Below are 111,840 nucleotides of genomic sequence, written 5' to 3' on the forward strand. Positions count from 1 at the left end.
CAGGTGGGATCGGCAGGTTGAGCATAGGTGTCACTGATCGTGAAGCAGTGTGTACTTGCCCACGGGCCTGAGTGGCACGCGCTTATTGACATGAATTATATCGGGAGTATAATACTAGGCATGCATAACCGTCCGTCCGTTACCGGTCTACTTGAGAGCTGGGAGAGCGTTTTTCGGCAGGGTCTCCTCACGTTCTGGACGTTCGTAGTTCTCGATCGTGAGGCCTCGGATGTGACCATGATCCGGCACGGCGTTGAACGGATGAGCGGCGGGACTTATCGTCCGTCGGAGCAGGTGCTCTACCGGCAGCTACGTCGGCATGCGGATGTCGGGCTCGTGGATCGCCGTCAGGAACCGACCCGCCATGGTCCCCCGAGAAACCTGTTCTCCTTGTCTGAGCTAGGGGTAACCGTTCTCGAGTCGTTCGCTGCTCGGAACATTCTTCCGTTCGCCGCAGCTGAAGTGCAGGCGATCATCGAAAGAGGCGCCAAATGAACCTCGCCGTGATTCGAAACACAAATCTCAAGTGGTTCATGCTCGTGAACACGCTGACGACGATCGCTTTCTTGCCGGCAATGGCATGTGCGGTCGCGCAGCAGAACGAAGTGGCGACGATCTGGGCTGCCGCGGTGTACGGGGGCGTCTGGTTCTTGTCTGGCCTCATCTGCGGGATCGCGGACGGGGCGAGTTCACGTGGGCTGCACCGAGAACTTGCCTACGCCTCATTCATGTTCGTGTGCGCCTTCTACATACTCCTCGCGGGCCGCATCTTCTGGTCGAGCATTCTCCCGCTCGGTTGGATCGAGACGACTCTCGCCGCAGCAGTGTGTGCCCTGGCGGTCGCGCTGATACAGATCTACAGCCGCCGCAATCACGCGGGATACACGCGCGACGAACTATTCAAATAGCCCGGCCGGCGAGTCATCGACGGGACGCTCTTGGTTGTGCGCGCTACAACACCATCGGTACATCCGACAGGGGTGACTCAAACGTCCGAAACGTGTACCGATGCCAAGACCCCTCATGGGGTTCGAAAAAAGAGAACAGAGGTCAGGCCGCGAATCGGGCGTACAGGCGGGATGAACCGTGATGTACCGACCGGGCGCCGAGATGCAAGAAATCACCCTGGTCAGAGGGTGATTCGGGAATAGTTCGGTTTTGTGGTGGGCCCGGAGGGGCTCGAACCCTCGACCCGCGGATTAAAAGTCCGATGCTCTACCGACTGAGCTACAGGCCCCAGGCCTCCCAGCCTACTTCGTGCGCGCTCGGCGTTCGACGGCGCCCCGGAAGCGAGATCTCCGGATCGCTCCCGCGCATCAAAGCATCATCGATTCGGATGAGATGATGCTCGCGTGCGCACGACGATCACCCTGACCCCCGCCGCGGAGGAGGCTGTGCGCAAGGTCATGCGAGAGCGCGGGCTGTCGTTCAAGGATGCGGTGAATTCGGCGATCCTTGCGGGGCTTGCACCCGACGCGGCTGCGCCCTTCGAGACTCCCGTTCGTCAGCTCGGGCAGGCGCGCGTTCCGCTAGATCGGGCTCTGGCTCTCGCGGCCGATCTCGAAGATGAGGCCATCGCGCAGAAGCACGAACTCGGCAAATGAAGCTGGTCGATGCCAATGTCCTCCTCTATGCCGTGGACGCTGACGCCCGCCACCACACGGAGGCCAAGGCGTGGCTCGACGGCGCCTTGAGCGCCAGCGAGACCGTGGCGATCCCGTGGGTGTGCGCCCTGGCGTTCGTGCGTTTCACGACCAGTCCGCGCATCTTCCCGCATCCGCTCGACCCCGACGACGCGTTCGACATCGTCAACCGGTGGATGAGGTGCCCGAGCGTTGTGAGCCCCGAGCCGGGGGCAGGACACCTCGACCGGATGCGCTCCCTGCTCGCTGTGACCGGAACCGGCGGGAACCTCGTGACGGATGCGCACCTTGCCGCCCTCGCGATCGAGAATCGCGCCACGGTCGTGACCTTCGACGGAGACTTCGCACGCTTCCCTGGCGTCACGTGGCGCCGACCCGGGGACTGAGTCAGCCCACTGGCATCCGTAGGCGCAGTGCCGGACGCAGCGGAGCCGCCGGCATCCGAAGACACCGACGGCTCCACTACCCCTCCACCCTGGGGGATCGCCAACCGGCGCTCACATGGGAGGCATGAGCACCGTGTCGACGAGGTAGACGGTCGCGTTGGCGGTCTGGACCCCGCCGCAGATGACCATGGCGTCGTTCACCATGAGCTCGTCGCCCGAGCCGGTCACCTCGACGTCGGCGCCCTGCACGGTCGCGTGGGTGCCGGGGAGGTCCTCCGGCAGGATCTGACCGGGAACCACGTGGTAGGTGAGGATCGAGGTCAGTAGCGCTGAGTCGGTCGACAGCGTGTCGATCGTGGCCTGGTCGATCTTCGCGAAGGCGTCATCGACGGGCGCGAAGACGGTGAACTCGCCGCCGTTGAGGGTGTCGACCAGATTCACGTCGGGGTTCAGCTGACCGCTGACGGCCGCCGTGAGGGTCGTCAGCAGCGGGTTGTTGGATGCTGCCGTGGCGACGGGATCCATCGCCATGCCGTCGACCGATCCGGCCCCGGAAGGCACAGCCTCGGCATACTCCATGCAGCCCGGTCCCACGAGGTAGGCGGCGGCGTCCATCTCCTCCATGTCGTCCATGGGTGCGGTCTCTTCGGCCATCGGCGTTTCGGCCATCTCGTCATCCGTGCCCTCCGTGCTCGCGGTGGAGCAGGCGGACAGGGCGAACGCGGCGACGAACGCCAGCGAGGCGCCGGCTGCGATGCGGGACTTCTTGGTGATCAGCATTGTTCCTCCGGTGTATTCGGAGCCTCGTCGGGGCTCTCGATCGTCCGCACGTGCGGCGTACACAGGGGTCTTCGGAAGCGCGGCGACATCGGATGGGAAATCATGCGGCATGCTGGATCCATGGTGATCGACGGCATGGACGTGCCAGACGACGGGACGGATGCCGTCGATCACGTCGCCGAGCTTCTCGAACGCACTGCGCGTGGAGATCAGCAGGCGTTCGCGAGCCTCTACGACATGCTTTCGGCGCGGGTCTTCGGACTTATCCTGCGGGTTCTGGTCGATCGTTCCCAGAGTGAGGAAGTCCTCCAGGAAGTGTTCCTGGAAGTGTGGCAATCCGCCGCCCGCTTCGCTCCGAACAAGGGACAGGGCAGGTCCTGGGTGCTGACGATCGCACACCGCCGAGCCGTCGACCGCGTGCGGTCGTCGCAGGCGAGCGTCGAACGCGACATCCGGATCGGGTTCCGTGACATCGACGTCGCCCACGACGGGGTCGCCGAGCAGGCGGAGCTGCGGATCGAGAGCCGACGGGTGACAGAGGCTCTCGCCGCCCTTCCCGACTCACAGCGCGAGGCCCTGACTCTCGCATATTTCGGGGGTTACAGTCAGAGCGAGATCGCGGCGCTTGTGGGAGCGCCGCTAGGAACAATCAAAACCCGGATGCGTGACGGACTGTCGCGCCTGAGAGCAGAGATGGGGGTGGCCTCATGAACGAGAAGGAGTTCGCCGAGCTGTCGGCGGCGTCGGCGTTGGGCGCCCTCGACGCCGAGCAGCAACAGACCTTCGATCTCGCCCTCGCGATGCATCCGGAGTGGCGAGGCATCGCCGAGCGCGACCTCGAGACGGCTGCCGCTCTCGCCGACTACACGCCCGAGGTCGAGCCGCCCGCAGAGCTTCGGCACCACATCCTTACGCGCATCGCGCTGGCACCACAGACGGATGCCGTTCCTGTCGGCGCTGAACCGCGACCGAACACCGGTGTGATCCAGACGCGATCGCGAACGCGGTGGATGCGGAGCATGTTCGCGCTCGCAGCATCCTTCGTCCTGCTGGTCGCGCTCGGGTTCACGGCCGTGAGCGTCAACGACTGGCTCAATCGTCCGTCCGACGCCGTCCTCGCGCTGGAGCAGGTGCGGGCGGCGCCGGATGCCCAATCCGCGGCGGCCGAGATCGAGGGCGGCGAAGGAGAGTCCACGGTCTACTGGTCGCAATCCCTCGGCAAGGCCGTGATCGTGTCGGACGGGCTGCCGCAGATCCCCGATGACCGCAGCTTCGAACTGTGGTTCATCCGGGACGATGTCCCGATCGCAGCGGGCGCCTTCGACCCCAGCGGCGGCGAGCAGGACACGTGGCTGCTGCAGGGCGAAATGGAGCCCGGGGACGTCATCGCGATCACTGTCGAACCCCAGGGCGGGTCGCCGGATGGTGTTCCTTCCGGCGACGCGATCGTTGCAATTCCGACCTGAGCCGAGGCCGTCGCGACTACCCTGGAGCGAGTGACTGACGACTCCCGGCCCTATCACAAGCCCGTGCGCAGACCCGCGGAGCTGTTCGACCGGCTGTTCGCGGCGGAAGACCCCGCAGAAGTATCCCGGGTGGCCCATTCGACGGCGCAGGCGCTGCTGTCTCGCGTTCGCGCCGACCCCGACGAGGCCGTGGTGGAAAGGCTCGTGGCGTTCACTGCTGAGCACGGCATCGACGACATCGCGGAGTTGTGGTCCCGCTCGCCAGCCAAGACCCTTCCCGGGGCGTTGTGGCGGCTGTATCTGGTGCAGCTCATGATCCACGACGACCCGCTCACCGCGGCGCTTACCTATGAGCGCGGACGCGCCGCGCTCGAGACCGCCGACGCGCTCATCGCCGGGGCGCCGGTGCCCGCGAGCCCGGACGAGCTCGTGACACTCGTCGACACGATCCTTCGGGGGCTTTTCCGGGGCGATTTTGCCGTCGCCCTCGATCGCGCTGCCGCGTTCTGCCGTGTGCAGGCCGCTGGCGCCACCTACCTCGCCGACGATTACGACGCGACCGAGTCCGACCGCAGCGCCGCCTTCACGACCCGAGCCCTGCGACTGAGCGACTACGCATCCGATCTGAGCGCGTGCGCGGCCCTGTGGCGTCGCGAATCCCTCACCTGACCCGGCGCGCCGCGCCGCCGGCATCCTCGCGCGCCCCCTGGCGCGAACCCACAGCATCCGTCGCGAACCCTCCGGTTTCGGGCGCCGGATGCTGTGGGTTCATGCGGAAATGTGTGGGTTGGGCATCCAGACGGTGCGTCCGGAAAGGGTGCGCGCCCGAAGGACAGCCCGCAGGTCGGGCAAGAAAGTGCCGGGCCGCAGAACGCCTCTCGGCGCGTGGCCGCTCGTAGCGGCAGAAGATGGAGCCCGGGGTTACTGCGGCCCGGCTACCCCAGTCTAACCGCCACGACGCGGTGGGTATTCCGCCGCGTAGGCTTCATCTCATGCCCACGACGTATGCCCTCATGATCCAGCCGGTCGACGTGGATGCTGACCGCACGGACTTCGCAGACACGTTCGCGCCTGTCGACCCCGAGGCGCCGGCGTTGAGCGTCGGGGAATTGAGCACACAGCGCGGGGACGGCATCTTCGAGTCGATCGGTGTCGTCGACGGGCACGCACAGGAAGTCGACGCGCACCTCGAGCGGCTGGCTCACTCCGCGCGTATCTGCGATCTTCCCGCACCGCATCTCGCACAGTGGCGAGCGGCCATCGACGAGGTCGCCGCGCACGCGAGCGCGGGGGAGTCGGTGATCAAACTCATCCTCAGTCGCGGGATCGAGCACGGACCGACTCCGACGGCGTGGGCGACTCTTGCGCCGGCAGCGGACTTCACGGCTGCGCGGGAGCGCGGCATCCGTGTCGTGACCCTCGATCGCGGGTACGACTCGACCGTTCCCGCCCGAGCACCCTGGCTGCTCCTGGGCGCCAAGACCCTCTCGTATGCCGTCAACATGGCCGCGCTTCGCGAAGCCCGGCGGCGCGGGGCGGATGATGCGATCTTCACCACGACCGATGGTTTCGTGCTCGAGGCGCCCACCGCCTCGCTCGTGCTGCGTCGCGCAGACCGCTTCACGACGCCGGCGCCGACGGGCGGCATCCTGCATGGCACGACGCAGCTGAGCCTCTTCGCCCACCTCGAACAACGGGGGTTCGAGACGGGCTACGAGCAGATCCCGACGGATGCCCTCGCGACCGTCGATGCGGCCTGGCTGGTCTCGAGCGTCCGCCTCGCCGCGCCGATCACCGCCGTCGACGGCGTCGCGATCCCGACGGATGCCGCATTCACGGCGGGTCTGAACGCCTATCTGCTCAGCCCCCGCGACTGACGCTCGTCCTCGCCGCGAGAGGGCAGCGCCGTTACGACGGCCTGCCGCCGAGTGTGCCGATCACCGATGCCTCGGCCCGGCGTATCGGCTAGGGAATGCGCCGTTGCGACCGAACGAGAGAGGGGGCGCGGCCTGATCGCCACGCCCCCTCATCCAAAACGGATGCTTACCCGAAGCGGCCCGAGACGTAGTCCTCGGTGTCCTTGACCTTCGGGCGCGTGAAGATCGTCGTGGTCTCGTCGTACTCGATGAGCTTGCCCGGCTTGCCGGTCCCGGCGATGTTGAAGAACGCCGTCTTGTCCGACACGCGCGAGGCCTGCTGCATGTTGTGGGTCACGATCACGATCGTGTACTCGCTCTTGAGTTCCTCGATCAGGTCCTCGATGGCAAGGGTCGAGATCGGGTCGAGCGCCGAGCACGGCTCATCCATCAGCAGCACGTCGGGCTCGACGGCGATGGCGCGGGCAATGCACAGGCGTTGCTGCTGACCGCCCGAGAGGCCCGAACCCGGGCGGTCGAGGCGATCCTTGACCTCGTTCCAGAGGTTCGCGCCCTGCAGCGACTTCTCGACGAGCGCGTCCTGGTCGCTCTTGGACATGCGCTGGTTGTTGAGCTTGACGCCGGCGAGCACGTTCTCACGGATCGACATCGTCGGGAACGGGTTGGGGCGCTGGAAGACCATGCCCACCTGACGCCGCACAAGCACGGGGTCGACGCCGGGGCCGTAAAGGTTGTCTCCGTCGATGAGCACTTCGCCCTCGACCCGGGCGCCGGGGATCACCTCGTGCATCCGGTTGAGCGTGCGAAGGAAGGTCGACTTGCCGCAGCCGGAGGGGCCGATGAAGGCCGTCACCGAGCGGGGTTCGATCGCGAGCGAGACGCCTTCGACGGCGAGGAAGTTGCCGTAGTAGACGTTGAGGTCGTTGACATCGATGCGCTTGGACACGGATATTTCCTTCGGGTTCAGCGACCGGTCTTGGGCGCGAAGAACTTCGCGACAAGGCGGGCGGCGAGGTTGAGCACCATGACGATGAGGATCAGGGTCAAGGCCCCGGCCCAGGCGCGGGCGATAGCCGAGTCGGGGCTGGTGCCTTGGTTGGCGTACTGGTTGTAGACGAACACCGGGAGGGTCATCATGTTCCCGTCCCAGATGTTCCAGTTCATGCTCTGGGTGAAGCCTGCCGTCAGCAGCAGCGGAGCGGTCTCACCGATGACGCGGGCGATGGCGAGCATGATTCCGGTCGTGATACCGGCGATGGATGTCGGGAGCACGACCTTCGCGATGGTGAGCCACTTGGGCACACCGAGCGCGTAGGACGCCTCGCGTAGTTCGTTCGGGACGAGGCGCAGCATCTCCTCGGAGGAGCGTACGACGACCGGGATCATGAGCACGCTCAGCGCGATGGCACCCTCGAAGCCCGACGAATATCCCGCGCCGAAGAAGATCACGAACACCGCGTAGGCGAACAGACCCGCGACGATCGACGGGATGCCGGTCATGACGTCGACGAAGAAGGTGATGGCCCGAGCGAGCTTGCCGCCGTTGCCGTACTCGACCAGGTAGATCGAGGTCATCAGGCCGATCGGCACCGAGATGATCGTCGCGGTCAGCGTGATCAGGAGCGTACCGACGATCGCGTGGGCAGCGCCGCCGCCGGCGCCGACGACATTTCGCATGGACTCGCTGAAGAAGGCGATGTCGAAGCGAGCGAGACCGTTGACCAGGACCGTGAACAGCAGCGATACCAGCGGCAGCAGGGCGACGATGAACGCTGCCGAGACGACCGCGGTGACGAACCTGTCGGTCGCATTACGGCGTCCCTCGACGATGGATGCGACCACGAAGATGAGCACCGCGTAGAGGACTGCGCCGAGGAAGACGGTTGCGACGATGTTGAAGTTCGCGATCGGCTGGCCGAGGTTGACGAGGAAGAAGACCAGGCCCATGACCAGCCAGGAGCCGAGGAGCAGGAGCCAGCTGGTTCCCTTGGGAAGCCGCCCGTTCGCGAAGTGGTTCGCGGTGGGACGGGACTCGGTAGCAGTAGCGGTGGTCATCAGTTGGCTCCCGAGAATTCAGCGCGGCGGTTGACTATCCAGCGAGCGATCGCGTTGACGGCGAAGGTGACCACGAACAGGACCAGACCGGTCGCGATCAGGACGCTGATTCCCGTGCCGTAGGCCTCAGGGAAGCTGAGCGCGATGTTGGCGGGGATCGTGGTCGGGTTGGTTGCTGTCAGCAGCTCGAAGGTGACCACGCCCGACACCGAGAGGACCATCGTCACGGCCATCGTTTCACCGAGCGCTCGACCCAGAGCGAGCATCGCCGCCGACACCATTCCGCCGCGGGCGAAGGGCAGCACGGCCATCTTGATCATCTCCCACCGCGTCGCGCCGAGCGCGAGGGCTGCCTCTTCGTGGAGGACCGGGGTCTGCAGGAACACCTCGCGAGAAATCGCGGTCATGATCGGAAGGACCATGATCGCCAGGACGAGCGCCGCCGTGAGGATGGTGCGTCCCGTGGCCGAGACCTGGCCGCTGAAGAGCGGGAACCATCCGAGGTAGGTGTTCAGCCAGACGTAGAACGGCTGGACGAAGCCGGCGAGGACGAGGCCGCCCCAGAGGCCGAAGACCACCGAGGGGACGGCGGCGAGAAGATCGATGATGTAGCCGAGGACCGCGGCCGCGCGCCGCGGCGCGTAGTGGGAGATGAACAGGGCGATTCCGATCGCCACCGGCGCTGCCATGACCAGCGCGAGAATCGACGACCAGATCGTGCCGAAGATGAGCGGCCAGACGTACTCGAGGAACGATGTGCCCTTGAGGATCGGGTTCTCGTCAGCGGGGGTCGTGAATGCGGGAACGCTCTCGGCGATGAGGAAGACGGTGACCGCCGCGAGCACGACCAGGATGGTGATCCCGGCGCCCAGTGCCGTCCCCGAGAAGATCACATCCCCGGGTCTCTTGCGGGCTGTGATCTTTGTCGCGGTTACCGGCCCCGCGTCCGTGCTCGTCGCCATGTACGTGTCCTTCGTGTCGAGTCCGGGTCAGGCTCAGCGAGGATTCCGGGAGGTCCGGCCCCCTTGCTCAGCCTGCCCGGTTCGGTCCATCCGTGAATGTACCGAACCGGGCAGTCGCGGGGAAGAGATCAGCCGATCAGTGCGATCGCAGCGTCGACCTGCTCACGCAGCGACTCGGAGATCGGAGCCGAACCGGCGTTCTCGGCAGCGGCGTCCTGACCCTCGGGGCTGGCGACGTAGGTGAAGTACGCCGACACGAGCTCGGCGGTGTTCGCGTCTTCGTACTCGATGCAGCCGATCAGGTAGCTGATGAGGGCGATGGGGTAGACCCCGGCCTCTTCGGTCGCGTAGTCGATCTCGATCGAGAGGTCACCCTCGCCGCGGCCCTCGACGAACGGCGACGCGTCGACGATCGCCGCAGCAGCCTCAGCCGAGTAGGGGACGAACTCGCCGCCGACACCGACGGAGACGGTGCCCAGGCCGGAGACCTGCGAGGAGTCGGCGTAGGTGATGGTTCCGTTGCCGCTCTTGGTCGCGTCGACGACACCCGAGGTGCCCTGCGCAGCCTCGCCGCCCTCGATCGGCCACACGCCGTCGGCCTCGTAGGTCCACACGGTCGGTGCGGCCTGCGAGAGGTAGTCGGTGAACGTCTCGGTGGTGCCCGAGTCGTCCGAGCGGTGAACCGGCGAGATCGCCAGGTCGGGGAGCTCGACCCCCTCGTTGAGGCTCGCGATGGCCTCGTCGTTCCAGTTGGTGATCGTGCCCGCGAAGATGCCCGCGATGACGTCGGGGGTCATGTTCAGCGAGTCGATGCCCTCGAGGTTGAACGCGACGGCGATCGGGGCGATGTAGATCGGCAGCTGGACGATGCCGGCCTCACCGTCGTTCGCGCACGCGGCGAAGGAGCCCGCGAGCTCCTCGTCGTTGAACGAGCGGTCCGAACCGATGAACTGGCTGGCGCCGGCGACGAAGTTCTCGCGGCCCGTGCCCGAACCGGTGGGCTCGTAGTTGACGGTGACGTCGGGGTTCGCCGTCTGGAAGCCGGCAACCCACGCCTCCTGAGCGGCGGTCTGCGCGGACGAACCCGTGCCGCCGATCGTCCCGGAAAGAGTGGACTCCATCGGCTCTTCGGTCGAGCCGCCGCTGGACTCGTTGGTGGCGCAGCCGGCGAGTGCGAGAGTGGCGACAGCTGCGACAGCGCCCAGCTGGGCGAAGCGGTTGATCTTCACTGTGAATCCTTCACTGTGTCAGGTTTTCGTGAGTGGCCCGGTGCAGGGCACGCAGGCGACGCTAGACAGCGACTCTTAAGGGTTCGGTTGGTAGAGGTGAACACGAGGTAAACGGGCTCAGGCGGTCTGCGGTGTGTGCGGCTCACGCGGCCATGGTCGCGGGTACCGTCGTACGGTGACCCACGACCAGTCGAGCGTCCTCGATCGAGCCGCCCTCGCCTCCTCGCCGCGGACTCTCATCGACGTCCTCCAGGAGACAGTGCGCCGCCACCCCGAGGCCTCCGCGATCGATGACGGTGCCGGCGCCGCCCTGAGCTATCGCGAGCTCGCAGCGCGGGTCGCCCTCACCGCCTCGCGCCTTGCCTCGGCGGGCGTGGGGCATGGGGACCGCGTCGGCATTCGCATGACCTCGGGAACCAAGGAGCTGTACATCGCGATCCTCGGGGTCATGGCCGCGGGCGCCGCGTACGTGCCCGTCGACGCCGATGACACCGAGGAACGCGCCGCGCTCGTGTTCGGAGAGGCGGGTGTCAGAGGTGTCATCACGGGTCGGGGGCTCTACTCCCCGGCTCACGGCGCGCCCGGTGACGATCCGGCCGAACCGTCGGATGTGACAGCCGAGATCCCGCGCGTGGACGAGACGGATGACGCCGACGACGCGGGAGATGAGGACCTCTTCGCCGGCGATGCCCCCGCCGGCCACACACGCGCGCTCGACATCCTGCGGCAGCCCGAGCCCGACGACGATGCGTGGATCATCTTCACCTCGGGCTCGACGGGAGTCCCGAAGGGCGTGGCGGTCACGCATCGCTGCGCGGCGGCGTTCGTGGATGCCGAAAGCCGTCTCTTTCTCCAGGACGAGCCGCTCGGCACCGCCGACCGGGTGCTCGCCGGGCTTTCGGTGGCCTTCGACGCATCCTGCGAAGAGATGTGGCTCGCGTGGGCGCACGGAGCCTGCCTCGTTCCCGCTCCGCGATCGCTCGTGCGGTCGGGAGTCGATCTCGCGAACTGGCTTGCGCGGCAGGGAATCACCGTGATCTCGACGGTGCCCACTCTCGCAGCGATGTGGCCGAGCGCGACGATCGACAACGTCCGCCTGTTGATCTTCGGCGGCGAAGCCGTGCCACCCGAGTTGGGCACGCGTCTTGCGGCGGAGGGCCGCGAGGTCTGGAACACGTACGGCCCTACCGAGGCGACGGTCGTCTCGTGCGCGGCGCCGTTGGTGCCCGATGCTCCCGTCCGGATCGGGCTTCCCCTGGAGGGATGGGCGCTCGCGGTCGTCGATGCGGGCGGCACCCCGGTCGCGGAGGGGGAGAGCGGCGAGCTCATCATCGGCGGGGTGGGGCTCGCTCGCTACCTCGACCCGGTGAAGGATGCCGAGAAGTACGCGCCGATGCCGACCCTCGGGTGGGAGCGCGCCTACCGCTCGGGAGACCTCGTCCGCTACGAACCCGAGGGTCTCGTCTTCCTCGGACGTGCCGACGACCAGGTCAAGATCGGCGGACGCCGCATCGAACTGGGCGAGGTCGAGGCTGCTCTCCAGGATCTTCCCGGGGTGACCGCGGCGACGGCAGCCGTGCGGACCTCGGACGCCGGGAACCCCGTCCTGGTCGGCTACATCGTGGTGGACGAGCCCGACGGTTTCGATCGTGCGGCGGCACGGGCCGCTCTGGTCGAGCGGTTGCCGGCCGGCATCATGCCGCTGTTCGCGCTGCTGCCCGATCTGCCCGCGCGCACCTCGGGCAAAGTCGATCGTGCCGCGCTGCCGTGGCCGGTTCCCGGCGCCGAGCAGCCGGTCGCGGGTCTGTCCACGAACGAGGCATGGCTTGCCGAGCAGTGGCAGGCGGTGCTGGGCTTTCCCGCCGATGACCGCAGCTCGGATTTCTTCGATCTCGGCGGCGGATCCCTTGCGGCGGCGCAGCTGGCATCGCGGGTGCGCGTGCGGCTTCCGGAGTTCACCGTCGCCGACATCTACGACATGCCGCGGCTCGGGGCGATGGCTTCCCTGCTTCCCGACACGGATGCCGACGACGGGGCCTCGGCGGGCGAGTACCGTCGGTCGCTCCCGACGCCTGCCACGACCGGGATCGTGCAGACCCTCCTGGGTGTGCCGCTGTTCATCCTGTCGGGCATCCGGTGGCTGCTCTACCTGCTCACCGCCGGCATGCTCCTGCAGCTCACGGGAGGTTTCGAGTTCCTCCCGGACGTCCCGTGGTGGGTGCTCGCGGCGGGACTGGTCGTGTTCGCGACGCCGTTCGGTCGCATGGCGATCGCGGTCGGCGCGGCCCGGGCACTGCTTGCCGGGCTCCAGCCCGGGGACTACCCGCGTGGCGGCAGCATCCACCTCCGCCTCTGGCTCGCAGAGCAGATCGCCGACCAGGTCGACGCCGTCGGACTCGTCGGCGCGCCGTGGGTGACCTATTACGCGCGAGCCCTCGGCGCGTCCATCGGCCGCGATGTCCACATGCACACGCTGCCTCCGATCACGGGGATGCTGCAGGTCGGCGACAATGCGGCGATCGACCCCGAGGTCGACCTCAGCGGCATGTGGGTCGACGGCGACACGGTGCGGGTGGGGGGCATCCGGATCGATGCGGATGCCGTGATCGGCGCCCGCAGCACGCTCGCCCCGGGCACCAAGATCGGGCAGCGCGCCCGCGTCGCTCCCGGCTCCGCCGTGTTCGGCCGGGTCAAGCCCGACCAGGCGTGGGCCGGTTCGCCCGCCGTGCGCGTGGGCGAGCCGGCGGCCGACTGGCCTCCCGGACGCGCGCCGGCTCCGCACCGCTGGCTCTGGGCCTACATCGTCTCGGCCCTCGCACTCGCGCTGCTGCCGATCGTCGCCTTCGCTGCCGGTGGTGGCCTGATGGCCCTCGCGATGCGGAACGCGGCGACGCTCGGTGAGGCGGCGCTCATCGGTCTCGCGTGGCTCGTGCCCGGCATCCTGACGGCGGGCGTGGTGTTCGCGGGCACCGTCGTGCTCGCGGTACGGCTGCTCTCGCTCGGTCTTCGTGAGGGGTCCTACCCGGTGCGCAGCCGGCTCGGCTGGCAGGTCTGGACGACCGAGCGCCTTCTCGACTCGGCACGGACGGTGCTGTTCCCGCTCTATTCGAGCCTGTTCACCCCCGTCTGGCTCCGAATGCTGGGGGCCTCGGTCGGGCGCAACGTGGAGGCCTCGACGGTGCTGCTGATTCCCGCGATGACGACGATCGAGGATGGCGCGTTCCTCGCCGATGACACGATGGTCGCCTCCTACGAGCTCGGTGGCGGGTGGATGCGGGTCGATCGCGTGAAGATCGGCAAGCGTGCGTTCGTGGGCAACTCCGGGATGGTGGCACCGGGCCACCGCGTTCCCAAGGACGGCCTCATCGCGGTGCTGTCGGCGGCGCCGGCGAAAGCGAAGGCGGGGTCGTCGTGGCTCGGGTCGCCGGCGGTGCGTCTGCGGCGTGTCGCCGCGACCGTCGACGAGTCGCGCACGTACGAGCCGCCCGCGGCGCTTCGCGTGGCTCGCAGTCTGTGGGAGCTGCTGCGGATCGTCCCGGTGCTGGTGACCGGACTGATCGGGTTCGCGGTGATGATGTGTCTGGCTGCCCTCTGGCAGGCGATCGGCCCTTGGTGGACGGTGGTGCTCTCGGGGATCGTCATGCTCGCTGCCGGCGCAGCGGCGGCAGCTGCCACGACCGCGGCCAAGTGGCTCCTGGTGGGCCCCATCCGCGCCGGCGAGCATCCGCTGTGGTCGAGCTTCGTGTGGCGCACCGAGGTGGTCGATACGTTCACGGAGATGGTGGCAGCGCCATGGTTCGCTCGGGCGGCATCCGGAACCCCGGCGCTGACGGTGTGGCTGCGTTCGCTCGGCGCACGGGTCGGACGCGGGGTATGGTGCGAGTCGTACTGGCTGCCCGAGCCCGATCTGGTGCATCTGGGGGATGGATCCACCGTCAATCGGGGCTGCGTCGTGCAGACGCACCTCTTCCATGATCGGATCATGAGTATGGATGCCGTGGTACTCGAACCCGGTGCGACTCTCGGGCCGCACTCTGTGATCCTCCCCGCGGCCACGATCGGTGCGCACGCGACCGTGGGACCCGCTTCCCTCGTCATGCGGGGCGAGACCGTCCCGGTCGGTTCGCGGTGGAGCGGGAACCCGATCGGTCCGTGGCGTGCAGTCAAGATCCGCGCTTACGCGGCGGCGCCGTGAGCTCGGGTATCGGGAGTCGCGATGGCTCCACCGCGGACGGCTCCGCCCCGGCGGATGCCCGCGCCCATGACTCCTACACGCCTCAGAGCGGCGATCCGTCCTTCGACGTCGACGCGTATGACCTGGATCTGACCTACCGGGTCCGCACGAATCGGCTCGAGGCCCGCGCGACCTTGCGCATCCGCCTGCTCGCCGCGACCTCCTCGATCGCGCTCGACCTGATCGGTCTTCGCGTCAGCCGGGTGCGGATCGAGGGGCAGCGACGCACCGCGCACACACAGGGTCCGCGCAAGCTGCGGGTCACGCTGCCGCGCACGATGCAGCCGGGGGAGACGGCGACCCTCACGATCGAATACGCGGGCGCACCCGCTCCCCGACGGTCGCGTTGGGGGGCGATCGGGTGGGAAGAGCTCACGGAGGGTGCGCTCGTCGCTTCTCAGCCGATCGGGGCGCCCACGTGGTTCCCGTGCAACGATCGTCCCGGCAATCGGGCGAGATACCGTATCCGGGTCACGACGGATGCCGAGTACACGGCCGTCGCAACCGGGGTGCTGCAGTCCCGGACTCGCTCGGGCGGGCAGGTCACGGCCGAGTATGTGATCGGCGTTCCTGCGGCGACATATCTGGTCGCCGTGTACGTCGGGCGGTTCGAGTCCCTCCGACTCGACGATCGCATCGTGGTAGCCGCGCCCGCCTCGTTGCGTGCGGACGTGAAGCGCGCCCTCGATCCCGTACCTCGCATGATGGCGGCCTTCGAAGAGCGGTTCGGGCCGTACCCGCAGGATGACTGCACGATCGTTGTGACCTCGGACCCCCTGGAGATCCCCCTCGAGGCGCAGGGAACAGCCGTGTTCGGCTCGAACCACCTCGATCCCGCTTCCGAGCGCCTCGTCGCTCACGAGCTGGCCCACCAGTGGTTCGGCAACAGCGTCGGCGTCGCGCAGTGGCGCGACATCTGGCTCAACGAGGGCTTCGCGTGCTACGCGGAGTGGTTGTGGTTCGAAGCGGCCGGGGTCGAATCCGCCGATGCCGCTGCGCGACGGGCGCACGCGAAGCTCGCGGGTCTCGCTCAAGACCTCGTGATCAGCGATCCCGGCGCTGACCTGATGTTCGATGACCGTCTGTACAAGCGGGGGGCGCTGGCCCTTCACGCCGCGCGACTGACGATCGGCGATGACCCGTTCTTCGACCTCCTTCGAGGCTGGGGGGCCGCGTACGCTCACGAGTGCGTGACCACCGAGGATTTTCGGCGCTTCGCCTCCCACAGCGGGCACGACCTCGAAGGACTGTGGGATGCCTGGCTCGACGCCCGCCCGCTGCCCGACCTGCCCGCTCGCGCCCGGACGGCGCGTGCCCGGACCGCGGCGAAGTCCGCACCGAAGGCGGCATCCAAGAGCTCCGCGAAAGCGTCCTCCAAGCGCGCGTCGAAGAAGAAGTCCAGCCGCTAGTCGCGCGCGATCGCGGCACTCACGAACACCCCGGGCGGTCCGGCAAGGTCCCAGCCCGCGATGGTGCCTCCGTGCCCGGGGACATGGGCGTGCCACGCGCCCATGTCGGCGGCTGACGCGTCGGTGCCACCGCCCCGTCCTCGCGTGACACGCACCGTTCCGGGTTCCACGCGAAGCCCCCGACGGTCGGCCTTGAGCGCGGCCTCCACCCGCACCCAGTCCCGCACTGTCGCAGATCCCGCGCCCAGGACGCCCGCAAGGCCCGCGCGTTCGCGCCGCTCATCGTCCTCGGGTTCGGCATCCACCCCCACGGCGCCGGCATGCGACGGGACGACAGCCACCAGCGCCCACCCGCCCGCATAGGTGACGCTCGCCGTCACCGCGGCGCCCTCGATCCGGACCGGGCCGTGGTCGCCGCCGCACCGGGGGCACGGATTCGATATCCGGATGCCGGGATTGCCGACGACCTCGCGAAGCAGTCGCCATGCGACCTTGCGCCGGTCATCACCGGCACTGACGGCGGCCCACCCGAGCCGGATGAGCCCGCTCACGCGGGAGGCTGATGCGTCTCGATCGCGACGATCCCCGAGCCCGGGTTGTCGGTGGACAGGTGAACGACGGAGAAGCCCGCCGTCGACAGTGCGGAGGCGTTGCCCAGGTGCGAACCCATGAGCGACCCCGTGGCCATCGCGAGCTCCTCGATGATCTCGGGAAGCACCGGACCGTGGCTGCACAGCACGGCGGGCTTGCGGGCCCGAACGCGTTGGCCCACGATGGTGCGCGCGTCGCTGGACCCCTCCTCCCACGCGTCCTGACTGATCAGAGGCGAGTAGTCGACGCGGCGCCCGAGCGCTGCCGACAGGGGGCCGACGGTCTTCACGCACCGCACCGCAGGGCTCGAGACGATGCGGCGCACACCGAAGGCCAGCAGCGGACCGACGAGAGCGTTGGCCTGCTTGCGTCCGCGCGGTGCCAGCGGGCGCGAGGCATCCGTCCCGTCCCACTCATCGGCGGGAACGGCCTTCGCGTGGCGCAGCGCGATGACGGGGAACGTGCGCAGCACATCCTTGTCGCGGATCTCGAGGAACTTGTCCAGGATCTCGATGTCGACGGGGTAGCTGAGCTTCGCGCGCGCCTTCTTCACCGAGACCCACTCCAGCGCGGCGATCTCTTTGTTGGGGACGAACGACGACGCTTTGATGGCGGCATCCGTCGCCTCGGCCGCCCAGTAGTGCACGACCTTCTCGCGCTTGGAGGGCATGTGGTAGGTCGAGATCCCCACGGGAACGCCCAGCGACACCCGGATGCCGGTCTCTTCGTGGATCTCCCGCACAGCGGTTTCGGCGAGCGTCTCGCCCGGGTCGACCTTGCCCTTGGGGAGGGTGACGTCGCGGTACTGCGTGCGGTGGATGAGCAGAATGCGCAGTTTTCCCTCGACAATGCGCCACAGCACGCCGCCGGCAGCGTAGACGGTGTTCTCGGCCATCGTGGGGTCGGGGACGGTGAGAGCGGCGGTCATCGCGTGGCACGCGCCCGTCGTCTGCTCTGCACATCCGTCATCGTCTGGTCCTGCAGGTCGACGAGCTGGTTGCCGTGCTCGTCGAGGTGGTGGCGCACCCATGTGCCGGTGCCGTCGAGCCACCAGGAACTGGTCGTGTCGCTCATCGCCAGGTCGAACAGCGTCATCAACTGGGCCAGGTGCCCGGGATCGGTCACCCGCACGAGTGCTTCGACTCGGCGGTCGAGGTTGCGGTGCATCATGTCGGCGCTGCCGATGTAGATCTGTTCGTCGCCTTCGTTGAGGAAGGCGAAGATGCGCGAGTGCTCGAGGTAGCGGCCGAGGATGCTGCGCACGGTGATGTTCTCGCTCAGGCCGGGCACGCCGGGCTTGATGGAGCAGATGCCGCGGACCCAGATCTCGACGGGGACTCCGGCCTGGCTGGCGCGGTAGAGGGCATCGATGATCTGCTCGTCGACCATCGAGTTGACCTTGATGCGGATGCGGGCGGGTTTGCCCTCGATCGCGTTGCGGCGTTCGGACTCGATGAGCCGCAGCAGTCCTTTGCGCAGGTGGAGCGGCGCGACCAGCAGGCGCTTGAACTTCTTCTCGATCGCATAGCCGGACAGTTCGTTGAACAGGCGGGTCAGATCGCGCCCGACCTGCTCGTCGGCGGTGAACAGGCCGAAGTCTTCGTAGATGCGGCTCGTCTTGGGGTTGTAGTTGCCGGTTCCGATGTGGCAGTAGCTGCGCAGTGTGCCTTCCTCTTCACGGATGACGAGCGCGAGCTTGCAGTGCGTCTTGAGTCCGACCAGACCGTAGACGACGTGAACACCGGCTTTCTCGAGCTTGCGCGCCCACACGATGTTCGCGGCCTCGTCGAAACGGGCCTTCACCTCGACGAGGGCGAGCACCTGCTTGCCCGCTTCGGCGGCGTCGATCAGCGACTGGATGATGGGACTGTCGCCCGAGGTTCGGTACAGCGTCTGCTTGATCGCGAGGACCTGAGGGTCCTTTGCCGCCTGATCGAGGAAGGCCTGCACGCTCGTCGCGAACGACTCGTACGGGTGGTGCACCAGGACGTCTGCGGTGCGAATCGCGCTGAAGATGTCGGAACGCTCGGTGTTGTCGCCGGGCTGGAACGCGAGTGCGGTCGTCGGCAGGTGGGGCTTGTACTTCAGCTCCGGGCGGTTGAGGCGGTTCAGACCGAACAGCCCCCGCAGATCGAGCGGCCCGGGGATGCGGTAGACCTCCTGCTCGGTGATGTCGAGTTCGCTGATGAGGAGCTTGAGTGTCAGCTCATCCATGTCCTCGGTGACCTCGAGGCGGATCGGCGGGCCGAAGCGGCGCCGCATGAGCTCGGCTTCGAGGGCCTGGATGAGGTTCTCGGTCTCGTCCTCTTCGATGACCATGTCCTCGTTGCGGGTGAGGCGGAAGGCGTGGTGGTCCAGGACTTCCATACCCGGGAAGAGGTCACCGAGGTGGTTGGCGATGAGGTCTTCCAGCGCGAGATAGCGGACGCGTTCGCCGTCCCGCGAGATCTCGACGAACCGCGGCAGCATCGGCGGAACCTTCAGACGCGCGAACTCCTGCCGCCCCGTCCTGGCGTTGCGGATCCGGATCGCGAGGTTGAGCGAGAGACCGGATATGTAGGGGAACGGGTGGGCCGGGTCGACAGCCAACGGCATCAGGACGGGGAAGACCTGCTCGTGGAAGTACTCGTAGAGTCTTGTGCGCTCGTCGTAGCCGAGCGACGCGAACGAGACGAACTCGACCCCGGCATCCGCCAGCGCGGGCGCCACGAGGCGGCTCCAGGCATCCGCGTGGCGCAGTTGCAGACGGTGCGCTTCGGCGGAGATGTCGGCGAGTGCGTCTTGGGGGGAGGTGCCGATGTTCGTCGGCACGGCCAGTCCCGTGACGATGCGGCGCTTGAGACCTGCCACACGGACCATGAAGAACTCGTCGAGATTGCTCGCGAAGATCGCCAGGAAGTTCGCGCGCTCCAGCGGCGGTAGCCGGGGATCCTCGGCCAGCTCGAGCACCCGCTGGTTGAAGGCGAGCCAGCTCAGCTCACGGTCGAGGAAACGGTCGCTGGGCAGGAGATCGTCGTCTGCCACCGCGGTGTCGAAGTCGTCGTCATCCTCGTCGCCGAGCCCGGTGTCGAGAACCTCGTGGTCGATCATGGGTCCATCCTGTCAGCGCTAGGTGACTCTCGCGTGAACAGATTCGCCAGGGGTGCAGCTGCCGCCCGGACCGCGCCGTCACGCCTCCGCGCGTTCGCGCGCCGGCGGGGCATCGTCCTCATACACGTTGAACCGATACCCGACGTTGCGGACAGTGCCGATCAGCTGCTCCAGGTCGCCGAGTTTGGCGCGCAAGCGCCGGACATGGACATCGACGGTGCGAGTGCCCCCGAAATAGTCGTACCCCCACACTTCGCTCAGCAGCTGTTCGCGGGTGAAGACCCGTGACGGGTGGGTCGCGAAGAAGTGCAGGAGCTGGAACTCCTTGTACGTGAGGTCCAGCGGGCGGCCATGGACTTTGGCCGAGTACGAAGACTCGTCGATCGTGATGCCCGAGGTCTGGATGCGCGTGGAGACCTGCTCCTTCGCCATCCGCCCGACGGCGAGTCGGACCCGCGCGTCGACCTCGGCCGGGCCTGCCGTCACGAGGATCACGTCGTCGACACCCCAGTCGGGGGAGACCGCAGTCAGTCCGCCCTCCGTGACGATGAGGATGAGCGGGACATCCAGGCCGGTCGTCCCCAGGATCTTGCAGAGCGATTTCGCTCCGACGAGGTCGGTGCGCGCATCCACGAACACGATGTCGGCGTGAGGGGCGTTCACCAACTGCGCCGGCTCCGCGGGGATCTGACGCGTGCGGTGGCTCAGGAGCTCGAGCGCGGGCAGGGCCGGGCCGCCGCCGGGGGCGGAACTCAGAACCAATAGCTGTGCCACGCTGACATCCTCCCGGTGCCGGAGGCGCACCGCGCCCCTCAGTTTAGGGCGTCACCCCGCCATGGGAGACAATAGGGCCATGGGAGACAATAGGGCGATGGACCTCCCACCGCTTGCTCCCCGCCGCGCGTTCGGCGGGATCGTCGCCGTGTGGGCGGCAGCTGCAGTTGCCGGCACGATCATCGGGTTCCTCGTCCCCGCCGAATGGCGTATCGCCTGGCTCGGTGTGGCGTTGGGGCTGTGCCTCGTGCTGGCGTTCGCCGTGCAGCTGGCCTACGGGCGCTCACAGGCCTTCGTCGAGCGGGTCGCGCTGAGCACTCTCGGTGCCGCGATCGTGCTCGGCGTCATCAGCCTCGGTTTCGGACTCGCCTCGATCGTCCCCCGATGACCGGATAGCGATTCCGGGATAGAGTGGCCCCATGGACCTCGTAGCGCTCGAACTCTTCTTCGTGGGCCTGCTTGCGCTCGCGTCGCTGGCGATCGTGTTCGTCTCGGGTGTCGTCGTGAAGAACCTGTACCGCGGCCAGCGCTGACGCGCCGTGATCGATCTTCCCACCGACCTCCCTGCCGAACTCGCCCCCCTCGCGTGGCTCGTCGGTGTCTGGGAGGGAACCGGTGTCATCGACTATGAGGCCGACGGCACCCACTTCACGGGTGAGTTCCGCCACCGGGTGAGCTTCAGCCATGACGGTGGCGACCACCTCAACTACTCGGCCCAGGCCTGGCTGTCAGACCCCGACGATCCCGCCGCCGCGACGCCGCTGGTCAGTGAGATCGGCTACTGGCGGCTCGCGATCGCCGCGACGGATGCTGTCGCCGGCCCCGGCCTGCTTCCGGCGATCAGTGCACCCTCGCCGCTGACGGTCGACGACGTCGAGGCGCTGCGCACACCCGAGGGTGGATTCGAGATCGAGGTCTCGCTCGTCCACTCGGACGGCGTCTGCGAGCTGTACCTCGGACAGATTCGAGGTCCCCGCATCGACATCGCCACCGACGCCGTCATCCGGACCGCGTCGGCCAAACCCTACTCCGCCGCGACTCGCATGTACGGACTGGTCGAGGGGCACCTCCTCTGGGCCTGGGACATCGCGGCGCTCGGCAGCGCTCTCGCCTCGCACGCGTCGGCGCGACTCGCGAAGGCCGACTGATGGCCTCCCCCTTCCACGCGGTGCCCGGAGCGGTCGTCGAGGACGGCATTCTGAGGCACCTCGGCAACCCGCTCGTCGAGCAGCGCCGACTGATGCGCGGCGAGGCCGTCGCCCCCCTCGAGGACCGCGCCGTCGTCGCCGTCACGGGCCCAGACCGGCTGGCGTGGCTCGACTCGATCACCTCCCAAGCTGTCGGCAGCCTCCTGCCGGGCCAGAGCAGCGAACTGCTCATCCTGGACCCGCACGGACACGTCGAGCACGCGGCGGGAATCGTCGACGACGGCGAGACGGCGTGGCTGCTGGCAGACGCCGCCGATGCCGACGCGCTCGCGACCTGGCTCACTCGGATGCGGTTCCGGATGCGTGTCGAGATCCGCCGCGCCGAGGATGTCGTCGTCGTCGGCGCCAGCGCACTCGAGTCGGCCGACCTCACTCCGATCTCACCCGCCGGTGTCCCGGTGGTGTGGCGCGACCCGTGGCCGGGCGTGTCCCTCGGTGGGCACGGGTACGCGGCCGGCGAGCATCCGGGCACCGAGCGACGCTGGGTCGAGGTCCTCGTCGACACGTCCGAACGCGATCGGATCGCGCGTGCGGCGACGGCGGGAGAGCGCGCCCTCGCCGGCGCGATCGCCGTCGACGCTCTGCGCATCGCGGCGTGGCGCCCGCGCTGGGCGAGCGACGTCGACGAGCGGTCTCTGCCGCATGAGCTCGATTGGCTGCGAACCGCCGTGCACCTGAGCAAGGGGTGCTACCGCGGCCAGGAGACGGTCGCGAAGGTGCACAATCTCGGTCACCCACCGCGCCGTATCGTGGCGGTGCACCTGGACGGGGCACACAGCATCCTGCCCCCGCCTGGCTCCGAGGTTCGCGTCGACGGGGACACCGTGGGGGTGCTCACGTCCGTCGCGCTCCACGTCGAGGAGGGGCCGATCGGCCTCGCCGTCGTACGGCGCACAGCCCGGGACGGCGACGCGACCGTCGACACCGCCGAAGGCCCCGTGGCGGCGCGCCTGGAGACGATCGTGCCGCCCGAGGCGGGCGCCGCCGCCTCCGTGCCGCGCCTGCCCCGGCTCAGCCGTCGCGCGGCATCGTCGGGATCCTCGGCACAGTGAGTTCGGCGCCGTGAGTCCGGGGCAGGATCCGCGCGCGCCGCGGACGAATCCGCCCGATGAGACGGCGCCCCTGACCCTGCCGGTGCGCATCCGCTGGTGGAGTCGGTTCAGTCCCCGCCCCGGATGGACACGGCTGCGAGGATCGGCGATCGCGATCGTGCAGATCGTCGTGGCGGCAACGGGCGCCTATGCGTTCGCCGCCTATGTCCTCGGACACGACGCGCCGCTGCTGGCCGCGACGGTCACGGTCTCGAGCCTGGGATTGGTCCGAGACGCCCGCCCCCGTCGCGTCCTGGAGACCGTGATCGGCATGATCGTGGGCATCCTCGTCGCCGAAGTGCTGCTCATCATCGCCGGCACCGGGTGGTGGCAGCTCGGCCTCGCGCTGGCGGCAACGCTCGCGGTGGCGCGCTTTCTCTCCGCACAACCCGGATTCGCGATCGCGGCGGCCATCCAGTCCCTCATCGTCATGATCATCCCGACGAGTTCACCGATGCTGCGGCTGATCGATGGTGTCGTGGGTGGCATCGCGGCGCTGCTGGTGACGGCGCTGATCCCGCGCAGCCCGCAACGCACCGAGGTCGCGTCCGGCGAACTGCTGTTCACCCGATTCCAGAGCGCCACCGAGACCATCATCCGCGCTCTTCGCCGGGGCGACCGAGTCCGCGCCCAGCGAGGACTCGAGAAGGCTCGGGCCCTCCAGGCCGACATCGACGACTGGCGGTTGACCCTCGAGTCCGGCATCGCGATCGCCCGGATCTCGCCGTTCCTGCGGTCGCAGCGCCACGAGATCGCCCGCCACCAGCGGATCTGCCAGTCGATGGATTTCGCGTGCCGCAACCTGCGCGTCATCGCGCGGCGCACCGTGTACCTCGTCGACGACCGCCAGCCCCGAGCCGTCGGCGCCGACCTGCTGGCCGATCTCAGCCGGGGCGCAGACCTCATCGCGCAGTCGTTGCGGGACATCTCGCTCGAACCCGTTGCGCGCGAGACACTCCGCTCCGTTGCCGTGCGACTGGATCCCGCGGCCGTCCTTCCCGACGCGACGCTGGGCGATCAGAACCTGATCGCCGCGCTGCGCCCGCTCGCTGTGGATCTGCTCACCGCCGCGGGAATGCCGGGAGAGGACGCCTCCCACGCCGTGCCGCGCATCTGACGGCGAGGCGGTCATCGCGCCTTCCGCGACCAGTCACCGCGGGGCGACAGCTGTCCACGGCACGGTGACTTCCCCCAATCGCCAGCGATGCCGCGCGGGAAGCATCCAGCCGGCATCCTGCATCGCCTGCAGACTTGCCTGCCAGCGCTGCACGGGGGAGAAGGTCGCGAGGGGCGCGGCGCGCTCCCATTCCCGCGAGAGCCCGGCGAGGAACGCGTGCACGGGTTCCCCGGGCACGTTGCGATGGATGAGGGCCTTCGGCAGGCGTTCGGCGGCGACCGCCGGAGACACGAGCCCCGTGAGGCGCAGCGAGATCGTGAAGGAGCGGGGAGCGGCATCCGGCCCCACCACGACCCACGTCATGACCCGTCCGATCTCATCGCAGGTCCCCTCGACGAGCAGGCCCTCGGGCTCGAGCCGGCTCGCCATGCGCTCCCACGCGTCACCGACCTCGCCCTCGTCGTACTGCCGCAGCACATTGAGTGCCCGGATCACGGTCGGTCGCCGCGGCGCGGGGATCTCGAACCCGCCGCGCGCGAACGATACCCGCAGGCCCGGATCGAACGCGGTGGCTCCCGCGCGGACAGCCGCCAGTTGCTCGCGCGCCCGCGCGACGCGCTCTGGATCGATCTCCACGCCCACGACCTCGACATCCGGCCGGGCCTGGGAAAGCCGCGTCGCCAGTTCGAACGTCGTGACACCGTTCGCGCCGTACCCGAGATCGACCACAAGAGGTTCGGGTGCGCGGCGCAGCACCGGATGCCGGGCGATCCACCGATCCACCCGCCGCAGCCGGTTCGTTCCGGTGGTTCCGCGCGTGGGCCGGCCGGTCGGTGCGGAACGTGGGGCGGACACGCCCCCATGATGCCAGCGGATCGGCGCCGGTGGTGGGCATTCACGGCCCGCCCCGCAACCTCCGCGACACCCTGCCTGGCTATCATGAGGGCCATGACCGAGCCATACACGCTGATCCTTCTCCGACACGGCCAGAGCGAGTGGAACGAGCTCAATCTCTTCACCGGATGGGTCGATGTGCGGCTCACCGAGAAGGGCCGGGCTGAGGCGCGCCGCGGCGGTGAGCTGATGGCCGAGCACGGCATCCTCCCGGACGTCCTGCACACCTCGCTGCTCAGCCGCGCCATTCAGACAGCCAATATCGCACTGGATGCCGCAGACCGCCTCTGGATCCCCGTCACGCGCACGTGGCGGCTCAACGAGCGCCACTACGGCGCGCTCCAGGGCAAGGACAAGGCGCAGACCCTTGAGGAGTTCGGGCCCGAGCAGTTCATGCTGTGGCGCCGTTCGTTCGATGTGCCGCCCCCGCCGCTGGACGATGACAGCGAGTTCAGCCAGGTCCACGACCCGCGTTACGCGGGGATCGACGGCGAAGTGCCGCGTACCGAGTCGCTCAAGCTCGTCATCGACCGGATGATGCCGTACTGGGAGAGCGATATCGCGGCGGATCTGCGGGCGGGCAAGACGGTGCTGGTGGCGGCACACGGCAACTCGCTTCGGGGCCTCGTCAAGCACCTCGACGGCATCAGCGATGCCGATATCGCAGAACTGAACATCCCCACCGGTATCCCGCTGGTGTACCGACTCGACGAGAACCTCACTCCACTCGGGCCGGGAGAGTACCTCGACCCGGAGGCTGCCGCCGCCGGCGCCGCCGCCGTCGCCGCGCAGGGCAAGAAGTAAGCCGGATCGGCCGGAAACGAGAAGAGCGGATGCCTCGCGCGAGACATCCGCTCTTCTGATGTTCCGGGGTTACTCTCCCGTGCTGGACCCGTCCCCGGCGTAGAACTCGCCGCCCTCGGCCAGGTACTGCACCTTCTTGGCGACGGAGACGGCGTGGTCGACGAAGCGCTCGTGGTAGCGGCTCGCGAGGGTCGCATCCACCGTCTGCGCGGGCTCGCCGGACCAGCTGTCGCTGAGGACCTTCTCGAAGACGCTGACGTGCAGGTCGTCGACCTGGTCGTCGATGTCGCGGATCTGGTCGGTGAGTGCGAGATCCTCGGTCCGCAGCAGTTCGGTGAGCTTGCGTGCCGCCTCGACATCGAGCTCCCCCATGCGCTGGAAGGTGGACTTCAGGCCCGACGGCACGGCGCGCTCGGGGAAGCGCAACCGGGTGAGCTGAGCGATGTGCTCGGCGATGTCGCCCATCCGCTCGAGCGACGCGCTGACACGAAGCGCCATGACGACGATCCGCAGGTCACGGGCCACCGGCTGCTGACGCGCCATGATCTCGATCGCGATCTCGTCCAGCTCGTGTGCCTTGTCGTCGATCTCGGCATCCGCGGCGATCACCTCTTCGGCAAGAGCGACGTCGCCGGTCTTGAACGCCGTCGTGGCCTTCTCGATAGCGGTCGTGACCATCCCGGAGATCTCGACGAGACGGTTCTGCACATCTTCGAGCGACTGGTGGAAGACTTCGCGCATTCCGATCCCTTTCGTGTGTTGTCGCCCGGCTGATGCCAGACGACCCGGCGATTCTCGCCACCGAAGGTTAACGGACAGTGCCGCCCCGGTGAATAGTGGCGCGCCCGGGGCGGGCCTCACGCGCCGCCCGCGAGGTCGTTGCTCGGGCCGCCCGTACGCTGTTCCCATGCAACCGGCGCAGATCGCTCTGCTCGGCCTCCTGGTCGGGCTGCTCATCGGCGCGGGGCTCGCGACCGTCATCCTGCTGGCCCTGCGTGCGCGCGAACGCGCTCAGTACGGGGCGGGAATGGATGTTCCCGAGGGCGCACGGGTCGTGCTGCAGGGCCTGGATGATCCGGCTGTCGTTCTCGACGCGTCCGGCGTCATCATCGCCGCGTCAGCATCGGCCGCGCCCTTCGAACTGCGCGAAGGAAGCATGCTGCCGACACCGGAGTTGCGCGGGGTGGCACGGCGGGTCAGCGATGCGGATGCCGCCTCCAACGCGACATTCCGCATCCGTCGCGGATCGGGTCCGGGGGAGTTGCGGTTGGTGACGGTGCGGGCCACGCCCCTCACGGCCCGGCTCACCCTCCTCGTGCTGCGAGACATCACCGAGAAGGAGCGCGTGGAGCAGATGCGTCGTGACTTCGTGTCCAACACGAGTCACGAGCTCAAGACCCCGGTCGGTGCGGTCAGCCTGCTGGCGGAGGCGATCGAATCCGCATCCGATGACCCCGCGCAGGTGCGGGTGTTCGCGGCCCGTCTGTCGGCCGAAGCGACCAGACTTGCCACGCTCACCTCTCGCATCATGAACCTCTCGCGGCTGCAGGCCGCGGACGAACTCAACGATGAGCGGGACGCGTCGATCGATGAGATCATCGCCTCGGCCATCGAAGCCCACACCGTCCAAGCCGATTCGGCGGGCGTTCAGTTGGTGCGCGGCGGCACACGAGGGATCTTCGTCCGAGGCGACGCACAGGTGCTCAGCGAAGCGGTCGGCAATCTCATCGCGAACGCGATCGCCTACTCACCGAAAGGCTCGAGCGTCGGAATCGGGGTCAAGGGGGCCGATGGAATCGTGGAGATCGCGGTCACCGATCGAGGTATCGGTATCGCCGAAGCCGATCAGGATCGCGTGTTCGAGCGGTTCTACCGAGCGGATCAGGCGCGCTCGCGTCGGACCGGGGGGACGGGCCTGGGCCTGGCGATCGTCAAGCATGCAGTGCAGCGCCACGGCGGCGACGTACGCTTGTGGTCGCGCGAGGGCCGTGGTTCGACGTTCACCATCAGGCTTCCCATGATCGCTTCGCCCCTCGACGAGCCGCCGCGCAAGCGCGCTCGAAAAGAGAAGAAGGTCAAGAAGAAGCAGAAGAAACTCATCGCGGCGGATGCCGCAGCGATGAGTGGTGTCACGGCTCACAGAACGAACGACGCCGCGGCCCAGAGGAAGAATGGAGACACCGCATGACTCGCGTCCTGCTCGTGGAGGACGAACCCGACCTCGCTGACCCGCTCGCGTACCTGCTCCGCCGTGAGGGTTACGAGGTCGAGATCGCCGAAGACGGACCGACCGCCCTCGCGTCATTCCGTGAGCTCGGCGCCGACATCGTGCTGCTGGATCTCATGCTCCCGGGGATGCCGGGTACGGAGGTGTGCCGTCAGCTCCGGGCATCGTCACCGGTCCCCATCATCATGCTGACGGCGAAGGACTCCGAGGTCGACATCGTCGTGGGTCTCGAGCTCGGAGCCGATGACTATGTGACCAAGCCCTACTCTGCTCGGGAGCTGCTGGCGCGCATGCGCGCCGTCCTGCGCAGACTGTCGACAGCCGAAGCCGACCTGGACGATCGGGTGCTCGAGGGCGGCCGGGTCACGCTCGACATCGATCGCCACACCGTCTCCGTCGATGGCAGCGAGATCAGCATGCCGCTGAAGGAATTCGAGCTCCTCGAGGTGCTCATGCGCAACGCCGGCCGGGTGCTGACCCGCGGCCAGCTCATCGACCGCGTGTGGGGCACCGACTATTTCGGCGACACGAAGACGTTGGATGTGCACATCAAGCGCATCCGATCGCGGATCGAGAAGAACCCGAGCGACCCCACGATGCTCGTCACCGTGCGCGGTCTCGGTTACCGCTTCGAATCCTGACACCGCGGCATCACGACACAGCGGCCCCGCTCTCACGGAGACGGGGCCGCTGTGTGTGCGCGGGGGAGTTCAGGGCGCGAAGGGCGCGAGGTATTCGAGGTCCCCGTTGAGGACCGGCACCGAGATCACCGAGGTGACCCCGTCGCCCGACTGGAACGAGGCTGTCAGTGTCGAGCCGGGGGCGGCGTTCAGGCCGCGGATGAAGAGCGGGTCGGCGTTCTCGCCCAGGCTCTTGACCGTGCCTGCCGGGACGATGATCTGCTCGGTGACGTCATCCGCGAAGTCGATGTGCAGTACGTAGGTCTCCGTCGTGTTGTTCACGATGGCGGCGATGAAGTTCCCCTCGGTCCCCTCGCTGTTGGCGACGATGAGGGCGTTGCGAACCAGCAGCGGCCCCGACTCGTCCGGGACGTTGGCGCCTTCGCCGGGCGTGTACTCGTACGTCGTGGCGTGCGCGGCGATGAGGCTGCACCCCGAGGTTCCGAGGACGAGAGCAGCGCCCACAACGAGCGACGCGATGAGGCGCGATTTCACGGATCCTCCTTGAGCGGATGACGGCTTCCCCATGCATTCTAGGGGTTGATGAGGGTGCGGCTTACGTCTCGCTGAAGCTGTACCGCCGCTGCGCGCACGAGTGGGTGGCGAACTCTAGCGTATGACGCCTGTGGTATTCTGGAGTTTGCCGAAAGGAACATAACTCCATGCTTTTTGAGGTTGGCGAGACGGTTGTCTACCCGCACCACGGGGCGGCAACGATCATCGAGGTCAAGGAACGCGTCATCAAGGGCGAGACCAAGAAGTACTTGAAACTCAACGTCACTCAAGGCGATCTGATCATCGAGGTCCCGGCAGAGAACGTCGATCTGGTCGGCGTCCGTGACGTGATCGGCAAGGACGGGCTCGAGCGCGTGTTCGATGTGCTGCGTGCGCCGTTCACGGAAGAGCCGACCAACTGGTCCCGTCGCTATAAGGCGAACCTCGAGAAGCTCGCTTCCGGCGATGTGATCAAGGTGAGCGAGGTCGTGCGCGACCTCTGGCGCCGCGACCAGGACCGCGGTCTGTCGGCAGGCGAGAAGCGGATGCTGGCCAAGGCCAAGCAGATTCTGATCTCGGAACTTGCGCTCGCCGAGAAGACCGACGAAGAGAAGGCCAGCGTCCTGCTCGACGAGGTTCTCGCTTCCTGAGCCGTCGCTCCTGCAGCGGTGCCCCCGCGCGGTAGCGTGGCATCCGTGAGTATCGTCCCGGTTCCCCGCGTCGCGGTCATCGTTGTCGCCGCAGGATCCGGAACACGGCTCGAGTCTGACGTTCCCAAGGCGTTCGTCGGTCTGGACGAGCACACGATTCTGAGGCATGCGCTGCGCGGAGTGTTCGACGCACCGTCCGCGCAGGTCATCGTGGTTGCGCCCGCCGGTCGTGAAGGCGACGCGCTGACCGATGCCCAGGAAGCCGCCGGCGATCGGCGCGACCTCGTGACGGTGGTCACCGGCGGATCCAGCAGACAGGCATCCGTCGCCGCCGGCATCGCGGCGCTGTGGGGCGATATCGAGTACGTCCTCGTGCACGACGCGGCGCGCGCCCTCACGCCGCCGGAGGTGTTCTCGCGGGTGACCGCAGCGCTCGAGGCGGGTGCGCCGGGTGTCGTTCCGGTCATGCCGGTCGTCGACACGATCCGGCAAATGGATGGTGACGCGATCGTGGGGGTGGTCGATCGGGCGAGCCTGCGTGCGGCGCAGACGCCGCAGGGCTTCGCCCGCGGCGTCCTGGAGCGCGCGTACGCTCTTGCCGACCAGGAGTACACCGATGACGCCGCTGTTCTTGCGGCGGCAGGTCACACCGTCACCACGGTCGCAGGCGACCCGGCGGCGTTCAAGATCACGACGCGCGCGGACCTCGAGCGCGCGCGGACCCTCGTCTCGCCCGTGCCGCACGTGACACTGCCCGCCGGGGATTCCCCGCTGTCGCCGCGCGTGGGCATCGGGACGGATGTGCACGCCTTCGGAGGGGAGGGGACGCTGTGGCTTGCCGGGCTCGAATGGCCTGGCGAGACCGCGCTGTCGGGGCACTCCGATGGCGACGCGGTGGCGCACGCGATCGTCGATGCCCTGCTGGCGGCGGCCGGCCTCGGTGACATCGGCACGCACTTCGGCACCGACCGGCCCGAGTACGACGGCGCGCACGCGGAGGCCTTCCTCGACCGCACGCTCGCGCTCCTCGCCGAGGCGGGGTTTCGCGTGGGGAACGTGTCCGTGCAGGTTCAGGCGCGCCGCCCACGCTTCGCGCCGCGGCGCGCCGAGGCCGAGGCTGCGCTGTCGCGGGCGCTCGGCGGTGCTCCCGTCTCGGTGTCGGCGACCACGACCGACGGGCTCGGATTCACCGGCTCGGGCGAGGGCGTCGCCGCGTACGCCGTCGCCATGGTCGTTCCCACGCGATAGGCGACGGCATCCACCGCGGCGCCGCGCGCTCGGCGAGCGTGCCTACGCGCGCACAACGCCGCGGTCCCCGGCCGCGAACGCCGCCGGGTTCGGGCGGTGACCCGCCGGTAGGCTGGAGGGATGACCGATGCGGCGACGGCGGCGGGCTCAGGACCCCTGCAGCTCTACGACACGCGCACGCAGCAGCTGCGCGTGTTCACGCCGCTCGAGCCCGACAACGTGACCGTCTACGTGTGCGGACCGACGGTCCAGTCGGGGCCTCACGTCGGACACCTGCGCGGCGCTCTCGCTTTCGACATCCTGCGCCGCTGGCTGACGCATCGCTATGGCCGCGTGACGTTCGTGCGCAACGTGACGGACATCGACGACAAGGTGCTCGCGAACGCGACGGCAACCGAGCCGTGGTGGGCGTTGGCATACCGAGTCGAGCGCGAGTTCACCGACGCGTACGCGGCGATCGGCATCCTTCCCCCTACGTACGAGCCGCGCGCGACGGCCTCGATTCCGCAGATGATCACGCTCATCGAGCAGCTGATCCGGGCGGGCCACGCGTACCCGGCCGAGCCGGGAACGGATGCCGAAGGCGACGTCTACTTCGACGTGCAGTCCTGGGCGTCGTACGGGGAACTCACCCATCAGGCGATCGACGACGTGGCCCCGGCCGCCGACGCGGAGACCCGCGGCAAGCGGGACGTCCGTGACTTCGCGCTCTGGAAGGGCGCGAAACCCGACGAACCTGCCGACGCCGGATGGGACTCCCCGTGGGGCCGCGGCCGCCCCGGATGGCACATCGAGTGCTCCGCGATGGCCCGTCGCTATCTCGGGGACGCCTTCGACATCCACGGGGGCGGACTCGACCTGCGCTTCCCGCACCACGAGAACGAGCTGGCGCAGTCCCGCGCGGCCGGGGATGCCTTCGCCCGGTACTGGGTCCACAACGGACTGGTCACGGTCGACGGACAGAAGATGTCGAAGTCTCTGGGTAACTACGTGCTTGCCCAGGACGTGCTTGCAGAACGCGATCCGCTGGTGGTGCGCTATGCCCTTGCGGCAGCGCACTACCGATCGAACCTGGATCTGTCTGCGAAGTCCTTCGATGAAGCAGAGGCGGCTCTCGATCGCATCCGGACCTTCCTCGAGCGCGTCGTCCGCCACGGGGACTACCTGGGGGTGGCCACCGAGAACGCGGCTTTCGCGGCGGCGATGGATGACGATCTGGGTGTCCCACAGGCGCTCGCCGTCATTCATGAGCGCGTCCGAGAGGGCAACACCGCCCTCGACGCGGGGGACACCGAGACAGCGCGCGTCCTGGCAGGGGAGGTCTCGGCGCTGACGGGGGTGCTGGGTCTCAACCCCCTCGACGCGCAGTGGGCCTCGGCGCCCGGTGGAGCAGTCCCCGCACTGGATGCTCTGCTGAACGAACTCATCGCGCAGCGCGCCCGCGCGCGCGCCGACAAAGACTGGGCCGCGGCTGACCGCATCCGCGACGCCATCGCCGCCGCGGGGGTCACCCTCGAGGACGGCCCCGACGGAACGCATTGGAGCATCTCATGAGCAAGCCAGGGCGCCCCGGCGCACGCAAGTCGTCCAAGAAGGGCGCCACGAAGGGCTCCGGCGGGCAGCGGCGCAAGTCGCTCGAAGGCAAGGGGCCGACACCGAAGGCCGAGGACCGCAGCTGGCACGTCGCCGGCAAGCGCAAGGCGGCCCAGGAGCGGTATGTCGCCGCGGGCGGAACGGGTCGTCCGGGGCAGCGAATCGCGGGAGCGAGCGCGGCGCGCGGCGGCCGTCCGAAGCAGAACGACGACACCGAGATCGTCACGGGCCGCAACTCGGTGCTCGAGGCGTTGCGTGCCCGCATCCCGGCGACGGCCTTCTACATCGCCCAGCGCGTCGAGATGGATGACCGGGTCAAGGAGATGCTCTCGATCGCGACTCATCGCGAGATCCCGGTCCTGGAGGTCACTCGTCCCGAGCTTGACCGGATGGCCGGCTTCGATGGGGTGCACCAGGGTGTGGCGCTCAAGGTGCCGCCGTATGAGTATGCGCATCCGCAGGACCTGCTGGAGCAGGTGGTCGACGCCGACCAGCTGCCTCTGCTCGTCGCGTTGGACGGTGTCACCGATCCCCGCAACCTCGGCGCCATCATCCGTTCGACCGCTGCCTTCGGCGGTCAGGGCGTGATCATTCCACAGAGACGCTCGGCCGGCGTGAACTCCGCGGCGTGGAAGACCTCGGCTGGAGCGGCAGCGCGCATCCCCGTCGCGATCGCGCCGAACCTCACCACGACCCTCAAGGAGTTCAAGAAGCAAGGCGTCTTCGTTCTCGGACTCGACGGCGACGGGGACGTCTCTCTGCCCGCCCTGGAACTGGCCGATCGTCCGGTCGTGATCGTCGTCGGCTCCGAGGGGAAGGGCCTCTCGCGCCTCGTGACCGAGACGTGCGATCAGATCGTCTCGATCCCCATCTCGACGGCCGCTGAGTCGTTGAACGCGGGAATCGCGGCATCCGTCGCGCTGTATCAGGTCTCGACGATGCGGCAGCAGCACTAGAGGCCGGATGCGGCGACGGTGCCGACCCGAGCGGATCGGCACCGTCGATACGCCGGTGATCGGCTGTCGGATCAGTCCTTCTTGTACTGGTACGGGTTGTAGAGCACTTCGGCTTCCGGGATCTCGGGGAACTGTCCCGCGACCCAGTCGTCGCCGACCTCGCGCTCCAGGTACGACACGGTGTCCTCGAGCTTGGCCTTTACTCCCGGCAGGTCGCCGGCGACGAGGCGACCCTCCGACTTGACGACCTCGCCGCCGACCAGGACGGTGTGCACGTCGCCACGCTGGGCCTGGTAGACGATCTGGCCCCAGGGATTGATCAGTGGCGCCCAGGTGGCTGACGCGTCGTTCTTGAGCAGCACCACATCGGCGAGCTTGCCCTTCTCGAGCGACCCGATGAGGTGCTCCTTGCCGATCGCCTGAGCTCCGCCGCGGGTCGCCATGCGCACGACCTCTTCGGCGCGGAGCTTGACGTGCGTGACGGTCTCTGCGGGTTCGAGCTGGTGAGCGAGGTAGTGCTCCAGGGCGCGATCGGCGTTGACGGTAGCACGCATCGCGGAGAACAGATCAGCGCTGAACCACACGCTCGTGTCCACCGAGAGCGACGCGGGAATGCCGTATCGACGCAGCTGGTGCACAGGGGGGTAGCCCTGACCGCACGTGTCCTCGGACTCGGTCGCCAGCGACACGTTGCCTCCGGTCGCCGCGATCTTCTGGTACGACTCGGCAGACAAGGATGCGGCATGCACGTAGGTGTAGCCCTCCTTCATGACTCCCGCGTCGTAGGCGTTTCGGATGCCCCAGTCGTTGGTGGCGCCCCATACACCCGCGTGAGTCGTGACCGGAAGCCCGAGTTCTTCGGCCACACGGTATGCGGCCAACTCCGGAAACTCGTCGTCCTGGTTGGGAACGTCGAAAGCGATCTGCGTACCGAACATCCGGGAGTCGTCGCGGGATCGCACCAGCAGGTCCTGTACCGCGGGATCGGCTGTCCATTCCCAGGGCGAGCCGGCCAGGTTGCCGTAGGCGAGGACGAACCTGCCCGGCGATGTCGCAAGCGCTTCATAGGCCGCCTCGCCGTGCTCGACCGTGCGAAGCCCGTGCGACCAGTCGACGCTCGTCGTCACGCCCGACTCGACAGCGTCCAACGCCGAGATCAGGTTCCCCGCCGCGATGTCCTGAGGGCGGAACTTCGCGCCGTGCTGCAGGTAGTACCACACGAAGTACTGGGTCAGTGTCCAGTCGGCGCCGTACGCGCGCATCGCGGTCTGCCACATGTGGCGGTGGGTGTCCACCATCCCCGGCATGACGATGCCACCCTCCGCGTCGATCTCGAAGGTGCCGTCGGGGACGGCGAGATCGTCTCCGACCTCAGCGATCTTGCCGTCGACGACGAGCACGTCGCCATGTGGCAGAACGGTGTGGGCATCGTCCATCGTGACGACGATACCGCGCCGGAACACGACAGGCTGTCCGGGTTGGGGCAGCGGGCTCTCGGGCATTGACGCTCATCCTCCTTGATTTGCGGTCGATGCTCCCAATAAAGCACTACTGGACACTCTTGTCCAGTGTTACTCCTCGAACTGCTCCCGTGGCCGGATGCGTAGACCGCGTCGACTGACCTCGGCGATCGCGCTCCAATCGAGATCCTTCAGGTCGTCGTCGGCGAGCGCCGCCTCGAAGACGGCGGTGAGCGCCGGGAGAGTCGCGGGCATCAGACCCACCGATCGCGCAACCTGCTCGGCGAGATCGAGATCCTTCCGGCCCAGGCCGATGTGAAATCCCGGCGGTGCGTAGCCGCGCTCGGCGATGAGGTGTCCGTAGCCGGTGTACACGACCCCTCCGAAGAGGGTGCTCGAGAGAAGCTCGGTGAACGTCTCGGGGGGAACGCCGAGCCGTTCGGTCATTGCCACCGACTCGCCGATCGCCTGCATTGCGTGAATGATGTTGTAGTTCACAGCCGCCTTGACGGCGTTGGCGACCGCCGGCCGTTCTCCGAGCAGCCAGACACGCTTTCCCATGGCCTCGAGATACGGGCGAACTGCTGCGGTGGCGTCCGGATCACCCGCCGCGAGGATGTTGAGCTCTCCCTCTGCCGCGACCGACGGGCGGCCCAGCACCGGCGCCGCGACGTAGTGGCCGCCCGCCTCGCCGACCTCATCAGCCAGTGCGGTGGCCAGGTCGGGACTGATGGATGCCATCGCGACGTGAGTGCGTCCGCGGAGCACGCCGATCCGAGCGGGCGTCATGACAGCCTGCATCGCGTCGTCGTTCGCCAGCATCGAGAACGACACGGCGCACTCGAGCGCGTCCTCGGGGCGGTCCGCGCTGAGTGCTCCCCGGGCGACCGCGGCCGATACGGGCGCGGTCGACCTGTTCCAGACTCGTACGTCGTGGCCCGCGGCGAGCAGGCGGGCTGCCATGGCCGACCCCATCGAACCGAGCCCGAGAAAGCCGACGGTACTCACGCTTCGCCGCGTCCCCAGATCGTGTTGCGGTGGGACTGGGAATCGCGATTGAGATTGAGGGGCCCGTCGATCGTGTAGTAGCGGCGACCGGCGACGATGAGTTCCTCGGCGGGGAACTTCGTGATGATTTCGCACCCGTCGGCGGTCACGACGACCTCCTCTTCGATGCGCGCTGCGCCCCAGCCATCCGCAGCGGGCCAGTAGGTTTCCAGTGCGAAGACCATACCCTCCTCGAGCACCTCGGGGTGATCGAACGAGGTGAGCCGTGAGAAGATCGGCTTCTCCCAGATGGACAGGCCTACGCCGTGGCCGTACTGGAGCGCGAAGGCCGCCATCTCGTCGGGGAACCCGAACTCCTCGGCGCGAGGCCACACCGCTGCGATGTCGGCTGTTGTCGCACCGGGTCGCACCAGCGCAATCGCCCGATCCATGTACTCGCGCGCGCGCGAGTACGCGTCCTTCTGCGCCTGGCTTGCCGATCCCACCGCGAACGTGCGGTAGTAACAGGTGCGATAGCCGTTGAAGCTGTGCAGGATGTCGAAGAACGCCGGATCCCCGGGCCGGATCAGTCGGTCGCTGAACACGTGCGGATGCGGCGAGCATCGTTCTCCGGAGATCGCGTTGACGCCCTCGACATACTCGGAGCCGAGGTCGTAAAGGGTCTTCGCAACGACGCCCACCGCCTCGTTCTCTCGGACGCCCGGTCGGAGGAACCGATACAACTCCTCGTAGGCGGCATCCACCATGCTGGCCGCCTGGGTCAGGAGGCGGATCTCGTCCGAGGTCTTGATCCGCCTGGCCTCCATGAATACCTGCTGGCCGTCGACCACCTCGATCCCCTCGCGCTGGAGTGCGATGAGGACAGGCATCTCGATGACGTCCACGCCCAGGGGCTCGTTTGCCAGGCCGAACTTCTCGAGTTCGCGCTTGACCTTGCGTGCCACATCTCCCGCCAGGTCGGCATCAGGAGGGAAGGCGCCCCGAAGCGTCGAGATGCCGGCACGGGCGCCGCTTTCGAGTCGAGGGCGCTTGGCGCCTTCGTGCGGGGAGTGCGGATCGGCGTCGGCTTCGGCGGACGTGACGTCTAGCCACGGGTTGTACAGGGCGTGGTGTTTGGCGGCGGAGCCGAAGTCCCACACGATCGGGTCGGTCTTGCGCGTCAGCAGCGCGAACCGGATGAGCTTGTCCATCGCCCATGTACCGATGTGCGTTCCGCTCATGTATCGGATATTCGAGAAGTCGAAAGCGAGGACCGCGCCCAGATCCGACCGCTCCAGTTCTGCGTGGAGGCGATCGAGCCGCGCATCACGCAGGCGCTCGAAGTCGACGCGCTGCTCCCAGTCGACCGCGGCCGTCCCCGTCGTTCCCGTGCTCTTCATCGAAGCCCCCTCGTCCATGGCCTGCTTGACATCGACTCTCCGGTCGAGTTCACTCTAGTAAAGCTCTACTGGACATCGATGTCCAGTTTCACTTCGTCGGTGTAGGGAGAGCGTGAGGAGTTACCGTGAGCGAACGGACCATCGTCGTTGTCGGCGGAACATCGGGTATCGGACTGGAGATTGCGAAGGACTGCCTCTCGCGGGGCGACCACGTCGTCATCACCGGACGCGACCTGGAGCGGACCCGAGACATCGCGAGCGGCCTCGGGGAAGGTGCGAGCGGCGTCGCGCTGGACATCTCCGAACCGCACACCATCGCTGATCAACTCGCCGGAGTCGGCCGCGTGGACGGTCTCGTCCTCGCGGCAATCGAACGTGACGCGAATTCGATCCGCGACTACGACATCGACCGTGCGATCCGTCTGGTCACCCTCAAGCTGGTGGGGTACGCGGCGACGATCCGTGCGCTCCTGGACCGGATGGAGCCGAGCGTCGACACCGGAATCGTCCTGTTCGGCGGGCGGGCCAAGGATCTGCCCTACCCGGGGTCGACGACGGTGTCCTCCATCAATGGCGGCGTCACGGGCCTCATCAACACTCTCGCGCTCGAGCTTGCACCGATTCGGGTCAACGCGATCCACCCCGGGATCATCGGCGACAGTCCCTTCTGGGCGTCCAAGCCCGACGGCGTCCTGGAGCAGTACGAGCGGCACACCCCGGGAGGCAATCTGGCGACGATGGCCGACGTCGTGGATGCCACCCAATTCCTCCTGCGCAATCGCGGCGTTTCGGCGGTCAACCTCCCCGTCGACCGGGGAACCGTGTTGATGTAGTCGCGGCGTTCCGAGGTGGCGCGCATGTCCTGCTTTAGACTGAGCGGACGTTCGTGGCCGAGGAGTGGCTGCGCTGGTGGGAGATCATGACCGAGGGCCTGGGAGCCAAGCTCCGCGAGGTGCGCACTGCGAAAGGCATGAGCCTTCGCTCGCTTGCGCAAGCACTGGGCGTTTCCGCCTCACTCATCTCGCAGGTGGAGATCGGAAAGACGCAGCCGTCGGTGTCCACGCTGTTCGCGATGGCGAACCACCTCGGCGTCTCCTTGGACGAACTGGTCGGAAACGTCCCCACTGGGGGTCCCTCACCGATCGCTCCTGCGCCCGCCGCGCCGGATGCGTCGGTCGTTCGCCGCGCATCGGACTACCCCGTCATCGAGATGGAGAACGGTGTCCGCTGGGAGAAGCTCGCCAGCGTGCCCGGTGGCCCCGCCGACGCGCTCCTCGTGACCTACCAGCCCGGCGCGAGCAGCTCGGTCGAGGACCGGCTGATGCGCCATGCCGGAGTCGAGTACGCCTACCTGTTGGAGGGCGAGCTCACTCTGCAGCTGGACTTCGACACGTATGTGCTGCATCCGGGCGATTCGCTGAGCTTCGACTCGATGCGCCCGCACCTTTTTGTCAACCACACTGACCAGGTCGCGCGCGGGGTGTGGTTCGTCTTCGGCCGGCGCCCCCAGAACGAGACGATGCCGGCCGCGCGCGGCGTGCTTTCGCAGCCCGCTGCTCCGTCGTCGGCCGTGGATGTGCTGCGCGCGATGGAGCGGCTTCCCTGAGAGCGTGTCGGTCTTCCGCAGCCCCGCTCCGACGGTGACCGAGGTCAGGCTGGCGTGTGCGCGTGATTGGCGGGCCTGCGGGTCTCGATCCAGGGGTCGATCAACGTCTTGACCTGACCGGGAGCTCCGCTCAGCAGCGGTTGCAGCGCCCCGTCGACGACCTCGTCCAGCGGGAGGACCTCCGCGGCGACGTCCGACCAGTCGGCGCGCGCCGCGAGCAGCCGCACCGCTTCGGGGATGTCGTCACGGTAGACGTGGGCGACAGTTCCGACGATCGTGTACTCGCGCAACGTCCAGGATCCCAACGGAAGCGGTGGCTCCCCGCGCTGGATGCCGACCGGAACGATCGTTGCTCCGGGACTTGCGGCCTCGAGGACGGCCGCGAGTCCCGGAGCCGACCCCGAGACCTCGAAGAAGACATCCGGCACGATGCTCCGTTCGGCGAGGGAATCGTGAAGGCTCTGGGTGCCGGCCTGCACGGTCTCTTCCGCCCCGAGGGCGCGCGCCAATTCCAGTCGCTGGGCGTTGAGGTCTGTAACGAGCACGCGCGCTCCGGTGGCCGCCGCCGCATACGTGATGAACGCGCCGATTCCGCCGACGCCCACGACGACGGCGTCTTGGCCGGGCTGAAGGCCCGAGCGGCGCACCGCGTGAACCGCGATCGCCATGGGTTGGGCGAGCCCGAGCGTGTCGAGTGTCAGCCCACTCGCGGTCGTGTCCCAGACGATCGCCGCGGGGCAGACGACGTAGCCCGCAAGCCCGCCGTCGTGGTGGAAGCCGATGGTGGTGTACGACGTGCAGAGGTTGGTCCTGCCCGCTCGGCACATCTTGCACTCGCCGCACGACACGCCCGCGCCGCACACGACCGTCGCGCCCACGGCCAGGTCTGTGACGCCCTCGCCGACCTGCTCGATGATGCCGGCGAACTCGTGCCCGAGCGTGACGGGCGGCTGTGCGAGCACGAGCCCGCGACCGAACTCGGTGGCATCAGACCCGCACACCCCGCACACCCCGACTCGAACGAGCACCTCGCCTGGCCCAGGCTCGGGGACAGGCACGTTCTCCACCTGAAGATCGTGGACCTCGTGCAGCACCGCTGCGCGCATGGTGCTCATGCGAGTTCACCCTGCGTCAGGGGGAGCTGCGCGGCAGCGCGCTCGGCGAGCATTGCTCCCATGAGCTCGGCGTACACGCGCGCGTGGGCGGGATGGTCGAGGTACGCGTGCAGGCCGGCCTCATCGTCCACGATCGCGGCGACGGCATAGTCCATTCCGCTGGGCCGCAGTCGCAGATTCGGCCCGGCGACGTACGACCGCAACTCTGGGATCTGGGAGGCCATTGTCGTCAGGGCTGCCGTCAGTCGTGCAACATCATCGTCGGTGACGCTGTCGACCCACCGGAAGGATGCGAGGTGGAGGATCATGCTGTCCGCTCTCTGCGCTGATAGTGTCCAGTAACAGTGAACACTATCAGCCTCGGGGCCCAGATTCGAGACCCGGGCGACAGGGATGTACGCCGCTGCTGTATCGTGCGAGTGTTCCGGCAGCGGCGACGGACGAGGGGAGGCCGACGATGACGCGGATCGCGGTTCTGGGTGCTGGCGCCAACGGGGCGTCGATCGGCGCGGATCTCATCCGTGCGGGGGAGGATGTCACGCTCATCGAGCAGTGGCCGGCCCACGTCGAGCGCATGAGGGCCGATGGATTGCGCATCATCACGCCGGACGAGGAGTACCGTGTGCAGCCGGATGTCCGACACTTCTGTCAGGTGGCGGAGTTGCGCGGCCGGTTCGACGTCGTGCTGATGCTCGTGAAGGCCTATGACGCGGCGTGGGCTGCTCGACTTATCGAGCCGTACCTCGCCGACGACGGCATCCTCGTCGGCGTGCAGAACGGGATGACCGCCGGGGTCATCGCTGAGGCGGTGGGTCGGACACGGACTCTCGGGTGTGTGATCGAGTGCTCCGCGACGATGACGGATCCGGGAGTCGTCCACCGGCATACCCCGGTCTCCCGATCGTGGTTCGCGGTCGGGGCGACGGATGGCGGCCCGGCCCACCGTATCCCTGAGCTGGTCCGGATCCTCGGTCTGTCCGGCACGGTGGACGTCTTCGACGACATCTTGGCGGCGAAGTGGATGAGGCTCGTCAGCAACAGCACTCTGCTGGTCACTTCGGCGATTCTGGGGCTGCCGATGATCGATGCTCTTCAGCAACCGGGCTTTCGCGAGGTCATGGTCGCGGCGGGGAACGAAGCGATGCGAGTCGGTGCGGCGGAAGGGCACCCCGTTCTGCCGATCTTCGGTTTGAGCAGCGACGAGGTGAGTGACCCCGATCGGGTGGTGGACATCATGACGGACAAGCTGTTCGCGAGTTTCGTCGTTCCGGGAGCCACCACGACCGTGCTGCAGGACTGGGAGAAGGGGCGCCACAGCGAGGTCGACGACCTCAACGGTCATGTCATCGCCCGCGGCGCCGTTCACGGCATCCCGACCCCGGTCAATTCGCGGGTGGTCGAGCTGGCGCGCCTGATCGAGGGGGGACACCTCTCGCCGGCGGCCTCCCACCTCCCGGCTCTGCGGGAGCCGCTGGCCACGGTGTGATCTCCACCGCGGCCTGCTCGGTTCGGTGGGTGCGTGTCCTCGGATCCGGCGAAGCTCAGGGACTAACGAGGACCGAACCGGTCTGCGAAGATCTCCGGCGTACGGGCGAGCTGACGGCGTGTGCGCCGGATATGCGCAGCCAGCACCCGTTCGGCCTCGGCAGTGTCGTGGTCGCGCAGTGCCGCCACGATCAGGTGGTGCTCTTCGTGCGCGATGCGGCGCGCATCCGAGGTCCACGAGGCGACATAGCTTCGGCGGTACGGGGCTGTCATGTTCCAGAGCCGAAGCACCAGGTCCGACAGGTGAGCCGTGTCGGCTGCAGCGTAGCTGGCGTGATGGAACGTTGCATCGAGCGCGAGGAACGCCTCGGTGTCGTGGCCGGTGTTGCTGATCCGGTCGGCGAGCGCGGCGAGTTCGGTGACCGCCTCGTCGGAGAGGTGGGGAGCGCTGTACGACAGCAGGAGGGGCTCGAGGCGCTCGCGCATTCGGTAGATCTCCTCGCACTCGGCGAGCGTCATCGTCGACACCCACGCGCCCGCGTTGGGCACAACCGTCAACAGCCCCTCGTACTCGAGCTGGCGGATCGCTTCGCGCACCGGAACTCGACTCGCACCGTAGCGCGCAGCCAGATCCTCCTGGCGGACCCGTGTTCCCGGCGGTCGGCTGCCGTCGATGATGCCGCGTCGGATGTCGTCGGCGATACGGGCTCCCGCGTCACCGTCTCGACTTCGGGGACCGGCGATCGAGCTCAGGTGCGGCCCGCCGGTCACCGCGCCGGGTCCTTCGGATGCCACAAGAGCGTCGTGGCTCCAGCCTCGTACGCTTTGCCCGCGGGGTAGCTGACGAGCTCGAATTGCATGCCCCACGGGCTCCGGAAGTACAGCCATCGCTGGCCGGCGGATGCGCCGGCGCTGGCCACCGGGGTGCCCATGACCTCGACTTCGTGCTGTCGCAAGTAGTCCACGGCCGCGTCCATGTCATCGACATAGAGAGCGAGGTGGTGGCCGCCGATATCACTGTTGCGCGGCTGGGGGGCCTGTCCGTCGGCGCTGTCGTACTGGAACACTTCCAGGTTCGTGCCGTGTCCGAGTCGATAGAACCGGATCTCGCGGATCTCGGTGCGGGGGTCCACCCCGAGGTGCACGCTCATCCAGTCGTCGTCAGCGCGCTTCGCGCCAAGGGTGTAGACGTGTGTTGCGCCGAGGATGTCGACCAGGAACCCGTGCGCTTCATCGAGGTCGGGAACCGTGAATCCGACGTGATCGAGGCCGCGTACGCCGGGGAGTGCCATGTGAACCTCCTTGGTCGCGGGTGTTGGCTGGATTGTATCCAGATAGGCCGCTCAGGCTCAACAGAAACCGATTTCACCCACAAAAGTGTTGTGATTGGATGCAATCGCGCGTACAGTCTCAGCAGACAAGACCTGGATACGCAACGACGCGAGGGTGGATGAGATGCCGCGACGCCGACGACTGGAAACCGGCACCGACTGGGTGCAGCTGACGACGACCCCCGCCGACTGGAAGGCTGCAGGTCCCGACCTTCTCGGAACGATGCTCGCCGAACTCCACCTGATCCGTGCGTTCGAAGAGACCGTGCTCGCGCTCGCCGCGGAAGGGCTTGTCCACGGACCAGCGCACTCCAGCATCGGCCAGGAGGGCGGAGCCGTCGGATCGATCGTGGGGCTTCGCTCGACGGATGCCGTCAACGGCTCGCATCGCGGACACCATCAGTTCCTCGCCAAGGCCCTCACCCACGTCACCGGCGGCGCGGTGGACCCGCGCGATCCGGTCACGCCCGCCGTGCAGACTGTCTTGCAGCGAACCCTGGCCGAGATCCTCGGCCTCGCCCAGGGCTACTGCCGCGGACGCGGCGGGTCGATGCACCTGCAGTGGTTCGAAGCGGGGGCGCTCGGCACGAACGCGATCGTCGGAGGGGGCGCGCCGATGGCCGCGGGCAACGCCTGGGCCCAGAAGCACGCCGGCACCACCGACCTGACGGTGAACTACTTCGGTGACGGCGCGAGCCAGATCGGATCAGTGCTCGAATCGATGAACCTCGGGTCGGCCTGGCGGCTGCCGGTGTGCTTCTTCATCGAGAACAACATGTACGCCGTCTCGACCCACGTCGAGGAGATCACCGCCGACACGCGGCTGTCGGTACGGGGCCAGGGCTTCAGCATCCCAGGGTGGCGTGTCGATGGCATGGACCCTCTCGCGGTGTACCTCGCGATGACCGAGGCGGCCGAGCGCCTGCGTGCGGGGGAGGGTGCCACGATCATCGAAGCCGACGTCTACCGCTACTTCCACCAGAACGGTCCATACCCGGGGAGCGCCTTCGGGTATCGCACCAAGCAAGAAGAAGCGGACTGGCGCGCGCGTGATCCGCTCACGCGCGTCGCCGCTGAGATGCACACGCTCGGCCAGATCACCGAGGATGAGGTCGCCGAGCTTCGCGCTCGCTCCCAGGCGGCGATGGAAGCCGCGGTTGCGGAGCTCATCGAAGCCGATCCCGATCGGGACGGGCGCCGCCGCATCCGGCCGGAGCTCTGGCCCGATCCGAGTTTCGTCGATGTCGGCATCCGGGGAGATGCCAGCGAGCTCGAGGAGCTGCCGATCCTCGACGCCGCCGCGACCCGGGAGATCACCTTCGTCGACGCCGTGGCTGAGGTCATGGCCCGGCGGATGGAGACCGATGAGCGCATCGTGGTGCTCGGCGAAGACGTCCACCGGCTCAAGGGCGGCACCAACGGCGCGACGAAGGGCTTGGCTGAGCGTTTCCCCGGCCGAGTCGTGGGTACCCCGATCAGCGAGAACGGGTTCTTCGGACTGGCAGGCGGGCTCGCTCTCGACGGGCGTTTCCGGCCGGTGGTCGAGTTCATGTATCCGGATTTCATGTGGGTCGCAGCCGATCAGGTCTTCAATCAGGTCGGCAAGGCGCGACACATGTTCGGCGGAGACAATCCCGTGCCGCTCGTGTTGCGCACGAAGGTTGCGATGGGCTCCGGGTACGGATCCCAGCACCTCATGGATCCAGCGGGCGTGTTCGCGACCGCGCCCGGGTGGCGGATCGTCGCACCGTCGACGGCGGCTGACTACGTCGGTCTGATGAACGCCGCTCTCGCTCTCGATGACCCTGTGCTGGTGATCGAGCACGTCGACCTCTACAACACGGTGTCAGCGGTGCCCGACGGGGACCTTGACGGCATCCTGCCGCCGGGGCGCGCCGTGGTGCGCCGTGAAGGCTCCGATGTCACGGTCGTGAGCTACCTGTCGATGGTGGGGCACGCGCTCGAGGCCGTCGAGCAGACCGGGATCGACGCGGAGGTGATCGACCTCCGGTGGCTTGACCGGGCCTCCCTGGACTGGACGACGATCGAGGCGAGTGTGCGCAAGACCAACGCCGTGCTGATCGTGGAGCAAGGCGCTCGCGGCACCTCTTACGGCGCGTGGCTTGCCGACGAGATCCAGCGCCGACTGTTCGACTGGCTCGACCAGCCCGTGGAACGCGTGACGGGAGGCGAAGCCAGTCCCAGCATCTCCCAGGTGCTCGAGCGCGCCGCGATCGCACGGACCGAGGAGGTCGTCGCCGGGCTCGAACGGGTCCGCGCCGCGTGGGGAGGTCGATGATGGCCACAGTCATCCGCATGCCCGAGATCGCCACCGGCACCGGTGTCGCGGCCGTCCAATCCTGGCTGGTGGCGGTCGGCGATGAGGTGACCAAAGGGCAGCCCATCGCCGAGATCGAAACCGAGAAGGCTGTCGTGGAGTACGAGGCCGAGGACTCCGGGGTTGTCGCTGCGCTGCTCGTGAGCGCGGGGGAGGCGACTGCCGTCGGCTCCTCCATCGCTGTCCTCGGCGCGCCCGGAGAGTCCGCCGAGGAGGCGATCGCGGCCGCGGGGGCGTCGCCGGCAGGCGGGTCGGGCTCCGAGGATGCCGCGCGGGCGGTGAACGCGAGCGAACGATCGGCCACGGCGTCCGACCTGCCCGTGCCCACCGCGGACGGCGAGCCTGACCCCTCCCGGGCCGACGATCCTGCACCGGCCGGACGGATCTTCGCGACGCCGCTCGTCCGCCGTCTTGCGCGCGAGCGCGGCATCGACCTCACGAGTGTTTCCGGCACCGGGCCGAACGGACGCATCGTGCGCCGAGACATCGAGGACCTCAGGGCGACGTCGCCCGCATCCGATCCAGCCGCTCGCGCCGTGGGAACCTCGCCGGACGCGGCCTACACCGATATCCCGCACACCGGCATGCGGCGTGCGATCGCCCGCCGTCTCACCGAGAGCAAGACGACGGTGCCGCACTTCTACCTCGTCGCGCACTGCCGAGTCGACGCGTTGCTGGAGCTTCGGCGGCAGATCAACCTGGCGGAGACGGTTCGGGTCTCGGTCAACGACCTCGTGGTCAAGGCGGTGGCTGCTGCGCTGCGCGATGTGCCCGAGGCGAACGCGATCTGGACAGAGGACGCGACGCGTCGCTTCACGTCGGTGGATATCGCGGTAGCCGTGTCCGTCGAGGGGGGTCTGCTCACGCCGGTCGTGCGCGGCGTGGAACGGATGCCGCTGAGCGAACTGAGTGCGACGATCCGCGACCTCGCCGACAGGGCGCGCGCGGGGCGGATCAAGCAACACGAGCTGGACGGCGGGTCCTTCTCGGTCTCGAACCTCGGCATGTATGGGACCACCGAGTTTGCGGCGATCCTGAACCCGCCCCATGCCGGGATCCTTGCCGTCGGCGCGGCCGAGAAGCGGCCGCTGGTCGGGGCGGATGGCGGGATCGAGGTCGCGACGATGATGACGGTGACTCTGTCGGCCGACCACCGTGTGTGGGATGGCGCGCTCGCAGCCCAGTGGCTGGCAGCTTTCCAGCGCCGGGTCGAGAACCCCGTCTCCATCCTGGTCTGAGCGAGCCCCGGCCTCGCGTCGCTCGCCGTGGCGGCGCGAGGGAATAGCGCGGCCCGTGACCGGTTTGATCCAACGACGGCCTGCTCGGGCCGCATCGGCAGAAAGGGACCACAATGGCTCGTATCGCAGTGCTCGGAGGAACCGGCTATGCCGGATCGCACATCGTCAAGGAAGCGGTCGACCGCGGTCACACCGTGGTTTCGGTTGCGCGGTCAGTGCCATCGGAGCGGGTGCATGGTGCGACGTATGTCGAGGGAAGCATCCTCGACGTTCCCGGGCTCGTCGAGGAGCTCGCGGGTGTCGATGTCCTCGTGTCTGCTGTCGCGCCGCGCGGCGACATGCTCGGCAAGGTCCGCCCCGCGATCGAGCAGCTGCTGTCGGTGCTGCCCGGGGATGTGCGCATCGGCGTGATCGGCGGCGCGGGCGGCAGCCTTGTGGCTCCGGGCGGACCGCGGGTGATCGACAGCGGCTTTCCCGAGGAGTTCAAGCCCGAAGCGTTCGAAGCGATCGGCATCCTCGAGGACCTGCAGGCCGACACGTCCGGGAGGGACTGGTTCTTCGTCCACCCGGCGGGCGGGTTCGGCGCCTGGAATCCGGGTGAGCGCACCGGTACCTACCGGACCGGCGGCGACGTCATCGTGACGGATGCCCAGGGCGAGTCGTTCATCTCGGGGGCGGACCTCGCCGTGGCGGTGCTCGATGAGATCGAGAACCCCCAGCACGTTCGGGCGCGCTTCACCGTCGGATACTGACCGGCGCCGGTCTGCTCAGACCAGATCGCGCCAGTCGGTCGGCCCCGTCGACGGGCTGCGCGTGGTCGGAATCGCATCGGTGACGATGGGGATCGCGAGGGTGTCGGTCGGCGGACCCATCACTGTCGCTTCGTCGCGGCGGTACCGGAGGACGTCGTCGATGTAGCTCGTGACGGCCTCCGCAACGGGAACCGACTGACCCCGCGCCTGCGACATGTACCACCGGTGTTCAAGGAACTGGTGGTAGACCTCGGCGGGCTCGAGCTTGGCGCGCAGATCGAACGGGATGGCGCGGATGACGGGCTCGAACACCCGAGTGAGCCACTCGTGAGCGACCATCTCTTCGTCGTCGCCTGCCCGCGATCCGCGCGCCTGGAACTCGTCGAGATCGTTCAGCAGACGGCGAGCCTGGTTCTCCTCGACGTCGAGTCCCGTCAGACGGATGAGTCGGCGTTGGTGGTGGCCCGCATCCACGACCTTGGGCTGGATGGATACACGGGTTCCGTCGGCGGTGGTCTCCATCGACATCTCGCCGATGTCGAAGCCGAGTTCGTTGAGGCGCTCGACGCGCTCGGTGATCCGCCACGCCTCGCGTGCTTCGAAAGTCTCGATCTCGGTCAGTTCTCGCCAGAGCGATCGGTAGGCGCTCATGATGCCGTCCGCGATCTCGACGGCATCCACCCCGCCCTCCAGGCGTCCGCCGGCCTCGAGGTCCATGATCTCGCCCGCGATGTTGGTCCTGGCCACGTCAAGGTCGTGCTCCCGCTGCCCGGGGGTCAGGCCGCTCTCGTGCAGCTCACCGGTCTCGGCATCCACGAGGTAGGCCGCGAACGCACCGGCATCACGACGGAACAGCGTGTTCGAGAGCGACACGTCGCCCCAGAAGAACCCGACGTTGTGCAGCCGCACCAGGAGTACCGCGAGGGCATCGACCAGGCGCGTCGCGGTCGTCGGGCGAAGCACCTGGGTGAACAGGGCCCGGTAGGGCAGCGAGAACTTCAGGTGCGCGGTCACCAGGGCTGCCGGCAGCGGTTCACCCTCGGCGTCCCGTCGTCCGGCGATGACCGCGACCCGTTCCACGCACGGGGCGTCAAGGCGGGCGAGGTTTCCCAGCATGTCGTACTCGCGTCGTGCCATCTCCTCCGTCGTCTCTTTGATCGCGACGACCCGACCCGACAGGCTCGCGAAACGGACGGTGTGGCGAGAGATGCCCTTGGGGAGGGAGACGATGGTGTCAGAGGGCCACTCGACCAGCGGCACAGACCACGGCAGAGTCAGCAGGCCGGGATCGACGGTGCTCGCTGTGATGGACAGCTGCGTGTGCGACATCCGTTCCTCCGCATCGGGGTGACATGCGTGACGGCGCGGACGTCCCAGACATCCGCGCCGTCACGATGGGGAAAGGTCAGACCGAAGCGACGGCCTTCTCTGTCAAGCGCTCGCCCGACTCGAGGTCGAACAGGTGCACGTGGTCGAGGACCGGCGCCAGCACGACGGTCTCACCCGCGTGCGGGTGGCTGCGGCCGTCGACGCGAGCGACGACATCCGTGCGCTTGCCGTTGATGTCGGCGTGACCGTACAGGTAGCCGTCGGCACCGAGCTCTTCGACGAGGTCCACGACCACCGACAGGCCCTTGCCGTCGGCCGGCGCGACCTCGATGTCCTCGGGACGGACGCCGATCGTCAGCTCCTTGCCGGTGGCCTTGGCGAGCACCTCGCGCTCGACCGGCACGAGGTGGGTACCGAAGTTGACGCCGCCGTCGACGATGTCCACCGGGAACAGGTTCATGGCGGGGGAGCCGATGAAGCCCGCGACGAAGATGTTCTTGGGCGCTTCGTACAGGTCTCGGGGGGTGCCGACCTGCTGCAGGATGCCGTCCTTGAGCACCGCGATGCGGTCGCCCATCGTCAGAGCCTCGGTCTGGTCGTGGGTCACGTAGACGGTGGTGACTCCCAGGCGGCGCTGCAACGAGGCGATCTGGGTACGGGTCTGCACGCGCAGCTTCGCGTCGAGGTTCGACAGCGGCTCGTCCATGAGGAACACCTGGGGCTGGCGCACGATCGCGCGGCCCATCGCGACACGCTGACGCTGACCACCCGAGAGGGCCTTCGGCTTGCGGTCGAGGTACTGCTCGAGGTCGAGGAGCTTGGCAGCCTCCAGGACGCGGGCGGCGCGCTCGTCCTTGTTGACGCCGGCGATCTTGAGGGCGAAGCCCATGTTCTCGGCGACCGTCATGTGCGGGTACAGCGCGTAGTTCTGGAACACCATCGCGATGTCGCGGTCCTTCGGCGGGACGTCGGTGACGTCGCGCTCGCCGATGCGGATGTGACCCGAGTTGACCTCTTCGAGGCCGGCGAGCATGCGCAGCGAGGTGGACTTTCCGCAGCCGGAGGGGCCGACCAGGACGAGGAACTCGCCGTCTCCCACTTCGAGGTTCAGCTTGTCGACCGCGGGACGGGTTCCACCCGGGTAGAGGCGGGTTGCGTTGTCAAAGGTGACGGACGCCATTTCTTCTTCTCCTTCACCGGCAGGTACGTGCCGGACGATCCGTTGTGAGGATGAGCGGGGGCTTGGCCCGCACGCCCGTCATCGGGCGCACCTGTCAGTATGCCACTCCCACCTGGGAGCGACCAGCGAGGGCCGCGGTGCGAGGGGTCAGACGTGATCGCGCCAGGAATACTGCGGGGCGTAGCCCAGCATCCGTCGGGCCTTCTCGATCGACAGCAGCGTGTGGTTCGCCCCCACCTCGCCCTTCACGGGGACATCGGGGAACACCTCAGCGAGCAGTTCGGCGTTGGGCCGGGACATCACCGTGTCGGCGGCGGCGATGATGTACTGCTCGAAACCGGCAGGCGCGACCTCGAGCGCGCGCGCCACCGCCTGCGCGCCGTCGCGGGCGTCGATGTAGCCCCACAGGTTCCACTTGCGTGTCCGTGCGTCGGCGTCGAAGTCGGGGAAGGCCGCGTAGTCCTCGGGCACCATGACGTTCGAGAAGCGCAACGCCGTGATGGACAGGTCGGGATGCCAGCGCACCAGCTCGTGCGCCATCCGCTCTTCCAGCGTCTTCACGAGCGAGTACACGCTCTCGGGGCGAGGCTCGTACTCCTCGTCGACCGGCACATACGGTGGCGGGACGTCGAAGGGAAGTCCGAGGACCGTCTCGCTCGAGGCGTAGACAAGGCGACGGATGCCGAGTCTCACGCTCGCCCAGAAGACGTTGAACGTCGCCGCCATGTTGTTGTGGAAGACAGCCACGTCGGAACGGATGCCGGGAGCGGGGATGGCCGCAAGATGGACGACCGCGTCCACGCCTCGTTCGTCCCGGTCCCCGAGGCCCGAGAGCGCATCGATCACCTGCCCGTAGTCGGTGAGATCGACCTGCAAGAAGCCCGGCGCGGGGCTGCCGGCGATGTCCATGCCGATCACCTCGTGGCCTGCGGCGCGCAGGTCGCGGACCACGACGGTTCCCAGTTTTCCGGTCGAACCGGTCAGAGCGATACGCATCTGTCCAGCCTCCCACGCGCTGCGGCCCCTCGGGTGCGAGGGGCGATCGTCACCGGATGTTCACCCCGGGGTGGTCTAGGGTCTCGTGCGACGCAGCTGAGTGGGCGACAATGCGAACGGGGTGTGCGCGATCCCGACGGCGCACTCGGAGGTAGCCATGTTCGAGAACGTTCCTGCCGGCGACATGCGGGCCTACATCGAGTACCTGCGCGAGCGCGGCTACACCGTCCGCGACGGGCATACCCCCGACCCGGACCTGATCGACCCGCAGGGCAACCCCGTCTACACCTGGCAGGAGGGGTACCCCTACGCGGAGCGGATGAGCCGGGAGGAGTACGAGCTCGAGAAGTACCGCCTGCAAGTCGAGCTGCTGAAGTTCCAGTACTGGCTCGAGGACACGGGCCGCCGCGCGATCATCCTGTTCGAAGGTCGCGATGCCGCGGGCAAGGGCGGCACGATCAAGCGGTTCACCGAGCACCTGAACCCGCGCACCGCGCGCGTGGTCGCGCTGGCCAAGCCCAGCGACCGCGAGCACGGCCAGTGGTATTACCAGCGCTACATCCAGCACTTCCCGACCTCCGGCGAGATCGTCATGTTCGACCGTTCCTGGTACAACCGCGCCGGCGTCGAGCGGGTGATGGGGTTCTGCTCGGACGAGGAGTACGAGACGTTCATGGAGCAGACGCCCTCGTTCGAGCGGATGCTGGTCGAATCCGGCATCCACCTCACGAAGTTCTGGTTCTCGGTCTCGCGCACCGAGCAGCGCACCCGCTTCGCCCTGCGCCAGCTCGATCCCGTGCGCCGGTGGAAGCTCTCACCCATGGATATCGCCTCGTTGGACAAGTGGGCCGAGTACACCGTCGCGAAAGAGGAGATGTTCCGCCGCACCGACAAGAAGTACGCGCCGTGGACGATCGTGCGTTCCAACGACAAGAAGCGGGCGCGCATCAACGCTATGCGGTTCTTCCTCGGGCAGTTCGACTACGACGACAAGGATGTCGACGTCGTGGGCACACCCGACCCGCTGCTCGTGATGCGCGGCAAGCAGGAAGAAGCCGACGAGTAACACCGCCGTCGAGAAAGGGGCCATGTCTGGGCTTTTCCCAGGCTCTCTGGCTACCATCGGGGGCGGTGGCCGTCACCTGAGCGGCACCCGGGCCGGCACCACGGCCCCCTGCCGGGCACGGCCCGGCCCCTTGTTGTGTGAAGAGGTTCCATGTCGAGCGACCAGACGCCCAGCGGCGAGCAGCCCGCGGCGCCCGAAGCTCGCGACCGCCGCGAAGCGGTACGCGAGAAGGCCCAGAAGGTCCACGCGAAGCAGACGCGCGCGCGCCGCATCCGTGCCGGAATCATCGGTGTGGGGATCGTCGCGGTGGTCGCTGTCGTCGCGGTGTCAGTCACCTGGGCCGTCACCTCGACGACCTCCACGCGCGCGCTCACCCCTGCTGCCGCGAAGGCTGACGGATTCCCGGTCACCGCGGTCGGCGGTGTCGTGGTCGCTGCCGAGGGCGTTGACGACAGCACGTCACTGGAAGCGGGCGCGACGACGACCGCGACCCCGGAGCCGACCCCCGTGGCCACCGAGGCTCCCGAGATCGAGATCCGCGTCTACGTGGACTACCTGTCGACCGGCTCCGCAGAGTTCCAGTTCGCCAACGCGCCGCAGCTGTCGACGTGGGTCGAGGAGGGCGCCGTCAGCCTCACGTACTACCCGGTGGCGATGCTGACCGCGAAGTCCAACGGCACCAAGTACTCGTTGCGCGCGGCCGCGGCATCCGCCTGCGTCGCCACCCACGCGCCCGAAGCCTTCTTCGCGTTCAACAACGCACTGCTGAGCCAGCAGCCGGATGTCGACGCCGACGGATACTCCGACACCGAGCTCGCCGACATCGCGCAGGCATCCGGGGTGTCCAGCCCCAAGGTCGTTCGCGGCTGCATCGAGAACGGTGACTTCCTGGCGTGGGCCAAGAAGGCCACCGAGCGCGCGGTCGAGGAGATCCCGGGGACGGACGGCGAGCAGCTCACCGGAACGCCCCTGGTCCTCGTGAACGGGTCGGTGTACGTCGGCGCGCTCGATGACCCGAAGGAGTTCGCGCAGTTCGTTCTCACGATCGACTCCGACGCCTACTACCAGACCCCGACGCCCACACCGACCCCGACCCCGACTTCCTGAGGCAGGGAGGACAGCGGCGCCCCGATAGACTGGGGCATCTGCCGACGTGGCGCAATTGGTAGCGCACCCGACTTGTAATCGGGCGGTTACGGGTTCAAGTCCCGTCGTCGGCTCCACACACGTCGGTGTCGCGATTGGATGCCGACGCCGACGTTGTCATCGGGCGGTTACGGGTTCACGTCCCGTCGTCGGCTCCACGTACGTCGGTGTCGCGATCGGATGCCGACGCCGACGTTGTCATCGGGCGGTTACGGGTTCACGTCCCGTCGTCGGCTCCACGTACGTCGGTGTCGCGATTGGATGCCGACGCCGACGTTGTCATCGGGCATCGCCGCCGTCTCGGGCAGAATGAACCGGTGACGTCCGGCAGAGCAGCGACGGCCCTCGGGCTCCTCGGCACTGCCCTGGTCGGCGCCCTCACCGCGCTGCAGGTTCGCGCCAACGGCCAACTCGGTCACCGTATCGACGACAGCACGTTGGCAGCGGCGTTCTCGTTCGGCTCGGGACTCGTTCTCATCGCGGTGATCGCGGCGCTCACCCCTGCGGGACGGCGCGGACTCCTGGCGCTCCGCGACGGCGTGCGCGCGGGCAGCATCCGGTGGTGGATGCTGGCAGGAGGGCTCGCCGGCGCGTTCACGGTCTCCAGTCAGAGCCTGACCGCCGGCATCATCGGTGTGTCGCTGTTCACCGTCGGATTCGTCGCGGGCCAGATCGTCTTCGGTATCCTGATCGATCGGATCGGCTACGGGCCCTCCGGCGTGGTGCCGGTGACGGTCCGCCGAGTGACAGGAGGCGCTGTCGCACTGGTCGCCGTGGGGATCTCCGTGACCGGAGGAAACCTCACCGGAGTTCCGTGGTGGATGTTGCTTCTGCCGCTCCTGTCAGGTGGCGGGGTCGCGTGGCAGCAAGCGACGAACGGCAGACTGCGCGGAGCAACCGGATCCGCAATGGCCGCCACAGTGGTCAACTTCTTCGGCGGCACGATCGTCCTGGTGCTGATCGCTGCCGTGCATGTCGTCGCCGTGGGGCTCCCGACGAGCTGGCCGAGCGACCCGTGGCCGTACCTGGGGGGTGCACTCGGGGTGGGTTACATCCTGTTGTCTGCCGCTCTGGTGCGCAGGACGGGTGTGCTGCTGCTCGTTCTCGGTTCGGTGGTCGGTCAGCTCGTGACGGCGCTCGTGTTGGACGCGATCTGGCCGGCGCCGGCCAGTCCGGGCCTCGCGCGCGAGGTGCTGGTGGCGCTCATCGCTCTTGCATCCGTCGCCATCGTCGTTGTGCCGTGGTCACGGGTGTGGTCACGAGTATGGTCACGTGCGCGGCCGGGACCGCGCACGTGACCACGCGCCATCAGGACTCTTCGGGAGTGAAGTTCAGAGCGATCGAGTTCATGCAGTACCGGTCGCCGGTCGGGGTCCCGAACCCGTCGGGGAAGACGTGCCCGAGATGGGAGCCGCACTGGGCGCATCGCACTTCGGTGCGCACCATGCCGTGGCTGCGGTCCTCGATCAGTTCGACCGCCTCGGGTCGCACCGATTCGTAGAAGCTCGGCCATCCGCAGTGCGAATCGAACTTCGTGCCGCTCTTGAACAGCTCATTGCCGCACGCGGCACAGGTGTACAGGCCCGCGCGGCTCTCGTCGAGCAACTCGCCGGTCCAGGGGCGTTCGGTCGCGGCCTCGCGCAACACGGCGTACTGGTCGGCGGTGAGCTCTGCGCGCCACTCGGACTCGGACTTCTGGGTGGGATAGGACATTGTTCCTCCTCAAGAGAAGTCAACACGAATCGGCGGCGGACTGTTCCGTTCTCGTGACGCTCATCGTCGCGAACGCCTCGTGAGCGGCCCCTGCCCTCACAATGGGGGGATGCTGCCCACAACGGATGCCGAGGCGGCCCGCGTCGCGGAGCGCTACCGCCGCTTCGCGACCGAGGAGGCGCCGGGGCGCTCCGAGCTGTACGCGCAGTGGGCCGACGGAGTGGCGAACGACCCTGTCGCGCAGCGTCTCCTGGCCCGCCTTCCGGCGGCGCGCCGCCAACCGCCCCTGGTGTTCGCGGTCACCCGGATGCTGGGAGCGGCAGAGGGGGACTATCCGGCGTGGTCGCGCTGGTTGGCGGAGCACGTCGAGGCCGTCGCGGCCGAGTGCGTGGCCCGCGGACTGCAGACCAACGAGCCCCTGCGGTGCGCGGCTCTGCTGCCCGCGCTCGCCCTCGTCGACGGCCCTCTTGCGCTCCTCGAGGTCGGCGCCAGCGCGGGACTGTGCCTGTACCCCGACCGCTACTCCTACCGCTATGAGGACGGACCGGGCCTCGATCCGGTCAGTGGGCCATCGCCGGTCGTTCTTCGCAGCCGCGCGCAGGGGCTGCCCGAGCTTCGCCCTCCCGAGGTCGTGTGGCGCGCCGGCATCGACCTCGCGCCGCTGGATGCGGCATCCGTTGCCGACCGTCGCTTTCTGACCTCGCTCGTGTGGCCGGGCGAAGAGGGGCGCGTCGAGCGGATCACCGCGGCGCTGGACCTCGTCCGTGAGGATCCTCCGCTGCTGGTCGCGGGGGACGCGACCGCCGACGGGCTTCTCGCCGGGGCTGCCGAGGCCGCGCCCGCAGGGGCGACGCTCATCGTGACCACACCGGGCGTGCTGCCCCATATCCCGCGCGCGGGACGTGAGCGGTTGTTCGCACAGATCGATGCGCTGCGCGCGACGCGGCCGGGCACGCGCTGGGTATCGATCGATCCGCCTGCGCTTCACCATCGCTGGGGCAGGGATGCCGCCAGCTGGCCCGGTTTCGTGTTGGGGATGGACGAGAGAGCGCTTGCCGTCGTCGACCCGCTCGGAGCATGGGTGGAGTGGCGCGCCGCGGATGTCGCAGCTCGCGGATAACCTCGCACCGTGCCCTTGAACGAGCGTGAACGCGCGATTCTCGACTTCGAATCGTCGTGCCGCCTGCGCGGCTGGGCGAAAGAGGAACAGATTCGCCAGACGTTGGGGATGTCGCCTGCGCGGTACTACCAGCTGCTGGTGCGGATGCTGGACTCGGTCGACGCGCAAGCGTACGACCCGCTGCTGATGGGACGGCTTCGCCGCCTGCGCGATCGTGGTCGGGCAGGGGGACGGTCCGGTTCGGTCGGTGGCGACGCCGCGACCGGTACGCGCAGGGTTTCCCTCGGCGGCATCGGTACGATCGTCTGATGCCGAAGTCCCCGTTCCCACGCGATCGATTCGACGACCTGCCTGAGGACGTCGGACGGGTGGGCGCGCATCGCGCCGAGCAGCCTCACATGCGTGGGGGAGTCGTGTTCTTCTGGGCGGCGCTGGCGACCGTCATCCTGATCGCTGTCGGGATCTTTGCGACCTTCGTCGTCGCGGGGCGTATCGTGCTCTTTCCCGAGGCGGCGCCCGAGCCCACCCCGACCGTGACGGTCGATCCTGTCGTCGACACCTCCTATTCGGTGTTGATCCTCAACGCCACCCCCGAGACGGGGCTCGCGACCCAGATGAAGGATCAGCTCATCGCGGCAGGGTGGGTGCCGGAGACGGTCCTGGCAGGTCAAGCGGGAACCGATGACTTCCCCGAGACGACCGTGTACTACGCGACGGATGCCGACCTTGCCGCCGCCCTCGGGCTTGCGGACGTGATCGGGGGTGCCGCCGTGCAGCAGAGCACGATCTACCAGCCCACCGACGACCCGGCGACAGAAGCCGACGAGGGCGCCGTGAAGCAGCTGACGATCGTGATCGGCCTCGACCGCACGGCTGCGGGCGCACCCACTCCGGAGCCCACCGGCTGACGCGCGCGGCCCCCGTGTTTCCGGGCCGTAACAAGGTGAAGACGCGCGTGTCAATACTTCCCGTGGCAGCGGTTTCGGCGCGATCTCGGTGCATACGATGACGGTGTCCCACCAGCATCAGGAGTACGCATGGCCCAAGGCACCGTGAAGTGGTTCAACGCCGAGAAGGGGTACGGCTTCATCACTGTCGATGACGGTCAAGACGTGTTCGTCCACTACTCGAACATCGACATGACCGGTTTCCGTGTTCTCGAAGAGGGCCAGAAAGTCGAGTTCACCGTCGGCACGGGCCAGAAGGGCCCGCAGGCGGAGTCCGTGCGCGTCGTCTAGCATCCGCCCACGACAGGTCTCGTGAAGGGACGGATGCTGCCGCATCCGTCCCTTCGTCGTCTTCGTCGCGTGCGGCTTGCACTCCCCATGGTCGAGTGCCAGAATGGGTTAGCACTCCGTATCGCTGAGTGCTAAGACCTAGCCCCGTCCGGGAGGGACGACACACATGGCAAAGATGATCGCTTTCGACGAGGAGGCCCGTCGCGGCCTCGAGCGTGGCCTGAACATTCTGGCTGACGCCGTGAAGGTGACGCTCGGCCCCCGCGGCCGCAACGTCGTGCTCGAGAAGAAGTGGGGCGCCCCCACGATCACGAACGACGGCGTTTCGATCGCCAAGGAGATCGAGCTCGAAGACCCGTACGAGAAGATCGGTGCGGAACTCGTCAAGGAAGTCGCCAAGAAGACCGACGATGTCGCCGGCGACGGCACCACGACCGCTACCGTTCTGGCTCAGGCGCTCGTGCGCGAAGGTCTGCGTAACGTCGCGGCCGGCGCTGACCCCATCTCGCTCAAGAAGGGCATCGAGAAGGCCGTCAAGGCAGTCACCGACGAGCTGCTCGCCGGTGCGAAGGAAGTCGAGTCGAAGGAGCAGATCGCCGCGACCGCGTCGATCTCCGCCGCTGACACCGAGATCGGCGCTCTCATCGCCGAGGCCATCGACAAGGTGGGCAAGGAAGGTGTCGTGACGGTCGAGGAGTCGAACACGTTCGGCACCGAGCTCGAGCTCACCGAGGGTATGCGTTTCGACAAGGGTTACCTCAACCCCTACTTCGTGACCGACCCCGAGCGGCAGGAGGCGGTCTTCGAGGACCCCTACATCCTGATCGCGAACCAGAAGATCTCGAACATCAAGGACCTGCTGCCGATCGTCGACAAGGTGATCCAGGACGGCAAGGAGCTCCTGATCATCGCTGAGGACGTCGAGGGTGAGGCTCTCGCGACTCTCGTGCTCAACAAGATCCGCGGTATCTTCAAGTCGGCAGCCGTCAAGGCTCCCGGCTTCGGCGACCGTCGCAAGGCGCAGCTGCAGGACATCGCGATCCTCACGGGCGGCCAGGTCATCACCGAGGAGGTGGGCCTCAAGCTCGAGAACGCGACGCTCGACCTGCTGGGCCGTGCCCGCAAGGTCATCATCACGAAGGACGAGACCACGATCATCGAGGGTGCCGGTGACGCCGCGCTCATCGAGGGTCGCGTGACCCAGATCCGTCGTGAGATCGAGAACACCGACAGCGACTACGACCGCGAGAAGCTGCAGGAGCGCCTGGCGAAGCTCGCCGGCGGCGTGGCCGTCATCAAGGCGGGCGCGGCGACCGAGGTCGAGCTCAAGGAGCGCAAGCACCGCATCGAGGACGCCGTCCGCAACGCGAAGGCTGCCGTCGAGGAGGGCATCGTCCCCGGTGGTGGCGTCGCGCTCATCCAGGCGGGCACGAAGGCCTTCGCGGGTCTCGAGCTCACCGGTGACGAGGCGACCGGTGCGAACATCGTGAAGGTTGCGATCGAAGCGCCGCTCAAGCAGATCGCGCTGAACGCCGGTCTCGAGCCGGGCGTCGTGGCCAACAAGGTCTCGGAGCTGCCCGCAGGTCACGGTCTCAACGCCGCGACCGGCGAGTACGGCGACCTCTTCGCGCAGGGCATCATCGACCCGGCCAAGGTCACGCGGTCTGCGCTGCAGAACGCGGCGTCGATCGCGGGTCTGTTCCTGACGACCGAAGCGGTTGTCGCGGACAAGCCCGAGAAGGCTCCGGCTATGCCCGCCGACCCGTCGGGTGGCATGGACTTCTGAGTCCGGCTGCATTTCGCACCGAGGGCCCCTCCCGCGTGGAGGGGCCCTCGGTCGTTCGTGGCGCGGCCCGCGGCATCCTGCCCGCTGCCAGCGGCCTCAGCGGAACAACCCGAGGGTGAGCTGCTCGGCATCCGCGTACTGGTGCCCCGCGGTCTCGAGGGCCGCACCGATGGCGCTGAGCGCTTCTTCGACCTGTGCATTGGCCGCGCGCCATTGATCGATGACCCCCGCGAAGGCGAGGGATGCCGCGCCGGTCCACTGCGACTGCAGGCCGGTGAGTTGGGCGAGCATTGCGTGCGTCTCGGTTCGCACGCGGTCGGCGGTTGCGCGCACACCGGCTGTCGCGGCGAGAACAGCGTCGCTGTCGACGGAATAGACGGCCACAGGAACCTCCCGATGTCGTGACTGTGGCCCACACGCTACGGCCCGGTGGGGGTCTGCCGCGGCGACGCGTCGATTCCCGCGGCACCGCGACAGCTCTTGGATGCTGGGGAGGAAGCCCCGACCCGGTGCCGGCTCAGCTCGTCGGGTCGTCCCGGAGGTCTGCAGGGAGCCGTTCCAGCGGTTGCGTCTCGAGGAACGCGTGTTCGGCGGGGTCCAGGTGGTGCGCCAGCGGGAAACCCACCCGGAACGTCGCCCCTCCGCCCGGCGTGTCCAGGACGCGGACCGAGCCGTGGAGCGACTCCACGATCGAGGCGACGATCGACAGCCCCAGCCCCGACCCGCCGGTCTCGCGCGTGCGAGAGGTGTCGGCACGCCAGAAACGCTGGAAGATCTTGTCCTTGATCTGGTCGGGCACCCCCTCGCCGTGGTCGACGACCTCGATCCAGCCCGACTGTGCGGCGGCGTCGACGCCGACGCGGAGTTCGATCGGGGAGTCTTCCGCCGTGAAGCGACGGGCGTTCCCGATCAGGTTCGTGATCACCTGTCGGATGCGATTCTCCTCCCCGAGCACGATCGGCGGCAGGGCCACGGGCGCTGAGGACGAGGGGCCGAGATCAAGTGGCGCGATCACGATCTGCTCGGTCGTGGGTGCGGCACCGCGTCCGTCCCGGGGCCGCCGACGCAGCAGGATCGAGCCGGCACGGCTGAAGGCGGAGCGGGGGCGCTTGGGTGTCTCGGGAGTGTCGGTGGAGATCGGCGGCGTGACAACTTCGGAGGGTTCGACGATCGTGGTGTCGATCACCGCGACCGGTCGTTGCGGTGAGGCCGCGCGAACGTCGAGTGCGGCATCCCGAGCAAGCGGGCGCAGATCCACGGGGCTGAACTCGATCTCTCGACGTTCGTCGAGCCGGGCCAGCGCGAGGAGGTCTTCGACGAGAAGCCCCATGCGGACGGCTTCCTTCTCGATCCGCTCCATCGCCTGCGCCACGTCTTCTTCGGTGCGGATCGCCCCCATCCGGTACAGCTCGGCGTACCCGCGCACCGTGACCAGGGGCGTGCGCAGTTCGTGTGAGGCATCACCGACGAAACGGCGCATCTGCCGCACTGTTGCGTCCCGCTGAGCCAGCGCCGCGTCGATGCGTCCGAGCATCGCATTGATCGCGGTCTTCAGGCGCCCCACTTCGGTCGCGGGTGCGATGTCGGTCATGCGCTGACCGAAGTCTCCCGCGGCGATCTCCATCGCCGTGTTCTCGACCTGGGTGAGGCTGCGGAACGCGAGAGTGACCAGCAGTCGGATGGCCACGGCTCCCAGCACGATCGTGATCACCGAGAGGATGCTGTAGATGCCGAGGTAGGTCGCGAGGGTCTGTGTCACCGTGGCGAGAGGAACGGCGATCATTTGCGTGTAGAAGACCGTCGTTCCCTCCACTTCGATGAGGGCGGAGGCGGCGCGGAACTCGGTCCCCGGTGCCGTGCCCGGGATGGTGAAGGGTTCTTGCTGCTGCGCCAGCGCGCTCTGCGTCGGAAGATACTCGGCCGGGAAGTCGGGCTCGTTGCGCTGCCGCCCCCCGCCGGCGCTCGCGACGAAGTCGCCTTCCTGGTCGTAGATCGCGACGAAGTAATCCGTCGGAACCGATTCGCTCTTGGGCACGAACGCCGGATCCGCGAGAAGGTCGATGTCGAACAACGCGCTGACGCCCGCGCCGGCCAGCTGGGAGACCTGCGTGTCGACGTTGGCGAGGAGCTGGCTGCGCAAGAAGACGGTGGTTCCGATCCCCGTCGCCAACAGACCCAGCGCCAGGATCGACACGGCGACCCCGGTCACCTTCGCGCGCAGACTGATGCTGCGCCACCATCCGGTGACCGCGTCGGTCTTCTCGGCCCGCCCGGTCACGGTGTCCCCGACGGATGCCTCACGCCGACTTGCCTGCCTTGAGCATGTAGCCGAACCCGCGCTTGGTCTGGATCAGCGGCTCGGACGAGTGCGGGTCGATCTTGCGGCGCAGGTACGAGATGTAGCTCTCGACGATGCCGGCGTCGCCGTTGAAGTCGTACTCCCACACGTGGTCGAGGATCTGCGACTTGCTCAGCACGCGGTTGGGGTTGAGCATGAGGTAGCGCAGCAGCTTGAACTCCGTGGGGCTCAGGTCGATCGAGACATCTCCTACCGACACGTCATGCGTGTCCTGGTCCATCGTCAGCTCGCCGGCACGGATGACCGACTCCTCGTCGGTCTGCATCGTGCGCCGCAGGATCGCCTGGATGCGAGCGACGATCTCGTCGAGGCTGAACGGTTTGGTCACGTAGTCGTCGCCGCCGGCGTTGAGGCCGGTGATCTTGTCCTCGGTCTCGTCCTTGGCCGTCAGGAACAGGATCGGCGCCGTGTAGCCCGCACCGCGCAGGCGCTTGGTGACGCTGAAGCCGTTCATGTCGGGAAGCATGACATCGAGCAGGATGAGGTCGGGTTCCTCTTCGAGGACGGCCGAGATGGTCTGCGCGCCGTTGGCGACGGCCTTCACCTGGTATCCGGCGAATTTGAGGCTCGTCATCAGCAGGTCGCGGATGTTCGGCTCGTCGTCGACGACGAGGATGCGGGGTGCGCTCATGCCCCCATTATCGTGATGTCGCTGGTGCGGATGCTGGATATCGCGCGGATCGGCGGTTCTCGCCGTGCTTTTCGGGTCGGCGCTCTCCGCTGCCCGCGAGGTTCCAGGTCGATATCCGCCCGCCTTGCTGCGATCGCCGACGCGCATTCTGCGAGCCGTCGGCAACCCGCCCCTCCGGTCATGAGGATGCAGGTCGCGGCCTGTCAGTGTCGACCAGGCGGTGCGCGTCGGCTGCCCTCAGCGTCAGGCCATACACTTCGCGCAGAGACTGGATCTTCTCGAGTGTTTCCTCGCCGAACGGAGCTGTGCCCTCGAACGCATGGAGCAGGACCCCCTCCAAGAGGTCGCCAAGACTCATGTCAAGGTACTCCGCGGTTCCCTTCGCCACCTTCAAGATGCGCTTTTCGATGCGGACTCCGGTTTGGACCCGGGTCACGACCTCGCTCACGGCGTCCTCACCTGCGACCCGTCGATGTTATCTATGTACACGGGTACAAATGTACAGCTACTCTCGTCGTTGGGTGCCCAACGACAGTCAGGAGGGGAGAGAGTGATGGACGCCGAGAGGATGCCCGCCGAGGCCGAGCTCGCCGAGATCGTCGAGATCGGCGAAGGGTTCCTCGACTGCTCGCTACCCGGAGAGCGCTTCGATCACCGCGCGCACCTGATCATGACGACGTATCTGCTGACGCACTACCCCGAGCGGAATTGGGAACGTGACCTTCCCGAACACATCAAGCGATTCAACGTCGCCCACGGCGGCGTCAATGACCACACCCGCGGTTACCACCACACCATCACCCTCGCCTTCCTCCGGGCGGTGAGTTCGATCGTCTGGAGCACACAGGTGCAGGATCCTGTGGTCGCGTGCTCGCCTCTGACCTGAGGGAGCGCGACTATCTCTTGCGTTTCTGGAGTCGGTCACTGCTCTTCTCTCGGGAGGCGAGAGCGACCTGGGTTGCGCCCGACCTGCGCCCCGCAGCGTGGGAGGCTCGGTGGACACCCTCGCCGTCGGCTCCGGATCGCCCACGGGTTCGGGTGAAAGACGGGACGCCGCCATCGGCGTCCACGTCCTGAAACGTCGGGAATTCTTCCCGGAGTGCTCGCGGTCCTCTCACGCGCGGATCGGCGGCTCTCGCTGCTCAGGCGGCGAGTCGATCGGCATCCAGGATGGTGTAGCTGTAGCCCTGTTCGGCCAGGAACCGCTGCCGGTTCTGGGCGAAGTCCTGATCGACGGTGTCGCGGGCGATGAGCGTATAGAAGCTCGCCGTGTTGCCCGACTGCTTGGGGCGTAGCAGGCGCCCGAGTCGCTGGGCCTCCTCCTGCCGGGAACCGAACGACCCCGACACCTGGATCGCGACGGATGCCTCGGGCAGGTCCACCGAGAAGTTCGCGACCTTCGAGACCACGAGCACCGAAATCTCGCCCTCCCGAAAGCCTCGATAGAGATCCTCGCGCTCATCCACCGGCGTCGCCCCTGTGATCTGCGGGGCACCCAGAGCCCGTGCGATCTCGTCGATCTGGTCCAGGTACTGTCCGATCACGAGGATCTGCTCCCCGGCGTGCCGGGCGACGAGGTCCTTCACGACCTCGATCTTGGCCGGCGCGGTCGCGGCGAGTCGGTAACGTTCGTCATCCGCCGCGGCCGCGTACTCGAGTCGCTCTCCGGCCGGAAGGTCCACGCGCACCTCGAAACAGGCGGCGGGTGAGATGAAGCCCTGCGACTCGATCTCTTTCCAGGGTGCGTCGAAGCGCTTGGGGCCGATGAGGCTGAACACGTCGCCCTCCCGGCCGTCCTCGCGCACGAGGGTGGCGGTCAGGCCCAGTCTGCGGCGGGCTTGCAGGTCAGCGGTGAGCTTGAACACCGGCGCCGGGAGCAGGTGCACCTCGTCGTAGACGATCAGTCCCCAGTCGAGCGCATCGAGCAGCGCGAGGTGAGCGTATTGTCCTTTGCGCTTCGCGGTGAGGATCTGGTACGTCGCGATCGTGATGGGCTTGACCTCCTTGGCCTGACCCGAGTACTCGCCGATCTCCTCCGGCGTGAGGCTCGTCCGCTTGAGCAGCTCGTCGCGCCACTGGCGCGCGCTCACGGTGTTGGTGACGAGGATGAGCGTCGTGGTCTTGGTGTCGGCCATCGCGCCGGCCCCGACAAGGGTCTTCCCGGCGCCACAGGGAAGCACCACGACCCCCGAGCCGCCATCGGTGAACGCATCCACCGCCTGGCGCTGATACGGCCGCAGGTGCCAGTCGTGTTCGGCAAGATCGATCGGATGCGGCGTGCCCGGGGTGTAGCCGGCGAAGTCTTCCGCGGGCCATCCGATCTTGAGCAGTTCCTGTTTGATCTGACCCCGTGCCCACGCGTCGATGACGTACGTGTCGGTGGAAGGATGCCCCACCAGCAGCGGCTGGATGCGCTTGTTCTTGGTGACCTCGGCCAGGACGGCGGCATCTGTGGACCGCAGCACGAGCGCCGGCTCCTCGATACCGGGTACGGTGTCGCGCTCGATCACCAGGCGGCCGTAGCGCCCGACCGTCTCGCGGATGTCGATCGCGACCGACGGCGGAACGGGGAAGCGCGTCCAGCGGTCCAGGGTGCTGAGCATGTCGTCGGCGCTGTGCCCCGCGGCACGCGCGTTCCACAGGCCCAGGCGGGTGATCCGGTAGGTGTGGATGTGCTCGGGGGCGCGCTCGAGCTCGGCGAAGATCGCGAGCTCGTGGCGTGCGGACTCGGCATCCGGATGCGCCACTTCCAGTAGCACTGTCCGGTCGCTTTGAACGATGAGGGGGCCGTCAGCCATAGCGGTCCAGTCTACCCGCGAGGCATCGGGGCGGACGGTGGTCAGGTCGTCGAGACGCTCACGATGGTGGAGATCGGGAGGGTGCGCTCGACGTCCGCCCCCCGATCCTTGCCGCGCAGGCGACCGCCCCCGAGGCCGGTCGCCTCCAGGGTGAACGTGCGCGTCTCCGAGGGACTGATCTGGGCCGTCACGACGATGACGGACTTCGTGCGCACCGCTTGCTCGAGTTCGCGTTCGAGCCACGCGGTGTCGTCGTCGCCGCTCGCTGAGCGGAGTGCGCCGATGAGGCGCGCGTACGTGTCGCTCGCGCGTGCGTCGGCCGCACAGGGAGCGGCGGTGCGGCGCCGCAGCGACTCGGGTGCGCCGTGCTCGTCGAGAGCCACGACGGGGTACCGGGCATCGGCCAGAGCCCAGAACAGATGATCCCGGCCGACGCGGCTGACCAGCACGGTGCCATGGCGCACCAACCCGACCGGCCGTAGGGCTTGATCGACGAGGACGAGGTCGAGCAGGTGCGGATCTGTGCTCTCCACGACGGTGTTGGGGCTGCCCGGATCGGATCTGACCGTCACGGAGCCGTGGCGCGCCGCGGTCGTGTCGATGACGTAGTCGAGGGGCTGCGGGATGCCGGTCAGCGACAGTTCGCGGAGGAACTCCCGAATCGTCTCCGCTGTCTCACCGTCGGTCAGTCCGGCGCCGATCGACTCCGCCGTGAAGCGATAGGTCGAGGCTTGAGCGCGTGACTCGCGCCGAGCGATCCTCCGAAGGCGCAGGTCCAGCCGGGGGGCGAGGGGGCCGGGCGCGACCGCCGTGAGATCCGCCTGCAGGTAGATGCGGTCGATCTCGGCGGGGAGCGCGTCGCGGAGCGCATCCGTATCGAAGGGCGTTCCTTCGGCGAGCCCGCGTGACCACGGGGGAAGCGTCCCGTCGGTCGCGAGAATTCCCCACCGTTGTGCCGTGCGACGTAGTGCTGCGGCGCGTGCGGGCCATTCCGGGCTGAGCGGATAGGCGCCGAGCCAGCGCGATGTGTCGCTCATTCCGCCCTGTGGTGTGCGAAGTCCGGCCGGGAGATGACGGCGAAAACCCTCGGCGATCGTGACCCACCGCGCGACAGTACCGCCATCGAGCCATTGCTCGCCCGCCGCGGTGACGACGATCTCTCGGCCGATCGGGGTGAGCAGCTGCGCCGCCTCGCCACCGGCGATCAAATCGTCGAGATCTTCCGGCGCCCCGATCGCGCCCGATTCGGTGAGCCTCTTGCGATCCGCCGCGCTCACGGCGCCAGCCCCCGTCCGCGTCAGCGGCACGTGCAACGCGGCCAGAAGCACGTCCGCAAGCGAGGCGGATGCCGTGAAGATCCGCTCGGCAGCGCTCGCGGTCTCGGCAGCCGAAGCGGGGGCACGTGGCGCGGTGTCGGCGCCCGCGATCCCACCGACCGGCTCGGTAGGTCCGAGCGAGTGGACGTGGAGCGCGGAAACCCGTTCGGCGACGGGCCCGTAGAGAGCACCATCGGCCCGCACGAGGCCCCAGCTCACCGCGGCGTCCGGCGCGGCTCGGCTCGGGTGGGCAGCGGCGATCGCTGCTAGTTCGTCACGGTCGAGCCGCGCGAGGGCCTTATCGATGGATGCCGGTTCGAGCAGGGCCTCTGCGGCGTCGAAGAAGTCGCGCCACGGTGCGGCGGGAGAGACTCCGCGCCGCTGGAAGAGGTCAGCGAGGGCGTCCTCGTCGAGCGATGCCAGCCAGGTGGCGAGGGAACGCTCATCACCCGCCATTCACTCGCCCCGGTTCGCCCGCGCCCTTCGCACGAACGTCATGATCAACACCGTGAGCAGCATCGCGAAGGCGAGGATCGGAGCGACGTAGACGATGATGCCTATCGCGGGCCACAGTCCGGTGCTGAAATCGGCCTGCGACGCAGAGCCGATGAGGATCGCGAAGAAGGAGAGGACCGACAGTGCGAGCAGCCCGAGCGACATCGACGCGAGAACGCGGTCGATCGTGCGGACCGGGAGGTCGCTGCCAGGGCTTCGCGTGCTCATCCGCCTCAGACTACTCCGTCGCGGTGCTCTAGGCTTAACCGGGGGATCGATCGGTCCCTGTGTCGCTCTGCCGCCCCTCGGCGGCGCCGTTAAGAACGAGGTTCTCCATGCCCACCGGCAAGGTCAGGTTCTACGACGAGGACAAGGGCTTCGGCTTCATCTCCTCTGACGAAGGACAGGATGTCTTCCTTCACGCCACCGCGCTGCCCGCGGGGGTCTCGGTGAAGGCCGGCACGCGCCTCGAGTTCGGCATCGCTGATGGAAAGCGTGGGCCGCAGGCACTGTCGGTGCGGGTGATCGAAGCGCCGGCCAGCCTCGCCAAGCGCTCGCGCAAGCCCGCCGACGACATGGCGATCATCATCGAGGATCTCGTGAAGCTGCTCGACGGCGTCGGCGGGGACCTGCGTCGTGGTCGCTACCCGAGCAGTGCTCACGGGGCGAAGGTTGCCGCCGTGCTGCGCAAGGTGGCTGATGAGCTCGACGCCTGATCCGGCGCTGCTGGCCGCGCACGACCTCGCCCTGGCGGCCCTGCACGAGATCACTCCCGCGGCCACGGTCGGCCCGGCAGCCGGTTACACGGTCGAAGCCGATGGCGTGGTCTCGCTGCGGTTCGAGACGACCCTTCGCGGGTATCCCGGATGGTTCTGGACGGTGAGCGTGGCTCGGGTCGACGACGAGCAGCCGACCGTGCTCGAGGCCGAACTGTTGCCCGGCGACGGCGCGCTGCTCGCGCCCGAGTGGGTGCCATGGGCGGTGCGGCTGGCCGACTACCAGGCCGCGCAGGCTGCGCTCGTTGCCGATGCAGAATCCGGCGACGCGGCCGACTCCGATGACGAGTCGGATGTCGAGGACGATGACGATCTCGACGACCTCGACGTCGAGGACTTCGACGAGGACGGCTCGCGCCTGCTGCACAGCGGCGACGTCGACGGGGTCGACATCGACGAACTGGACGACGCCGGGCACGACGACGACAGCGACGACGACCACGACGCCGAGGGCGAAGACGGCGTCGAGGGCGAAGACAGCGAAGACTAGATCCGTTCGGCCGTGTACTCGATCGCCGAGATGAGTCGGAGGACATCTGACTCATCGATCGACACGAAGGTCGCGATGCGGAGCTGGTTGCGACCGAGTTTGCGGTAGGGCTCCGTGTCGACGATGCCGTTCTCGCGCAGGCTCTTCGCGATGGCAGCGGCATCCACACTGTCGTCGAAATCGATCGTCACGACCACGGGAGACCGATCAGCGGGGTCGGTCACGAAGGGTGTCGTGTACGACGTCGCCTCGGCCCACGCGTAGAGGGCCGCCGAGGTTGCCGCAGTCTTGGCGCCCGCCCAGGACAGCCCGCCGTTGTCGAGGATCCACTGCACCTGCTCGTCCAGCATCAGGAGCGTCGCGACAGCCGGTGTGTTGAGGGTCTGATTCAGCCGCGAGTTGTCGATCGCGTTCTTCAGGCTCAAGAACTCCGGGATGTACCGGCCGGATGCGGCGATCCGCTCGATCCGCTCGATCGCCGCGGGGGAGACGAGCGCGTACCAGAGCCCACCGTCGGACCCCAGGTTCTTCTGCGGGGCGAAGTAGTAGACGTCGGCCTCGGCAGCGTCGAAATCGATGCCGCCAGCGGCGCTCGTGGCATCGATGACGGTCAACGCGCCGGGACCCCCAGCGACGCGAGAGATCGGCGCCGACACGCCCGTCGAGGTCTCGTTGTGCGGCCACGCGTAGACATCGACGCCGTCGACCGGCTCCGGGACACCCCTCGTGCCGGGTTCGGTCTTGCGGATATCGGGCGTGTCCAGCCAGGGAGCTTTCGCTGCGGCAGCGAACTTCGAGCCGAACTCGCCGAACGCGAGGTGCTGGCTGCGCTGCTCGATCAGCCCGAAGGCTGCGGCGTCCCAGAACGCCGTCGAGCCGCCGTTGCCGAGGATCACCTCGTATCCCTCGGGTGCGCGCAGCAGTTCGGCGAGGCCCTCGCGTGTGCTCCCGACGAGGTTCTTGATCGGTGCCTGGCGGTGGGAGGTTCCCAACAGCGACGCTCCGCGCGTGACGAGGGCTTCGAGTTGCGCACCCCGCACTTTCGAGGGTCCGCAACCGAACCGGCCGTCGACGGGAAGCAGTTCTCGGGGCAACTCGACCATGTCCCGATTCTAGAGTCGCCCTGCGGGGGGCTCTGACCGGCTGGGCGCCGGGGAAAAGGCTAGGCTCGTCTTAGCCCCACGAGGATGCAGACACGAGGATTCCGCATGACCGATCTCATCGACACGACGGAGATGTACCTCCGCACCATCCTCGAACTCGAAGAAGAGAACATCACGCCACTGCGCGCGCGGATCTCCGAACGACTCGGGCACTCCGGTCCCACGGTGTCTCAGACGGTGGGGCGGATGGAACGTGACGGCCTCGTGATCGTCACGGAGGACCGAAGCCTCCAACTGACGGATCTGGGCCGCCAGAAGGCCATCGACGTCATGCGCAAGCACCGCCTTGCCGAGCGGCTGCTCTCCGATGTCATCGGACTCGATTGGGCATACGTCCACGACGAGGCCTGCCGCTGGGAGCACGTCATGAGCGAGCAGGTTGAGCGCCGACTCGTCGAACTGCTCGATCACCCGACCGAGTCGCCGTACGGAAATCCCATCCCGGGACTGGATCAGTTGGGCGACATACCGGCGCTGACCTTCGAGTCCGGGGTGGTGGGACTCGTTCGCAAGCTCGACGCCGCCGGAGAGCCGATCACGGGGACGATCCGCCGACTCGCCGAACCCGCCCAGGTCGACCCCGAGCTGCTGCAGCAGCTGAAGGGCGCCGGGGTCCTTCCGGGAGCTCACGGCAGCTACCGCTACAACGAGGGGTATGTGCTCGTCCAGATGGACGGCGTAGACGAGGGGCTTGAGCTGCCGGTCGAAGTCGCCGGGCACATTTTCCTCGTTGACGACCGCGCGTGACGGTGGCTCGTCGGCTCCTCCCCAGGCCTGCGCGGAGGCCATCCGACACGTCCTCGGCGTGACATGTTCGTTACCTTCCGGTAGCCTCGTACAGTCCGGGTGAGTCCAGCACAACCTCGGACCCCGATCGAATTGCCTCGCGGCTCGTCATTCGAACGGTGACACCCGTGATCGAGCGGAGCGCAGCTTCGCACCGAAACGTGACGAGCCGGCGCTCCGGCGCAGAGGCGCCGGAGGACTTACTTGGCTGAGAAGAACGATGCGACCGCGGCGGACGACCCGACCGCGGCCACCAGAAAGACCTCGCGTCTTGCCCGCATCCGTCGTGGGGACGTGACGAAGCCTGCGCCTGCCGCATCCGTCGCCCGCCCGGCCGTCCGCAAGCCCAAGACGAGTCCCCGGGGTCCCGTACGCAACGTGGCGACGCTCGCGATCGTCGGCGGGCTCGTGGCCACTGTCGCTTTGCCGGCATACGGCGCGTTCCAGACGCCCGAAGCATCGGTCACTTTGCAGCAGGTCGCCGAGGGCGACGCCCAGTCCCTGGTCGTTGCGTCCGACGCGGCGACCAGCGAACTGGATCGAGAAAGCTACTCGGCGACGACGCCCGAAGAGATCGCGAAGAAGAAGGCCGAAGAGGCCGCGGCGGCGGCTGCGCGCGCCGCGGCATCCCTCGCCTCCAGCGGCGGAGGGTCCTCCTCCGTGGATATCAACATGGTCGCTCCCGGCTCCGGCGCCGTTCGCTGGCCGGTCTCGAGCTTCCACAGTGACTGGTCGATCAACGGGTTCCGCACCCCGACCCGCCCGAACCACAACGGGCTCGACATGCTCAACGCCGGCGGTACGCCGATCTTCGCGGCCGCCGATGGCGTCGTCCGCGTTGCGCAGGACGGTCTCGGCGGATATGGCAATGCCGTGGTGATCGACTCGGTCATCGGCGGTCAGGTCGTCACGACGCTCTACGCGCACATGATCTGGGGAAGCCGTACCGTCAGCGCCGGACAGACTGTCTCGGCCGGTCAGATGATCGGTCAGATGGGACGGACCGGCTCGGCGACGACGACCCACCTGCACTTCGAGGTACGCGTCGGCGGCGCGCTCGTTGACCCGATGGCCTGGTTGCAGGCCAACGCCGGCTGAGTTCGGCCCGTTCCTCGACACGCCACTGTCCGTTCACCGTTCTTGGGCTGAGGGCACCATGAGGTGCATTAGCCTGGTCCCGACGTGTAAGAGAACGGGAGAGAGTCCGATGGGCAGCACACCGCGCAGCCGAACCACGGTTGCACTGGGGCGCCTCGTCCTTCGGCATCATGTTCTCGGACACCGCAGCTGTGCTGTGGTTCCAGGGCGCTGTCTGTAGAGACAGCGCCTTTTTTCATGCCTTGCGCGATCTGACCACGTCGAACGTCGAATAACCGTGAAGCCGTCTCGGGCCGTTCGTGAGGATGAACATGCGCACTCTGGTGTTGAACGCAGGATATGAACCGCTGGCCGTCGTGTCGTTCAAGCGAGCACTCGTGCTCGTCATGAACGACAAGGCCACCGTCATCGAACACATCTCCGGGGATCCGGTCTGGGGCACCGATGGCGCTCACGATCGCCCCGCGGTCATCCTGCTCAGTCGCTACGTGCGCGTCCCCGGGGGCCGCACGATTCCCGTCACCCGTCGCGGCGTCTTGCGCCGCGACGCTCACCGGTGTGGATACTGCGGCAGATCGGCATCCACGATCGATCACATCCTGCCTCGCTCGCGTGGCGGTGCCGACTCGTGGGAAAACCTTGTGGCGTGCTGCCTGAAGTGCAACAACCTCAAGAGCGACCGTACGCCGCAGGAGATGGGCTGGGAGCTGCGGATCACCCCGGGTGCGCCACGCGGGGCACAGTGGACCGTGCGCGGAACCGACCGAACCGATCCCGCGTGGGAGCCGTATCTCGCGCTGGCTGCCTGAGATCTCCTCCTCAGTCTGAGGCAGGCTCGAGGATGCCGAGCCAGCGGCGAAGGATCGGCTCGAGGATGTCGGCATCCGGTCCGAGCTCGGCGATGATCCGGTGCTCGCCAGCCATGTGCGCGGTGAACGCGTCGTCGATGAGGGCGAGTCCGGCATCCGTGAGCCCGATGAGTCTGCCGCGGGCATCGGATGCCTCGGGTCGGCGCTCGACCAGTCCGCGCGCGATCAGACGGTCGACGCGTTTGGTGAGGCCGCCGCTGGTGACCATGGTGTGGTCGGCGAGCTCTCCCGCGCGGCGCTGGTAGGGGGCGCCGGCGCGGCGCAGGGTCGCGAGGATGTCGAACTCCGCGGAGCTCAGACCGAAGCTCGCATACACCTGGTCGAGGCGTGCGTCCAGCAGCAGGCCGATGCGGTGCAGGCGCCCGATCACGCCTTGCGGGAACGGATCGATGTCGGGTCGTTCGCGCCGCCAGGCGGCCTGGATCTGCGCGACGCGGTCGGGGGCGGCATCCATGGATTCACGGTATCGGAATAAATCTTCCACGGAAGGCATTGATAGCTTCCGTGGAAGGTAAATCTCTGAGGTGGATCCTGCTGACCGCGATCGCTCCGATCGCCTGGGGGAGCACGTACTTCGTGACACGGCAGTTCCTGCCCGTCGACGCGCCGCTGTGGGGTGCGCTGTTTCGCGCGCTGCCCGCGGGCCTGATCCTGCTGCTGATCTCACGCCGCCTCCCGCACGGGGCGTGGTGGTGGCGCGCCGCCGTGCTCGGCATCCTCAACGTCGGCGGCTTCTTCGTGCTCGTCTACATCGCCGGCCAGCGCCTGCCCTCGAGCGTTGCGGCGACCGTGATGTCGGCGTCGGCTGCCGCCATGATGCTGCTGGCGTGGATGCTGCGCCGCCAGCGCCCCCGCGTGCTCGCCGCCGTCGGGGCGGGTGTCGGGCTCGTCGGGGTCGCGCTCCTGGTCGGTATCGGCGGGGAGCCGGTCGACGGCTGGGGGCTCGTCGCCGCGTTCGCGGGGATGATCTCCTCCTCGCTCGGGTTCGTGCTGACGGGGCGGTGGGGCAACGAGATTCCGGGACTCACGATGGCGTCGTGGCAGTTGACGATGGGTGGCCTCATGCTGCTGCCCGTCGCGCTCATCGTGGACGGTCCGCCTCCCGCGCTGACCCCGACCTCGCTCGTCGGGTTCGCCTACCTCTCGCTCGTGTCCACAGCGCTTGCCTTCACCGTGTGGTTCGCCGGCCTGCGGCGCCTGCCCGCCGCGACCGTGGGGCTTGTCGGGCTGCTCAACCCCGTCACGGGGGTCGCGCTCGGCGTGCTCATCGCAGGGGAGGCGTTCGGTCTCGCGCAGATCACGGGGCTCGTGCTCGTGCTCACCGGGATCGTGCTGGGCGCGGTGGTGCCGCGGCGGCGGGGTGCTGTGGCGGTCGAGCACCCGCCGATCCCCGCCAGAACCTCTGTGCATGGCGTGGATGTCGATGCGGCGTGATGGGATGGGGGCATGACGCGCGCACTCGTGGTGATCGACATGCAGCGGGGGTTCGACGACCTCGCGTTCTGGGGTCCGACGACCAATCCGGCGTGTGAGGCGAATGTCGCACGGCTGATCGACGCGTTCGCCCAGGCGGGGGAGCCTGTCGTGGTCGTGCGGCACGACTCGCGGCATCCGGATTCGCCGCTGCATCCGTCGCACCCGGGCAACGCGCTCGTGGATGCCGTGGCGGGCGCGGATGCCGCGGTGCTCGTGACCAAGAACGTGAACTCCGCGTTCTACGGCGACCCCGATCTGCACGCCTGGTTGCAGGAGCGGGGCATCGGCGAGCTCATGCTGTGCGGCATCCAGACCAACATGTGCGTCGAGACGACAGCGCGCATGGGAGGCAACCTCGGGTACGACGTGACCGTCGTGCTGGATGCGACGCGCACGTTCGATCTCGAGGAGCAGATCCCGGGGCTGGGGGTCGTGCGGCGCACGGCTGACGAGCTCATGGCCGGCACCGCGCTCGTGCTGCAGGGTGGCGGCTTCGCGCGGATCGCCACGACCGCTGACCTCGTGACCTGACTCGTCGGTCACCGGGGTGCGCTCGGGTCTCTCTCGAAGATAAAGACGATTCTCGCGTCATCTCCGCAGAAATGCCCCAACTTCGGATGATTCCCGGGGATTCCTGCGGGGTTGGCGCGTTTCTGTGACGAAAGACCCCGCGAGGCCTCTCCGAAGGCCCATTGATCAGGGTTGAGCGGATGTCGGAAGCGGGCCGTAGGGTGCTCTCACGGATTGACGCATTCGAACATGCGTTCTAGCCTGTGGGAGTGAGGGCGATCATGGGAGCACAGCGCGCGGAGACCACCGCCGCGGTCCGCGACCGGCTGGCCGAGGTGCATCGCCTCCGCGCGAAAGTCGAGCAGGTGCAGGGGCGATCGCTCGACGCTCCCGCGCTCCCCGCCTTCCCGGCGTTGGCGCGGCTGCTTCCGGGCGGCGGGTTGCGGCCGGGTTCGGTGTACACCCTCGCGCCGGGGTCGGCATCCGTCTCGCTGCTGCTCGCGCTGCTGGCCCCGCCCTCCCGGGCCGGGTCGTGGTGCGGGGTCGTGGGGATGCCCCACCTGGGGGCCGAGGCTGCCGAACGGCTGGGTGTCGAGTTGTCGCGGCTCGTGATGATCCCCGATCCGGGGTCGCGGTGGCTCGCGGTCACGGCGACCGTCGCCGAGGTGCTGCCGGTCGTGGCGGTGCGTCCGCCGGGGAGGGTCGCGGATGCCGAGGCGGCCCGGTTCGCCGCCCGCCTGCGCGACCGCGACGGAGTGCTGCTCGTGCAGGGATCCTGGCCGCAGGCCGAGGCGACCCTGTCGGTGAGCGCTCCGGGGTGGGGCGGACTCGGCCGCGGGCACGGATACCTCGACGCACGGGAGGTGACCGTGACCGTGACCAGCCGGCGGCTGTCGACGCCGCGGCGGGGACGGATGCTGCTGCCGGCCCCCGGCGGAGTGGTCGATGTCCCGGCGGCGGCGCCCGCGGTCGGGGCCGGATCCGCGCCCGGGGTTCCGGCCGTCCGGCGAGATGACTTTTCGGCGCGTGAGGCACTGTCGGCGCGGGAGGCCCTGCCCGTGCGGGAGGCCCTGTCCGTGCGGGAAGCAGGGTGAGATGCCTGCCGAGTCTGCAACGAGAAGCCTCGTGGTGTGGATGCCGGACTGGCCGGTCATCGCCCTCACCCGCGACGGCCCGCATCCGCTCGATCCCGCAGCCCCGGTCGCGGTGATCGAGAAGAACCTCGTCGTCGCGTGCTCGGCCACGGCGCGTGCCGAAGGGGTGAGGCGGGGACTGCGGCGCCGTGATGCGCAGGCGCGATGTCCGTCGCTGACGATCGTTCCGGCCGACCCGGTACGCGATCATCGGGCGTTCTCCCCGGTCGTGGCCCACCTCGAGGAGCGCGCTCCCGGGGTTCAGGTCGTGCGGCCGGGGCTGTGTGCCCTGCGCGCGCGGGGACCAGCCCGGTACTACGGCGGAGAGTCGGCGGCGGCGCACGTGCTGCTCGAACGGATGCGGCACCTCGGCCTGCCCGACGTGCGGATCGGCGTCGCCGACGGACCCTTCACCGCCGAACAGGCTGCCCGGGTCGCGACCTCTGCCGCCGACCCCGTGCGGGTCGTTCCCGAGGGGGCTGCTGCAGCGTTCCTCGCGCCGCTGTCGATCGCAGCCCTCGATGACGCCGACCCCGCCGCGGGTATCGTCGATCTGCTCGCGCGGCTGGGGATCCAGACCCTCGGCGCGTTCGCGGCGATGCCCGAAGAGCGCGTGCGTGAGCGGCTGGGGGAACGGGGCACGCGACTGCACGCGCTCGCGGGAGGTCTCGACTCCCGCGCCATCGAACCCCGAGTGCCCCCTCCCGAGCTGGCGCGCGAGATCGCGTTCGAACCGCCGCTGGAACTTGCCGAGCAGGTCGCGTTCGGGGTGCGCCAGACCGCGGATGCCTTCCTCGCCGGGCTCGGGGCGATCGATCTGGTCTGCACCGAGGTGCGCATCGAGCTGGTCGGGGATCGGGGTGAGCGCAGCGAGCGGGTGTGGCTGCATCCGGGATCGTTCGATGCCGCCGCGATCGTCGACCGGGTGCGCTGGCAGCTGGCAGAGGATGCCGAGAACCTCGTCACCGGGGTCGGGCTCGTACGGATCTCGCCCGAGGCCGTGGATGCGGCATCCCATCACGCCCCCGCGATCTTCGGCACCGGACCCGAGGAACGGGTACACCACGCCCTCTCGCGCGTGCAGGCGATGCTCGGGCACCGCGGCGTCGTGACGCCCGCGCTCGGGGGAGGGCGCTGGCTCGCCGAGCGGCAGGTGTGGGTGCCGTGGGGCGACCGTCTGCCGCGGGATCAGCGGGCGCTCGCCGCCGAGCGGGCCCGTCCCTGGCCGGGGAGCCTGCCCGATCCGCTGCCGGCCACGGTGTTCGCCGATCCGGTCGCCGTTGAGGTCGTGTCGGCATCCGGGGTCACCGTCTCGGTCGACGAGCGGGGGGCCCTCACCGGAACGCCGATGCTCATGATCGAGACCGGCCGCCGCCGCGCCGTGACGGCATGGGCCGGGCCCTGGCCCGTGATCGAACGCGGGTGGGATGCCCGGCGGGCGCGGCGTGCGCACCGGTTCCAGGTCGTGGATGCCGACCAGACCGCGTGGCTCCTGGTGTGCGAACAGGGCTCATGGCACGCCGAGGGGCGGTACGACTGATGGGGTTCAACAACCCGTCAGTGCCGTGGTCCGAGATGGAACGGCTGCTCAGCGATCGCCGTCGTCCGAAGCCCGCCGCCGGGGACGGCGGTGACAGTCCCGCGTGGTCGCACAAGCGCGGGCCGTACGTCGCCCCGCCGATCGAGCGCCCCGCCGAGACCGTGCCGTATGCCGAGCTGCATGCGCACTCGTCGTTCTCGTTCCTCGACGGGGCCTCCTCGCCCGAGGACCTTGCCGAAGAGGCCGAGCGGCTCGGCCTGCACGCACTCGCGATCACCGACCACGACGGTTTCTACGGCATCGTGCGGTTCGCCGAGGCCGCCGAGCAGCTGCAGCTGCAGACGGTGTTCGGCGCCGAGCTCTCGCTCGAGCTGCCCACGCCCCAGAACGGCGAGCCCGACCCGGTCGGCACGCACCTGCTCGTGCTCGCCCGCGGGGAGGAGGGGTATCACCGGCTCGCCTCGGCGCTGACCCGCGCCCAGCTCCAGGGGGCAGAGAAAGGACGCCCGCATTACGACCTCGAGCAGCTCGCGGCCTTCGCACGCGGCGACGAGCGGCTCGACGGGCTCACCGGCATCCGTGGCCGTTCGGAATGGGCGGTGCTCACCGGATGCCGCAAGGGCGCCGTGCGCCGTGCGCTCGCCGAGGGGGGTCCGGATGCCGCCGCCGATGCCCTGGATGGGCTGGTCGCCCTGTTCGGGCAGGATGCCGTGCACGTCGAGCTCATCGACCACGGGGGCCCGCTCGACAGTCGCGACAACGACATCCTCGCCGCGCTCGCCGCTGATCGGGGGCTGCCGATGCTGGCGACCAACAACGTCCACTACGCCGCTCCCGAGCGCGCGCAACTGGCGGCGGCGGTCGCGGCGGTACGCGCGAACCGGGGACTCGACGAGCTCGACGGGTGGCTGCCCGCGCACGCCGGGGCGCACCTGCGTTCGGGGGCAGAGATGGCCGAGCGCTTCGCCCGCTACCCCGGCGCCGTCGCCAACACCGTCGCCCTCGCCGACGAGCTCGCCTTCCCGCTGCGCCGCGCGAAACCTGCCCTGCCGAAGCTCCCCGTGCCCGAGGGGCACACGCCGATGTCGTGGCTGCGGCACCTCGTGTGGCAGGCCGTGCCGCGCAAATACCCCAACTTGGCGCCGAAGGATCGGGACCGCATCGAGCGGGAGCTCGGCGTCATCGAGATGAAGGACTTCCCCGGATACTTCCTCATCGTGCACGGCATCGTGCAGGAGGCGCGGCGGCGCGGCATCCTGTGTCAGGGGCGAGGGTCGGCGGCCAACAGCGCCATCTGCTACCTGCTCGACATCACCGCGGTCGATGCGATCGCCTTCGACCTGCCGTTCGAGCGGTTCCTCTCGAGCCTGCGCGACGAAGAGCCCGACATCGACGTCGACTTCGACTCCGACCGGCGCGAAGAGATCATCCAGTGGGTCTACGCGACCTACGGCCGGGACCGGGCCGCGCAGGTCGCGAACGTCATCCAGTACCGCCCCAAGAACGCGGTGCGCGACATGGCCAAGGCGCTGGGCTTCTCGCCCGGGCAGCAGGATGCCTGGTCCAAGCAGGTCGAGAGGTGGGCCCACGCGCCCGGAGGCTCGCCGCAGCGCGCAAGCGATGCGGGGAGTGGGCGTGGGGAGGGCGCGAGCCTTGAGAGCGGCCCGGAGCATGACATCCCGGACCAGGTCATCGCCTACGCCGGCGAGCTGCTGAAGGCGCCGCGGCATCTCGGCATCCATTCGGGCGGCATGGTCCTCACCGAACGGCCCGTCGGCGAGGTCGTGCCGATCGAGCACGCGCGCATGGAGAACCGCACCGTCATCCAGTGGGACAAGGACGACGCGGCCTGGATGGGCCTCGTGAAGTTCGACCTGCTGGGCCTGGGGATGCTCGCGGCGCTGCAGTACTGCTTCGACATGATCCGCGAGGCGACGGGGGAGCAGTGGGAGCTTGCCACGCTGCCGAAGGAGGAGGCGGCGGTGTACGACATGCTGTGCCGCGCCGACTCGATCGGGGTATTCCAGGTCGAGTCCCGCGCGCAGATGGGGCTGCTGCCGCGTCTGCAGCCGCGGCGGTTCTACGACCTCGTGATCGAGATCGCCCTCATCCGTCCCGGGCCGATCCAGGGTGGTGCGGTGCATCCGTTCGTGCGCCGCAAACTCGGGTACGAGCCCGTGACCTACCCGCATCCCAAGCTCGAGCCCGTCTTGGAGCGCACCCTCGGGGTGCCGGTGTTCCAGGAGCAGCTCATGCAGATGGCGGTCGCGATCGGCGACTGCACCCCCGAGGATGCCGACCTGCTGCGCCGCGCGATGGGCTCCAAACGCGGGCTCGAGCGGATCGAGTCGCTGCGCGAGAAGCTCTACGAGGGCATGGCTCGCAACGGCCTCGTGGGGGAGGATGCCGATGCGATCTACGCGAAGATCCAGGCCTTCGCGAACTTCGGGTTCGCCGAGTCGCACTCGCTCTCGTTCGGGCTGCTCGTCTACGCGAGCTCGTGGATCAAACTGCACTATCCCGCCGCGTTCCTGGCGGGATTGCTGCGGGCTCAGCCCATGGGGTTCTACTCGCCAGCGACCCTCGTCTCGGATGCCCGCCGCCACGGCGTCCAGGTCCGCCGCCCCGACCTCCACGCCTCGGGCGTGTGGCCCCGCCTCGAACCAGTCGCCCCACCCGCGGCATCCGCCCCACCCGCCCCCTCGACGCCTCGCGTAACCACAGATATCTGCACAACCACGGACGGATGCGGGGTGACTGGTCCGTCGTTGTGTGGATCCTGGCCGCAGTGCAGGCAGTGCGGGCAGTGCAGGCCGCGCGCTGCATCCATGCCATCCGCCCCGGCCATGCCTCGCACAACCGCAGGTATCTGCACAACCACGGACGGATGCGGGGTGAGTGGTCCGTCGTTGTGCGAATCCTGGCCGCAGTGCGGGCAGTGCGGGCAGTGCGGGCAGTGCGGGCAGTGCGGGCAGTGCGGGCAGTGCGCGCCGGGTCGGGAGTTGGGGGAGCCAGCGGGGGGCCCGGCTCGGGGGAGGGGGATGCCGACGGGTATGGATGCGTGTGCGCAGCGCATCCAGCCGCCCGTGGGGCCGTTCGATCCCGACGCGCCCGACGAGTCGGCAGCGCACCGGCGCGACGGCGGATTCGTCGTGCGGCTGGGCCTTGCGGGCGTCAAGGGCATCGGCCAGCAGACCGCGGAGCGGATCGTCGCCGAGCGCGAGGCCCACGGACCCTTCCGCGATCTGCGCGACCTGGTCCGCCGCACCGGCGTGACCGAGGCGCAGCTCGAGGCGCTGTCGACCGCGGGAGCGTTCGAGTCCCTCGGCATCAGCCGCCGGGAGGGGGTGTGGCTCGCGGGGTCCGCCGCCCAGGACCGCGCCGAGTACCTACCGGACTCCCTCGTCTCGGTGCAGCCGCCGCTGTTCACCGATCCGACGAGCTACGACATCCTCGCCGCCGACCTGTGGGCGACGGGCATCTCGACCGACGACCACCCGCTCACGCACTACCGAGCCCCGCTCGATGCGCGGGGCGTGCTCACCTCCCGTGAGCTGCGCAGCCACGACACGGGGCGGCGCATCGAGGTCGCGGGACTCGTGACGCACCGGCAGCGGCCGGCGACGGCATCCGGTATCACCTTCCTCAATCTCGAAGACGAGCACGGCGTCGTCAACGTCATCTGCTCGGTCGGGGTGTGGAACCGGTACCGGCGTATCGTGCGCGACTGCCCGGCGCTGATCGTGCGCGGGATGCTGGAACGCTCGCCCGAGGGGGTGACGAACGTGCTCGCCGACCGGTTCGAGGATCTGCGGGTCGGGGTACAGCACCGCTCGCGCGACTTCCGCTGACATCCCTAAGCTGGCGCCGTGAGCGATCCCGAACACATCGCGGCGCTGCCGGCCACGATGCGCGCCGTCGTGTATAACGCGTACGGGCCGCCCTCGAACCTCCGGATCGAGCAGGTCCCCATGCCACGGCCCGCCGCGGGCGAGGTGCTGGTGCGGCTCGTGGCAACCTCCGTCAACCTGAGCGACTGGGAGACGCTGCGCGGCGACCCCTTCTACGCGCGCGTCGGCGGGCTGACTAGACCCGCACGGCGCATCCTCGGGTCCGACATCGCGGGCACCGTCGTCGCGCTCGGGTCCGGCGTATCGCGCTTCGCCATCGGCGATGAGGTGTACGGCGACATCCTCGAGAGAAAGGGAGGCTTCGCCGAGTATGCCGTCGCTCCGGAGATAGCGCTCGCTCGGAAGCCGGCGCAGCTGAGCTTCGCCCAGGCTGCGGCGATCCCACAGTCCGGGGAGATCGCCGTCGAGGCGATGACCAAGGCCCGCCCGGGTTCCCGCCTGCTCGTCAACGGAGCGGGTGGCGGGTCGGGGGCGTTCCTGCTTCAGCTCGCGAAAGCCGCCGGGGTGCAGGTCACCGGGGTCGACAACGCCGGGAAGCTCGAGATCATGAGGCGGATGGGCGCCGACGAGACCATCGACTACCGCGAGCAGGACTTCACCCGCACCGGACCCTACGACCTCGTGATCGACCTCGTCGCCTACCGATCGGTGTTCGCCTACCGGCGGGCGCTCGCCCCAGGCGGACGGTGCTTTGTCGTCGGCGGCACGACCCGCGTCCTGATACGGATGCTGACCGTCGGCGCGCTCGTCGGTCTGGTCAGCGGCGCCCGACTGGGCATGCTCGCCGTGCCGACCGGGCCCGCGCGGTTCGAGCCGCTCGCGGCCCGGTGCGCCGCCGGCGAGATCCAGGTGCCGATCGATGCCGAGTACGAGCTTGCGCGGACGCGGGAGGCGCTGGAGTACCACGGCAGCGGCCGGGCACTCGGCAAGGTCGTGGTGCGGATCCGCGACGAGGTGTGACGTTCCCGATCGTCCGCGCCGGGGATCGGCACGTGATCAGGGGACCGGGCGACGCGAGTCGTAGGACGCGACATCCCGCTGCCGCCCGTACCCGTCGCGCGCGACGGCACGTGCGGCGGCGATCGCGCTGACGGCGATGGTCGCGATGAGCAGGGCGAGGATGACGAAGGTCACGGTGGCTCCTTTCCACCGCCCATGTCATCCCGTCACGGATGCCGCAGCCCAGAGCCACTTCGTCGGCACTGGTCCGCACCGCCCGGCGAACCGCGAAAACTCGGGCCAACAGAGGAGCCGTGCAGTCCAGCATCCGTCGATTGGATCGTCCGGCTGGATGCCCGGCGACACGAAAAGGTCCCCCGACGGCCGGAGCCATCGGGGGACCGTTCTCGACTGGGGATCAGCCCTGCGCTGCCAGCGCGAAGCGGACGGTGCCGTCCTGCTCCAGCTGCGCGTCCAGGACGCGATCGTTGAGCGCCAGCGACGCGGCCGTGTCGAGGAACACGCGTGCGCCCTCGGTCACGACGACCGTGTCGTCGGGCTCGGGCGCGGGTGCCACGCTGAGCTCGAAGCCGGTCTCGGCGCCAGCATCCCGGATGCGAAGACCGCCGTCAGCAGCCTGCGGCACGCGGGCGACGATCGTCTTGACGGCCTCAGCCGCGGTGTCGGTCATGGTGAGCATTCGTGCTCTCCTTCCGTTGCGGTCTTTGGACCAGCCACGATTCCGAGAGTTGGCGAGGGCCGCAACCGCACAAGCGTCATACCCAGGGGATTCCCATGTTGAGGATCTGGCATATGGCATCCAGGACAGAGCGATGTCCTGGATCCAGGCGCGTCCGCCTAAACTGGACCGGCCAGCCTCTGTAGCTCAATGGAAGAGCAGTTCCGTCCTAAGGAAACGGTTGGGAGTTCGAGTCTCTCCAGGGGCACCACATGCTCATCACGCCCTTCGGCTCGCGACGCAGGGGCGGATCGAGTTGCCGCATCCGGATCTCGCGTACCTGGTCGAGGGCATGCCGGGCGGGGCGGGAGTACTCGAGATCGGCGGCGCGCAAGACCTTCACGCATGAGCAGCTGCGTGAAGCGATGGCGGGCATCGAGTACCGCGACACTGACGCCGTCATCGACGAGATCCCTCAGGCCTACAAGCCGATCGATCGCGTCATGACCGATGCCGAAGACCTCGTCACCGTCCGGCACACGCTGCGTCAGCTCGTGAACGTGAAGGGCGACTGAGCCGCACTCGTCGGTGGGGACCTCCCCGGTTCCCACCGACGAGGCGGACGAAGTGGGGGAGGATCGGACTGTGCAGCCGTCGACGAAGCTCGAAGAGCGCGACTGGAATCCGGGAGATACGCGCCCGTACCGAGCGTTCGAGACCGCCACGTGGATCGGGTCCGGCGCCTCGACGTGGGACCGTGCGAGTGCAGACGTCTTGCGCTGGCGGGTGAAGACCCGCAGCGGGTTCACTGTCGGCGCCGACCGAGAGGTCGAGCCGGGGCAGCGCCTCACAATTCGGGCGCGGGTTGCGTTCTTCACGGTCGACGAGCCGGTCGAAGTCGTGGCAGTGGTGCGACAGCGCGACCTCGTCGGATTCTCTTACCGAACCCTTCCTGGACATCCCGTTCGTGGCGAGGAGGCGTTCATCGTCTATCGCGATGGTGAGGATGTCTTCCTCACCATCCGCTCCCTCACCGCGCCCGCCAGCCGAGGATTCTGGCGGCTCGCGTACCCCCTGCTGCGGGTAGCTCAGCTGATCGCGCGGAATCGGTACCGGCGCGCGTTGCGCTGAATCGCCCCCGGTAGCTACCGGCCCAGAACCGCTCGAACCACTGCGGCGGGGTCGAGGTCGATGCGTCGCAGGAGCTGGGCGTTGAGGGCGACGACAACGGTCGACAGCGACATCAGGATCGCGCCGACCGACATCGGCAGGATGAATCCGATGGGGGCGAGGATGCCGGCGGCCAGCGGAACCGAGATGAGGTTGTAGCCGCCCGCCCACCACAGGTTCTGCGTCATCTTGCGGTAGGTGCGGCGCGAGAGCTCGATGACCGAGAGCACGGAGCGTGGGTCGGAGGTCGCGAGGATCACCCCGGCCGAGGCGATCGCGACATCCGTTCCCGCGCCGATCGCGATCCCGACGTCGGCCTGCGCGAGAGCGGGGGCGTCGTTGACGCCGTCGCCGACCATTGCGACCCGCATTCCCTCGGCCTGCAGTTCGCGGACCTTCGCGGCCTTGTCTTCGGGGCGCACGCCGGCGAACCAGCGGTCGATATCGAGATCTTCGGCAACGGATGCGGCGACGCTCTCGGCATCCCCCGTGATCATGACGACCGTGATGCCCAGCTTGTGCAACGCGTCTACCGCGTCACGGGACTCGGGGCGCACTCGGTCGGCGAGCTTCAGGCCGCCGATGACGTGCCCGTCGCGAGCGACGTGGAGGATGATCGCGCCCTCTTCCCGCCACGATCCGGCGGCATCGATCTCGGTCGCTCCGAGCTCGTCGAGCATCCGTGGCCCACCGACGCGTACGTCGTGACCGTCGACCGTTGCGCTGACCCCGACCGCGGGGGAGGACGAGAAACCGCTCGCGGACGGGATGCGCAGGCTTCGTTCGCTCGCGGCGCGCACGATGGCTTTCGCCAGTGGATGCTCGCTCGCATACTCCGCGGCTGCCGCCAGAGCGAGCACCTCGTCCTCACCCAGTGCGCCGACCGCTGCGACTCCCGTCACGGCGGGCGTGCCCTCGGTGAGGGTCCCGGTCTTGTCGAACAGTACGGCGTCGACCGTCCGCATGCTCTCGAGGGCCAGGCGGTCCTTGACGAGCACCCCTGCCCGCGCCGCCCGCTCGGTTGCGATCGAGACGACGAGGGGGATCGCGAGACCCAGGGCGTGGGGGCACGCGATCACGAGCACGGTGATGGCACGGATGACGGCCGAGTCGGGGTCGCCGAGCAGGGTCCAGACCACTGCGGTGATCACGGCGGAGCCGAGCGCGAACCAGAACAACAATGCGGCGGCGCGGTCGGCGAGTCGCTGCGCGCGCGACGACGAGTTCTGCGCGTCGGTGACCAGGCGCTGGATGCCGGCGAGTGCCGTGTCGTCGCCAGTCGCAGTGACCTCAATGCGCAGGCCCGAGTCGACGGCGACCGTGCCTGCCGTCACGGTGTCACCGATGCCGCGCGAGACGGGGCGGGATTCGCCCGTCACCATCGACTCATCCACCTCGGCTCGTCCGTCGATCACCGTTCCGTCAGCGGGCACGCTGGCCCCGGGGCGCACGATGACGACGTCGCCGACGCGCAGGTCTGCGGGGGAGACGGTCGCGATCCGGTCACCGTCGACGCGTTCGGCTTCATCGGGGAGGAGGGCCGCGAGGGAATCGAGCGCTGATGTCGTGTGCGCAAGCGAACGCATCTCGATCCAGTGGCCGAGCAGCATGATGACGATCAGGAGCGCCAGCTCCCACCAGAATTCGAGCCGGTGGTCCAGGATGCCGAGGGTCGCACCCCACGACGCGAGGAAGGCGACGGTGATCGCGAGGCCGATCAGCAGCATCATCCCGGGAGCGCGCGAGCGCAGTTCCGAGACGGCTCCGGTGAGGAACGGCCAACCGCCCCACACGTACATGACGGTGCCGACGGCGGGGGCGACCCACAGCGCCCAGTCCGGCACGGTGTACCCCAGGATCATCGCGAACATCGGCGAGAACACCACCACCGGGACCGCGATGACAAGGTTTACCCAGAACAGGCGGCGGAACTGGCCGACGTGGTCGCTGTGTCCCGCGTGACCGCTGTGCCCTGGATGGCCTCCGTGTCCTGCGGGATCGCCGTGTCCCGCGTGAGCACCGTGCCCCGAAGGGTCGCCGTGTCCGGGAGCGGCGGCGTGTGTCGGGTGAGTCTCGGTGCCGCGGTGCGGCTCGGCCGTCGTCGGTGCCTGCTCGTGAGGGCGGTGCGGATCGCTCATGTGTCGTCACTCCCTGCGTCGCTGAATGCGGTACTGACAGCAACGGATATACCCCTAGAGGGTATTCCACCCGTCCGACACCTTTGAGATGCGCCGCCTTCGCGCGTGGATGGAGTGGCTGGTCCTGCCGACGTCGGGATGCGCGCGTCGCAGCGCCGTCCGCCGTGAGAAACCGTGGACTTGCGATTCCTTGGGTTCTGGCGATAGTTAGTGCGATAGTCAATCATGTTCACTAAAACGGTGTCGCACACGTTGACGACGGATGCCCTCGGGTATGTTCGAGGGCGAGTGGAAGAGGCGGATAGTGAGTGAAGCGGCGCGCGTGCGGCGCAAACGAGGATCGATCTCCCAGGAGGAGATCGTTGCGGCTGCGCTCAGACTCACCGACCGGGAGGGCGAGTCGGCGCTGACTTTCGCGCGTCTGGGCCAGGAGCTCAAGGCTTCACCGACCGCCGTCTATCGGCATTTCGCAAGCCGGAACGACATCCTGCGCGCGCTGGCGAACCACCTCGACGGGATCTCGATCGACGGCTACGTGCCGACCGATGACTGGCGCCGAGATCTGGAGGATCTCGGGTGGCGTGCCTGGCACACCGCGATCGCTCATCCCGCCGCTGCAGCCATCTCGCTGACGCTCGTCTCGAACGGCAGCAACGAGTTACGCGCGGTCGAATGGGTTCTGAGAGCAATTCACCAGGCTGGCGTCACGGGGCGGGATGCTGTGGTGCAGTACCACGTGTACACGAACCTTGTGCTGGGTTCGGCGGGAGCCCAGGGCGCCAGACTGAGTGCAGCCGACTCGCGGGAAACGGGGGAGGGGTGGATCCAGGTGTACGCGCCGAAGGACCCCTCCCGGTACCCCTACGCAGAAGCGGTCAAGGCAGAGCTGGCATCGGTCACCTACGAGGAGGTCTTCGGGATCCAAATGGAGATGTACCTCGACGCATTGGCAGCGGCCGGGGCGGCCGGTTCTGCCGCCGATCGCGCAGAGTCTCGGGGCGGGTGAGGCAGCTCCGTACGATCGGGCGCCCCGCTCTTGGGCGATCGTGTTCGAACGCGCGACGCCACTCACATTCCGGCCACTCACATTCCGAAGGCGGCGCGCACTCCCTCGTTGACCACGACGCCATCGCGCACGTTGAGTCCGCGCGCGAGCGCGGGATCGCTTTCGGATGCTGCATCCCAGCCCTTGTCGGCGATGGCTGTGATGTAGGGCAGGGTCGCATTGCCCAGGGCGCGAGTCGACGTGTGCGGAGCGGCGCCCGGCATGTTGGCGACGCAGTAGTAGAGCGACTGGTGGACGGGGAAGGTGGGGTTGTCGTGGGTGGTCGGGTGTGACCCTTCGAAGCATCCGCCCTGGTCGATGGCGATGTCCACGAGCACAGAACCGGGCTTCATCGCGGCCACCATCTCATCGGTGACGAGCTTGGGTGCTGCGGCACCCGGGATCAGGACCGAGCCGATGACGAGGTCGGCGTCGGCGAGCTGCTCGGCGATCTCGTAGCGCGTAGACGCGCGCGTCTGGATCGCCCCGCCGAAGCGTGCCTCGAGGGCGCGGAGCTTGTGCAACGAGATGTCGATCACCGTGACGTTCGCGCCCAGGCCCAACGCGTTCGCGGTGGCGTGCTCGCCGGCGACGCCGCCCCCGATCACGACGACCTTCGCCTTGGGCGTGCCGGGCACGCCGCCCAAGAGCATCCCGCGCCCGCCGGACGGACTCATGAGTGCGTGTGCGCCAACGGTGATGGAGAGTCGACCCGCGACTTCGCTCATGGGTGCCAGCAGCGGAAGTGCGCGGTCGACCGTCTGCACCGTCTCGTAGGCCACCGCCGTCGTTCCGGCGTTCATGAGCGCGTCGGTCAACGGTCGATCGGCCGCCAGGTGCAGATAGGTGAAGAGTGTCAGGTTGTCGCGGAGCAGTGCGTACTCGGGTGCGATGGGCTCCTTGACCTTGACGACGAGTTCGGCGCCGCCCCAGGTCTCCTCGGCGGTGTCGGCGATTCGTGCGCCCGCCGCAACGTACGCCTCATCCGTGAATGCGCTTCCCAGGCCAGCGCCCGATTGAACCGTCACGGTGTGTCCGCGGCGGACGAGGGTGTCCACAGCCGCGGGGGTCATCGCGACGCGGTTCTCGTTGTTCTTGATCTCGGTGGGAACGCCGATGCGCATGAATCTCTCCGTTCGTCATTGAGCGCGGCCACACAGCTCGCCGTCGAAAGAGAGAATCGCATGATCTTCTGTTGCCTGTGTTTCGCGCCGAAGAAGTTCATGCTGCATGCGGGTATTTTCCTGCTGTGATCCGACGGATGTTTTGAGAATCGGCGTTCACGACGAACAATATTCGTCATGGAAACCGAGCTTGATCCGATTGATGAGCGCATCGTTGCGCTCCTGTCCGCTGACGGTCGGATGACGAACGCTGCCCTGGCGGATGCGATCGGGCTGGCTCCGTCCACGGTGCACGCGCGCGTGCGTGCACTCATAGAGCGCGGGGTCATCGCGGGGTTCCATGCCGCTCTCGATCAGCGAGCTCTCGGTCGAGGGCTGCAAGCGGTGATCGGGGTGACGCTGCGGCCCGGTGCGCGCCAGGAGAGCATCCGTGCGTTCACCGAGGAGGTGCGGCGTGTGCCCGAGGTGATGCAGGTCTTCTTCCTTGGCGGTGCCGACGACTTCCTCGTGCACATCGCGGTCGAGGACTCCTCAGCAGTGCGACGTTTCGTCGTCGATCACCTCTCGGCCCGGCACAGCGTCGCGTCGACCCGTACGAGCCTCATCTTCGAGTATCACCGCAACGGCATCGCCGCCGACTTCGATTAGCGGCACGCCCGAGCCGATGAACCCTTCCGTAAGAATGCGCCGCGGAGTTGGGTACCGGGGTCCGCGCGACGGATGATGGATGCACGGCGCGCCACAGCACCCGTGCGCCGACCTGCACCCTTGGAGGCCCCGTGTCCCGTCCTGTTCGTGTATCTCGAGCCATTCCCCTTATCGCCGCCGTCGCGGTCTCGGCGCTGGCACTCGCCGGTTGCGCGAGCGCTGACGCGCCCGCCGACTCGACGGACGCCGGATATGTCACACCCGGCAAGCTGACCATCGCCACCGGTCAGACAGCGTACGAACCGTACGTGATCGGCGACGACCCCGCATCGGGCGAGGGCTTCGAGGCCGCGCTTGCGTACGCGATCGCCGACAAGCTCGGGTTCACCGCAGATGACGTGGAGTGGGTGCGGACGAGCTTCGAATCGGCGATCGCACCGGGACCGAAGGACTTCGACTTCAACATCCAGCAGTACACGATCACGGACGAGCGCAAGCAGGCCGTCGACTTCTCGTCGCCGTACTATTCCGCCGCGCAGGCCGTCGTTGCGCTCGAGGGAGGACCCGCGGAAGGGATCACCGACATTGCGGGCCTGAAACCGCTCGTGTTCGGGGCGATGTCAGGCTCAACGAGCGCGCAGACGATCGATGCGGTCGTTGACCCCGATACCGCGCCCCAGCTGTACTCCTCGAACGAGGATGCCGTCGCCGCCCTCAGCGCGGGACAGATCGACGCCTTCGTGATCGACCTACCGACCGCGTTCCTGGCGACGTCCCAGTACATCGAGGACTCGTTCATCGTCGGCCAGCTGCCCCTGGGCGGGATCGCGGATGAATGGGGCGTCGTGCTCGCGAAGGACTCGCCGCTGACGGCTGCGGTCTCGGAGGCGATCGACGAGCTGCGCGCCGATGGCACGCTGCAGGAGATCACCGACCGGTGGCTGGATGCCGAGCAGGGCGTTCCGATCCTGCAGTGACCTCTCCCACCTCCGCCTCGGCAGCGGCCGCGCCGCCCCCGCCCAGCGCCCTCGAGCTCGACCGCCGCGCCTACCGGCGTCGGCAGTCCCAGCGATCGGTCCTTCTGGCGATCGTCTCGACCGTGGTGTTCGCCGCGATCGTGTGGGTGACGGTCATCCAGACCCCCGGGTGGGCGGCGGTGCAGCAGTCGTTCTTCGACCCGCGGATCGCGATCGAGTCGCTCCCGAAGGTGTGGGACGGGTTCCTCCTGAACCTGCAGGTGTTGGGCCTCTCGGTCATCACGGTCAGCGTGGTCGCCCTGGCCGTCGCTGTGCTGCGGACGCTGCGCGGGCCGGTGTTCTTTCCACTGCGGGTGCTTGCCGCCGGCTACACCGACCTGTTCCGTGGGTTCCCCTTCATCATCGTGCTCTACCTCGTTGGCTACGGGATCCCCACGATCCTCGACCAGCGCATCCCCCCGGTGGTGCTCGGCGTCGTGGCGGTCACGCTGACGTACTCGGCCTACGTCGCCGAGGTCATCCGCGCCGGCATCGAAGCCGTGCATCCGTCGCAGCGTCTGGCTGCCCGCGCCCTCGGGCTGGGCCACACCCAGACGCTGCGGCATGTCGTGCTGCCCCAGGCGCTGCGCAAGATGACGCCGCCCCTCATGAACGACTTCATCTCCATGCAGAAGGATGTCGGATTGATCTCGATCCTGGGGGCGGTGGATGCCGTCGCCGCCGCCCGGTCGGAGGTCTCGCTGACCTACAACTTCACGCCCTACATCGTGGCCGGCATCCTGTTCGTGCTGCTGGCGATCCCGACGATCCGGGTGACCGACTGGTACACCGCGAAACTGCAGCGGCGCGAGCAGGCAGGGTCGGTGCTATGACGGCGGTGCTCCAGGCCGAGGGCCTGTGGAAGAGCTTTGACGGCGCCCCGGTGCTTCGCGGTGTCTCGCTCGAGCTGTCGCCACACGAGGTGGTCGCCGTCATCGGTGCGAGCGGCTCGGGGAAGTCGACGCTCCTGCGGTGCCTGAACCTGCTCGAGGGCATCGACGACGGACGCATCCTGCTCGGTGAGGAAGACATCTCGGATCCGCGGGTGGATGCCGATCGAGTGCGCTCGCGGCTGGGCACCGTCTTTCAGAGCTACAACCTCTTCCCGCACCTGACGGTGCTCCAGAACGTCACCCTCGCGTCGCGGGTCGTGCGACGGATGCCGCGGCGGGAGGCCAATGACCGGGGGCGCGCGCTGCTCGAACGTGTCGGGCTCGGTGCGTTCGCCGACGAGCATCCCGACCGGCTTTCGGGCGGCCAGCAGCAGCGCGCCGCCCTCGCGCGGGCGATCGCGACCGACCCTGAGGTCCTCCTGCTCGACGAGATCACCTCGGCCTTGGATCCGGAGCTCGTCGGCGAGGTGCTCAGTCTCGTCCGTCAGCTCGCCGAAGACGGCGCGACGATCCTCATGGCGACCCACGAGATGGCGTTCGCGCGGGACGTCGCCCACCGTGTGCTGTTCCTCGACGAGGGGAGAGTGATCGAGCAGGGTCCGCCGGATCAGGTCTTCCGCGAGCCGCGCGAAGCCCGCACGAGGGAGTTCCTTACTCGGTTCCGCGCCTGAGCCGTCCACCCTCAGTGCCCGCTGCCGAGACCGCCCGACAGTCGACCGTGGAAGTTCGTGGTCGCCTCGTTCATCCCCTCGAGGATGACGCGCTTGCCCCGCTGTTCATACTTCGTGACGACGGCATCCAGGGCCGCCACCGTCGACGCATCCCAGATATGCGAACGGGACATGTCGATGATGACGCGGTCGGGGTCGTGCGAGTACTCGAACTGCGTCGTGAGGTCGTTGCTCGAGGCGAAGAAGAGTTCGCCGTCGACGGTGTAGCGCACCGTGGGGACGGATGCCTCGGCATCGGTCTCACGTCGGACCTCGACGAAGTGCGCGACGCGACGCGCGAACAGCACCATCGCCGCGATGACTCCGGCGATCACGCCGATCGCCAGGTTGTGGGTCCACACGGTGATGACGACGGTGATCAGCATGACCGCGGTCTCGCTCTTCGGCATCCGTCGCAGGGTCGAGGGGCGGATGCTGTGCCAGTCGAAGGTCGCGACCGAAACGACGATCATCACAGCGACCAGGGCCGCCATCGGAATGACCGCGACGATGTCGGCAAGAACGAGCACGAGAATGAGCAGGAACACCCCGGCCAGGAACGTCGAAATCCGCGTGCGTGCGCCGGACGCCTTGACGTTGATCATCGTCTGCCCGATCATCGCGCACCCTCCCATGCCGCCGAACAGGCCCGACAGGATGTTCGCGCCGCCCTGCCCGAAGGCCTCACGTGTCTTGCGGGAGTGGGTGTCGGTGATGTCGTCGACGAGCTTGGCGGTCATGAGGGACTCGAGGAGACCGACGACGGCCATCGCGAGAGCATAGGGCGCGATGATCTGCAGGGTCTCGAGCGTGAGCGGCACGTTCGGGATGAACAGGCTCGGGAGGCTGTCGGGCAGGTCACCCTGGTCGCCGACGGTCGGGATGTTCATCGCGAAGACCACCGCGGCGGCCGTCAACAGCACGATCGCCACCAGCGGCGCCGGTACGACCTTCGTCCACAGCGGCATGAGGTACATGATCAGCAGGCCGACACCGACCATCGGGTAGACCAGCCACGGGACATCGATCAGCTGCGGGAACTGTGAGGTGAAGATGAGGATTGCCAGCGCGTTGACGAAGCCGACCATGACGCTGCGAGGGATGAAGCGCATGAGCTTGGCGACGCCCAGGGCCGCGAACGCGATCTGGATGAGTCCGCCAAGGAGCACGGTCGCGATCAGGTAGTCCACGCCGTGCTCGCGTGCGACCGGCGCAATGACGAGGGCGATCGCTCCCGTCGCCGCGGTGATCATCGCGGGCCGGCCGCCGAGGAAGGCGATCGCGACAGCCATCACGAACGACGAGAACAGACCCAGTCGCGGATCCACGCCCGCGATGATCGAGAAAGCGATCGCCTCGGGAATGAGCGCGATCGCCACGACCAGACCCGCGAGCACCTCGCGGGTCAGCAGTCTCGGGCTGCGCAACGCTTGCAGCACCGTGGGCTCGATCCGGTAGCGAGCGGCGGGGTCGGGGGCGGGCAGAGCGTCGGTCACAGCACTCCTCGGCATGATGGAGGACGCGGCGCATCGCGTCGTCACCGCCGTCGGGCGGCAGGGAGAATGGGTGAAGTGGTCTCGCAGAACGCGAACCGTGATCGACTCTACCGTAACGTGAGAGTTAAGGACGAGATGGCAGCCGGAGGACCCGTGGGCTCCGAACGAATGATGCACATCGGCGAGGTCGCCGAACGCACGTCACTCTCGTTGCGGACGCTGCGGCATTACGACGAGATCGGGCTGGTCGTCCCGAGTGGGCGTACAGAGGGCGGGTTCCGGCTCTACACCGAATCGGACATCGCCCGGCTGATGCTGATTCGCCGGATGAAGCCGCTGGGCTACAGCCTGGAGGAGATGCGGGACGTTCTTCACGCGTTCGATGGCGCCGCCTCGGGGTCGGGCGCCGCCGACACGGGTCGGCTGCGTGCGATTCGTGACGCCGCGCTGGAGCGGAAGCAGCGCCTCCAGGAGCAGGTGCACATGGCCGATGAGTTTCTCGCTCAGCTCGACGCGCTGTGAGACTCTCGCCTCGTGCCGACGTGAGAGCGCTCCCATAGACTGAGCGACAGCTCTCGCCATGACTCCTGAACCTCCTCTCGCCTCCCCACCGCGCCGCGACATCCAAGGCTTGCGTGCCCTGGCCGTCCTCGCGGTCGTCGGCGCGCACGCGGTCGGATGGCCAGCCGGCGGATTCGTCGGCGTGGATGTCTTCTTCGTCATCTCGGGCTTCCTCATCACCGGGATGCTGCTTGCCGAGTGGAGTACCCACGGGCGGGTGTCATTGGCGGGGTTCTACGCGCGGCGGGCACGCCGCATCCTTCCGGCAGCGCTCGTGACCCTCGGGGTCGTCACCGGAGCAGCGTTCGTCGTCTTCAACAGCGTGCGTGCCGACCAGACGCTGTGGGATGCCGTGGCCGCGGCGCTGTTCGTCTCGAACTGGCGCTTCGCGGCCGAGGGCACCGACTATTTCCATGCGGCGGACGCGATCTCGCCGATTCAGAACTTCTGGTCGCTGTCGGTCGAGGAGCAGTTCTACCTCGTCTGGCCCGGCTTTCTCGTGCTTCTGCTGTTCGTGGTGCCGCTCTCCGCGCGGCGACGGTGGCCGGCGCGCGTGGTCGTTGCGCTCGCCGCGGCAGCGGTGGCGACCGCATCCTTCGCGTGGGCGCTCATGCAGACGGACATGCAGCCGACCCTCGCCTACTTCTCGACACTGACGCGGGCGTGGGAACTGGCCGCGGGTGCGTTCCTGGCTGCCGTTGTTCCGCTGTTGGCGCGCATTCCCCGGCCTGTCGGCGTGCTCCTCGGGTGGCTGGGAGTTGTCGGAATCGTCGTGTCCGTGGGAGTGATCGAGCCCACGTCGGACGCATTCCCGGCGCCCTGGGCGGCGCTCCCGGTAGCGGCGACCTGCCTTGTGCTGGCGGGAGGCGTCGGGGGCGATCCGCGCCAGCGCCACCTGTTCCCTCTCTCGAATCCGGTGATGGTCTTCATCGGAGACATGTCGTACTCGCTCTACCTGTGGCACTTCCCGGTCATCGTGTTCGCGGCGACGGTGCTGCCGGCATCCGAGGAGCAGATCTGGATCGTGCTCGCCGCCATCGCCGTGCTGAGTCTGGCGTCGTACTTCATCGTCGAGCAGCCGCTTCGGTACGCCCCGTGGCTCGGGGGACGGATGCCGGGAGCTGCCCCCGCCACGGGTGCCGGTGCGTTGGCGAGCGAGCCGCCCCGGGTTCCGGCCGCGCCGGTCGCGCGCCCGGCCGCGGCGACCGCGCGACCGGCCGCGGCGACGAGGCCCGCGGGCTGGACCCCCGGAAGTCGGTATTTCCCGGGCAGTCCGCGGTCAGCGTCACCGCAGGCCGCCCCTGTCACTGCGCCGGTGGTGCCGCCCGAGCCGGTGCCGCCGCGCGCGGGGGCACCGGCGAGGGATCCCGCATCCGCTCTCGAACCGACGGCGGCTGCAGGGCGAGCCTGGCGCGAACGGTTCGGCGCTCAGATCTTCCTCGCCACGGCTGGTCTGGTCGCCGTCAGCCTCGCCGCGGCGACGTGGGTGTACTCGGCGTCCGGGGCCGGGCCTGTCATTCAGCCTCCCGCGTTCGCTGCCCCCGCAGCTCCGCTGTTGGCCGAGGACCCGACGGCGCAGCTTCAGGCTGATCTGGCCGCGGCGGTAGCGGCCTCGACATGGCCCGAGCTTCATCCGTCGCTGGACGAGGTGATGGCGCAGTCGTCCGGCGCGAACCCCGCGCATGACTGCTTCTCGCCGGAGGTGACGCCAGATCCCGCGGCGTGCACCTGGGGAAGTCGTGAGGCGCCCGTCCACCTGTATCTCGTCGGTGACTCCGCCGCGATGGCATATGCGCCGGCTCTGCGCGCCATCGCCGAGAGCAGCGGCGGCCAGATCCGTTCCACCACCATCGGGCTCTACGGATGCCGGTTCACCGACGTGCTCGTCCAGAACGACGGTGAAGGCATCATGGCGGCGTGCGAGGAACGCAAGGCGCTCGTGCAGCGGGCGATCGTGGCGGATCAGCCCGCGGCGGTCATCGTGTCGAACGCGTTCACGCTCGGGCGCTCGACGGCAGGCGAGGACCTCTCGGCGGAGGAACTTGTCGCGTCCACACAGGCCGAGGCGGCGTCCTACGGAATGCCGGGACGGATCGTCTACCTCGCCCCGCCTCCCCAGGGGGTGAATCTCGGCGCATGCTACTCACCGCTGTCGTCACCGTTTGCCTGCGCGTCCGCGGTCGATGACACCTGGAAGGCGCTGTGGTCAGCGACGGTAGCCGCTGCCGCAGCGTCGGGGGACCATTGGATCGACGCGCTCCCCTTCACCTGTTGGGAGGAGATCTGCCCGGCGTTCGCGGGGACCCTTCCGATCAGGTATGACCAGACACACCTGACGGTCCCCTACGCGGAGCACATTTCCCCTTACCTCACGTGGGTGCTTCAGGAGCAGGGGGTCATCCCGCACGGCTGAGCCGCAGCGCCACACCGCGGCCGCGGCGACGGGGCGTTCATCGTGTGGTCAGGTGGCTGCGTTATAAGCCTCGAGCACGGATGCCGGAACGCGGCCCCGCTCAGAGATGGCGTAGCCGTTCTCCTTTGCCCAGGCGCGAACGGCGGCGTAGTCCTGTTGCCCGGAACGGCGGCGCTTGCGCCCCGATGTCGACGCGCTGTGCGACGCCGACACACGGCGACCAGCCGAAATATACGGTGCCAAGGATTCGCGCAGGGCGGAGGCGTTCGCATCGGTGAGATCGATTTCGTACGCGATGCCGTCGAGGGAGAACGTCACTGTGTCTCCCTCACCGACCTCCAGAACGGTTCCATCAAGGTCATCGACGAGTTGATGAACGATTTTTCGTGCCATGGAACAACTCTATTGGGTCGGTATCGGAAATTCGCAGGTTGCGCCGGTGGGCCGCCGGGAATTCGTCGTCGGTAACGGCGGAGAGAATTCAGGGAAGAATTCCCGCGCGACGGGCTTTCGTGACAGCCGCGTGTCGGGTCGACACATCCAGCTTCGACATCGCCGCCTGCAAATAGGACTTCACGGTGGCTTCCTTGAGGCCCAGCGTCGAGGCGATCTCGGCATTGGTCGCGCCGACAGCGACGCTCGCGAGAACATCGATTTCTCTGGGGGACAGACGCACGTCGGACGGTGCAGCCGTCGCGTCCGCCGTGAGCGCGGCGAGCTTCCTTTCGAGTGCTGCCAGTCGTTGCTTCACCGATTCATCGGAAATGGATGCCGCGATGCTTCGGATTTCCGCATAACTCTCGCGCAATTCCTCGCGAGCAGCGCTGCCGATTGCTGCCGGCTCGGGCGTTGCCACCAATGACAGTCGGCGCGCGATCTCTGCATTTACGCGCAACTCCATGGCGAGCGACTCGGCAACGGTGAACGCCGATCGCGCGACGACATCACCCACCGGGGATTCGCTCCACGAGCCGCAATAGAGCACGCCTCGGGCGTGGCCGTCGACCATGACAGGAACAGCGAACAGTGTTGAGATTCCTTCGCCGAGAACGGCGCGATCGTAATCGTGGGTGATTCCGCGTGCCGTGCGGTAGTCGATCGTGAGCCGCGCCCGCTTCTCGACCAGCGCCCGACCTCCCAAGCCCCGCTCCGGTCGCACGACCAGACCGGCGAGGGAACGAGTGCGGGTGCCCGCGGTCGCCGTCACCGGCAGCAGGCCATCGGCGGTCAGCCCGCCGAACGCAATCGGAAACTTCGTGGCAAGAGGCAGGCGCGCCACCGCACGAGCAAGAAGATCATGCTCCGCATCGATGGGGTGTGCGATGACCACGTCGACCGCCTCGTGTCGGGACGACTGATGCCGTTCAGGACACCACTGTCGCCGAAGTTCCGTAGCGATGAGGCTACCATTCGCGCCTGGCGCGGGGACGCTCCCACTCGCACCTCGCACGGGGACCCCCGGCGCCCTGCCGGAGGTCCCTTCGGTGGCGCCGGCCTACACGGCGCCACCGGCCTGCGCGCTCCTCCTGTCGCGATCCGCGCCCTCACACGCCGGACTCGAAATCGAGGAGGAAACGCTTGGTTTCGGGGTGACCGCCGTACTCTCCGATCGAGCCATCCGCCCGGATGACCCGGTGAACCGGAACAACGATCGAGAACGGTGTCGTCGCGCACGCCGTTCCGACGGCGCGTGCGGCGCGGGCTCTCCCGGCCATGACGGCCACTTCGCCATAGCTGGCGGTCTCGCCGAACGGGATTCGGGTCACCGCTTCGAGAGCCTCACGGGTGAACCCTCTGACCAGTCGCCAGTCGAGAGGGAGGTCGAACTGCGTGCGGCGACCCGCGAAGTACTCGTCGAGCTGGGCGGCCAGCTGCTCCCCGGGCATCCGCGACTCCCACGGTTGGTGCGCGCCCGAGCGCGAACGCGAGAGCTGCCAGGTCGTCTCCGGGATCGTCGTATGACGGATGACAGGAAAGGACGCCCTCGGGGGAGCTGACGATGAGGACATCCCCGAGCGGCGTGGGGTGAAGGAAGTAGGTCGACGGGGTCTGAGCGGGGGGCATGTCTCCATCCTGTTCGCCGATCGGGGACCGGACGACATGGGGGGCTCTCCCGGTGGACAGTCTCGTCGGAACACGCTCGGGGGAGGAACCCCTGACGGACGCGGCGTGTCGCGCAATACCGCAACACTCGTGGGGCGTTACCGGGACGCGCCGAGACGGAGACCTAGTCTGACCGTGTGGTGCGAGCAGAAGGTGGCGTCATCCTCGGTGCCGATGGCGCGATGCGTGCGGTGTCGGTGGACCCCGCCGACCTGACCCTCGCCGACACCGACGCGACGATCGTCCACATCGCCGAAGAGGAACGCGAGAGGTTGCGCGCGCAGGCCGCAGAGTTGGGCGGTCGTTCGCCGCTGCTGCACTTCTCGGACGCTCCCGACGCCGGAATCGAGATCACCAAGGCGCACCCCGGAAGCCTTCCGCAGTTCATCACTGGGCGCTCCACGCTCCTGTCCGGACTTTTCCGAGACGAGGTGGCGCTCGGGACGGCCCGTCGCGCCGCCGAGCGCATCACGACCAAGAACGTCGAGCTGCGCACCGCGCGGGGTATCGACGCCGTGCGTCTGGCCGTGGGTATCGCGTCCTGGCGGATCGGCGGACTGGACTGCGTCGCGCCCGTCCTTCTGCGCCCGCTCGCCATCCGGCGGCACCACACCGACTTCGAACTGAAGCTCCATGGCAGCTTCCAGGTGAATCCCGAACTGCTGCGGGCGATGCGGCTGCACTTCGGCATCGAGCTCGACGGCGACGCGCTGTCAGGACTGGCGTACGACCAGGGCGTCTTCAAGCCGCAGCCGGTAATCGACCACCTGCGGGCCCTCATGGCACAGATCCCGTCGTTCGTCGTCAAGCCCCGACTCGTCGTGTCAACCTTCGTGGACGTCGGTTCGGCCATGGTTCGCGATGCGGCACACCTCGATCACCCCGTGCTCAATGCGCTCGCCGGTCACCCCGCCGATCGCGAGACGGTCACCCTACGCCGCCCCATTCCCGTGATGCCGGGACCCGATGATCGTGTCCCGTCTGCCGACACGCTGCTGCTGGATGCGGATGCCGAACAAGAGGCAGTCCTGGCGCGCATCATCGCCGGTCAGTCTGTCGTCGTGCATACACTCCCGGGAACCGGAGGCACCCAGACGGTCATCAACGCGGTCGGGGCCCTGGTGCGCGAGGGGCGCCGCGTGCTCGTCGTCAGCGCCCGGCGCTCGACCCTCGATGGCGTCCGGCATCGTCTGGCTGGAGTCGGGCTTCCCGGGCTCGCGGTCTCCCCGAGCGAACTGCAACGCGATCTCGTCCGCGCCATCGGGCGCAACGAGAAAGCGGCAGCGCCCAAGGTCGCCGAGATCGATGATGCGCTCGTGCGGCTGCGCACGGTGCTGCGCGACTACCGCTCGTCGCTGGCGGACCGGCACGACGCGCTCGGCACGTCCGTTCTCGACATCCTTCGACAGCTCTCGGCGCTCGCGCAGCGCGAGAATCCCCCGACCACGACGGCGCGCCTGGACATCGAAACGCTCGTGCGGCTCGCGCGCGGTCGTGAGGATGCGGCGGCGAAGCTGGCGTCGGCAGCGCGCCTCGGCGAGTTTCGGATCGGCCCCTCGGATTCCCCGTGGTACGGGGTGAGTTTCGCCACCACCGAGCAGGCGCGCGCCGCGCATGCCCTGGCGGGCAAGCTCCACCGCATGGATGTTCCGCACCTGCTGGAGCGGGGCTATGTTCTGCTCGGGCAGACGCACATGCGTCCGTTCGAGAGCGTCGAAGAGCTCGGCGAGTATCTGCGCCTGCTTCAGGGCATCCGGGACTCGCTCGATCGCTTCAGCCCGACGGTGTTCGAGCGGCCGCTGGGCGACCTCATTCAGGCGCACGCGCCGCGCCGCGACACCTCGACCCTCAGCGGCGCCGACCGCCGCCGGCTCCGTCGTCTGTCGCGCGAGTACGTCCGCCCCGGGGTGCACGTCGGAGACATGTACGAAGCGCTCCTTCGCATCCAGAAGCAGCGTCAGCAGTGGCAGCGGTATGTCGAGGCGAACGTCGTTCCCGACATCCCGCTCGGTCTTGCCGACGTCGCGGTGGCATGGCAGCGGGTGGATGCCGAGCTTGCCGAACTCGACACCGTGCTGGGGCGTTCGGGTGCGCAGGCCCTGTCTGCACTGCCGGTGAAGACTCTCGTTCGCACCCTCGCGGGGCTCGCGGCAGAGTCGGAAGTCTTCGAGAACCTGATGGAGCGCGCAAGCCTGCGAAGTGAGCTGGCGGCGCTCGGACTCGAGCCGTTGCTGCTCGACCTCTCGGTACGGCACGTGCCCGAACAGCAGGTCGCCGACGAGCTCGAGTACGCCTGGTGGCAATCCGCGCTGGAGCACCTGCTGCGAAGCGACCGGGCCTTGCTGGGCGCCAACACGGCCGTGGTCGACCGCCTGGAGCGTGACTTCCGCCTCGTGGACGAAGCACACGCGGCGGCATCCGGGCAGCTCTTGGCAGCTCAGCTGGCGACGCAGTGGCGCGTGGGGATCGTCGATGAGCCCCAGGAGGCTACCGCGCTCAAGCAGGCACTGCGCGAAGGCCGCACGTCGCCGCGCCACCTCATCTCGACGGCGCCGACGCTCATGCGTTCCCTCGCTCCGGTATGGCTCGCGTCGCCGTACGAGGTTCCGGCGATCCCCGACGATCTCGTGTTCGACGTCGTCGTGATCTCGGATGCCGCGTCGCTGAGCCTGACGGAGGCGGCGCCCGCGATCCGTCGCGGCCGGCAGATCGTGGCGCTGGGCGACCCCGTGACGCAGAAGCCGACCGCGTTCCGCGTTGCGGCCGGAACGCCGACCGTCGACGATGAGCCCGAGCATCCGTTCGACGACGCGAGCGTGTTCGAGCGCCTCGCCGAGATCCTTCCCGTCGAGACATTGACCCGCAGCTACCGCGCCGGGGGAGAAGACCTCGCTGAGCTGGTCAACGGCGCGTTCTACGGCGGCGAGATCGTGTCGCTGCCGTGGGCGGGGTCGTACCTCGGGCGAGGCAGTCTCTCGGTCGACTACGTCGAGGGCGGGATCGGTGTCCCCGACCCCGAATCCGGCGCGGTCGAGAGCCCGGATGCCGAAGTCGCGCGCGTTGTCACGCTCGTCGTCGAGCACGCCGTCAACCGCGGATCCGAGTCGCTCATGGTGATCACCGCGAGCGCGAAGCACGCGGCCCGCATCCGTGCCGCCGTGGACCGTGCCTTTGCGGGTCGCTCGGATGTCGCCGATTTCGTCGCGCGTGACTCCGCTGAACCGTTCTCGGTCCTGACGCTCGAGGAGTCCGTGGCCGAGAGCCGCGACCGCGTCATCTTCTCGCTCGGGTTCGGGCTCACGCGGCACGGCCGCGTGCTCAGCGACTTCGGAGATCTCTCGACAGCGGACGGCGAACGGCTCCTGACCGTGGGCATGACGCGGGCGCGCCGCTCGATGGTCATCGTGTCCTGCATCCGTCCCGGGTCCGTGGACGATCGTCGACTGGCGCACGGCGCGGCCTCGCTCATGTCGATTCTCGGCGACGTCGAGCGTCGCGCGCGGGTGACCCGGCGTGAGGACGACGGGGACCCGCTGATGCTCTCGCTCGCGAAAGAGCTCCGACGCCTGGGTGTCGCCGTCGACGTGAACTACCGCGGCCTGCTGCCGTTGGTTGCACATCACCAGGGCAAGGCCGTCGTGGCCGAGAGCGACCCCGAGACGATCGGCGGATCGCTGCGCGAGTCGTTGCGACTTCGGCCCCAGATCCTGCGGCGCCTGGGCTGGCACTATGTGCGCGTGCACTCCTTCGATCTGTACAGCGACCCGGTCGGCGTCGCGCAGCGTATCGCCGGCATCCTCGGCGTCGCGGTCGAAGCGCCGGTCGCCGAGGGTGACACCCAGCCGATCGATGTCGTCGCCTGAAGACCGTCAGCGGGTCGAGCGCGTCCCCGGCTCACGCCGTGCGCGACTGACTCCCGCTCCGGGCACGGATGTCGCCCCCGACGACCCGGATGCCGATGCCGGTCCGCCCTCGACGGCACCGTCATCCGACACCGGCCCCAACGACGACCGCCTGCGCGCCGACGTCCCCCCGCACTACTGACGTCTCCACGCCCCGCCTCGGCGCTGCGACGATCAGCGCCGACCCCACACCTCCCGCGTCGAACCCACAGCCCTCGGACGCAGAACGGTGTGGGCTCGGCGACCTCCGTGTGGGTTCGCGGGGGTGGCTGTGCGGGTTCGCGGGGGTGGCTGTGTCAGGGCTTCGGCGGGGCGGCGTCGTTCTGCTTCTGCAGCAGATCGCGGATCTGGATGAGGATCTCGGCCTCGCTGGGCATGGGTACGGGCTCGGGCGGCATCTGCTCTCGGGCGGCGGCGCGCTCCTTGAGTCGGTTCATCGGCATGACGAACGCGAAGTACACCACAACCGCCACGGCGAGGAAGTTGATGACCGCACCGACGATCGAGCCCCACGCGAATGTCGTGGTGCCGCCCATGAGCGTGGGCACCTCCCAGGTGAGGGAGTTGAGGTTGTCTGCCTGAAAGATGAGGGCGATCAGCGGGTTGATCAGGCCCGCGACGATGGCGTTGACGATGCCGGTGAACGCGGCGCCGATCACGACGGCGACGGCGAGGTCGATGACATTGCCGCGGAGGATGAACTCCCGGAATCCCTTGATCATGGCTATCCCTTGGTGATGGAGCGTCAGCTCGAGCTCGAGGCGGTCGCGGTGCTCGTCGAGGCGCTCGACGCTGACGACGAGCTCGAACTGGACGACGAGCTCGAGCTGTCGGACTTCGAACCCGAGTCCTTCGATCCCGAGCCGCCCGAGTCCTTACCCGCGCCACCGGTCGCGCGCGAGTCGGTGCGGTAGAAGCCCGATCCGTTGAACGTGACCCCGATCGAGCCGTATTCCTTGCGGAGGGCGCCGCGGCATTCGGGGCATTCGGTCAGTGAGGCATCCGTGAACGACTGCACGGCTTCGAATCGGTGGCCGCACTGGCGGCAGACGTAGGCGTACGTGGGCATCGGTTGTCTTTCGGTCGGTACGAGAGTGCTAGCTGTGGGAAAGGGGAAGCTCGACGATCCGCGTGGGGGTCACCACGCCCGTCACCGGCTGGTCGTGCAGGTCCCGCGGAACCTCGGTCACGAGTTCGTCGTCGAAGATGACGGCGTAGACGGGCGGGCAGCGCTCCATGGAGCCGATGGTCTTGTCGAAGTAGCCGCGACCCCAGCCGAGTCGCATCCCCGTCGTGTCGACGGCGGCAGCCGGGATGATCATGAGGTCGACGTCGTTCACCGCGATCGGGCCGAGCAACTCGCCTGTCGGCTCAGGCATCCCGAACAGGCCTTCGACCTCGCTGCCGTCCCGCTCGGCGACGGTCCAGTCGAGCAGTCCGTCGGCGCGGGTGATCGGCAGCAAGACGCGGAGTCCTCGATCGATGGCGGCGTTCACGAACTGGCGGGTACCGGGCTCGCTCGTCGTCGACAGGAAGCACGAGACGGATGTCGCACCGAGTCTGTTCACGAGGGCGTCGAGCTGGGTCCGGATGCCGGCCGCTGCCGTGTCGCGCGCTGCCTCGGACGTCATCTGACGACGCTCTCGCAGGTCGGCGCGCATGGCGCGCTTCGCGTCGGCGATCGCATCGGACATGCGTAGATTCTAGGGTGCGTGGTCGGTGCGGCAGGTTTCGGCCGGTGATGTCGACGGATGACGCCGGGCGCGGCATCCGTCACATGCTGTTCATAGCGGCTCGGTAGAGTGAGGTCATGTCTGATCTCCCCTTCAAGGCAGTTATTCCGGCGGCAGGTCTGGGCACCCGCTTCCTTCCTGCTACCAAAGCCATGCCCAAAGAGATGCTGCCGGTCGTCGACAAGCCGGCGATCCAGTACGTCGTCGAGGAAGCCGCCGCCGCAGGCATCCAGGACGTTCTGATCATCATCGGGCGCAACAAGAACAACATCGCCAACCACTTCGACTCGGTTCCCGAACTCGAAGAGAAGCTGCGTGAGAAGGGCGACGGCAAGAAGCTCGCGGCCGTCGAGCACTCCTCTGATCTGGCCGAGGTCCACATGGTGCGCCAGGGTGAGCCGAAGGGTCTGGGCCACGCGGTGCTTCGTGCGAAGTCGCACGTCGGTAACCACCCGTTCGCCGTCCTGCTCGGCGACGACCTCATCGACGAGCGCGACCCGCTGCTGACCAAGATGCTCGACGAGCACCGTCGCACGGGCGCTGCGATCGTCGCGCTCATGGAGGTCGACCCCGAGCAGATCCACCTGTACGGCTGCGCCGTCGCCGAGCCCACCGACGATCCGGATGTCGTCACGGTGGGGGGTCTGGTCGAGAAGCCGGCCAAGGAGGACGCGCCGTCGAACCTCGCGATCATCGGGCGCTACGTGCTCGCGCCGTCGGTGTTCGAGGTGCTCGAGCACACCGAGCCGGGCAAGGGTGGCGAGATCCAGCTCACCGACGCTCTCGAGGAACTCGCGAAGGACCCGAACGGTCCCGGCGTGCGCGGCGTGGTTTTCCGGGGTCGTCGCTACGACACCGGGGATAAGGTGGACTACATCAAGGCCATCGTTCAGCTCGCGTCCGATCGTGAGGATCTCGGCGCCGAACTGAAGCCCTGGTTGAAGGATTTCGCGGCGACCCTGTAAGCGCCGCCCGGGTCGGAGGGGTCACGTGGATCTGACGTCTCCCCTCCAGCACGGCCCGGTATCGATCCGCCTCGTGCGACCCCGCGACGCCCGCGTGCTCCAGCAGCTGCTGCTGGAGAACCGGTCATGGTTGCGCCGGTGGGAGGCGACCAGTCCCGACGGGCCGGTCTCGTTCGACATGAGACTGAGCATCCGTCGCCTGCTCCAGCAGTACCGGGACGGTTCCGGCGTGCCCTACGTCATGGAGTACGAGGGGCAGTGCACCGGTCAGCTCAACGTGTGGGGGATCGCGCGCGGCTCGCTCGCGTCGGCCACGATCGGGTACTGGATCGCCGAGGAATTCGCCGGTCGCAACATCACCCCGATCTCGGTCGCGCTCGCAACGGACATCTGCTTCCGCGAGCTCAATCTTCACCGCGTCGAGATCTGCATCCGTCCCGAGAACCACGCGAGCCTGCGGATCGTCGAGAAGCTGGGATTCCGGTACGAGGGGTATCGCCGGCGCTACATCCACATCGACGGTGACTGGCGTGACCACTACGCATTCGCACTGGTGCGCGAAGACGTTCCCGAGGGCGTGCTACGGCGGTGGGTGTCGGGGCGGGTGCCCGCGGATGCTGCGACCGTGCCCCCCGAAGACCGGATGCCGGTCTGAGGCTCGTGCGCGATCCCGGCAATCGGGACCGACACACGTCTCGGGCTCCCGGGTTCGAGGGGGCCCGTCGCATACCGTATGGATCATGGACGGGCAAGTACTGGGCGGCGGGGTCATCGTTGCCGTTTCGGTGCTGCTGTGGCTCGTCTACCTCGTGCCGTCATGGTACGAACGTCGTCAGTACGACGCGGCTGAACGCAACGCCGTGCGTCTGAACCAGGCGCTGCGCGTGCTCGCTGAGACGAGCGAGACACCGGATGAGGTGCGGCTCGAACTCAACGCCCGCACGGCGCTCGCGCAGCAGCGGGAAGCCAAGCGCGCGCTCGCCGAGCGTGAGCGTCTGGCAAAGCTCGCGGCTGCGGAACGTGAACAGGCCGCCGTGGAGGAAGCCCGCGCGGATCTCGCCGTCGCGAGGTCGATTCCCGCGGCACGCCGGGCACGCGCTCGCCGTCGGGCACGGCTGCTGACGACGATCGTCGGGGTGATCGCGATCGCCTTCCTCGGGTGGGGGGCCTGGCTGTTGGCGACGACCGGATCGCAGGTCATGCTGTGGTGGTCCGCGGGCATCGTCGCTGTGTGTGCCGCGATGCTCGTGCAGATGGCGCGGGTCTCGTCGCGCGCTGCTGTGCGCTCTCAGACATCAGCGTCCGCCCCGGCCAGAACAGCACCGGCTGTGCAGGATGTCGCGCTTCCCGTCTCGCGCCAGTGGGCGCCGCGCGAGTTGCCCAAGCCGCTGACCGCGGCATCCGGGTCCCGGGCCGCTGCCACCCTGGACGCGGTCGCGGCGCGGGAGGCGCTTCGCCAGGCCGCACTGGACGAGGCCATGCGCCAGCGTGCGGACGCTGCCGCTCCGCCCACGATCGAGCGTGTTCGCGCCGATCGGGAGCGCGCTCGGGCTGCGGCATCCGGAGGTGCGGTCCCGCGCGACGCAGCTGCTGCGCCGTCGAAGCCGGGCGTCGACTTCGCACGCATGGGGTACGTCGACGACGCTGAGATTGAAGCGCACGTTCGCGACCTTCTGAGCCGTCGCGCCGCCAGCGCGTGAGGCGTCTGAACTTCAATCCGCTGCGGCGTGCGTGATAGTGTTACTGGGTTCACGGGCCTGTGGCGCAGTTGGTAGCGCGCTTCGTTCGCAATGAAGAGGTCAGGGGTTCGAATCCCCTCAGGTCCACACCCGGAACCGCGTGATTACGCGGCATTCTTGGGCACTGGATGAGTTCAGCCCTCCAGCGGAAACCACCTGTGGGGCCCTTCTTGGGTCTCGCGGACCGCAAAGGAGCAACTCATGTCCTCTGTCCACCGTGAATACCAATCGACTGATTCGCCCTTCTTCTCCTTCTGCTCGTGCGCGCGGAACGCGGACCACGCCGCGGAAGCGGCGCCCTCCTTCGATGACGTGGCCGCGCTCTGCAGCACGTGGGGCAACGCGATCGAGCATGAAGGGTTCGACCCCGACGACTTGCGCGAGTATGTCGACCACCACGTGGCGCTGGCCGCCAGGCCGGGGGCCCTCGCTGACCCTCTGGAGGCCGCGCTTGCCTTCTCGATGGAGTCGGGCAGGTGACGCGCCGCAAGACGGGGCTGGCCCGTCGCAATCCGAACGACTTCGGCTCCGTCGAAAAGCGCGGCGAGCGCTACCGTGCACTGTTTCGTAGGGACGGCCGCACGATTCGGGCTCCACGCACTTTCACGACGCGCGATGACGCCCGCCACTGGTTGAGTGAGCAGGAACGCGCGTTGCGCGGAGGCACATGGATTGACCCGCGTCTGAGCGAGGACTCGCTCGCGGCCTACGTTGCGGCCTGGCTCTCGGACCACAGCGCCGACCTCTCGCCGCGCACAGTTGAGAACTACAGCAGGCACCTCACCAAGTGGGTGCTCCCAAGGCTCGGGAAGGAGAGACTGGGCGAGATCACGCCCACGAAGGTGCGTTCGTGGCGGGCTGGCTGTCTGAAGGACGCCGCCGCAGCAGCCGGGGCCGGACAGGAGCAGCCCTCGGCGGTCAGCATTCGCGCCTGGGCTGTGGCGACTGGGCTGGATGTGGCACCTACTGGACGCTTGCCCCAGCACATCGTGCTCGCGTGGAATGCCGCTGGCTGTCCCACCCTTACTAGGCCGTGTTGATCAAGTCTGATTTGATCCAGATGAGCGTCGCGGCGAGGCTGACGGCGGCTCGGTAGCTGCGGAGGAGCTTGTCGGAGCGCATCGCGATGCCGCGCCACTGCTTGAGCCGGTTGAAGCAGCGCTCGACGACGTTGCGGCCCTTGTAGCGTTCCTTCTGCTGTTCGCCGAAGTCGATCGGCCGGCCCGGCTTCTTGCGGCGGTGCGCGACCTGGTCATCACGCTCCGGGATGGTCGCCGCGATACCGCGGTCGCGGAGCCAAGCACGGTTCGCCTTCGACGGGTACCCCTTGTCGGCGAGCACCCGGTCCGGGCGGGTCCGTGGCCTGCCCTTCCCGTCGCGGGGGACGCGGATGTCCTCGAGTACTGCGGCCATCATCGTGGTGTCGTTGATGTTCCCGCCGGTGATCATCATCCCCAGCGGCCGGCCGCGACCGTCGCAGACCAGGTGCAGCTTGGTCGTCAGCCCGCCACGGGAGCGTCCGATCCCGTGATCAGGCGGCTCGAACCACGGATTCTTGTGATTCGGCAGAGCCCCCTGTGTCCCGCTTCAGGGTCGCGCCGTGCTGATGCACACGAGCGATCGTGGAGTCGATCGAGACGACCCAGTCGATCTTCCCCGCGGCGTCGGCCCGCTTCTGCACCTCGGCCAGCAGCTTCTCCCAGGTGCCGTCCACGGCCCAACGGTTGAACCGCTTGTAGATCGAGTTCCACTTCCCGAACCGGTCCGGCACATCCCGCCACGGAGCCCCGGTGCGGTACTTCCACGCCATCCCCTCGACAGCCAACCGATGATCCGCCCACGGCCTCGACCTCCCGGACGCCGTCGGCATCAACGGCTCCATCACGGCCCACACCTCGTCAGAGATCTCCTGTCGCGTCACCGCTTAAGACTCACCCAGCCGGGAGCGAAACCTCTTGATCAACACGGCCTAAGCGAACGCGGCGCGGTACGGGCGCTGCCGCCGTCGCTGCGGCGTACGCGGTGCTGCGGACGGTTCTCGCGACGGCGGAGCGGGAGGAGTTGATTCCTCGCAATCCGTGTCGGATTCGTGGGGCTGCCACAGTGAAGTCCGCGGAGCGCAAACCCGCGACCCCTGAGCAGGTGCGTAGTCTCGCGGATGCGATGCCGGAACGCTACGCCGCAGCGGTGATCGTTGCCGCCTGGTCTGGCTTGCGTTCGGGTGAGCTCAGGGCGCTGGCTCGTCGCCATGTAGACCTGGACGCGGGCACGATCCGAGTGGAGCGAGCCATCCTGGAGCTGTCGGGGCAGAAGCCCACTTTCGGGCGGACCAAGACGGAGGGATCACGACGTGTGGTCGCGCTGCCCGAGTTCGTCATGGAGCAGTTGAGACGTCACATGGAGGCGTACGTCGGGTCATCCGAGGGCTCGCTGTTGTTCTGCACGGAAGACGGCGGCATCCTTACGCGCACGTGGCTGGGCCAGATGTTCCGGCGAGCGCAGAAGCGGGCAGGACTCGAGTCGCTCGGGCTGGCATGGCACGACTTGCGGCACACAGGGGCGTCCCTCGCGTACGCGGTGGGGTCGTCGGTGGTTGATGTTCAGCGGCGACTGGGGCATACGACAATGACCGCCGCGAACCGATACGCGCACGCTTACGCATCGTCGGACGCTGCGGTCGCGGCCCGCCTGCACGCCGCTTTCGGCCGCCAGGAGGAGGCGGCCTGATCGTCGCCCTATCGCGACCTCTGAAGATGTGTCGCCAACCTCCGTGATATGCCGTCGCGTGCCCCTAGACTCCGCGGCACATTAGTACGAAGGAGGGCAAGATGCCCCAGAATTCCGCGGACCTATTCCGCATCCTCACTGTCCGGGACTGCGCCGAGCTTCTCGGAATCAGCGCCCAAGCGGTCTACCGCGCGATCCAGCGCGGCGACCTTCGCACGATCCGCCTGGGCCGCTCCGTTCGCATTCGGCAATCCGATCTCTCTGCCTTCCTATCAGCCGAAACGGAGGTCGCAGCGTGAGCGCCGCGACCATCGACTTTGCGGCAGCGCGGGCGGATGCGGAGGCCGGGAACTTCGGCTCGCGGCGTGTGAAGGCGGCGCTTGCGAGTGCCGGTATGCGGGCGTCTCGGCGTCATGTGCGGCGGTTGGTTGATGACGGTGTGCTCACCGCCGACTCCTTCGCGGCGGCCACGGCGGGTCTGGGGGCAGCAGCATGAACGTGCTCTCGGACGAGATGATGGCGGATGCTGACGACCTCAGAGGCGCGCTCCTTCGCGGTGCAGTCGGGGACTGGATCGACGCGAGGCGCGACCGTGAGGAGGAGGTGCGCATTCCCGTTGAGGTCGTTTCCTTCATCTGGAGCGCGGAGTCGAAGCACATCGGGCTGACGCGGGAGTTCGTCAGTTCCGCGGATGCTCGCAAGGTCGTTGAACGGACCATCGAGGACGGCGCGTTGGCGCGGTGGCCCCGTCTCCTGCCAGACGATGGCGATGGGTGGCTGAGCGCATCACAGTCCGACAGGGACGCGGACGCCTTCCGCGACGCAATCCGGGAGTTTGTCGTCAGCACGCTCATGGTGAGACTGACAGAGCGTGCGTATGCCAGCGGCGAGTCAGGCGAGGCCTGGGCTGCATGACGGTTCGGGAGGCTCTGTCGGAGCGCTGGATGGCCGAGGCTGAGAAGGCGTGGCAGGAGAGCCAAGCTGAGCAGGCGGCGATTGAGTCGCTGCGCCAAGAACAGGCCTGGCGGGAGGGCGTCCGTCGGGCTGAACGTATGACGCTTGCCCGTCGCGTGCAGCACTTCGCGCAAGAGGACGCCAAACTACCGCGAGGTGGGTTGCGGGAGGAGGTGAAGCGGCAGCGGGCGCGGGACATGGCGCGGGCGCTCCTGGCGGCCGAGCACGCGGAGGCAATCGATATCCCGGAGGCGACCTCCCTCACGGACCTGCTCGCCACCGAGATGGAGGCGGACCTGTGGGCCGTGGACGGCCTCCTTCACGTGGGCGGCAACGCTCTCCTCGCGGCGCAGCGGAAGGCGGGCAAAACGTCGCTTGTCCACAATCTCACGCGCTCCCTCGTCGACGGTTCGCCATTCTTGGATCACTTCCCGGTCAGCGGGACTCGATCCGTTGCGATTCTCGATTTTGAGATGAGTCCTTCGACGGCGCGGTCATGGCTCGAAGGAGCGGGCATCCGCAACACGGATCGGGTCGCCCTCTTCTCGCTCCGCGGCAAGGCGTCCTCTTTTCGGATCACCGACGCTGCTGTGCGAGCGCGCTGGGCGGAGCGGCTACGTGGTGTCGACGTGCTCGTGCTCGACCCCGTGCGGCCGCTGATGGATGCTCTCGGGCTGGACGAGCATCGTGAGGCCGGGAAGGTCCTCGCTGCCTTTGACGCACTCAAGGAGGAGGCCGGAATCTCGGAAGGAATCGTCGTCCATCACGCCGGCCACGCCGGGACACATGCCCGAGGCGACAGCCGATTCGAGGACTGGCCCGATGCGATCTGGACCCTCACTCGCGAAGACCCACGCGATGCCCGCTCCCTTCGCTTTTTGGAGGCTCAAGGGCGTGACGTGGACGTGCAGCGGGGGCTTCTGAGCATCTACGACGGGCGCCGCCTCGCCTTTGCGCCCGATGCGGCAGCCGCTGTAGGAGACCGTCTCGTCGACGCCGCTGTGGATGCCCTGACGGCCCGCGGTGCCATGGGAGCGGACGAACTGGGGTTGCTCGGGATCAAAGGGGCTCTGCGCATTCTAGGTGGGGGTGAGGGGGTCAAGTCCGCCGGCGATCAGGAGCATGCGGAGCCGGTAGTTGTCGTAGTTGGTGAAGCCGCGGGCGATCCGGCGGGCGAGTTCGATGAGCCCGTTCACGGCCTCGGTGCCGCCGTTGGATGAGCGTCCTGTCGCCCAGTAGGCCAGGAACGCGGCTCGCCACTGGGTGAGGGTGCGGCCGAGGCGGGCGATTTCGGGGATCGGGCAGGACGGGAACGATTCGAGAACCTTCTCGGCGATCTTGTGCCCTTCGACCAGGTTGGGGTGCCGGTAGGCGTCGCGGAGCTGCTGGGCGGCGTGCCAGGCGACTTCAACTTCAACGTGCTCCTCCCTCGTCGCGAACGCCGCGTCGAGCCGGGACCGCTGCCTGTCGGTGAGGCGCTCCCGTCCGGCGCGGAGGATGTTGCGGATCCCGTAGAGCGGATCTCCCTTGCGGCCGCGATGGCCGAGGGTGTCTTGCTGGACGCGGCGACGGACGTCATCAACCGCGGCGGTGCCGAGCTTGACGACGTGGAACGCGTCCAGCACCGCGGTCGCGTCGTCGAGTTCGTCGTCGAGGGCCTTCTTGTAGCCGGCGAACGGGTCAAGAGCTGCGATCTTCACCCCGGCACGGAACTGCTCGTCCCGCTCCTTGATCCAGTCTGCGTACGCCTTCGAGGATCGACCTGGCACCAGGTCCAGCAGTCGCGCCCGCACGCGTCCCGTGGCGTCTCGGGTCAGGTCGACCATCCCGGTCAGCTCCTTCGGACCGCGCCCGCCGTCGGCGACGGGCTTCGTGGACACGTGATGCCACAGGTGCTCGTCCACGCCGAGCACTTCGACGCCATCGAACCGGCCAGGGTCCTGCTCGCGGCGCTGCAACTCGGCCTCCACGTGCGTCCAGACCGTGCGCCACGCGACGCGCAGCTGCCGAGCGACACCGCGCACTGACGCGTTCTCGCGGCGCATCTGCGCCACCGCCCACGCCACCGCGCGAGCCGTCAGCGCTTTGTTGGCCGCCGCGACGGCCGGGTTCTGCTCCGTGAATGAGCGCACCCCGCACCCGTCCTGGCGACACCGCCAGCGGCGCTTGCGCCACCGGACCCGAACCGGAGTCCCGCCCATCGGGGCGTCCGTCAGAACGAGCACCTTCCGTCCCGCCGACTCCGCGACCACTCCGCACTCAGGGCAGCCGACCGGACCCGGCGGCGACTCGGCATCGATCACGAGCACGCCATCGCCGCGACGCTCGACCCCGGCCACCCGGAGCCCGTCGAGTCCGACGAGCAGGTCGCAGCGATCACAGTAGACAGCAGAACATGGGCGCGCGGCGGCGCAGCGCGTAGCATCAGGCACGGGTCGAGGTCTCCGGACGAACAGGTTGCTTGGTCGCTACCGATCCTCCGAGCCTCGACCCACCTCACCCCGTCACGCCACGCCCGAGCGCCTCACCCCACCCAGAATGCGCAGAGCCATCAAAGGCATCTCGAAGAACACCGTGAGAGGCATTCTCGCCCGCGCGATCGAAGGAGGAAGGGTGGCCGAGCAAAGAGAGGGGAGGCGCAAGCTATACGCGATAGTGTCCCCCACGAGAGAGTCCCCCGTCGATCGGGCGGCGGGGGCTCCCACATAAGCGCTCATCTGTCCGTTCGGACGGTGAATCCCCGCCTTGGAACGACATCATCCCCAACCATCCCCCACCCCCTTAAGGGG

General features: G+C 68.1%; 111 protein-coding genes, 4 tRNA genes and 3 pseudogenes. 72 read left to right on the forward strand and 46 right to left on the reverse strand.

Annotated elements, in window-relative coordinates:
- Window positions 1-120 precede the first annotated feature (120 nt).
- Both AC3ENO_RS02470 and AC3ENO_RS02475 read left to right on the forward strand, forming a co-directional pair.
- Window positions 121-495 carry a PadR family transcriptional regulator gene (locus AC3ENO_RS02470; RefSeq protein ID WP_434969022.1) on the forward strand — a complete coding sequence of 125 codons (375 nt, stop codon included), beginning with the start codon at window positions 121-123 and terminating at the stop codon, window positions 493-495.
- Between the two features lie 8 nt (window positions 496-503).
- Window positions 504-908, forward strand: a complete 405-nt coding sequence (locus AC3ENO_RS02475; protein WP_434969023.1) for a hypothetical protein — start codon at window positions 504-506, stop codon at window positions 906-908.
- A gap of 253 nt (window positions 909-1,161) precedes the next feature.
- Here AC3ENO_RS02475 and AC3ENO_RS02480 read toward each other — a convergent pair.
- Window positions 1,162-1,237: transfer RNA gene (locus AC3ENO_RS02480), tRNA-Lys, on the reverse strand.
- Between the two features lie 115 nt (window positions 1,238-1,352).
- Between AC3ENO_RS02480 and AC3ENO_RS02485 the strand changes: the two genes are divergently transcribed.
- Together AC3ENO_RS02485 and AC3ENO_RS02490 are read left to right on the forward strand one after the other, a co-directional pair.
- Window positions 1,353-1,604 carry an antitoxin gene (locus tag AC3ENO_RS02485; protein ID WP_434969024.1) on the forward strand — a complete coding sequence of 84 codons (252 nt, stop codon included), beginning with the start codon at window positions 1,353-1,355 and terminating at the stop codon, window positions 1,602-1,604.
- Window positions 1,601-2,029, forward strand: a complete 429-nt coding sequence (locus AC3ENO_RS02490) for a type II toxin-antitoxin system VapC family toxin (RefSeq protein WP_434969025.1) — start codon at window positions 1,601-1,603, stop codon at window positions 2,027-2,029. The genes AC3ENO_RS02485 and AC3ENO_RS02490 overlap by 4 nt, the downstream gene beginning before the upstream one ends.
- A 111-nt stretch (window positions 2,030-2,140) precedes the next feature.
- Here AC3ENO_RS02490 and AC3ENO_RS02495 read toward each other — a convergent pair whose 3' ends face one another.
- Window positions 2,141-2,809: a fasciclin domain-containing protein gene (locus tag AC3ENO_RS02495; protein ID WP_434969026.1), complete on the reverse strand. Its 669-nt coding sequence runs from the start codon at window positions 2,807-2,809 to the stop codon at window positions 2,141-2,143.
- A 120-nt stretch (window positions 2,810-2,929) separates the two neighbouring features.
- Here AC3ENO_RS02495 and sigK point away from each other — a divergent pair, with 120 nt between their 5' ends.
- The 4 genes from sigK (at window position 2,930) to AC3ENO_RS02515 (ending at window position 6,152) form a co-directional block, all read left to right on the forward strand.
- The gene (sigK, locus tag AC3ENO_RS02500; RefSeq protein ID WP_434969028.1) at window positions 2,930-3,520 is read left to right on the forward strand and encodes an ECF RNA polymerase sigma factor SigK; all 591 of its coding nucleotides are present in this window, start codon (window positions 2,930-2,932) and stop codon (window positions 3,518-3,520) included.
- Complete coding sequence (locus AC3ENO_RS02505; protein WP_434969029.1) at window positions 3,517-4,275, forward strand: anti-sigma factor; 759 nt, start codon at window positions 3,517-3,519, stop codon at window positions 4,273-4,275. The genes sigK and AC3ENO_RS02505 overlap by 4 nt, the downstream gene beginning before the upstream one ends.
- A 30-nt stretch (window positions 4,276-4,305) precedes the next feature.
- Window positions 4,306-4,944, forward strand: coding sequence for a DNA-directed RNA polymerase subunit beta (locus AC3ENO_RS02510; RefSeq protein ID WP_434969031.1), 639 nt, complete (start codon window positions 4,306-4,308; stop codon window positions 4,942-4,944).
- Window positions 4,945-5,267: 323 nt separating this feature from the next.
- Complete coding sequence (locus AC3ENO_RS02515) at window positions 5,268-6,152, forward strand: aminodeoxychorismate lyase (protein WP_434969033.1); 885 nt, start codon at window positions 5,268-5,270, stop codon at window positions 6,150-6,152.
- 166 nt (window positions 6,153-6,318) lie between these two features.
- Here the strand turns inward: AC3ENO_RS02515 and pstB are convergent, their stop codons facing one another.
- From pstB to AC3ENO_RS02535, 4 genes are all read right to left on the reverse strand, one after another.
- Window positions 6,319-7,098, reverse strand: coding sequence for a phosphate ABC transporter ATP-binding protein PstB (pstB, locus tag AC3ENO_RS02520; protein ID WP_434969034.1), 780 nt, complete (start codon window positions 7,096-7,098; stop codon window positions 6,319-6,321).
- Between the two features lie 17 nt (window positions 7,099-7,115).
- Entirely contained in the window at window positions 7,116-8,207 is a 1,092-nt protein-coding gene (gene pstA / locus AC3ENO_RS02525; RefSeq protein ID WP_434969036.1) for a phosphate ABC transporter permease PstA, read from the reverse strand.
- Entirely contained in the window at window positions 8,207-9,169 is a 963-nt protein-coding gene (pstC, locus tag AC3ENO_RS02530; RefSeq protein ID WP_434969038.1) for a phosphate ABC transporter permease subunit PstC, read from the reverse strand. Before pstC ends, pstA begins: the two co-directional genes overlap by 1 nt.
- 128 nt (window positions 9,170-9,297) lie before the next feature.
- Window positions 9,298-10,398, reverse strand: coding sequence for a phosphate ABC transporter substrate-binding protein PstS (locus AC3ENO_RS02535; RefSeq protein ID WP_434969039.1), 1,101 nt, complete (start codon window positions 10,396-10,398; stop codon window positions 9,298-9,300).
- A 175-nt stretch (window positions 10,399-10,573) separates the two neighbouring features.
- Between AC3ENO_RS02535 and AC3ENO_RS02540 the strand changes: the two genes are divergently transcribed.
- Window positions 10,574-14,593 carry a Pls/PosA family non-ribosomal peptide synthetase gene (locus tag AC3ENO_RS02540; protein ID WP_434969040.1) on the forward strand — a complete coding sequence of 1,340 codons (4,020 nt, stop codon included), beginning with the start codon at window positions 10,574-10,576 and terminating at the stop codon, window positions 14,591-14,593.
- Complete coding sequence (locus tag AC3ENO_RS02545) at window positions 14,590-16,041, forward strand: M1 family metallopeptidase (RefSeq protein ID WP_434969041.1); 1,452 nt, start codon at window positions 14,590-14,592, stop codon at window positions 16,039-16,041. The genes AC3ENO_RS02540 and AC3ENO_RS02545 overlap by 4 nt, the downstream gene beginning before the upstream one ends.
- Here AC3ENO_RS02545 and AC3ENO_RS02550 read toward each other — a convergent pair.
- From AC3ENO_RS02550 to AC3ENO_RS02565, 4 genes are all read right to left on the reverse strand, one after another.
- Window positions 16,038-16,592, reverse strand: a complete 555-nt coding sequence (locus AC3ENO_RS02550) for a 4'-phosphopantetheinyl transferase family protein (RefSeq protein WP_434969042.1) — start codon at window positions 16,590-16,592, stop codon at window positions 16,038-16,040. The genes AC3ENO_RS02545 and AC3ENO_RS02550 overlap by 4 nt on opposite strands.
- Window positions 16,589-17,527, reverse strand: coding sequence for an NUDIX hydrolase (locus AC3ENO_RS02555; RefSeq protein WP_434969149.1), 939 nt, complete (start codon window positions 17,525-17,527; stop codon window positions 16,589-16,591). Before AC3ENO_RS02555 ends, AC3ENO_RS02550 begins: the two co-directional genes overlap by 4 nt.
- A gap of 29 nt (window positions 17,528-17,556) precedes the next feature.
- Window positions 17,557-19,722, reverse strand: coding sequence for an RNA degradosome polyphosphate kinase (locus AC3ENO_RS02560; RefSeq protein WP_434969043.1), 2,166 nt, complete (start codon window positions 19,720-19,722; stop codon window positions 17,557-17,559).
- Window positions 19,723-19,800: 78 nt separating this feature from the next.
- Window positions 19,801-20,496 (reverse strand): response regulator transcription factor, encoded by a 696-nt coding sequence (locus AC3ENO_RS02565; protein ID WP_434969044.1) that lies wholly within the window; start codon window positions 20,494-20,496, stop codon window positions 19,801-19,803.
- 79 nt (window positions 20,497-20,575) lie between these two features.
- Here AC3ENO_RS02565 and AC3ENO_RS02570 point away from each other — a divergent pair, with 79 nt between their 5' ends.
- From AC3ENO_RS02570 to AC3ENO_RS02585, 4 genes are all read left to right on the forward strand, one after another.
- On the forward strand, window positions 20,576-20,884 hold the full coding sequence (locus AC3ENO_RS02570) for a hypothetical protein (protein WP_434969045.1): 309 nt from the start codon (window positions 20,576-20,578) through the stop codon (window positions 20,882-20,884).
- A 151-nt stretch (window positions 20,885-21,035) separates the two neighbouring features.
- The gene (locus tag AC3ENO_RS02575; RefSeq protein ID WP_434969046.1) at window positions 21,036-21,644 is read left to right on the forward strand and encodes a heme-binding beta-barrel domain-containing protein; all 609 of its coding nucleotides are present in this window, start codon (window positions 21,036-21,038) and stop codon (window positions 21,642-21,644) included.
- On the forward strand, window positions 21,644-22,756 hold the full coding sequence (ygfZ, locus tag AC3ENO_RS02580; RefSeq protein WP_434969047.1) for a CAF17-like 4Fe-4S cluster assembly/insertion protein YgfZ: 1,113 nt from the start codon (window positions 21,644-21,646) through the stop codon (window positions 22,754-22,756). The genes AC3ENO_RS02575 and ygfZ overlap by 1 nt, the downstream gene beginning before the upstream one ends.
- A 10-nt stretch (window positions 22,757-22,766) precedes the next feature.
- Window positions 22,767-23,912 carry an FUSC family protein gene (locus AC3ENO_RS02585; protein WP_434969048.1) on the forward strand — a complete coding sequence of 382 codons (1,146 nt, stop codon included), beginning with the start codon at window positions 22,767-22,769 and terminating at the stop codon, window positions 23,910-23,912.
- 33 nt (window positions 23,913-23,945) lie between these two features.
- On the opposite strand, the gene AC3ENO_RS02590 is transcribed toward AC3ENO_RS02585, so the two are convergent.
- Window positions 23,946-24,767, reverse strand: coding sequence for a class I SAM-dependent methyltransferase (locus tag AC3ENO_RS02590; RefSeq protein WP_434969049.1), 822 nt, complete (start codon window positions 24,765-24,767; stop codon window positions 23,946-23,948).
- A gap of 93 nt (window positions 24,768-24,860) precedes the next feature.
- Between AC3ENO_RS02590 and AC3ENO_RS02595 the strand changes: the two genes are divergently transcribed.
- Window positions 24,861-25,610: a phosphoglyceromutase gene (locus AC3ENO_RS02595; protein WP_434969050.1), complete on the forward strand. Its 750-nt coding sequence runs from the start codon at window positions 24,861-24,863 to the stop codon at window positions 25,608-25,610.
- 69 nt (window positions 25,611-25,679) lie between these two features.
- Here the strand turns inward: AC3ENO_RS02595 and phoU are convergent, their stop codons facing one another.
- Complete coding sequence (gene phoU / locus AC3ENO_RS02600; RefSeq protein WP_434969052.1) at window positions 25,680-26,351, reverse strand: phosphate signaling complex protein PhoU; 672 nt, start codon at window positions 26,349-26,351, stop codon at window positions 25,680-25,682.
- 166 nt (window positions 26,352-26,517) lie between these two features.
- Between phoU and AC3ENO_RS02605 the strand changes: the two genes are divergently transcribed.
- Entirely contained in the window at window positions 26,518-27,798 is a 1,281-nt protein-coding gene (locus AC3ENO_RS02605) for a sensor histidine kinase (protein WP_434969053.1), read from the forward strand.
- Entirely contained in the window at window positions 27,795-28,478 is a 684-nt protein-coding gene (locus tag AC3ENO_RS02610) for a response regulator (protein ID WP_434969054.1), read from the forward strand. The genes AC3ENO_RS02605 and AC3ENO_RS02610 overlap by 4 nt, the downstream gene beginning before the upstream one ends.
- A 69-nt stretch (window positions 28,479-28,547) precedes the next feature.
- Here the strand turns inward: AC3ENO_RS02610 and AC3ENO_RS02615 are convergent, their stop codons facing one another.
- Window positions 28,548-29,012: a DNA modification methylase gene (locus AC3ENO_RS02615; RefSeq protein ID WP_434969055.1), complete on the reverse strand. Its 465-nt coding sequence runs from the start codon at window positions 29,010-29,012 to the stop codon at window positions 28,548-28,550.
- A gap of 167 nt (window positions 29,013-29,179) precedes the next feature.
- Between AC3ENO_RS02615 and AC3ENO_RS02620 the strand changes: the two genes are divergently transcribed.
- The 4 genes from AC3ENO_RS02620 (at window position 29,180) to rlmB (ending at window position 33,459) form a co-directional block, all read left to right on the forward strand.
- Window positions 29,180-29,662 carry a CarD family transcriptional regulator gene (locus AC3ENO_RS02620; RefSeq protein ID WP_195692045.1) on the forward strand — a complete coding sequence of 161 codons (483 nt, stop codon included), beginning with the start codon at window positions 29,180-29,182 and terminating at the stop codon, window positions 29,660-29,662.
- 45 nt (window positions 29,663-29,707) lie between these two features.
- On the forward strand, window positions 29,708-30,910 hold the full coding sequence (ispD, locus tag AC3ENO_RS02625) for a 2-C-methyl-D-erythritol 4-phosphate cytidylyltransferase (RefSeq protein ID WP_434969056.1): 1,203 nt from the start codon (window positions 29,708-29,710) through the stop codon (window positions 30,908-30,910).
- A gap of 120 nt (window positions 30,911-31,030) precedes the next feature.
- On the forward strand, window positions 31,031-32,464 hold the full coding sequence (cysS, locus tag AC3ENO_RS02630) for a cysteine--tRNA ligase (RefSeq protein WP_434969057.1): 1,434 nt from the start codon (window positions 31,031-31,033) through the stop codon (window positions 32,462-32,464).
- Entirely contained in the window at window positions 32,461-33,459 is a 999-nt protein-coding gene (gene rlmB, locus AC3ENO_RS02635) for a 23S rRNA (guanosine(2251)-2'-O)-methyltransferase RlmB (protein ID WP_434969058.1), read from the forward strand. The genes cysS and rlmB overlap by 4 nt, the downstream gene beginning before the upstream one ends.
- Before the next feature lie 71 nt (window positions 33,460-33,530).
- Here the strand turns inward: rlmB and AC3ENO_RS02640 are convergent, their stop codons facing one another.
- The 3 genes from AC3ENO_RS02640 to AC3ENO_RS02650 all read right to left on the reverse strand — a co-directional run bounded on the left by AC3ENO_RS02640 (window position 33,531) and on the right by AC3ENO_RS02650 (window position 37,306).
- Window positions 33,531-34,961, reverse strand: coding sequence for an amidohydrolase family protein (locus AC3ENO_RS02640; protein WP_434969059.1), 1,431 nt, complete (start codon window positions 34,959-34,961; stop codon window positions 33,531-33,533).
- Between the two features lie 69 nt (window positions 34,962-35,030).
- Entirely contained in the window at window positions 35,031-35,927 is an 897-nt protein-coding gene (locus AC3ENO_RS02645; protein WP_434969060.1) for an NAD(P)-dependent oxidoreductase, read from the reverse strand.
- Entirely contained in the window at window positions 35,924-37,306 is a 1,383-nt protein-coding gene (locus tag AC3ENO_RS02650) for a M24 family metallopeptidase (protein WP_434969061.1), read from the reverse strand. Before AC3ENO_RS02650 ends, AC3ENO_RS02645 begins: the two co-directional genes overlap by 4 nt.
- Window positions 37,307-37,431: 125 nt before the next feature.
- Here AC3ENO_RS02650 and AC3ENO_RS02655 point away from each other — a divergent pair, with 125 nt between their 5' ends.
- Together AC3ENO_RS02655 and AC3ENO_RS02660 are read left to right on the forward strand one after the other, a co-directional pair.
- Window positions 37,432-38,139, forward strand: a complete 708-nt coding sequence (locus tag AC3ENO_RS02655) for an SDR family NAD(P)-dependent oxidoreductase (protein ID WP_434969062.1) — start codon at window positions 37,432-37,434, stop codon at window positions 38,137-38,139.
- Window positions 38,140-38,192: 53 nt separating this feature from the next.
- Complete coding sequence (locus tag AC3ENO_RS02660) at window positions 38,193-38,912, forward strand: helix-turn-helix domain-containing protein (protein ID WP_434969063.1); 720 nt, start codon at window positions 38,193-38,195, stop codon at window positions 38,910-38,912.
- 44 nt (window positions 38,913-38,956) lie between these two features.
- Here AC3ENO_RS02660 and AC3ENO_RS02665 read toward each other — a convergent pair whose 3' ends face one another.
- Window positions 38,957-40,027, reverse strand: coding sequence for a zinc-dependent alcohol dehydrogenase (locus AC3ENO_RS02665; RefSeq protein ID WP_434969064.1), 1,071 nt, complete (start codon window positions 40,025-40,027; stop codon window positions 38,957-38,959).
- Complete coding sequence (locus AC3ENO_RS02670; protein WP_434969065.1) at window positions 40,024-40,335, reverse strand: Dabb family protein; 312 nt, start codon at window positions 40,333-40,335, stop codon at window positions 40,024-40,026. The genes AC3ENO_RS02665 and AC3ENO_RS02670 overlap by 4 nt, the downstream gene beginning before the upstream one ends.
- 149 nt (window positions 40,336-40,484) lie before the next feature.
- On the opposite strand from AC3ENO_RS02670, the gene AC3ENO_RS02675 reads away from it, so the two are divergent.
- Window positions 40,485-41,513, forward strand: coding sequence for a ketopantoate reductase family protein (locus AC3ENO_RS02675; RefSeq protein WP_434969066.1), 1,029 nt, complete (start codon window positions 40,485-40,487; stop codon window positions 41,511-41,513).
- A 62-nt stretch (window positions 41,514-41,575) separates the two neighbouring features.
- Here the strand turns inward: AC3ENO_RS02675 and AC3ENO_RS02680 are convergent, their stop codons facing one another.
- Both AC3ENO_RS02680 and AC3ENO_RS02685 read right to left on the reverse strand, forming a co-directional pair.
- Entirely contained in the window at window positions 41,576-42,283 is a 708-nt protein-coding gene (locus AC3ENO_RS02680; RefSeq protein ID WP_434969067.1) for a GntR family transcriptional regulator, read from the reverse strand.
- The gene (locus AC3ENO_RS02685; RefSeq protein WP_434969068.1) at window positions 42,280-42,804 is read right to left on the reverse strand and encodes a VOC family protein; all 525 of its coding nucleotides are present in this window, start codon (window positions 42,802-42,804) and stop codon (window positions 42,280-42,282) included. Before AC3ENO_RS02685 ends, AC3ENO_RS02680 begins: the two co-directional genes overlap by 4 nt.
- Window positions 42,805-42,967: 163 nt before the next feature.
- On the opposite strand from AC3ENO_RS02685, the gene AC3ENO_RS02690 reads away from it, so the two are divergent.
- From AC3ENO_RS02690 to AC3ENO_RS02700, 3 genes are all read left to right on the forward strand, one after another.
- Complete coding sequence (locus tag AC3ENO_RS02690) at window positions 42,968-45,142, forward strand: alpha-ketoacid dehydrogenase subunit alpha/beta (RefSeq protein WP_434969069.1); 2,175 nt, start codon at window positions 42,968-42,970, stop codon at window positions 45,140-45,142.
- Between the two features lie 17 nt (window positions 45,143-45,159).
- Entirely contained in the window at window positions 45,160-46,419 is a 1,260-nt protein-coding gene (locus AC3ENO_RS02695) for a dihydrolipoamide acetyltransferase family protein (protein ID WP_434969070.1), read from the forward strand.
- A gap of 113 nt (window positions 46,420-46,532) precedes the next feature.
- A complete protein-coding gene (locus AC3ENO_RS02700) occupies window positions 46,533-47,171 on the forward strand; it encodes an NAD(P)-dependent oxidoreductase (protein WP_434969071.1) in 639 nt (212 codons plus the stop codon).
- 15 nt (window positions 47,172-47,186) lie between these two features.
- On the opposite strand, the gene AC3ENO_RS02705 is transcribed toward AC3ENO_RS02700, so the two are convergent.
- The 3 genes from AC3ENO_RS02705 to AC3ENO_RS02715 all read right to left on the reverse strand — a co-directional run bounded on the left by AC3ENO_RS02705 (window position 47,187) and on the right by AC3ENO_RS02715 (window position 50,676).
- Window positions 47,187-48,500: a DUF4032 domain-containing protein gene (locus tag AC3ENO_RS02705; RefSeq protein ID WP_434969072.1), complete on the reverse strand. Its 1,314-nt coding sequence runs from the start codon at window positions 48,498-48,500 to the stop codon at window positions 47,187-47,189.
- Window positions 48,501-48,576: 76 nt separating this feature from the next.
- Entirely contained in the window at window positions 48,577-49,680 is a 1,104-nt protein-coding gene (locus AC3ENO_RS02710) for an ABC transporter ATP-binding protein (RefSeq protein WP_434969073.1), read from the reverse strand.
- A gap of 147 nt (window positions 49,681-49,827) precedes the next feature.
- On the reverse strand, window positions 49,828-50,676 hold the full coding sequence (locus AC3ENO_RS02715) for an NAD-dependent epimerase/dehydratase family protein (RefSeq protein ID WP_434969074.1): 849 nt from the start codon (window positions 50,674-50,676) through the stop codon (window positions 49,828-49,830).
- A gap of 184 nt (window positions 50,677-50,860) precedes the next feature.
- Between AC3ENO_RS02715 and ppk2 the strand changes: the two genes are divergently transcribed.
- The 4 genes from ppk2 to AC3ENO_RS02735 all read left to right on the forward strand — a co-directional run bounded on the left by ppk2 (window position 50,861) and on the right by AC3ENO_RS02735 (window position 54,186).
- Window positions 50,861-51,742 (forward strand): polyphosphate kinase 2, encoded by an 882-nt coding sequence (ppk2, locus tag AC3ENO_RS02720; protein ID WP_488185757.1) that lies wholly within the window; start codon window positions 50,861-50,863, stop codon window positions 51,740-51,742.
- A 150-nt stretch (window positions 51,743-51,892) separates the two neighbouring features.
- A complete protein-coding gene (locus AC3ENO_RS02725; RefSeq protein WP_434969076.1) occupies window positions 51,893-52,849 on the forward strand; it encodes a DsbA family protein in 957 nt (318 codons plus the stop codon).
- 40 nt (window positions 52,850-52,889) lie between these two features.
- Window positions 52,890-52,965 (forward strand) — tRNA-Thr (locus AC3ENO_RS02730).
- A gap of 240 nt (window positions 52,966-53,205) precedes the next feature.
- Complete coding sequence (locus tag AC3ENO_RS02735; RefSeq protein WP_434969077.1) at window positions 53,206-54,186, forward strand: DMT family transporter; 981 nt, start codon at window positions 53,206-53,208, stop codon at window positions 54,184-54,186.
- 10 nt (window positions 54,187-54,196) lie between these two features.
- Here AC3ENO_RS02735 and msrB read toward each other — a convergent pair whose 3' ends face one another.
- Window positions 54,197-54,601 (reverse strand): peptide-methionine (R)-S-oxide reductase MsrB, encoded by a 405-nt coding sequence (gene msrB, locus AC3ENO_RS02740; protein ID WP_434969078.1) that lies wholly within the window; start codon window positions 54,599-54,601, stop codon window positions 54,197-54,199.
- Window positions 54,602-54,710: 109 nt separating this feature from the next.
- On the opposite strand from msrB, the gene AC3ENO_RS02745 reads away from it, so the two are divergent.
- From AC3ENO_RS02745 to groL, 5 genes are all read left to right on the forward strand, one after another.
- Window positions 54,711-55,721: a DUF2332 domain-containing protein gene (locus AC3ENO_RS02745; RefSeq protein ID WP_434969079.1), complete on the forward strand. Its 1,011-nt coding sequence runs from the start codon at window positions 54,711-54,713 to the stop codon at window positions 55,719-55,721.
- A gap of 9 nt (window positions 55,722-55,730) precedes the next feature.
- Entirely contained in the window at window positions 55,731-56,030 is a 300-nt protein-coding gene (locus tag AC3ENO_RS02750; protein WP_434969080.1) for a DUF3263 domain-containing protein, read from the forward strand.
- Window positions 56,030-56,629, forward strand: a complete 600-nt coding sequence (locus AC3ENO_RS02755; protein ID WP_434969081.1) for a LytR C-terminal domain-containing protein — start codon at window positions 56,030-56,032, stop codon at window positions 56,627-56,629. The genes AC3ENO_RS02750 and AC3ENO_RS02755 overlap by 1 nt, the downstream gene beginning before the upstream one ends.
- 129 nt (window positions 56,630-56,758) lie before the next feature.
- Window positions 56,759-56,959: a cold-shock protein gene (locus AC3ENO_RS02760; protein ID WP_228176859.1), complete on the forward strand. Its 201-nt coding sequence runs from the start codon at window positions 56,759-56,761 to the stop codon at window positions 56,957-56,959.
- A 166-nt stretch (window positions 56,960-57,125) separates the two neighbouring features.
- Window positions 57,126-58,745, forward strand: coding sequence for a chaperonin GroEL (groL, locus tag AC3ENO_RS02765; protein ID WP_434969082.1), 1,620 nt, complete (start codon window positions 57,126-57,128; stop codon window positions 58,743-58,745).
- Between the two features lie 96 nt (window positions 58,746-58,841).
- On the opposite strand, the gene AC3ENO_RS02770 is transcribed toward groL, so the two are convergent.
- The 4 genes from AC3ENO_RS02770 to AC3ENO_RS02785 all read right to left on the reverse strand — a co-directional run bounded on the left by AC3ENO_RS02770 (window position 58,842) and on the right by AC3ENO_RS02785 (window position 62,183).
- Entirely contained in the window at window positions 58,842-59,129 is a 288-nt protein-coding gene (locus AC3ENO_RS02770) for a WXG100 family type VII secretion target (protein WP_434969083.1), read from the reverse strand.
- A gap of 133 nt (window positions 59,130-59,262) precedes the next feature.
- Window positions 59,263-61,023 (reverse strand): sensor histidine kinase, encoded by a 1,761-nt coding sequence (locus AC3ENO_RS02775; protein ID WP_434969084.1) that lies wholly within the window; start codon window positions 61,021-61,023, stop codon window positions 59,263-59,265.
- A 19-nt stretch (window positions 61,024-61,042) separates the two neighbouring features.
- Window positions 61,043-61,735 carry a response regulator transcription factor gene (locus AC3ENO_RS02780; RefSeq protein WP_434969086.1) on the reverse strand — a complete coding sequence of 231 codons (693 nt, stop codon included), beginning with the start codon at window positions 61,733-61,735 and terminating at the stop codon, window positions 61,043-61,045.
- Window positions 61,736-61,913: 178 nt separating this feature from the next.
- Complete coding sequence (locus AC3ENO_RS02785; protein ID WP_434969087.1) at window positions 61,914-62,183, reverse strand: hypothetical protein; 270 nt, start codon at window positions 62,181-62,183, stop codon at window positions 61,914-61,916.
- Window positions 62,184-62,288: 105 nt separating this feature from the next.
- On the opposite strand from AC3ENO_RS02785, the gene AC3ENO_RS02790 reads away from it, so the two are divergent.
- Window positions 62,289-62,621, forward strand: coding sequence for a hypothetical protein (locus tag AC3ENO_RS02790; RefSeq protein ID WP_434969088.1), 333 nt, complete (start codon window positions 62,289-62,291; stop codon window positions 62,619-62,621).
- Between the two features lie 256 nt (window positions 62,622-62,877).
- Here AC3ENO_RS02790 and AC3ENO_RS02795 read toward each other — a convergent pair whose 3' ends face one another.
- From AC3ENO_RS02795 to AC3ENO_RS02805, 3 genes are read right to left on the reverse strand one after another with little or no spacing between them, the layout of a single operon-like run.
- Window positions 62,878-64,533: a DNA repair helicase XPB gene (locus AC3ENO_RS02795; RefSeq protein ID WP_434969089.1), complete on the reverse strand. Its 1,656-nt coding sequence runs from the start codon at window positions 64,531-64,533 to the stop codon at window positions 62,878-62,880.
- Window positions 64,534-64,574: 41 nt separating this feature from the next.
- The gene (locus AC3ENO_RS02800; RefSeq protein WP_434969090.1) at window positions 64,575-66,305 is read right to left on the reverse strand and encodes a helicase-associated domain-containing protein; all 1,731 of its coding nucleotides are present in this window, start codon (window positions 66,303-66,305) and stop codon (window positions 64,575-64,577) included.
- Window positions 66,306-66,572, reverse strand: coding sequence for a multidrug ABC transporter ATPase (locus AC3ENO_RS02805; RefSeq protein WP_434969091.1), 267 nt, complete (start codon window positions 66,570-66,572; stop codon window positions 66,306-66,308).
- Window positions 66,573-66,679: 107 nt separating this feature from the next.
- Between AC3ENO_RS02805 and AC3ENO_RS02810 the strand changes: the two genes are divergently transcribed.
- Complete coding sequence (locus tag AC3ENO_RS02810) at window positions 66,680-67,060, forward strand: cold-shock protein (protein WP_434969092.1); 381 nt, start codon at window positions 66,680-66,682, stop codon at window positions 67,058-67,060.
- Window positions 67,044-67,610 carry a DUF3027 domain-containing protein gene (locus AC3ENO_RS02815; RefSeq protein ID WP_434969093.1) on the forward strand — a complete coding sequence of 189 codons (567 nt, stop codon included), beginning with the start codon at window positions 67,044-67,046 and terminating at the stop codon, window positions 67,608-67,610. Before AC3ENO_RS02810 ends, AC3ENO_RS02815 begins: the two co-directional genes overlap by 17 nt.
- Here AC3ENO_RS02815 and serC read toward each other — a convergent pair.
- The gene (gene serC, locus AC3ENO_RS02820; protein ID WP_434969094.1) at window positions 67,607-68,713 is read right to left on the reverse strand and encodes a phosphoserine transaminase; all 1,107 of its coding nucleotides are present in this window, start codon (window positions 68,711-68,713) and stop codon (window positions 67,607-67,609) included. The two genes, AC3ENO_RS02815 and serC, sit on opposite strands and share 4 nt — an antisense overlap.
- Window positions 68,714-68,818: 105 nt before the next feature.
- Here serC and AC3ENO_RS02825 point away from each other — a divergent pair, with 105 nt between their 5' ends.
- The 3 genes from AC3ENO_RS02825 (at window position 68,819) to AC3ENO_RS02835 (ending at window position 71,466) form a co-directional block, all read left to right on the forward strand.
- A complete protein-coding gene (locus AC3ENO_RS02825; protein WP_434969095.1) occupies window positions 68,819-69,520 on the forward strand; it encodes an iron-dependent transcriptional repressor DtxR in 702 nt (233 codons plus the stop codon).
- Between the two features lie 243 nt (window positions 69,521-69,763).
- The gene (locus AC3ENO_RS02830) at window positions 69,764-70,657 is read left to right on the forward strand and encodes a M23 family metallopeptidase (protein ID WP_434969096.1); all 894 of its coding nucleotides are present in this window, start codon (window positions 69,764-69,766) and stop codon (window positions 70,655-70,657) included.
- A gap of 311 nt (window positions 70,658-70,968) precedes the next feature.
- Entirely contained in the window at window positions 70,969-71,466 is a 498-nt protein-coding gene (locus AC3ENO_RS02835) for an HNH endonuclease (protein WP_434969097.1), read from the forward strand.
- Between the two features lie 10 nt (window positions 71,467-71,476).
- Here AC3ENO_RS02835 and AC3ENO_RS02840 read toward each other — a convergent pair whose 3' ends face one another.
- Entirely contained in the window at window positions 71,477-71,980 is a 504-nt protein-coding gene (locus tag AC3ENO_RS02840) for a MarR family winged helix-turn-helix transcriptional regulator (protein ID WP_434969098.1), read from the reverse strand.
- Between the two features lie 50 nt (window positions 71,981-72,030).
- Here AC3ENO_RS02840 and AC3ENO_RS02845 point away from each other — a divergent pair, with 50 nt between their 5' ends.
- The 6 genes from AC3ENO_RS02845 to AC3ENO_RS02870 all read left to right on the forward strand — a co-directional run bounded on the left by AC3ENO_RS02845 (window position 72,031) and on the right by AC3ENO_RS02870 (window position 81,056).
- Window positions 72,031-72,960: an EamA family transporter gene (locus AC3ENO_RS02845; protein WP_434969099.1), complete on the forward strand. Its 930-nt coding sequence runs from the start codon at window positions 72,031-72,033 to the stop codon at window positions 72,958-72,960.
- 12 nt (window positions 72,961-72,972) lie between these two features.
- Window positions 72,973-73,533, forward strand: a complete 561-nt coding sequence (locus AC3ENO_RS02850) for a cysteine hydrolase family protein (RefSeq protein ID WP_434969100.1) — start codon at window positions 72,973-72,975, stop codon at window positions 73,531-73,533.
- A gap of 248 nt (window positions 73,534-73,781) precedes the next feature.
- Window positions 73,782-74,606: a hypothetical protein gene (locus AC3ENO_RS02855; protein WP_434969101.1), complete on the forward strand. Its 825-nt coding sequence runs from the start codon at window positions 73,782-73,784 to the stop codon at window positions 74,604-74,606.
- A 1-nt stretch (window position 74,607) separates the two neighbouring features.
- Window positions 74,608-76,185, forward strand: a complete 1,578-nt coding sequence (locus tag AC3ENO_RS02860) for a DNA polymerase Y family protein (protein ID WP_434969102.1) — start codon at window positions 74,608-74,610, stop codon at window positions 76,183-76,185.
- A complete protein-coding gene (locus tag AC3ENO_RS02865; protein WP_434969150.1) occupies window positions 76,185-80,036 on the forward strand; it encodes an error-prone DNA polymerase in 3,852 nt (1,283 codons plus the stop codon). The genes AC3ENO_RS02860 and AC3ENO_RS02865 overlap by 1 nt, the downstream gene beginning before the upstream one ends.
- An 18-nt stretch (window positions 80,037-80,054) precedes the next feature.
- A complete protein-coding gene (locus tag AC3ENO_RS02870) occupies window positions 80,055-81,056 on the forward strand; it encodes an NAD(P)-dependent alcohol dehydrogenase (RefSeq protein WP_434969103.1) in 1,002 nt (333 codons plus the stop codon).
- A gap of 36 nt (window positions 81,057-81,092) precedes the next feature.
- Here AC3ENO_RS02870 and AC3ENO_RS02875 read toward each other — a convergent pair whose 3' ends face one another.
- Together AC3ENO_RS02875 and AC3ENO_RS02880 are read right to left on the reverse strand one after the other, a co-directional pair.
- Window positions 81,093-81,230 carry a hypothetical protein gene (locus AC3ENO_RS02875; protein WP_434969104.1) on the reverse strand — a complete coding sequence of 46 codons (138 nt, stop codon included), beginning with the start codon at window positions 81,228-81,230 and terminating at the stop codon, window positions 81,093-81,095.
- Between the two features lie 223 nt (window positions 81,231-81,453).
- Window positions 81,454-81,735 (reverse strand): Fe-S cluster assembly protein HesB, encoded by a 282-nt coding sequence (locus tag AC3ENO_RS02880; protein WP_195692006.1) that lies wholly within the window; start codon window positions 81,733-81,735, stop codon window positions 81,454-81,456.
- Between the two features lie 175 nt (window positions 81,736-81,910).
- Between AC3ENO_RS02880 and AC3ENO_RS02885 the strand changes: the two genes are divergently transcribed.
- The 3 genes and pseudogenes from AC3ENO_RS02885 (at window position 81,911) to AC3ENO_RS02895 (ending at window position 82,845) form a co-directional block, all read left to right on the forward strand.
- Window positions 81,911-81,985, forward strand: a tRNA-Arg gene (locus tag AC3ENO_RS02885).
- A gap of 88 nt (window positions 81,986-82,073) precedes the next feature.
- Window positions 82,074-82,289: pseudogene (locus tag AC3ENO_RS02890) on the forward strand (RtcB family protein); the annotation flags it as partial.
- 70 nt (window positions 82,290-82,359) lie between these two features.
- Window positions 82,360-82,845 (forward strand): DUF1990 domain-containing protein, encoded by a 486-nt coding sequence (locus AC3ENO_RS02895; protein ID WP_434969105.1) that lies wholly within the window; start codon window positions 82,360-82,362, stop codon window positions 82,843-82,845.
- Between the two features lie 14 nt (window positions 82,846-82,859).
- On the opposite strand, the gene AC3ENO_RS02900 is transcribed toward AC3ENO_RS02895, so the two are convergent.
- On the reverse strand, window positions 82,860-85,022 hold the full coding sequence (locus AC3ENO_RS02900) for a heavy metal translocating P-type ATPase (protein WP_434969106.1): 2,163 nt from the start codon (window positions 85,020-85,022) through the stop codon (window positions 82,860-82,862).
- A 304-nt stretch (window positions 85,023-85,326) separates the two neighbouring features.
- Here AC3ENO_RS02900 and AC3ENO_RS02905 point away from each other — a divergent pair, with 304 nt between their 5' ends.
- A complete protein-coding gene (locus AC3ENO_RS02905; RefSeq protein ID WP_434969107.1) occupies window positions 85,327-86,028 on the forward strand; it encodes a TetR/AcrR family transcriptional regulator in 702 nt (233 codons plus the stop codon).
- Window positions 86,029-86,105: 77 nt separating this feature from the next.
- Here the strand turns inward: AC3ENO_RS02905 and ald are convergent, their stop codons facing one another.
- Window positions 86,106-87,191: an alanine dehydrogenase gene (gene ald, locus AC3ENO_RS02910; RefSeq protein ID WP_434969108.1), complete on the reverse strand. Its 1,086-nt coding sequence runs from the start codon at window positions 87,189-87,191 to the stop codon at window positions 86,106-86,108.
- A gap of 177 nt (window positions 87,192-87,368) precedes the next feature.
- Between ald and AC3ENO_RS02915 the strand changes: the two genes are divergently transcribed.
- The 4 genes from AC3ENO_RS02915 (at window position 87,369) to AC3ENO_RS02930 (ending at window position 90,419) form a co-directional block, all read left to right on the forward strand.
- Complete coding sequence (locus tag AC3ENO_RS02915; protein ID WP_434969109.1) at window positions 87,369-87,839, forward strand: Lrp/AsnC family transcriptional regulator; 471 nt, start codon at window positions 87,369-87,371, stop codon at window positions 87,837-87,839.
- 131 nt (window positions 87,840-87,970) lie between these two features.
- Entirely contained in the window at window positions 87,971-88,816 is an 846-nt protein-coding gene (locus tag AC3ENO_RS02920) for an ABC transporter substrate-binding protein (protein WP_434969110.1), read from the forward strand.
- The gene (locus AC3ENO_RS02925; protein WP_434969111.1) at window positions 88,813-89,688 is read left to right on the forward strand and encodes an amino acid ABC transporter permease; all 876 of its coding nucleotides are present in this window, start codon (window positions 88,813-88,815) and stop codon (window positions 89,686-89,688) included. Before AC3ENO_RS02920 ends, AC3ENO_RS02925 begins: the two co-directional genes overlap by 4 nt.
- Window positions 89,685-90,419, forward strand: coding sequence for an amino acid ABC transporter ATP-binding protein (locus AC3ENO_RS02930; protein ID WP_434969112.1), 735 nt, complete (start codon window positions 89,685-89,687; stop codon window positions 90,417-90,419). Before AC3ENO_RS02925 ends, AC3ENO_RS02930 begins: the two co-directional genes overlap by 4 nt.
- Before the next feature lie 11 nt (window positions 90,420-90,430).
- Here AC3ENO_RS02930 and AC3ENO_RS02935 read toward each other — a convergent pair whose 3' ends face one another.
- Window positions 90,431-91,969 (reverse strand): SulP family inorganic anion transporter, encoded by a 1,539-nt coding sequence (locus AC3ENO_RS02935; RefSeq protein ID WP_434969113.1) that lies wholly within the window; start codon window positions 91,967-91,969, stop codon window positions 90,431-90,433.
- 153 nt (window positions 91,970-92,122) lie between these two features.
- Between AC3ENO_RS02935 and AC3ENO_RS02940 the strand changes: the two genes are divergently transcribed.
- Both AC3ENO_RS02940 and AC3ENO_RS02945 read left to right on the forward strand, forming a co-directional pair.
- Complete coding sequence (locus AC3ENO_RS02940) at window positions 92,123-92,476, forward strand: MerR family transcriptional regulator (RefSeq protein WP_434969114.1); 354 nt, start codon at window positions 92,123-92,125, stop codon at window positions 92,474-92,476.
- Between the two features lie 58 nt (window positions 92,477-92,534).
- Complete coding sequence (locus tag AC3ENO_RS02945; RefSeq protein ID WP_434969115.1) at window positions 92,535-94,928, forward strand: acyltransferase family protein; 2,394 nt, start codon at window positions 92,535-92,537, stop codon at window positions 94,926-94,928.
- Between the two features lie 48 nt (window positions 94,929-94,976).
- On the opposite strand, the gene AC3ENO_RS02950 is transcribed toward AC3ENO_RS02945, so the two are convergent.
- The 3 genes from AC3ENO_RS02950 to AC3ENO_RS02960 form a co-directional block, all read right to left on the reverse strand.
- Window positions 94,977-95,321 (reverse strand): histone-like nucleoid-structuring protein Lsr2, encoded by a 345-nt coding sequence (locus tag AC3ENO_RS02950; RefSeq protein ID WP_434969116.1) that lies wholly within the window; start codon window positions 95,319-95,321, stop codon window positions 94,977-94,979.
- An 88-nt stretch (window positions 95,322-95,409) separates the two neighbouring features.
- Window positions 95,410-96,258 (reverse strand): helix-turn-helix transcriptional regulator, encoded by an 849-nt coding sequence (locus tag AC3ENO_RS02955; protein WP_434969117.1) that lies wholly within the window; start codon window positions 96,256-96,258, stop codon window positions 95,410-95,412.
- A gap of 214 nt (window positions 96,259-96,472) precedes the next feature.
- On the reverse strand, window positions 96,473-96,814 hold the full coding sequence (locus AC3ENO_RS02960; RefSeq protein WP_434969118.1) for a methylated-DNA--[protein]-cysteine S-methyltransferase: 342 nt from the start codon (window positions 96,812-96,814) through the stop codon (window positions 96,473-96,475).
- A gap of 399 nt (window positions 96,815-97,213) precedes the next feature.
- On the opposite strand from AC3ENO_RS02960, the gene AC3ENO_RS02965 reads away from it, so the two are divergent.
- Both AC3ENO_RS02965 and AC3ENO_RS02970 read left to right on the forward strand, forming a co-directional pair.
- Window positions 97,214-100,894: an AAA family ATPase gene (locus AC3ENO_RS02965; protein ID WP_434969151.1), complete on the forward strand. Its 3,681-nt coding sequence runs from the start codon at window positions 97,214-97,216 to the stop codon at window positions 100,892-100,894.
- Window positions 100,881-101,075 carry a hypothetical protein gene (locus AC3ENO_RS02970; protein ID WP_434969119.1) on the forward strand — a complete coding sequence of 65 codons (195 nt, stop codon included), beginning with the start codon at window positions 100,881-100,883 and terminating at the stop codon, window positions 101,073-101,075. Before AC3ENO_RS02965 ends, AC3ENO_RS02970 begins: the two co-directional genes overlap by 14 nt.
- 154 nt (window positions 101,076-101,229) lie before the next feature.
- Here the strand turns inward: AC3ENO_RS02970 and mscL are convergent, their stop codons facing one another.
- Window positions 101,230-101,655 carry a large conductance mechanosensitive channel protein MscL gene (mscL, locus tag AC3ENO_RS02975; RefSeq protein ID WP_434969120.1) on the reverse strand — a complete coding sequence of 142 codons (426 nt, stop codon included), beginning with the start codon at window positions 101,653-101,655 and terminating at the stop codon, window positions 101,230-101,232.
- Window positions 101,656-101,670: 15 nt separating this feature from the next.
- On the opposite strand from mscL, the gene AC3ENO_RS02980 reads away from it, so the two are divergent.
- Entirely contained in the window at window positions 101,671-101,847 is a 177-nt protein-coding gene (locus AC3ENO_RS02980; RefSeq protein ID WP_434969152.1) for a hypothetical protein, read from the forward strand.
- 14 nt (window positions 101,848-101,861) lie between these two features.
- Here AC3ENO_RS02980 and AC3ENO_RS02985 read toward each other — a convergent pair.
- Together AC3ENO_RS02985 and AC3ENO_RS02990 are read right to left on the reverse strand one after the other, a co-directional pair.
- A pseudogene (locus AC3ENO_RS02985) lies at window positions 101,862-102,002 on the reverse strand (FmdB family zinc ribbon protein); the annotation flags it as partial.
- Window positions 102,003-102,030: 28 nt separating this feature from the next.
- A complete protein-coding gene (locus AC3ENO_RS02990) occupies window positions 102,031-102,627 on the reverse strand; it encodes a 5-formyltetrahydrofolate cyclo-ligase (protein ID WP_434969121.1) in 597 nt (198 codons plus the stop codon).
- 116 nt (window positions 102,628-102,743) lie between these two features.
- On the opposite strand from AC3ENO_RS02990, the gene galU reads away from it, so the two are divergent.
- From galU to AC3ENO_RS03020, 6 genes are all read left to right on the forward strand, one after another.
- Entirely contained in the window at window positions 102,744-103,631 is an 888-nt protein-coding gene (gene galU / locus AC3ENO_RS02995) for a UTP--glucose-1-phosphate uridylyltransferase GalU (RefSeq protein WP_434969122.1), read from the forward strand.
- A gap of 25 nt (window positions 103,632-103,656) precedes the next feature.
- Complete coding sequence (locus tag AC3ENO_RS03000) at window positions 103,657-104,286, forward strand: GNAT family N-acetyltransferase (RefSeq protein ID WP_434969123.1); 630 nt, start codon at window positions 103,657-103,659, stop codon at window positions 104,284-104,286.
- An 85-nt stretch (window positions 104,287-104,371) separates the two neighbouring features.
- On the forward strand, window positions 104,372-105,331 hold the full coding sequence (locus AC3ENO_RS03005) for a large exoprotein (RefSeq protein WP_434969124.1): 960 nt from the start codon (window positions 104,372-104,374) through the stop codon (window positions 105,329-105,331).
- 53 nt (window positions 105,332-105,384) lie between these two features.
- Window positions 105,385-105,457, forward strand: a tRNA-Ala gene (locus tag AC3ENO_RS03010).
- 114 nt (window positions 105,458-105,571) lie between these two features.
- Window positions 105,572-105,850 (forward strand): hypothetical protein, encoded by a 279-nt coding sequence (locus AC3ENO_RS03015; RefSeq protein ID WP_434969125.1) that lies wholly within the window; start codon window positions 105,572-105,574, stop codon window positions 105,848-105,850.
- Window positions 105,847-106,410 (forward strand): tyrosine-type recombinase/integrase, encoded by a 564-nt coding sequence (locus tag AC3ENO_RS03020; protein WP_434969126.1) that lies wholly within the window; start codon window positions 105,847-105,849, stop codon window positions 106,408-106,410. Before AC3ENO_RS03015 ends, AC3ENO_RS03020 begins: the two co-directional genes overlap by 4 nt.
- Here the strand turns inward: AC3ENO_RS03020 and AC3ENO_RS03025 are convergent.
- Window positions 106,397-107,252, reverse strand: a protein-coding gene (locus AC3ENO_RS03025; RefSeq protein ID WP_488185758.1) for an IS5 family transposase whose coding sequence is annotated in 2 segments (ribosomal slippage) — window positions 106,397-106,933 and window positions 106,935-107,252 — 855 coding nt in all. Because the reading frame shifts where the segments join, the coding sequence is not laid out codon by codon here. The two genes, AC3ENO_RS03020 and AC3ENO_RS03025, sit on opposite strands and share 14 nt — an antisense overlap.
- A gap of 221 nt (window positions 107,253-107,473) precedes the next feature.
- Between AC3ENO_RS03025 and AC3ENO_RS03030 the strand changes: the two genes are divergently transcribed.
- From AC3ENO_RS03030 to AC3ENO_RS03050, 5 genes and pseudogenes are all read left to right on the forward strand, one after another.
- Window positions 107,474-108,097 (forward strand): site-specific integrase, encoded by a 624-nt coding sequence (locus AC3ENO_RS03030; protein WP_292800682.1) that lies wholly within the window; start codon window positions 107,474-107,476, stop codon window positions 108,095-108,097.
- 101 nt (window positions 108,098-108,198) lie between these two features.
- Window positions 108,199-108,396, forward strand: coding sequence for a helix-turn-helix domain-containing protein (locus tag AC3ENO_RS03035; protein WP_434969127.1), 198 nt, complete (start codon window positions 108,199-108,201; stop codon window positions 108,394-108,396).
- On the forward strand, window positions 108,393-108,593 hold the full coding sequence (locus tag AC3ENO_RS03040) for a hypothetical protein (protein ID WP_434969128.1): 201 nt from the start codon (window positions 108,393-108,395) through the stop codon (window positions 108,591-108,593). The genes AC3ENO_RS03035 and AC3ENO_RS03040 overlap by 4 nt, the downstream gene beginning before the upstream one ends.
- A 2-nt stretch (window positions 108,594-108,595) precedes the next feature.
- Window positions 108,596-109,012 carry a hypothetical protein gene (locus AC3ENO_RS03045; RefSeq protein WP_488185756.1) on the forward strand — a complete coding sequence of 139 codons (417 nt, stop codon included), beginning with the start codon at window positions 108,596-108,598 and terminating at the stop codon, window positions 109,010-109,012.
- A 236-nt stretch (window positions 109,013-109,248) separates the two neighbouring features.
- Window positions 109,249-109,821, forward strand: a pseudogene (locus tag AC3ENO_RS03050) (AAA family ATPase); the annotation flags it as partial.
- 309 nt (window positions 109,822-110,130) lie between these two features.
- Here the strand turns inward: AC3ENO_RS03050 and AC3ENO_RS03055 are convergent.
- Window positions 110,131-111,483, reverse strand: a complete 1,353-nt coding sequence (locus AC3ENO_RS03055) for an ISL3 family transposase (RefSeq protein ID WP_336633669.1) — start codon at window positions 111,481-111,483, stop codon at window positions 110,131-110,133.
- Window positions 111,484-111,840 lie beyond the last annotated feature (357 nt).

The sequence above is a fragment of the Microbacterium sp. bgisy207 genome (genome assembly GCF_057706855.1).

Coding starts and splice junctions, on each gene's coding strand:
- AC3ENO_RS02815 (WP_434969093.1), top strand. CDS start 67,044: ATGAGCTCGACGCCTGATCCGGCGCTGCTGGCCGCGCACGACCTCGCC.
- AC3ENO_RS02665 (WP_434969064.1), bottom strand. CDS start 40,027: ATGAGCACCATGCGCGCAGCGGTGCTGCACGAGGTCCACGATCTTCAG.
- AC3ENO_RS02850 (WP_434969100.1), top strand. CDS start 72,973: ATGACGCGCGCACTCGTGGTGATCGACATGCAGCGGGGGTTCGACGAC.
- AC3ENO_RS02560 (WP_434969043.1), bottom strand. CDS start 19,722: ATGATCGACCACGAGGTTCTCGACACCGGGCTCGGCGACGAGGATGAC.
- AC3ENO_RS02725 (WP_434969076.1), top strand. CDS start 51,893: ATGTCGAGCGACCAGACGCCCAGCGGCGAGCAGCCCGCGGCGCCCGAA.
- AC3ENO_RS02670 (WP_434969065.1), bottom strand. CDS start 40,335: ATGATCCTCCACCTCGCATCCTTCCGGTGGGTCGACAGCGTCACCGAC.
- msrB (WP_434969078.1), bottom strand. CDS start 54,601: ATGTCCTATCCCACCCAGAAGTCCGAGTCCGAGTGGCGCGCAGAGCTC.
- sigK (WP_434969028.1), top strand. CDS start 2,930: ATGGTGATCGACGGCATGGACGTGCCAGACGACGGGACGGATGCCGTC.
- AC3ENO_RS02900 (WP_434969106.1), bottom strand. CDS start 85,022: ATGAGCGATCCGCACCGCCCTCACGAGCAGGCACCGACGACGGCCGAG.
- AC3ENO_RS02745 (WP_434969079.1), top strand. CDS start 54,711: ATGCTGCCCACAACGGATGCCGAGGCGGCCCGCGTCGCGGAGCGCTAC.
- AC3ENO_RS02640 (WP_434969059.1), bottom strand. CDS start 34,961: ATGCCCGAGAGCCCGCTGCCCCAACCCGGACAGCCTGTCGTGTTCCGG.
- AC3ENO_RS02865 (WP_434969150.1), top strand. CDS start 76,185: ATGGGGTTCAACAACCCGTCAGTGCCGTGGTCCGAGATGGAACGGCTG.
- AC3ENO_RS02805 (WP_434969091.1), bottom strand. CDS start 66,572: ATGAGCACGCGAAGCCCTGGCAGCGACCTCCCGGTCCGCACGATCGAC.
- ald (WP_434969108.1), bottom strand. CDS start 87,191: ATGCGCATCGGCGTTCCCACCGAGATCAAGAACAACGAGAACCGCGTC.
- AC3ENO_RS02970 (WP_434969119.1), top strand. CDS start 100,881: ATGTCGTCGCCTGAAGACCGTCAGCGGGTCGAGCGCGTCCCCGGCTCA.
- AC3ENO_RS03015 (WP_434969125.1), top strand. CDS start 105,572: ATGTCCTCTGTCCACCGTGAATACCAATCGACTGATTCGCCCTTCTTC.
- AC3ENO_RS02675 (WP_434969066.1), top strand. CDS start 40,485: ATGACGCGGATCGCGGTTCTGGGTGCTGGCGCCAACGGGGCGTCGATC.
- AC3ENO_RS02760 (WP_228176859.1), top strand. CDS start 56,759: ATGGCCCAAGGCACCGTGAAGTGGTTCAACGCCGAGAAGGGGTACGGC.
- AC3ENO_RS02990 (WP_434969121.1), bottom strand. CDS start 102,627: ATGTCCGATGCGATCGCCGACGCGAAGCGCGCCATGCGCGCCGACCTG.
- AC3ENO_RS02860 (WP_434969102.1), top strand. CDS start 74,608: ATGCCTGCCGAGTCTGCAACGAGAAGCCTCGTGGTGTGGATGCCGGAC.
- AC3ENO_RS02555 (WP_434969149.1), bottom strand. CDS start 17,527: ATGGCCGAGAACACCGTCTACGCTGCCGGCGGCGTGCTGTGGCGCATT.
- ygfZ (WP_434969047.1), top strand. CDS start 21,644: ATGGCCTCCCCCTTCCACGCGGTGCCCGGAGCGGTCGTCGAGGACGGC.
- AC3ENO_RS02810 (WP_434969092.1), top strand. CDS start 66,680: ATGCCCACCGGCAAGGTCAGGTTCTACGACGAGGACAAGGGCTTCGGC.
- AC3ENO_RS02490 (WP_434969025.1), top strand. CDS start 1,601: ATGAAGCTGGTCGATGCCAATGTCCTCCTCTATGCCGTGGACGCTGAC.
- AC3ENO_RS02695 (WP_434969070.1), top strand. CDS start 45,160: ATGCCCGAGATCGCCACCGGCACCGGTGTCGCGGCCGTCCAATCCTGG.
- AC3ENO_RS02605 (WP_434969053.1), top strand. CDS start 26,518: ATGCAACCGGCGCAGATCGCTCTGCTCGGCCTCCTGGTCGGGCTGCTC.
- mscL (WP_434969120.1), bottom strand. CDS start 101,655: ATGATCAAGGGATTCCGGGAGTTCATCCTCCGCGGCAATGTCATCGAC.
- AC3ENO_RS02610 (WP_434969054.1), top strand. CDS start 27,795: ATGACTCGCGTCCTGCTCGTGGAGGACGAACCCGACCTCGCTGACCCG.
- AC3ENO_RS02930 (WP_434969112.1), top strand. CDS start 89,685: ATGACGGCGGTGCTCCAGGCCGAGGGCCTGTGGAAGAGCTTTGACGGC.
- AC3ENO_RS02705 (WP_434969072.1), bottom strand. CDS start 48,500: ATGTCGCACACGCAGCTGTCCATCACAGCGAGCACCGTCGATCCCGGC.
- AC3ENO_RS02700 (WP_434969071.1), top strand. CDS start 46,533: ATGGCTCGTATCGCAGTGCTCGGAGGAACCGGCTATGCCGGATCGCAC.
- AC3ENO_RS02595 (WP_434969050.1), top strand. CDS start 24,861: ATGACCGAGCCATACACGCTGATCCTTCTCCGACACGGCCAGAGCGAG.
- rlmB (WP_434969058.1), top strand. CDS start 32,461: ATGAGCAAGCCAGGGCGCCCCGGCGCACGCAAGTCGTCCAAGAAGGGC.
- AC3ENO_RS02945 (WP_434969115.1), top strand. CDS start 92,535: ATGACTCCTGAACCTCCTCTCGCCTCCCCACCGCGCCGCGACATCCAA.
- phoU (WP_434969052.1), bottom strand. CDS start 26,351: ATGCGCGAAGTCTTCCACCAGTCGCTCGAAGATGTGCAGAACCGTCTC.
- AC3ENO_RS02835 (WP_434969097.1), top strand. CDS start 70,969: ATGCGCACTCTGGTGTTGAACGCAGGATATGAACCGCTGGCCGTCGTG.
- AC3ENO_RS02880 (WP_195692006.1), bottom strand. CDS start 81,735: ATGCTCACCATGACCGACACCGCGGCTGAGGCCGTCAAGACGATCGTC.
- AC3ENO_RS02825 (WP_434969095.1), top strand. CDS start 68,819: ATGACCGATCTCATCGACACGACGGAGATGTACCTCCGCACCATCCTC.
- AC3ENO_RS02935 (WP_434969113.1), bottom strand. CDS start 91,969: ATGCCGAGGAGTGCTGTGACCGACGCTCTGCCCGCCCCCGACCCCGCC.
- AC3ENO_RS02470 (WP_434969022.1), top strand. CDS start 121: ATGCATAACCGTCCGTCCGTTACCGGTCTACTTGAGAGCTGGGAGAGC.
- AC3ENO_RS02795 (WP_434969089.1), bottom strand. CDS start 64,533: ATGGCTGACGGCCCCCTCATCGTTCAAAGCGACCGGACAGTGCTACTG.
- AC3ENO_RS02570 (WP_434969045.1), top strand. CDS start 20,576: ATGGGAGACAATAGGGCGATGGACCTCCCACCGCTTGCTCCCCGCCGC.
- AC3ENO_RS02780 (WP_434969086.1), bottom strand. CDS start 61,735: ATGAGCGCACCCCGCATCCTCGTCGTCGACGACGAGCCGAACATCCGC.
- AC3ENO_RS02690 (WP_434969069.1), top strand. CDS start 42,968: ATGCCGCGACGCCGACGACTGGAAACCGGCACCGACTGGGTGCAGCTG.
- AC3ENO_RS02620 (WP_195692045.1), top strand. CDS start 29,180: ATGCTTTTTGAGGTTGGCGAGACGGTTGTCTACCCGCACCACGGGGCG.
- AC3ENO_RS02950 (WP_434969116.1), bottom strand. CDS start 95,321: ATGGCACGAAAAATCGTTCATCAACTCGTCGATGACCTTGATGGAACC.
- galU (WP_434969122.1), top strand. CDS start 102,744: ATGTCTGATCTCCCCTTCAAGGCAGTTATTCCGGCGGCAGGTCTGGGC.
- AC3ENO_RS02915 (WP_434969109.1), top strand. CDS start 87,369: ATGGAAACCGAGCTTGATCCGATTGATGAGCGCATCGTTGCGCTCCTG.
- AC3ENO_RS03005 (WP_434969124.1), top strand. CDS start 104,372: ATGGACGGGCAAGTACTGGGCGGCGGGGTCATCGTTGCCGTTTCGGTG.
- pstC (WP_434969038.1), bottom strand. CDS start 9,169: ATGGCGACGAGCACGGACGCGGGGCCGGTAACCGCGACAAAGATCACA.
- cysS (WP_434969057.1), top strand. CDS start 31,031: ATGACCGATGCGGCGACGGCGGCGGGCTCAGGACCCCTGCAGCTCTAC.
- AC3ENO_RS02710 (WP_434969073.1), bottom strand. CDS start 49,680: ATGGCGTCCGTCACCTTTGACAACGCAACCCGCCTCTACCCGGGTGGA.
- AC3ENO_RS02965 (WP_434969151.1), top strand. CDS start 97,214: ATGCGTGCGGTGTCGGTGGACCCCGCCGACCTGACCCTCGCCGACACC.
- AC3ENO_RS02685 (WP_434969068.1), bottom strand. CDS start 42,804: ATGGCACTCCCCGGCGTACGCGGCCTCGATCACGTCGGATTCACGGTT.
- AC3ENO_RS02790 (WP_434969088.1), top strand. CDS start 62,289: ATGGACGCCGAGAGGATGCCCGCCGAGGCCGAGCTCGCCGAGATCGTC.
- AC3ENO_RS02980 (WP_434969152.1), top strand. CDS start 101,671: ATGGAGCGTCAGCTCGAGCTCGAGGCGGTCGCGGTGCTCGTCGAGGCG.
- AC3ENO_RS02940 (WP_434969114.1), top strand. CDS start 92,123: ATGATGCACATCGGCGAGGTCGCCGAACGCACGTCACTCTCGTTGCGG.
- AC3ENO_RS02960 (WP_434969118.1), bottom strand. CDS start 96,814: ATGCCCGGGGAGCAGCTGGCCGCCCAGCTCGACGAGTACTTCGCGGGT.
- AC3ENO_RS02495 (WP_434969026.1), bottom strand. CDS start 2,809: ATGCTGATCACCAAGAAGTCCCGCATCGCAGCCGGCGCCTCGCTGGCG.
- serC (WP_434969094.1), bottom strand. CDS start 68,713: ATGGTCGAGTTGCCCCGAGAACTGCTTCCCGTCGACGGCCGGTTCGGT.
- groL (WP_434969082.1), top strand. CDS start 57,126: ATGGCAAAGATGATCGCTTTCGACGAGGAGGCCCGTCGCGGCCTCGAG.
- AC3ENO_RS02715 (WP_434969074.1), bottom strand. CDS start 50,676: ATGCGTATCGCTCTGACCGGTTCGACCGGAAAACTGGGAACCGTCGTG.
- AC3ENO_RS02515 (WP_434969033.1), top strand. CDS start 5,268: ATGCCCACGACGTATGCCCTCATGATCCAGCCGGTCGACGTGGATGCT.
- AC3ENO_RS03035 (WP_434969127.1), top strand. CDS start 108,199: ATGCCCCAGAATTCCGCGGACCTATTCCGCATCCTCACTGTCCGGGAC.
- AC3ENO_RS02800 (WP_434969090.1), bottom strand. CDS start 66,305: ATGGCGGGTGATGAGCGTTCCCTCGCCACCTGGCTGGCATCGCTCGAC.
- ppk2 (WP_488185757.1), top strand. CDS start 50,861: ATGCGGGCCTACATCGAGTACCTGCGCGAGCGCGGCTACACCGTCCGC.
- AC3ENO_RS02755 (WP_434969081.1), top strand. CDS start 56,030: ATGCCGAAGTCCCCGTTCCCACGCGATCGATTCGACGACCTGCCTGAG.
- AC3ENO_RS02505 (WP_434969029.1), top strand. CDS start 3,517: ATGAACGAGAAGGAGTTCGCCGAGCTGTCGGCGGCGTCGGCGTTGGGC.
- pstA (WP_434969036.1), bottom strand. CDS start 8,207: ATGACCACCGCTACTGCTACCGAGTCCCGTCCCACCGCGAACCACTTC.
- AC3ENO_RS02650 (WP_434969061.1), bottom strand. CDS start 37,306: ATGAAGAGCACGGGAACGACGGGGACGGCCGCGGTCGACTGGGAGCAG.
- AC3ENO_RS02840 (WP_434969098.1), bottom strand. CDS start 71,980: ATGGATGCCGCCCCCGACCGCGTCGCGCAGATCCAGGCCGCCTGGCGG.